This window comes from Amycolatopsis eburnea (assembly GCF_003937945.1).
Classification (GTDB): Bacteria; Actinomycetota; Actinomycetes; order Mycobacteriales; family Pseudonocardiaceae; genus Amycolatopsis; species Amycolatopsis eburnea.
This window is the reverse complement of record NZ_RSEC01000063.1, coordinates 284568-399910: the sequence shown is the minus strand read 5'-3', so window position 1 is coordinate 399910 and position 115343 is coordinate 284568. Positions and strand designations below refer to the sequence as shown.

Below are 115343 nucleotides of genomic sequence, written 5' to 3'. Positions count from 1 at the left end.
CCGCGCCGGGTCCCGCGGCTTCTTGCGGCGGAAGACCGTCAGCAGGCCGAGCACCGCGCCGATCCCGAGCACCCCGCCCGAGACGTACCCGCCGCCGAGCTGGTAGTCGCGCAGCACCTTCGCCAGTGGCTGGTCGACGCTCGCGACGACGCCGTCGTTCTGCAGCGTGACCAGGTCGATCAGCGACTGGTCGGCCCACTGCGGGTACGACAGCTGGAACTGCCACCGGTCGAGCGGCACGTCGGTCGGGTCCTGCTCACGGGACCACGCAAAACTCTTGGCGAAGTCGTTCAGGATCGCTTCGGCGACGTCGCCGGGCTGCGCCTTCAGGACGGCGATCGCGAACTCGTGGGCCAGCGCGGCCTTGTCGGCGCCCGGCGGGAGCGGGCCCGGCCAGTTCGGGTCGAGGTCGGCGTGCGTGTAGTTGTCCACGAGCCGGGTTTCGCGCGGCTCGGCCGGGCAGAACACCTGCAGTTCCGGCGCGAGGTGGAGGTTCGCGCAGTCGGCGACGGCGGCGGTGCGGCCGTAGAGCATGTTCCCGGACGGCCCGGTCAGCCCCCACTTGCCGGTCTCCGCGTGCACGCGCGCCGAGTACGGCACGAGCACGACGAGCAGCCCCAGCACTCCCGCACCGGCCCGGCGCCAGCCCGCCCAGTGCCGCCACGCACCCCCGGCGACGACCAGGAAGACCAGCAGCGGCAGGGCAAGGGAGACCCCGATCAGCCGGGTCAGGACGCCGAAGCCGAGCACCAGGCCTGCCGCGCTCGCGCGTTTCCAGCCCGGCTCGCCCCACCCCAGCACCAGCCAGAGGAGCCCGAGGAGCACCGCCTCGAACGTCACCTCGGACATGATGTTCTGCTCGATCTGCAGCTGGTAGGCGTCGAGCAGCACGGGCACCGCGGCGAGCGCGGCGACCCACGGGCGGCCGCCCAGCCGCAGCACCAGCGCGTACAGGCCGATCGCGACGAGGATGCCGCCGGCGTGCTGGACCGCCGCGACCCACGCCAGCCCGCCGACCGCGAGCAGCGGCCGCAGCACGAGGTCGTAGCCGATCGGGTTCAGCTGGTCCGCGCGCAGCGCGTGCAGGTTGTCGATGTAGCGGAACGAATCGATGTACAGCAGCGCGGGCCGGTAGGCCAGCCAGGTCAGCACCCGCAGGACGATCGCGGGGACCAGCAGGAGGAGAAGCAGCCAGTGGCGGCGCGGGAACGTCGTCACGGTGTCGCGTTCGGACGGTCGAGCCCGGAGAAGTACTTCCACGCCGTGGCCAGGCCGTCCACCAGCGAGACCGACGGCCGGTAGCCGATCGTCGCGGCGCTGGCCGAAACGTCGACGACCACCGCGGGCATCTCCCCCGCCGGCGCCGCGACGTGCTCGACGGGCAGCTCGGCGCCGGTCACCTCGCGGACGGCCTCGACCATCTCCAGCACCGAGACCGAACGCCCGGCGCCGACGATCGCGCGGCCGGTGTACCCGCTGTCGAAGGCCGACAGGATCGCCCCGACGACGTCGTCGACGTGCACGAGGTCGCGGCGCTGCCGCCCGTCGCCGTAGACCTTCACGCCGGTGCCGGACAGCGCGGCGCGCATCATGCGCGGCACGAAACTGTCCTTGTGGGACATTCCCGGGCCGTAGACGTTGGTGAACCGCAACGCACACGTCGTCATGCCGTACGCGCCGGCGTAACCCGAGAGCAGCATTTCGCACGCCGCCTTCGTGGCGCCGTACGGCGTGAGCGGCCGCAGCGGCAGGTCCGCCGTGATCATCGCGGTGCCGACGTCGCCGATCACCGCGTTGGTCGACGCCAGCAGGAACTTCGGCACGTCCCGGCGGCGGGCGAGTTCGAGCAGTTCCTGGGTGACGAGGACGTTGTCGGCGAAGGTGTCTTCGGGCAGCTCGACCGACTTGAGCACCGAAGTCAGCGCGGCGAGGTGCACGATCCCGGCGGTCCCCGGGGTGACGGCCTTCTCGCGGACGGCGGCTTCGCGGAGGTCACCGGTCACCACGCGGACCCCGTCGATGTCCTCGGCGAACGGCACCCGGTCGACGACGGTGACTGGGACGCCCCGGTCGCGGAAGGCGCGCACGGCGGCCCGGCCGATGAAGCCGCTCCCGCCGGTCACGACCACGGACGTCCGATCGGGACCGTGCGCACTCGCCATGGCGGTCAACCTACCTCCCGAACCTGTGCGCACGCCGTGGACCCGCGCGCGAACCTCAGGCGAAGGCTTCCGGCGGCGGGCAGGAGCAGACGAGGTTCCGGTCGCCGGCCGCGCCGTCGATGCGGCGGACCGGGGGCCAGATCTTCGCCGCGGTCCGGCCGGCCGGGAACACCGCCGTCTCGCGGCTGTACGGCCGGTCCCACTCGCCGGCCAGGCAGGCGGCCGTGTGCGGGGCCAGCCGCAACGGGGACTCCGCCAGCGGCCACTCCCCCGACGCCACGCGGTCGATCTCCGCGCGGATCGCGATCATCGCCGCGCAGAAGCGGTCCAGCTCGGCCAGGTCCTCGCTCTCCGTCGGCTCGACCATCAGCGTGCCCGCGACCGGGAACGACATCGTCGGCGCGTGCAGGCCGTAGTCCGCGAGCCGCTTGGCGACGTCGTCGACGGTCACGCCCGTGGCCTTGGTCAGCGGCCGCAGGTCCAGGATGCATTCGTGCGCCACGAAACCCGACCGCCCGGCGTACAGCACCGGGTAGTGCTCGCCGAGGCGCCGGGCGATGTAGTTGGCGTTGGCCACCGCCACGAGCGTCGCCCGGCGCAGGCCCTCGGCGCCCATCATCCGGACGTACGCCCACGAGATCGGCAGGATCGACGCGCTGCCCCACGGCGCGGCGCTGACCGGGCCGACGCCGGTCCCGGGGCCGGCCGCCGGCTGCAGCGGGTGGTTCGGCAGGAACGGCGCCAGGTGCGCGCGGACGCCGATCGGGCCGACGCCGGGACCGCCGCCTCCGTGCGGGATGCAGAACGTCTTGTGCAGGTTGAGGTGCGACACGTCGGCGCCGAACCGGCCGTACTGGGCGACGCCGATCAGCGCGTTCAGGTTGGCGCCGTCGACGTACACCTGCCCGCCCGCGTCGTGCACCGCCGCGCAGACTTCGCCGACGGTGTCCTCGTACACCCCGTGCGTCGACGGGTAGGTCAGCATGATCGCCGCCAGGTCGGCGTGGTGCTCGTCCACAGTGGACCGGAGGTGGGCGAGGTCGATGTCGCCGGCGTCGTCGCAGCGGACGACGACCACCCGCATGCCCGCCATCACCGCGCTGGCCGCGTTCGTGCCGTGCGCGCTGGCCGGGATCAGGCAGACGTCCCGCGCGTCCTCGCCGCGCGAGCGGTGGTAGGCGCGGATCGCCAGCAGGCCGGCGAACTCGCCCTGGCTCCCGGCGTTCGGCTGCAGGGAAACCGCGTCGTAGCCGGTGATCCGCGCGAGCCACGCGCTCAGGTCGGCCACCACCTCGAGCAGGCCTGCCGCGTCCTCGGCGGGCGCGAACGGGTGCAGCCCGGCGAACTCCGGCCAGGTGACCGGCTCCATTTCGGCGGTGGCGTTGAGCTTCATCGTGCACGAGCCGAGCGGGATCATGCCGCGGTCGAGCGCGTAGTCCCGGTCGGCCAGCCGGCGCAGGTACCGCAGCATCGCGGTCTCGGACCGGTGCTCGTGGAACACCGGGTGGGTGAGGAACCCGCTCGTGCGCCGCAGCGGCGCCGGCAGCGCGTCGGCCGTGTCCGCGTCCAGGCCGTCCACATCGGACACCGAGACGCCGAACGCCTTCCACACGAACGAAAGCCGCTCGCGGGTGGTCGTCTCGTCGCAGGCCACGCCGACGTGGTCGTCGTCGATCCGGCGCAGGGAGACGCCGAGGTCGCGGGCCGCCGCGACGACCGCGTCCGCCCGGCCCGGCACCGCCGCGGTCACGGTGTCGAAGAATTCGCCGTGCACGACCTCGACGCCGCCTTCGGCCAGGCCGGCGGCGAGCACGGTGGCCATCCGGTGCGCCCGCAGCGCGATCGCGCGGAGACCGTCGGGCCCGTGGTACACGGCGTACATCGACGCCATGACCGCCAGCAGGACCTGCGCGGTGCAGATGTTCGACGTCGCCTTCTCGCGGCGGATGTGCTGCTCGCGCGTCTGCAGCGCGAGCCGGTACGCGGGCGCGCCGTCGGCGTCGACCGAAACGCCGACCAAGCGGCCCGGCAGCTGCCGCTCGAGCCCCTTCCGCACCGCGAGGTAGGCCGCGTGCGGGCCACCGAACCCGAGCGGGACGCCGAACCGCTGCGTCGACCCGACGGCGACGTCGGCACCGAGTTCCCCCGGCGGCCGCAGCAGCGTCAACGCGAGCGGGTCCGCGGCCACGACCACCGCGGCGCCGTGCTTCTTCGCTTCGGCGATGGTCAGGTCGAGTTCGCGCACCGCGCCCGACGCGCCCGGGTAGGCCAGCAGCACGCCGAAGAAGTCGCCGCCGAGCCCCAGCCCGGTGAGTCCCTGGGACAGGTCTTCCACGACCAGCGCGATCCCGAGCGGCTCGGCCCGCGTCCGCAGCACGGCGAGCGTCTGCGGCAGGGTGTCCCGGTCGACGACGAACCGGTTCGACTTCGCCCGGCCGGCCCGGCGCACCAGCGTCATCGCTTCGGCGGCCGCGGTGGCTTCGTCGAGCAGGGAGGCGTTCGCGACCGGGAGCGCGGTCAGGTCCGCGACCATGGTCTGGAAGTTGAGCAGCGCTTCCAGCCGCCCTTGGGAGATTTCGGGCTGGTACGGCGTGTAGGCGGTGTACCAGGCCGGGTTCTCGAGCACGTTGCGCCGGATCACGGGCGGGGTCACGGTGTCGTGGTAGCCGAGCCCGATCATCGCGGCGGTCGGCCGGTTGCGCGCGGCCAGCGCGCGGAGCTCGGCCAGCGCCTGGGCTTCGGAAGCGGCCGGCGGCAGTTCGAGCGGCTCGGCGGACGCGCGCAGCGACTCGGGAACGGCGTGCTCGGCGAGTTCGTCGAGGGAGGCGACCCCGACGACGTCGAGGATGCGCCGGAGTTCGGCGGGCCCGGGTCCGAGGTGCCGCTCGGCGAAGGGAGTGCCCTGTTCCAGGGAGGCGAGTGACGGATCCACGGAGGCCTCCTGGGGACAGCGGGGCTGGGCCGGAACGGCGGTGTCCCGGCCTCCCCACTCTGTCCGTACCCCGAAGGGCGCCTGAGAGTTTCGCCCGCGTGGTTGAGCCGGGCTTGCACCGTCGGCGGGGCCATCAGGCTGTGTCCTGACGACCCGCTTTCCAGAGGCGTCTCACCCGCGCGGTCCAGGGTGCCTGAGAGGTTCCGGGGAGGACTTGCTCCTTCGGCGCCGAGCTCAATATGAGGCTCGGACTCTCCCGCGCGGGTTCGTCGACCGCACCGTGAACCTTACTCCGTCCGCCGCAGCGGTGATCACCCGGTCTTGCGTGCGTTGCGGCGCTGGGTGAGCTCGTCCGGCTCGTGCGTCTCGACGACGCCGCCGTCGGCGCGTTCGGCCGGGAATTCGTGGATGGTCCCGCTGATCTCCTGCATGGCGCCGCTGACCGCGATGCCGAAGACACCCTGGCCACCCTGGAGCAGATCGACGATCTCCTCGGGCGAGGTGCATTCGTAGACCGTGGTGCCGTCGGAGAACAGCGTCACCTTGGCCAGGTCGCGGACCCCGCGCAGGCGCAGGTGGTCGACGGCGACCCGGATGTTCTGGAGCGAGACGCCGGTGTCCAGCAGCCGCTTGACGACCTTGAGGACCAGGATGTCCTTGAACGAGTACAGCCGCTGCGAGCCGGAGCCGTGCGCCGTGCGGATGCTGGGTGCGACCAGCTTCGTCCGGGCCCAGTAGTCGAGCTGGCGGTAGGTGATCCCGGCGATCTGGCACGCGGCCGGGCCGCGGTAGCCCACCAGCTCGTCGGGCAGCGAGTTGTCGGGGAACAGCTCACCCTGCTCGCCACTCGCGACCTCAACAGGCTGCTTCTCGGAACCAGCCTCGACCACGCAAGCCTCCCCTCGCCCGACCTGGTGGCCGGCGAATGACAGCCGGCGAGGTCCCAGGAGCGGGACCCACCGGAGATCAATCACCACGATCCGGCCCCAGACCGTGAATCACACCGTGGCGATTTACCTCCTTCGACGGTAAGCGCCGGGAGAGTGCCGGTCAACGCGACGCGCGGCAAGCCTCAACGGTCGGATGACCCTTTGCGCCGTTCGCCGTACCCCGCGCGCGCCGGTTCAAACACCTTGACGTCTTTTACTCAGCCGAGTAACTTTTTACTCATGCAAGTAAACACTGACCTCATGGCTGAGATGGGCCTCAGCCCCGCCGAGGCCGCCCGCCGCGCGCAGATCATCGGCGCGACCATCGGCGTCCTCGCCGACCTCGGGTACCGCCGGACCACCTTCGCCAAGATCAAGGAACGGGCCGGGCTCAGCAGCACCCGGCTGATCTCCTACCACTTCACGAACAAGGCAGGCCTGATGCAGGCCGTGCTCAGCACGGTCGTCGAAACGAAGAACCAGTACCTGGCCGAACGCACCGGCGGCGGGCTCGACCCCGCCGACCGGCCCGGTTACCTGCGGGCGCACATCGAGACGTCGATCGCGTTCCTGCGCACGTACCCGGAATGCGTCCGGGTGCTCACGGAGCTGGCCGCCAACGCCGACGACGTCGACGGCTGGGTGATGACGAAGGTGCTGGTCGACGACCTGCGCGTGCACGGCCTGGCCCGTCAGCTCAAGCAGGGCCAGGCCGAGGGCGCCTTCGGCGAGTTCACCCCGGAGGTGATGGCGCTGTCGATCGCGCAGGCCATCGACGGCGTCGCCGCGGCCTACGCCGCCGACCCCGCGCTCGACCTGGAGAAGTACGGCCGCGAGGTGGCGGACGCGTTCGTCAAAGCGACGGCGCCGTGAGGGCCCGGTCGAGCCGCTCCTCGATGCGCGCCTTCGGGAACGCGCCGACGATCGTCTCGACCGGCTCCCCGCCGCGGAACAGGATCATCGTCGGCAGCGACATGACCTGGTAGGAGCGGGTGGTCTCCGGGTTCTCGTCGGCGTTGATCTTGCGGACGGCGAGCTCACCGGAACGCTCGGCGGCCAGCTGCGCCAGCACCGGGCCGACCATCCGGCACGGACCGCACCAGGTGGCCCAGAACTCGACCAGCACGGGGACGTCGCTGCCGAGGACCTCGGCGAACGTGTGGTCGGTGACTTCGCTGACTTCGGACATGACGGACTCCTTCACGGGCGCGGGGATTCGGGCACGACGCACGGATCGGGCGCCTGCCGGGCGAGCGCGCCGGCGAGCTTCGCGGCCAGTTCGGCGCGGATGCCGCCGAGCCGGGCCAGCAGCGCGTCGGCTTCTTCGAGCTTGCGGCGGTAGACCTCGAGCGAATTCGCGCAGGAGTCACCGGTTTCGTGGCCGCTGCGCAGGCACTCGACGAACGGCCGGGTCTCCTCCAGGGTCAGCCCGACCGTCTGGAGGGTCTGGATCTCCTTGACCAGCTGGAGGTCGTCCTCGTCGTACTCGCGGTAGCCGTTCGCCGAGCGACGGGCCGCGAGGAGTCCCTGGTCCTCGTAAAAACGCAGCGCACGGGTGGTGACACCCGTGCGCCGCGCCAATTCTCCGATCCGCATACCCCGACGCTAGACGTTGACGTCCGCGTCAAGGCAAGGTCTTACGTGTCCGCACCCCGGAAGTCTTCCGGCGAGACCGAGTCGAGGAACTCGCGGAACTTCTCGACCTCGTCCTCCTGCTCGTCCGGGATGATCAGGCCGGCCTCTTCCAGCACCGCGTCCACGGCGTGGATGGGGACGCCGATCCGCAGGGCCAGCGCGACCGAGTCGCTCGGCCGGGCGGACACCCGGATGTCGCCGTCGAAGACCAGTTCCGCGAAGAACGTGCCTTCCTTGAGGTCGGTGATGACGACCTGCTCGAGTTCCCGGCCGAGCGCTCCGATGACCTCTTTCAGCAGGTCATGGGTGAGCGGACGGGCCGGGCGGACTCCCTGCTGCTCCAACGCGATGGCGGTGGCCTCGACCGAGCCGATCCAGATCGGCAGGTACCGTTCGCCCTCGGTTTCCCGCAGCAACAAGATCGGCTGATTCGCGGGCAGCTCGACCCGCACCCCGACGACGCGCATTTCGCTCATCGGATTTCGCCTCCCTCTCGTGCACGGGCTTCAGCGGTGGAACGGCTTCGCGCCGCCACTGTCGACGCTACCCGTCATCCGCGCGCTGTGCTCGCTGTCCGGACTCTCTCGGTTCGCCTGCCGCAAACCCGTGCCTTCACGGTACGGCATGCGGTGCCGAACATTCAGTCATTGACATGGGACCGCAAAGAGGATCTCACTGCCCCGTTACGATCAACACCCGGCGACGCCACGGATTCCGGCCTTGACGAGGAGCGTGTGCAGCGTCACGGAGAGTGCCGCCAGCTCGCGCACCACTTCGCCGGCCCTCGCTTGGGCCTCCGGGTCACGATGCCGGTACACCGGGGTCACGATCTGCTCCAGCAACCCGACCTCGCGGTCGGCCGCGGCGCGGAAGGCACGCAGGTGTCTCGGCTCGATACCGAATTCGGTCATCGCCCGCACCGTCCGCGCCACCAGCACCGCGTCCGGGTCGAAGAACCCGGCGGGACCGGGCCGGACCAGGCCGTACTGCTGCAGCTCGGCCAGCGCGGCCGCGTCGATGCCCGCCTGCTCCAGGAGCTCCTCCTGGGTCAGGCGCAGCTCCTTGCCCGCGGTGAAGTCGTCCGCCACGGGCAGGCCGACGTTCTCGGCGGGTGCGTCGATCGGCACCAGCCGGCGCGGCGGGCGGGGCAGGGCCGCGGCGGGCCCGGCACCCGAGTCCGCCGCGTCCAGCTGCTCCTTGATGACCTTCAACGGGAGGTAGTGGTCCCGCTGGGCGGCCAGGACGAACCTGAGACGCTCCACGTCCGCCGCGGCGAACTGCCGGTACCCCGAAGGCGTCCGGCCCGGCTGGACCAGGCCTTCGGCTTCGAGGAACCGGATCTTGGAGATGGTGACGTCGGGGAAGTCGCCGCGCAGCTGCGCGAGAACGGCCCCGATGCTCAACCCGTCGCGTTGTGGCCGTCCGGCCGCCGTCACTGCGCCCCCTGGCCCCCGTGCCCCGGGCCGGTCAGGAAGACCAGGCGGAACTTCCCGATCTGCACCTCGTCGCCCCCGGCGAGGACGGCCTGGTCGACCGGCTCGCGGTTGACGTAGGTGCCGTTGAGGCTGCCGACGTCGATGACGACGAACTCGCCGCCCTCACGCCGGAACTCGGCGTGCCGGCGGGAGACCGTGACGTCGTCCAGGAAGATGTCGCTGTCCGGGTGCCGCCCGGCGCTGGTGGTGTCGCGGTCCAGCAGGAACCGCGAACCCGCGTTGGGACCGCGCTTCACGACCAGCAGCGCCGAACCCGCCGGCAGGGCGTCCACACCCTGGACGGGCGCCTCCGCGGCGGGGGCGGGCTCGTGGCCTTCGACTTCGGCCAGGAAGTCGGCCCGGAAGACAGAGGTCCGCTCCGGAGACTGCTCCGGGGGAACGCCGCCGGGCCCGTCGTTCGTGCTCACCTGAGCTCTCCTCCACACATGCTGTGTTGCCTAGTACTCAAGAACGTGTAGCTGCCAACGTACCGTGCCTGATCGATTCTCCGAGCCCCGGCTCCCCGAACCGGCGGAGCGGGCTTCAGCCCTTGGTCAGCGCGTCGTAGGCCTCGGCTTCGAGCAGGGCTTCCAGACCCGCCGGGTCGTCGAGCCGGATCTCGATCAGCCAGCCCTCGCCGTACGGGTCGCTGTTGATCAGCTCCGGCGAGTCGGCGACCGCGTCGTTCACCGCGACGACCTCGCCGTCGACCGGCGCGAACAGCTCGGAGACGCTCTTGGTCGACTCGACCTCGCCGAAGACGTCGCCCGTGCTGAGCTGGCGGCCGACCTCGGGCAGGTCGACGAAGACGACGTCGCCCAGCTGGTCCTGCGCGTACTCGGTGATGCCCACGCGGACGAGCGTCTCCTCGCGGGTGGCGACCCACTCGTGTTCCTCGGTGTAGCGAAGCTCTTCAGGAGCGGACACCAGCGGTCCCCTTTCATGCCCTCACTGGCGAAACGTGCTGGGCGAAGTCTTACACCCACACGGCGCAACCGCCCGGCCCGGGCCCGGCTCAGTCGTCCCGGGCGCCGCGAAGGGCGTTGCGCGCCTGGACGACGTAGAGCACGCCGGACCAGACGTAGAGGACGCCACCCCAGATCGTGAAGGCGTACCCGATCGGCCGCGCGACCGCGGCGACGTCCGAGCCACCCTGCGCGAGCAGCAGGAACGGGAAGGCGTACATCAGCACGAAGGTGGCACCCTTGCCGATGTAGGTGACCTCCGGCGGCGCGAACCCGCGGCGGCGCAGCGTCAGGACGCACACGCCGAGGACGGCCTCGCGCAGGAGCAGCGGGACGACGACCCACCAGGGGATGATCTCGCGCGCCAGGAAGGCGATGAGCGTGGCGAGGATGTAGAGCCGGTCGGCGGCGGGGTCGAGCAGCTGGCCGAGCCGCGACATCTGGTTGAGCCACCGGGCGAGCTTCCCGTCGAGCCAGTCGGTGAGCGCGCTGAAGACGAGGACGGCCAGCGCCCAGCCGTCTTCTTCCGGGCCGAGCAGCAGCCAGAGGAACACCGGCACACCGGCCAGCCGCAGCAGGGACAGGATGTTGGGAACGTTCATCGCCTGCCGCAGCAGGGACGGCTCGGGGGCGCCCGCCTGAGCGGCGGGTTCGGGCGCGGCTGTGCTCACCGGGCCATTAAACAGCGGGGCGGGGTGACGGCGCCGGGTGGTGCGGCGCCCGGCCGGTCCGATGTCAGGAACGACCCCTTCACCGCGTGGGAGGTCAGGGGTCGCGGCAAGGTCGGCGCGGCCGGTCCGGCGGCCCGCAATGTGATGAAAGGGTCGTTCACCTCGCCAGACGTCATGAACGACCCTTTCACCGCGCGGAACGTCCGGGTTCCCGGCAAGGTCGGCGCGGCCGATCCGGCGGCCCGCAATGTCAGGAAAGAGTCGTTCACCTCGCCAGACGACATGAACGACCCTTTCACCGCGCGGAACGTCCGGGTTCCCGGCAAGGTCGGCGCGGCCGATCCGGCGGCCCGCAATGTCAGGAAAGGGTCGCTCACCTCGCCAGACGACATGAACGACCCTTTCACCGCGCGGAACGTCAGGGGTCGCGGCAAGGTCGGCGCGGCCAGTCCGGCGGCCCGCGATGTCATGAAAGAGTCGTTCACCTCGCCAGACGACATGAACGACCCTTTCACGACATCCCCGTGGCGCCGGGCAGACCACGCGGCCAGGCACTCCGCCGGCCGGTCACCGTGCGCAAGCTCCGGGCCACCGCGGTCGCGGCGGCCCGGTGCGGGGTCAGCTCGCGCGGCGGTGGCTCCAGCCGCGGCGCTGCAGCTCCGCGCTGGTCAGCGACTCGGGGCGGCCGCGGTAGTCGGTGCCCATCCAGCGGGCGCGGCCGGCTCGTCCCTCGAGGACGTAGGGGCGGCCGCCGCACCAGACGACGGTGCAGGGGACGGTCGGCGGACTGGACGGGTCTTCGGTGCTGGTCGCAGCTTCGGCGTTCATGACTCTCACGGGCTCGGGACGGGTTTCGGGGACGGGAGCTCTTCGTGCCTCCCACCAAGATCTTCGGCACGCGGGGCCGGATCGTTAACCGGCGCGGCGGGAATTAGACCGATCGATTCTGAAGGGCAGCCTGAGGTTTCGGAGCGTGAACGGAATGTTAATCGTCCATTGTGGACGGTGTGTCGGCGGCCACCGGACCGGCCGCCACCCGGCTGGAGTAATCTCCGGCACACCCGTGGGCGCGTCGCCCCTCGGTGCCTCGCCCGGATGGGCCAGAATGACCGGGCCAGCCAGCCGGGGAGGAAGGATCGCGGTGCCCCACCCGACCACCACGAAGACGTGGCTCGTGGCCTGCCTCGCCGTGCCCGTGCTCGCCGCCTGTTCCGCCGAACAGGCCGCCACGGCGCCGGCATCGTCACCCTCGGTGTCGAGCGAGGCCCCGACGACGACGTCCGCCAGTCCTCCCCCGCCGCCGCCCGCGACCGGCAGCTCGTCCGCGGTCCCGTCCGCGCCGAAGCCCTCCGGGGCGCCGCCGTCGGTGCCCGGGTCCTGCGGGACCGTGACCGCCGCCAGCGGGCTGACGCTCTACGTCTTCGACAGCGGCTCCGCCGGCGTCAGCTGCGCCGCGGCGACGAAGCTCGTCGGCGACTTCCACCGCAAGATCGGCGGGCGCCAGGGCGCCGGCTCGAACGACGCGGTGAACGAAACCGTCGACGGCTGGCTGTGCACCTCCGGGCCGCCCGCCGCGCAAGGCGGCACCACCTGCTCCAAGGGCGAGCAGACGGTGTTCGCCGCCGTCGTGCCGTCCGAGTGATCCCCGCCGATCCGTTCCGCTCCTGAAGGGCCCATGAAGACTCTCGCGTACCCCCTGCTGCTCGTCGCCGCGTCCGCCGCACTGGCCGGGTGCGGCGGTGGTGACCCGGCCCCCGCGGCGCCGTCCGCCACCGTGCCCGCGGCCGCCGCGGCCGAGTCGACCGCGCCCGGCGTCCCGTGCGGCGACGTCACCGGCGCCGGCGGCGCGAAGACGGCGGTCGTGGCCCACGGCAAGGTCGACTGCGCCGCCGCGACGAAGCTGCTGACCGACTACTTCGCGAAGCTGACCCCGGCCGAGGCGAACGACGCCGACGGCCCGGGCCCGATCGTCCTCGACGACTGGACCTGCGGCAGCGGCGCCAACGACCCGGTGACAGCGTGCTCGACGGAGGACGGCCGCCAGGTCGAAGGCACCCGCGGCTAGGGGTCAGGACTTGAGGTCCGGGAAATCCTCTTCCCGGAACTCCGTGCCCGCTCCGCGCGCCGGGTCGCTTTCCCGGCCGCGCAGCTCCACCCGCCGGATCTTGCCCGAGATCGTCTTCGGCAGCTCCGCGAACTCCAGCCGCCGGATCCGCTTGTACGGCGCCAGGTGCTCGCGGCAGTACGCCAGGATCGACCGGGCCGTCTCGGCGTCCGGGGAGAAGCCCGCGGCCAGCACGACGTACGCCTTGGGCACCGCGAGCCGGATCGGGTCGGGGGCCGGGACGACCGCCGCCTCCGCCACCGCGTCGTGCTCGATCAGCACGCTCTCCAGCTCGAACGGCGAGATCCGGTAGTCCGACGCCTTGAACACGTCGTCCGTGCGCCCGACGTAGGTGATGTAGCCGCGTTCGTCGATCGAACCGACGTCACCGGTGTGGTAGAAGCCGTTGGCGAACGCCGTCGACGTGCGCTCGTCGTCGCCGGCGTAGCCGGTCATCAGGCCGACCGGGCGGTGCTGCAGGTCGAGGCAGATCTCGCCCTCCGACGCCCGCTCGCCGCTGACCGGGTCCACCAGCGCGACCACGAACCCCGGCAGCGGACGGCCCATCGAGCCGGGCACGACGTCCTGGCCCGGCGTGTTGGCGATCTGGACGCTGCTCTCGGTCTGGCCGAAGCCGTCGCGGATGGTGACGCCCCACGACTTCCGGACCTGCTCGATCACCTCGGGGTTCAGCGGCTCCCCCGCCCCGACGACCTTCTTCGGCGGCGTCTTGAGCGCCGTGAGGTCCGCCTGGATGAGCATCCGCCACACCGTGGGCGGCGCGCAGAAGCTCGTCACCCCGCAGCGGTCCATCTGGGCCATCAGCGCGGTGGCGTCGAACCGGTTGTAGTTGTAGAGGAACACCGTCGCTTCGGCGTTGAACGGCGCGAAGAAGTTGCTCCACGCGTGCTTCGCCCAGCCCGGCGAGGAGATGTTGAGGTGGACGTCGCCGGGCTGCAGCCCGATCCAGTACATCGTGGAGAGGTGGCCCACCGGGTACGAGACGTGCGTGTGCTGCACCAGCTTCGGCTTCGCGGTCGTGCCGGAGGTGAAGTAGAGCAGCAGCGGGTCGCCGGCCTTGGTCGCGCCGTCCGGGGCGAACTCGGGCGACTCGGCGAACGCGGCCGTGTACGGCTGCCAGCCCTCGACCGGCTCCCCGACGGCGATCCGCGTGTAGCCGCCCTCGACGCCGGCGAACTTCGGCGCGTCCACCGAACGGACCACGACGTGCTTGGCCGCGCCGCGCTCCACGCGGTCGGTCAGGTCGGCCGGGCCGAGCAGCGTGGACGCCGGGATGATGACGGCGCCGAGCTTGATCGCCGCGAGGATGGTCTCCCACAGCTCGCCCTGGTTGCCCAGCATGACGATCACCCGGTCGCCGCGGCGGACACCGAGGTTCCGCAGCCAGTTCGCGACCTGGTTGGACCGGCCGGACAGCTCCGGGTAGGTCCAGCGGTTCTCGGTGCCGTCCTCCTCGACGATCCACAGCGCGTACCGCTCGGCGTTGTCCGGGTCGTGCGCGACCACGTCGAACCAGTCGATCGCCCAGTTGAACTCGTCGAGCTCCGGCCAGGCGAAGTCGCGGTAGGCCGTGTCGTAGTCCTCGCGGTGGGCCTGCAGGTAGTCCCGCGCGACGCGGAACGCGTGGTGGACTTCCGAAGCGGTCACGCTGCCTCCTAGTTACTCGCCCTTGAACTCCGGCGCGCGCCGCTCCAGGAACGCCTGGACCGCCTCGCCGAGGTCCTTGCTGGGCAGGAACGCCGAGTTCCACGCCGCGACGTACCGGAGGCCGTCGGCGACCTGGCGCTCGGTGTTCGTCGCCAGTACCTGCTTCGTACCCTGCACCACGAGCGGCGGGTTCGCAGCGATCTCCGCGGCGAGTTCCCGCGCGGCCTTCAGCAGCGCGTCCTGGTCTTCGTACACGTCGTTGACGAGGCCGATCTTCTCGGCGCGTGCGGCGTCGATGTCCTTGCCGGTCAGGGCGAGCTCCCGCAGGTGCCCTTCGCCGACGATCGAGGCCAGGCGCTGGAGGCTGCCGAGGTCGGCGACGATGGCGACGCGCACCTCGCGGACGCTGAACTTCGCGTCGGTGCTGGCCAGGCGGATGTCCGCGGCGGCGACGACGTCCACCCCGCCGCCGATGCACCAGCCCGAAACGGCCGCGACGACCGGTTTGCGGCATTCCGCGATGGAGCTGACCGCCGCCTGCAGCGACCGCACCTGGTCGAGGAAGGCCGTCCGCGGGCCGGCGAGGTTGTCCCCGCCCAGCATCGGCGCCCAGTCGCCCATCATCGCCGGCAGGTCGAGACCGTAGGAGAAGTGCTTGCCGCTGCCGGTCAGCACGACCGCCCTGACCTGCGCGTCGGCGTCCAGCGCCCGGAACACCAGGGGCAGCTCGCGCCAGAAGTCCGGGCCCATCGCGTTGCCCTTGGAGGGGCCGAGGAGCGTCACTTCGGCCACGGGGCCGTCGATGTCGACCTTGAGGGAGACGAGGTCGGGCAGACTGTCAGCAGTAGCGGTCATGGGGTCATCTTGACCCATGCCCGCCGCGACCCGCCATTGGCACCTTGTCAATTGACCCGCGCGTCACTGTGCCAACGTGGTCGGGGGATGCTTTCCTGAAAGGGACTCGCACCACGACACGGGGAGGACGGTGGGACATGAGCCCGGCCGGCAGCGCGACCGCGATCGAGCCCGATCCCCCCGCCGCCCCGGTGCGGCGCGCGTCCCGCCCGATCGAGCTCACCGGCTCGTTCGACCACGAGGGCCACCGGCTCTGGTACACGGAGTTCGGCAGCGGCGACCGCGTCGTCGTGCTCACCCACGGCATCATGCTGACCCGCCGCATGCACGCCCCGCTGGCGCGCCGGCTGGCCCGCGCCGGCTTCCGGGTCGTCACGCTCGACCTGCTCGGCCACGGCGACTCCGACCGGCCGACCGAGTCGTGGCTCTACTCGATGCCGTCGTTCGCGGAGCAGACCCTGGCGCTGCTCGACCACCTCGAAGTCGAGTCCGCGGTGGTCGGCGGCACGTCCCTGGGCGCGAACGTCTCCCTGGAAGTCGCGGTGCAGGCGCCGTCGCGGGTCCGCGGCCTGATCGTCGAGATGCCGGTGCTGGACAACGCGATCGTCGCCGGGCTGATCACGTTCGCCCCGCTGCTGATGGCGGCCCGCTTCCTGCCGGTCACGGTCCAGGCGGTGGCGCTGGCGGCCTCACTGGTCCCGCACGGCAACCAGTGGGTCGACGTCGTGACGGACACGCTCTCCCAGCGCCCGGCCCCGATGGCGGCCCTGCTGCACGGCGTGCTGTTCGGCCGGATCGCGCCCCCGAAGTCGGTGCGCCGCAAGATCACGACGCGCGCGCTGGTGATCGGCCACCAGGGCGACCCGATCCACCCGTTCGGCGACGCCGACACGCTGGCGGTGGACATGCCGGAGGCGGAGTTCGTCCAGGCCCGCAGCCCGGTCGAGCTGCGGTTCGACCCGACCCGGCTGTCCGACGCGATCCGGGACTTCGCCGCGAGCTGCTACGAAGACTGAACCGGTGCCAGCCCCGCGACCGGGCCGATCACGATCACCGCGGGCGGCCGGACACCCGACGCCGCCGCGTCCGTGGCCACCGTGTCCAATGTGGAGCGCAACGTCCGCTGGGTCCGCATCGTGCCGTCCTCGATGATCGCCACCGGGGTGTCCGCGGGGCGGCCGCCGTCCAGGAGGGCCTTCGCGAACTGCGGGAGGCGCTCCACGCCCATCATCAGCACGATCGTGCCGCGCATGCGGGCCAGCAGCTCCCAGTCCACCAGCGACCGGTCGTCGCCCGGGGCCACGTGGCCGGAGACGACCACCACCTCGTGCGCCACGCCGCGGTGGGTGACCGGGACGTCCGCCACCGCCGGGACCGCGAACGCGCTCGTGATGCCCGGGACCATCGTCACCGGGACGCCGGCCTCGGCGCAGGCGAGGACCTCCTCGAAGCCGCGGCCGAACAGGTACGGGTCGCCGCCCTTCAGACGGACGACGAACTTGCCCTCCTTGGCGCGCTCGACCAGCGTCTGGTTGATGACGTCCTGGCTGGCCGCGCGGCCGTACGGGATCTTCGCCGCGTCGACGACCTCCACCTCGGGGGCCAGCTCGTCGAGCAGCTCGCGGGGCGCCAGCCGGTCGACCACCACGACGTCCGCGCGCGCGAGCAGGCGACGGCCGCGGACCGTGATCAGCTCCGGGTCGCCCGGGCCGCCGCCGACCAGGGCGACGCCGGGCAGGGTGCCCTCCGGGTGCGGGGTGCGGCCGTCCTCGATCGTGCCGCTGTGGAGGCCGTCGAGCATCGAGTCGCGCACGGCCGCGGAGCGCAACGGCTCGCCGCCGGAGAGCACGCCGAACAGGAGGCCGCCGTGGCGGCCGGACGCCGGAGTCACCGCGGTCCCCGATTCGCCCTCGTCGGCGCGCACGCAGAACACGCGCTCGCGTTCGGCCTCGGCGCAGATCTCCGCGTTCACCGCCGGGTCGTTCGTGCAGGCCAGCGCGTACCAGGCGTCGCGAAGGTCGCCCTCGGTGTAGCGGCGCTCGTGCCAGACCAGCTCGCCCGCGTCCACCATCCCCTGCACCGACGGCGTCGTGTGCGGCGACACCAGTTCGACGCGGGCACCCGCGCTGATCAGCCGGGGCAGCCGCCGCTGGGCCACGGAACCGCCGCCGAACATCACGACGCGGCGGCCGCTGAGCTGGAGGCCGGAGAGGTAGTGCGGGTCGTCCATGCGGGGAGTTTATTGGTGGTTCACCCCGGCGCCAGCCCAGCGTGGGTCACGCCACCCGGAGAACCTCCCCGGGTGGCGTGACCGCGTCAGCTCGTCCGCCCCGCGGCCGGGTACGGCAGCAGGGCCATCTCCCGCGCGTTCTTGATCGCGGTGGCGACCTGCTTCTGCTGCTGCGGCGTCAGGCCCGTCACCCGGCGGGCGCGGATCTTGCCGCGGTCGGAGATGAACTTGCGCAGCAGGTCAACGTCCTTCCAGTCGACGTGCGTGATCTTGTTGGCGTGCAACAGGTTCACCTTGCGCTTGGCCGGGCGGTCCCGGTGCGGCTTCGGCATCCGGCTCACCAGCTCGACTTCGAGACGCCGGGCAGCTCGCCGTTGTGCGCGGCCTGCCGCATCTTGACGCGCGACAGCCCGAACTTGCGCAGGTACCCGCGCGGGCGCCCGTCGGCGGCGTCCCGGTTGCGGATCCGCGTCGGGCTCGCGTCGCGCGGCAGCTTCTGCAGCGCGACCACCGCTTCACCCTTCTCCTCCGGCGACGCCGAAGGCGAGGAGATGACGGCCTTCAGCTCGCGGCGCCGGGCGACGTACCGCGCCGCGATCACCTTCCGCTGCTCGTTCTTCGCGATCTTCGACTTCTTGGCCATCAGCGCTCTTCCTTGAACTCGACGTGCTTGCGCGCGACGGGGTCGTACTTGCGCAGGACCATCCGGTCGGGGTCGTTCCGCCGGTTCTTCTTGGTCACGTACGTGTAGCCGGTGCCCGCGGTGGACCGCAGCTTGATGATCGGCCGGACGTCGGTGCTCTTCGCCATTACAGCTTCACTCCCCTTGCCTTCAGTTCGGCGACGACGGCCTCGATGCCGCGCTTGTCGATCGTCTTCATGCCCTTGGCGGAGACGCGCAGCCGCACCCAGCGGCCTTGGCTGGGCACGAAGTAGCGACGGTTCTGCAGGTTCGGCTCCCAGCGCCGCGAAGTGCGGCGGTGCGAGTGCGAGACCTGCTTGCCGTAGCCCGGCTTGCGGCCGGTGACCTGGCACACGGCGGACACGGACCCTCCCGAGTTGCTAGTGGTTTTCGTTTTCATTTACTCTACGCACCGTACCCCGCCCGTATTCCTGGAGCACCAGTGACCCCACACCCCCGCGTCCCGCTCGTCCTCGTGAGCGGCCTCGCCCCGGGCCCGAACGCCGAGCTCGCCGAGCTGCTGCGCGTGGCCGGGCCCGGCACCGCCGTCGTCCACCACGACCTGCGCGAGATCCACTCCGGCGTCGTCCGCCGCCGGCTGCGGCTGGAGCAGCGCGACCAGCTGACCGTCCTCGAGCTGGCCCACGGCTGCGTGTCCTGCACGCTGCGCGAGGACCTGCTGCCGCTGCTGCGCCACCTCGCCCGGCTGCCCCAGGTGCGCCGGATCGTCGTCCGGCTCGACGAGGCGATGGAGCCGGAGCCGGTCAGCTGGGCGATCCGGAACGTCCTGGTCGGCGACCACCCCGTCAGCGACGACGTCGAGCTGCGGGCGGTGTTCACCGTCGTCGACTGCGCGACGTTCCTGGCCGACGCCACCGGCGACGACGTCCTGGCCGACCGGAACCTGCAGGCCAGCCCGGAGGACGAGCGCACGGTCGCCCAGGTGGCGCTCTCGCAGGCGGAGTTCGCCGACGTCCTGGTGCTGGCCGGCGCGGCGGCCGACGCCTGGACCGCGGCGAAGGCTTCCGCGGTGCTCGACCGGGTCGCGCCGTCGGTCCCGCGGGTCGAACTCGGCCGGATCGACGGGCACAGCGTGCTCGACGCCGTCCCGGCGGACGCGCGGCGCGGCGAGGTCACCGACATGCACGGGGCGCTGCTGCGCGGCGAACCGCCGGTGCACGTCGACTGCGGCATCGGGCTGGTCACGTTCACCGCGCAGCGGCCGTTCCACCCGGAACGCCTCCACGACGCCCTGGACGTGCTGCTCGACGGCGTCGTCCGCACCCGCGGGCGCGCCTGGGTGGCCAGCCAGCCGGACGTCGCGTTCTGGATCGAGTCGGCGGGTGGCGGCCTGGGCATCGGCCACGCCGGCCCGTGGCTCGCGGCGCCGGACGGTCCGGAGTGGACGGACGTCTCCCCCGAACGCCGCACCCTGGCGTCGCTCCGCTGGCACCCGGTGCACGGCGACCGGGCGCAGGAACTGGTCGTGGTGACGGACCAGACAACGCCCGACGAGATCGACGCGGCCCTGCGCGGCGCTCTACTGACCGAAGCGGAACTCGCCGCCGGACCCGAAGCGTGGGCCCGCTACCCGGACCCCTTCGGCGACTGGCACGAAGAGCCGTGCGAGGACACCGAACCCGACCCGGCGCGGCACTCCGCGGCGAACCGAAAGGAAGAACGATGAAGACCGGAATCCACCCCGACTACCACCCCGTGGTGTTCAAGGACTCGTCCACCGGCGACGCGTTCCTGACCCGCTCCACCATCACCTCCGACAAGACGATCGAGTGGTCCGACGGGAACACCTACCCGCTCGTCGTGGTCGACATCAGCTCGTGGTCGCACCCGTTCTGGACCGGCACCCAGCGCATCATGGACAGCGCCGGGCAGGTCGAGAAGTTCCACCGCCGCTACGGGAAGCGGGGTACGCGCTGATGGCCGTCCCGAAGCGCAAGAAGTCGCGCAGCAACACGCGTTCCCGGCGGTCGCAGTGGAAGGCCGCGGTGCCGGACCTGGTGCCGATCAAGGTCGACGGCGAGGTGCGGCTGGTGCCGCGGCGGCTGATGCGGCACTTCCACTCGTGAGCGTTCCGGTCACGGTGCTGTCCGGCTTCCTCGGCGCGGGCAAGACGACGTTGCTCAACCACATCCTCGCCCACCGGGCGGGGCCACGGGTCGCGGTGATCGTCAACGACATGAGCGAGGTCAACATCGACGCGGGCCTCGTGCGCTCGCAGGAGCGCCTCGTCGAGCTGACCAACGGGTGCATCTGCTGCACCCTGCGCGAAGACCTCCTCGAGGAGGTCTCGCGGCTGTGCGCCGAGGGCCGGTTCGACCACGTGCTCGTCGAGTCCAGCGGGATCTCCGAGCCGATGCCGGTGGCGGCGACGTTCACGTTCCTGGAGTCCGTCGCCCACCTCGACACCATGGTGACGGTGGTGGACGCGGCGAACTTCGCGCGTGAGCTGGCGGCCGGCGACTCGCTGGTGGAGCGGCGGCTGGACCAGTACGCCGGCGATGAGCGGACGGTCAGCGACCTGCTGGTCGACCAGGTCGAGTTCGCCGACGTCCTGCTGCTCAACAAGACGGACCTCGTGCCGCCCGCCGAGCTGGACCGGCTGGTGGCGACGCTGCGGCGGCTCAACCCCGCTGCGGACGTCGTCACCGGCAGCTTCGGGGAAGTCCCGCTGGAGCGCGTGTTCGGCACCGGCCGGTACGACGCCGCGCGGGCCCAGGAAGCGCCCGGCTGGGTGGCCGAACTGAACGGCGACCACGTGCCGGAGACCGAGGAGTACGGCATCTCCAGCGTCGTCTTCCGCGCGTCACGGGCGTTCGACCCGGCGGCGCTGTGGGACTTCGTGACCCGGCGCTTCGACTCGGGCGAGTTCGGGACCGTGTTGCGGTCCAAGGGGTTCTTCACGCTGGCGTCCCGGCCCGGGGTGACCGGGCTGTGGTCCCAGGCGGGCGCGGTGGCGCGGTTCGAGCCGCAGGGGGTGGCCGAGGCACCGCGGCAGGAACTGGTGTTCATCGGCGTCGACCTCGCCGGGGAGGCGCTCTTGAAGGCGCTGCACGAATGCCTCGGCGAGGCCACCGGACCGGACCCGTTCCCGGAGTGGGGCCCGGTCCACGTCCACGCCTGAGCGGCTTGCCGTTGGCCCGGCGGCGGCTTCGCCGACGTCTTGAATGAGTCATTCAGGCAAGGCCGGGCAGTTAAGGGTGTGGGTGTGGTGTCAACCCCTGTGACATAAGGCAACGGAGCTTCCGCTAGAACATCGTCGACCAAGATCAACGTTCGGCGGGAGCTCCGTTGTCCGCGCAGTCTGTCATAACCCGGGCGGTGCGTGTCGCCGCCGGGGTCTTCGCCCCAGGCCACCTCGGCGAACTGACCCAGATCGTGCCCTTCGAGATGGTCGATGCCGTACTGGCCGAGTCGACCCCCGCAGCGCCGCGGCGGGTGCGGTTGCTGCCCGCTCGGGTCGCGATGTACTTCCTGCTGGCAATGGGCCTGTTTCCCGAGCTCGGGTACCGCGGGGTGTGGTCGAAGCTGACCGCGGGACTGGACGGGCTGAAGCTGGTGACACCCTCGACCTCGGCGTTGCGTCAGGCCCGCCGCCGGGTCGGGGTGCCTCCGCTGACGGCGTTGTTCGAGCTGCTGGCCGGTCCGCTCGCCTGGCCGCGCACCCCAGGGGTGTGCTGGCGCGGCCTGCGGCTGGTGGCGATCGACGGGACCGGCATTGCTATCCCCGACAGCGGCACCAACCAGACCTGGACCGACAAACCCCGCACCGCCGCCCACCCGGACACCGGCTATCCGCTGCTGCGGCTGGTCACCCTGGTCGAATGCGGCACCCGCGCGCTGATCGCCGCAGTGTTCGGCAGTCCCGCCGACGGCGAGCTGGTCTATGCGAGCAAGCTTCTGCCCCGGCTACGCCCGGGGACGGTGCTGCTGGCCGACCGCAACTTCGACGCCGCCACCTTCATCACCACAGCCGCCGGCACCGGCGCGGACCTGCTGATCCGGCTCAAAGCCAACCGGCGCCCACCCCGGACCGGCCGCCACACCGACGGATCGATCACCTCGATCATCGGCGGAGTCGAAGTCCGGATCATCGAAGCCCGCATCACCGTCACCACCGCCGACGGATCCCGCCGCAGCGAGCACTACCGGCTGGTCACCACCCTGCTCGACCCCCAGCGTTATCCGGCCACCGAACTGATCGAGCTCTACCACCAGCGCTGGGACATCGAAACCGCCTACCTCGCTCTCAAGCACACCCTCACCCGCGGGCGGGTCCTGCGTTCCCGGAACCCGGCCGGGGTCGAGCAAGAACTCTGGGCGCTGCTGGTGACCTACCAGATCCTGCGGATCGCGATGACCGACGCCACCGGCTCCCGCCCCGGCCTCGACCCCGACCGGGCCGGGTTCAGCATCGCCTTGCACGCCGCCCGCGACCAGATCATCACCGCCCGATCGGTCATCGCCGGCACCCGCATCGACCTGGTCGGCACCATCGGCCGCCAGGTCTTGGCCGGCCTGCACCCCACCCGCCGGGCCCGGATCTGTCCCCGGACCGTCAAGCGACCGCTATCCAAATACGCCTACAAGAAACCCCGACAACCTCGCAGCTGCCTCACGGCCGCCATCGACGTGACCGTCACCAACGCCGCGACAAGCCCCTTGACACGCACCACCCCGCCCTAACTGCCCGGCCTTGGTCATTCAGGTCTTCGGAGGTCCTGAATGACTCATTCAAGACACCAGGGCGCACGGGGTGCGCGTCAGTGGTCGTCGTAGTGGTCTTCGTGGGGCGCGTGGCGGTGCCCGTCGTGGAGGTAGTCGACGTGGTCGCCGTGGGGCACCGCCACGTGGCCGCAGCCTTCGCCGTGCGCGTGCTCGTGGCCGGTGTGCGGGACGTGGCCGTGGATTTCGCACTCGTCGAAGTGGCCGTCGTGCGCGCGGTGCAGGTGGCCGTCGTGCGCGTAGTCCACGTGGTCGCCGTGCGGGAGTGCCGCGTGGCCGCAGCCTTCGCGGTGGACGTGGTCGTGGCCGGCGTGCTCGACGTGCGGGATCGTCATCGGCTTCTCCTCCCGAGCGGATGTGTCCACTTCGGACGCTAACCCGGGCACCCGCGCCGGGCCGGGCGAAAGCTCCCGGCTCACCCGATAGCGGCCACTCCGTCCGGGTTGATCAACCCAGGTTTATCAGTCTAGGTTGACGATCGTGACGGATGAGGAACTCCTCCAGGCGAGCACCGACCTGCGCGTCGCCCTCGGGCGGCTGGTCCGGCGGCTGCGGCAGGGGTACGTCGTCGGCGAGCTGACGCTGCCCGAGCGGTCGGTCCTGTCCCGGCTCGACCGCGAAGGCCCGGCCACCCCGGGCTGTCTCGCCGACCTCGAACGCGTCAAGCCGCAGGCCATGGGCGTCACGCTCGCCGGGCTGGTCGAGCGGGGGCTCGTCGAGCGCCGCAAGGACGACTCCGACGGCCGCAAGGTGCTGATGACGGTCACCGAAGCCGGCGTCAAGCTGCTCACCGACCGCCGGTCCGCGACCACCCGGCAGCTGGCGACCGCGCTGGCCGAGCAGTTCACCGAGGCCGAGCAGCGCGAGCTGATCACGGCCATCCCGCTCATCGAGCGGCTGGCGGACCGGCTGTGAGCTACAAGTGGGTCGCGCTGTCGAACACCACGCTCGGCGTGCTGATGTCCGCGCTCGACGGCTCGATCGTCATCATCTCGCTGCCGGCGATCTTCCGCGGCATCGGCCTCGACCCGCTCGCGCCCGGCAACATCGGCTACCTGCTCTGGATGATCCTCGGCTACCTGCTGGTGCAGGCCGTGCTGGTGGTGACGCTCGGGCGGCTCGGCGACATGTTCGGCCGGGTCAAGATGTACAACCTCGGGTTCGTCGTGTTCAGCGCCGCGTCGGTCGCGCTGTCGTTCGACCCGTTCCACGCCGGCGGCGGCGCGCTGTGGCTGATCGGCTGGCGGATCGTGCAGGCCGTCGGCGGGTCGATGCTGACGGCGAACTCGGCGGCCATCCTCACCGACGCCTTCCCCGCCGAGCAGCGCGGGATGGCGTTGGGCGTCAACCAGATCACCGCGCTGGCCGGGCAGTTCCTCGGTCTGGTCGTCGGCGGGCTGCTCGCAGAGATCGACTGGCGCGCGGTGTTCTGGGTCAGCGTGCCGTTCGGGCTGCTCGGCACGATCTGGTCGATCCGCAGCCTCCGCGAGGTCGGGACGCCGAAGCGCGCGAAGGTCGACTGGGGCGGCAACGTCACCTTCGCGGCCGGGACGGCGTTGCTGCTCGCCGCGATCACCTACGGCATCCAGCCCTACGGCGGCGGCGCGACCGGCTGGGGCAACCCGTGGGTCCTCGGCGGCATCGGCGGTGGCGTGCTGCTGCTCCTGCTGTTCGGCGTCATCGAGACGCGGGTCGCGGCGCCGATGTTCCAGCTCTCGCTGTTCCGGATCCGGGCGTTCGCCGCGGGGAACGTCGCCGCGTTGCTGACTTCCGTCGCGCGTGGTGGCATGCAGTTCATGCTCATCATCTGGCTGCAGGGGATCTGGCTGCCCCTGCACGGCTACGACTACGAGCGCACACCCCTGTGGGCGGGCATCTACCTGCTGCCGCTGACCGTCGGGTTCCTCGTCGCGGGCCCGGTGTCGGGCTACCTGTCCGACCGGTTCGGGGCGCGGCTGTTCTCCACCGGCGGGCTGCTGCTGGTCGCGGCCGCGTTCCTCGGCCTGCTCGCGCTGCCGGTGGACTTCCCCTATCCCCTGTTCGCGGCGCTGCTCGTGGTCAGCGGGATCGGCCAGGGCATGTTCTCCGCGCCGAACACCTCGGCGATCATGAGCAGCGTCCCGACCGAGCAGCGCGGCGTCGCCTCCGGCATGCGGGCGACGTTCCAGAACTCCGGCACCTCGCTGTCGATCGGCGTGTTCTTCTCGCTGATGATCGCCGGGCTCGCTTCGTCGCTGCCGCAGACGTTGACCAGCGGGCTGCAGGCGCACGGCGTCCCGGCTTCGGTGGCGGACGGCGTCGCGCGGCTGCCGCCGGTGAGCACGCTGTTCGCGGCGTTCCTGGGCAGCAACCCGGTCGGGCACCTGCTCGGCCCGGACGTCCTGGCCGGGCTGGCGCCGGCCGACCGGGCCACGCTCACCGGCGGGGAGTTCTTCCCGCAGCTGGTTTCCGGCCCGTTCCACCACGGCCTGGTGGTCGTGTTCACCGCCGCCGCGGTGATGGCGGTCGTCGCCGCGGTGGCGTCCGCCTCGCGCGGCAAGCGCTACTTCCACACCCCCGAGGGATCGAAGGAGAACCGATGACCGACGAGATCGTCGCCGGGACCGTCACCATCACCGGCCACGGCGGGGACGAGCTCGAGGCGTACCTGGCCAAGCCGACCGACGACACCCCGCGCGGCGGGGTCGTGGTGATCCACCACATGCCCGGCTACGACGCGGCGACGAAGGAGATGGTCCGCCGCTTCGCCGTCGAGGGCTACAACGCGCTGTGCCCCAACCTGTACACGCGCGAAGCACCGGGCGCGGACCCGGACGACGCGGCGGCGGCGGTCCGCGCGTCCGGCGGCGTCCCCGATGACCGCCTGGTCGGCGACGTCGCCGGTGCGGCGGACTACCTGCGCGCGCTGGAGAACGCGAACGGCCGCATCGGCGTGATCGGCCACTGCTCGGGCGGGCGCCAGGCCTTCCTCGCCGGGTGTTCGCTGGACCTCGACGCGGCGGTCGACTGCTACGGCGCGTTCGTCGTCAACGACCCGCCGGAGGCCATGAAGCAGATGAAGCCGCTGCTCGGCCTGGCGCCGCAGCTGTCGTGTCCGCTGCTGGGCCTCTTCGGCGCCGAGGACCAGTTCCCCGGCCCGGACGAGGTCGCCGTGCTGGCGGCGGAGCTGGAGAAGCTGGGCAAGGAGCACGAGTTCCACACCTACGCGGGCGCCGGCCACTCGTTCTTCTCGGTCGACCGCCCGAGCTACCGCCCGGAAGCCGCGACGGACGGCTGGCAACGCATCTTCGACTTCTACGCCCGCACGCTCGCCGCCTGAGAGGACTCGCCATGTGCACTTACCTGACCGAGAAGTTCGCCCTCGAAGGCAGCGGCAAGGGCGCCCGCGGCTGGTTCCGGCTGAGCGAGGGAACCGTGTACGTGGACCACCCGGTCCACGCGCCGTACGGGCACACGGTGAACATCGACTTCCGCAACCCGGAGCTGGGCGCGTCGGCGCGGGTCGCGCTGGAACTCACGGAAGAAGACGCTCTCGCCCTGGCGGACGCGATCCACGCGGCGGTCAAGTCCGCTCCGGCGGGTCTGGCTTCGCGGAACCAGTAGGCCCCGTGCCGTTAAGGGGCTCTTCGTATTGATCTGTGGGTGGTCACCGGCCTGGGAGGTCGGGTCGGTGACCGCCGAGGGCGAGCATGGCCAGCGCCATCAGGGAACGGGGTGTGCGGAATCCGTAGGCGATGCGGGTGAGGAGCCGGATTTTGGTGTTGGTGGCTTCCAGCAGCGCGTTGGACAGGCCAAGACGGAGGCTGGCGTGGATCGGGTCGAGCTGGCGGCGGACCTTGCGGCCCAGCCGGACGAACTCCTCGATCCGGCAGCGTTGCGCCCAGGACAGCCAACGGGTCAGGCCTTCGATGCCCTCGGTGCCGCCGACTGCGAAGACTGACCGGAGGCCTTCTTTGAGCAGGTAGGCCCGGTGCAGTTCGGGTGCCGCGGTGGCGATCCAGTCCAGCTTGGCTTGTTGCCGGCCGGTGAGATCTTCAGGGTTTTTCCAGAGCGTGTAACGGGATCGTTGCAGTGTGCGGGCGTCCCCGGCCGATTCCTGCGACCGTCCCTCGCGTGGGCGCCCACGCCCGCCGGGGGCGTTGCGGGCCTGGTTCCAGATCCGTCGCCGCACCAGATCCAGCTCGTGGGTGGCCCACTGCACGACATGGAACGGGTCCGCGCACCGCACCGCCTGCGGCGCCCGGTCGGCGACCACGGCGGCGATGTAGTGCGCGGCGTCGGCGGTGACCTCGGTGATCCGTGCGGAGCGCTCGTCGCCGAGCTGGTCGAAGAAGGCATGCAAGGTCGCTTTGGTGCGGCCTTCACCGAGCCAGACCAGCCGGCGGGTGTCGTGGTCGACTACCGCGGTCAAAAACAGCTGGCCGCGCCGGTAGGAGATCTCGTCGATCCCGATTCTGCGCAGCCCGTCGAGCCGGTCGGTCCGGGCGTCGATGTCGGCGGACACCCGGGTGATGATCGCCCCGACTGTGGGCCAGGCGATCCTCATCAACGCTCGCACTGCCGACTTGGAGGTGTGGCAGGCCAGCCACGCCACCGTGTCGTCGAAGGCGCGGGTATGCCCCGCGCCGTGGCGGGCCCAGGGCACCGCCGCGACGATCACCCCGTGCCGCGGGCATCGCACTCGGGGTGCGTCGGCTTCGATGAACGCCTGCACGGTGCCCAGATCCAGCGCCCGCCACCGGCGCCGTCCGCTGCCCCGGTCGAAACGCGGGCAGCGTGCACCACAGCATCCGCACCGGCGTCGGGCCCGCGCCACCGGCCGGGCATGCACCACCACGACCTGCCCGGGATCGAACTCGACATCTTCGACCACGGCTCGTTCCAGGTCGAACAACCGCTGCCATAGACTGGCTTTGCGCACGCCGTTCTCCGATCACTTCGTTCCTGACTCTCGACAAGCCAGAAACTAAGCCGGACAACGGCGTGCGCCCTCACGCCACGCTCAACCACCCACACATCGGTGCAAAGAGCCCGTTAAGGCCACCTTACGGGCGTCTGACGCCCGTAAGGTGGCCTTAACGGCACTTGTCAGGGCGTGTAGAGCGCGCCCAGGAACTCCAGCAGGAGGCGCTCCCGCAACGGCGCCGGTGCCGTTGCGAGGAGCGCGTTGATCGAGGCCATCCGGTCCGGGAGGCCCGAAGCGCCGCCGAGACCCGCGGCCGCGAGCAGGCCCGCGAACTGTTCCGGCGTCAGGGTGGCCGGGTCCAGGGCCGCCACGAACTCGGCCACGGCCGGGTCGACGACCACCGGGCCGGAAGCGCGGGCCGCGTCGACCGAGGCCGCGAGGTCGTTCAGGAACTCCTTCTCGCTGCCGTGGTTCGCCGCCGTCACCGTCAGGTGGAGGTTCACCGGCGACGCCAGGTGGGCGAACTGCGGCTGGACGTACCAGCCGCGGGCCTTCATCTCGTCCGCCACCGTGAACAGGTCGAAGCCGTCGTCGCCGGTGAACGCGATCAGCGTCGACACCGGGTCGCCGAGCACCCGCAGCCCGTCGATGTCGCCGATCCCGGCCCGGATGCGCGCCACCGCCGAACGCGTCGACTCGGCCAGCGAGAGGTACCCCTCGGGGCCGAGGTGGCGGACCACCGCCCACGCCGCCGCCAGCGGACCTCCCGAGCGTGTGCTCTGGATCGTCGTGTTCAGCATCGTGTAGCCGGGCCAGGCCGCGCTCGCGAAGTAGTGCGAGCGCCGCAGTTCCGCCGACGCGTGCAGCAGCACCGACGTGCCCTTCGGGCAGTACGCGTACTTGTGCAGGTCCACCGAAATGCTCGTCACGCCGGGGACGCGGAAGTCGAACGGCGGCACGTCCGCACCGAGCCGCGCGAAGTACGGCAGGACCCAGCCGCCGATGCACGCGTCGACGTGCATCCGGACGCCGCGGTCAAGTGCCGCCGCCGCGATCGGAGCGATCGGGTCGAGGACGCCGTGCGCGTACGACGGCGCACTCGCCACCACCAGGACCGTCGAGTCGTCGATCGCCGCCGCCATCGCGGCCGGGTCCGCGCGGAAGGTCTCCGGGTCCACCGGCACGTCGATCCGGCGCAGCCCGAACAGGTGGGCCGCCTTGTGGAACGCCGCGTGGGCGGTCGTCGGCAGCACGATCGACGGCGAAGTGATCGAAGGGTGGGCGTCGCGGGCGGCCAGCACCGCCAGCAGGCACGACTCGGTTCCCCCGGACGTCACCGAGCCGACCACGCCCGGCACGTCGCCGAGCAACGCGGCGGCCTCCGCGACGAGGTCGTTCTCCATGCGCAGCAAGCTCGGGAACGCCGTCGGGTCGAGGCCGTTGGCCGACGACGCCAGCGCGTGCGCGGCCGCGCCGAGGGAGTCCACTTCGGACAGCCCGCTGTCGTACACGTAGGCGAGGGTGCGGCCGCCGTGGGTCGGGAGGTCGCCCGCGCGCAGTTCCCGCAGTGCCGCGAGGACGTCCTCAGGCGGGTTCATGGCGCGGCTCCAGGACCTTGCGCCGCAGCAGCGGCAGGGCCAGCGCGATGAGCACGCCGGGGATGATCGACGAGCCGACCAGGATCGCCACGATCGCGCTGTCGGGCTGGAAAGCCGTGGCGTCCGTGCTCGACACGTAGCCGCCGAACGCCAGGATGAGCGCCCACAGGCCGCCACCGAAGGCCAGCCCGAGCGTCTCCCCCGCGGTCCACACGCCGGCCGCGATCCCGGCGCGCGTCTCGCCGGTGCGCTCCTCCTCCGCCGTGATCAGGTCGGGCAGGATCGCCAGCGGGAACACCGAGATCCCCGCGTAGCCGACCCCGCACAGCGCGACGAACACGAAGGACACGAACAGCGGGATCGACTGCGCGAACACCAGGCCCAGCAGGCCGATCGCGAAGGCCGCGGTGGCCAGCCGGAAGCCGTTGAGCTTGCCGACGCGGTCGCCGAGGCGCGGCCACAGCGGCATGGTGACCAGCGCCGGGCCGACGAAGATGACGAACAGGATCGTGCCGTAGCCCTCGCTGCCGAGGATGCGCTGGGCGAAGAACGGGATGGCGGCGAGCACCGTGCCGATGCCCAGCGCCTGGATGAAGTACGTGCCGAGCAGCCAGCGGAACGGCCGCCAGCCGGCCAGCGTCCGCACCAGCTCCTTGAGGCTCACGGTGTTCGGCCGCAGCGACCCGACCGGCGCGTCCTTGAGCCCGAAGTACACCAGCAGCGTCGCGGCCAGCACGATCAGCCCGATCACCACGGCCATCACCCGGTAGCCGGTGACCCCGCCGATGCCGGTGCTGATCGCCGGGGCCCCGCCGCCGCAGACCAGGATCGTCACGGCCAGCACGCCGATCCGGACGCTGGTGAGCTTCGTGCGCTCGGTCGCGTCTTCGGTCAGCTCGGCGGGCAGCGCGTTGAACGGCACCTGGAACAGCGCGTACGCCGTGGCGCACGCGGCGAAGGCGATCGCCACGTACAGCGCGTCCGGCAGCGGTTTCCCGAACCCGGGGTGGGCGAACATCGCGGCGAAGAGGATCGCCACGCCGATGCCGCCGATCAGCAGGAAGCGCCGCCGGCTGCCGGTCTTGATGAGGTCGGCGTCCGAAAGCCGGCCCGCGATCGGGTTGAACAGCACGTCCCAGGCCTTGGGCACGAACACGATCGCGGCGGCCCAGCCCGCGGGCACGGCCATCGTGTCGGTCAGGTACTTGACCAGGACCAGGCCCGGGACCGTGCCGAAGGACCCGGTGACGAACGAGCCGAGCGAATAGCGGAACCTCGTCCGGCCGGACAGCGTCGCCATGGTCCTCCTCGCAGAGCGGATCCCGATGCTGCGATCAGTAGTGGATCTCGGCCCGCACCGGGTAGTGGTCGGAGGGAATCGTGCCACCGTCGTAATGCACCAGCCGTACCGGGCCGACCTCGGCGCGTCGCACCGAGCCGACGTAGTCCAGCGAATCGCGGTAGGTCGCCGGGACGGACTTCGCCGCGGCCGGGTTGGTCGCCGCGTCGAAGGTGTACTCCCCCGCTCCGGTGGTCCGCAGCGTGCCGCCGAGCGCCGCTTCGCCCTGCTCGGCCTGGGTGCGCCCGGCGGCGTCGCGGCGGCCCTGCCCGGCCCAGTACTCGATGTTGAGGTCACCGGCGACCGCCACGGCGTCCCCGGCCGGGACGCGGGCCGCGGTCAGGTCGCGGAGTTCGCCCAGCTGCGCCATCCGGACCTCGTGCGCCTTCGGCAGCGTCTCGGGTCCTTCGTCGGCCTGCAGGTGCGTGCCCGCGAGCCAGAGCGCCTTGCCGTGGGCGGCGATCCGGACCAGCGCGGCGCCCTTGTTCGCCAGGTAGTCCGCCGTGCCGGAGTAGGAGTTCCGGTAGACGAGCTGGTGCTTCTCGGTGATCGGGTACTTGCTGAGCACGGTGACGCCGCCGTTGACGACGAACGGCGAGGCCGAGCAGTTCCCGCTCACGCTCGACCAGCCCGCCGACGCCGAGCAGTACTGGCCGACCAGCGGGGTCTGGAACGGATAGGCGTCGGCGAGGCGGTCGCGCAGGTCTTCGGCCTGCGCGCTGAACGCCTCTTCGAGCACGACGACGTCGGTGTCCTGGCCGCGGATGACGTGCTCGGCCGCCTGTGCCCTGGCCTCCTTGTCGGCCGTGTTCGGGTTGGCGATCCACGGCAGCTGCCAGAGGTTGAAGCTGAGCACGCTGACCGAGGCGTCCGCGGCTTGGGCGGGGGCGGCGGTGAACGCGGCGATGACGACGGCGGCGAGAAGGGCGGTCCGGCGCACGCGGGGTCCTTTCAGGAGACGACGAAGGCGCGGGAGGTCCCGCTGAGCTGGGCGATGGCGCCGGTGAGGCCGTGCTTCCACGCCCCGAAGTGCACCACCCGGTACTTGCCGACCGGGGTGTTCGCGGGGATGTCCCAGGTGACTTCGGCGCGCGACTCGCTCACGAACGTCCGCGTCCAGCGGAACTTCGTGGCCCAGTCGCCGTCGTCGGCGTAGCGGACCCAGCGCCCGTCGGCGTACCGCTGGATCTCCAGGAACGTCCCGTCGCGGCGGAGGTCGTTCTTCGGGTGGCCGGTCACGAACGCGACCGACACCTGCTCGCCACGGCGATAGCTGCTCTTCGCGTCGGTGACGACGTCGCCGAAGCTCTTGAGCGGCGGCGCGCTGTCGAAGACGACGCCGGGCTGGAAGCTGACGAGCTTCCCGCGCAGGTCACGCGGTATCGGGCCGTGCGGCACGGTAGTCCCCGCCTTCATCGCCGCGGCGAGCTTCCCGAATTCCTGCTGGTACGCCGGGAGCGTGTAGCGGCCGAAGAGCGTGGACGCGCCTTCGTACTGCTGCGAGTCGTACTCCTCCGGCGTCGTCACGTACTGGCTGTAGGCGTTCGAGTAGCCCTGCATCAGGACGTTCTCGAGCGGCACGCCGAGCGCGGCGGCGACGGTCTTCCGGATCCGCAGCCCGGCGACGATCGTGTACTCGGCGGGCCCGGCGACCAGGTGCAGCTGCCCGATCCGGACGAGCTGCAGCGGCAGCACCTCCGGCGCCCACGGGTACGGCTTCATCGCGCCGAACGGCACCGCGACGACCTTCGGCGCCTGCGCGTCGGCCAGTGCCTGCGGGATCGGCGCGTCGATGCCGCCGAGCCAGTCGATGAACGGGTTCTTCACGCCTTCGGGCAGCGGCAGTCCCGGGCCGTCCTCGGTGCTGCCGGCCAGCATGGAGACGCCGATCGCGGCGGTGCAGGTGCGGTGCGGGCGGCCGTCCGGGGTGAAGCTGCCGTCGACCGCCACGTCCGACATGTCCACGTAGGTGAGCCGGTGGTCGACGCCACCGGTGATCTGCTCGGTCGCCGCGTCGAACGCGCGTTTCGCCGCCTGGAACTGGAGTTCGCCGATCCGGCGGGTGTTCTCGAACTCCGTCTCGGGGGTCCCGGGCTTCAGGTTGAGGTTCGGCGTCATGTCGCCGGAGTTGGTCTGGGCGAAGGCGGCGACGAACCCGGGCGGGCCGTCGAGGTAGCGGACGCCGGCGTGGTCGTGCTCCCACGCGTAGGCGGCGTAGCCCTTGTTGTCGCTGCTGATCAGGTGGTTGCCGTTGCTCATCGACGTACCGTGGGTGGCGAACCAGGTGATCGCGCCGACGTCCCGGCCGCCCTGACGGAAGCGCAGCACCGTGACCGCGGGGTCGATCGAGAGCGGGAAGTGGTCCTTGTCGGGGTTGCGTTCGAAGGCGGCTCGCGAGCGGTTGGCGCTGGCGTCGGTCAGCTCGGTGCGGCCGAGGGTCAGCTCGCCGGGCTTGAGGTCGTCGTGGGCCCGGGCGATCGCGTCGGTGATCCCGGCGACGACGGCGTCGTAGGTCTGCTGCTGGAAGCCGAGGATCGAGAGGTCGTAGGCCGCGTAGTGCGAGTCGCCACCGCAGGCCGAGTGGGTGTGGGTGGCGTTGAGCAGGACGTTCTGCTCGGTGTAGCGGTCGCCGTACTTCTTCGCGAGTTCACGCAGGACGCCCTGGTGGACGGACTGGAACAACGCGCCCAGCTCGGCGGTGACGAAGACGATCCGGCGCGTGCCGTCGTCGACGATGAAGGCGCGGGCCCGGGTGCGCAGGTGGATGCCGGCGGTCTGCTGCTGCGGCATCGAGTAGCCCATCATGCCGTTCTCGGCGGCGGGCCCGGTGACGTCGCCGATCCCGACACCGACCCGCAGCACCGGCGCGGCCGACGCCGGTCTCGCGACGGCGGCGAACGGGAGCGCGGCGGCTCCGGCCAAGACGTGACGACGGCTCACCCGCATACGGTCTCCCGACTAACGTGAACGACTTTCGCGTTAGTCGGGGACCGTACGGGAGGCCGGAGGCCCGGGCAACCCGACAAAAGTGCCGACAGCTGCCGGCGGGCTCCAGGCGCCGCGGAGATGTCATGAAAGGGTCGTTCATGTCGTCTGGCGAGGTGAACGACCCTTTCATGACATCGCGGACCGCCGGATCGGGTCAGCCCAGCGCGTCGGCGATCTTCGCCAGCGTCGCCGCGTCGCCGCGCAGCAGCAGCTGGGTCACCACCGTCTCCTCCCACGCCTGCAGCTCGTCCCGGATCTTCGCCGGCGGCCCGATCAGCGACGTGTCCTCCACCAGCGACGTCGGGATCGCGGCCGTCGCCTCCTCCTTGCGCCCGGCCAGGTACAGCTCCTGCACCTTGTCCGCCACGTCCTCGTACCCCAGCCGCGCGAAGACGTCGTGGTGGAAGTTGACGGTCTTCGCGCCCATCCCGCCGATGTACAGCGCCAGCGACGGCTTGATCCACGACGCCGCCTCCTCGACGTCGTCGTGGACGATCACCGGGATCGAGCACGGCACCTCGAACGTCTCCAGCGTGTGCCGCGCCCCTTCGCGCGCGAAGCCCTCCTCGAGCGCCGCCTTGTAGAAGGCGTTGCTCTTGGGCGAGAAGAACAGCGGGAGCCAGCCGTCACCGATTTCCGCGGCCAGCGCGACGTTCTTCGGGCCCTCCGCGGCCAGGTGGATCGGGATCTCCTTGCGCAGCGGGTGCACCGTCGGCTTCAGCGCCTTGCCGAGGCCGGTACCGCCCTTCAGCGGCAGCTGGAAGTGGGCGCCGTCCAGGGTCACCGGCGCCTCGCGGGCGATCACCTGCCGGACGATGTCCACGTACTCCCGCGTCCGCGCCAGCGGCTTCGGGTACGGCTGGCCGTACCAGCCCTCGACGACCTGCGGGCCGGACGCGCCCAGCCCGAGCACCATGCGGCCGCCGGAGAGGTGGTCGAGGGTCATCGCGCTCATCGCCGTGGCCGTCGGGGTGCGCGCGGACATCTGGACGATGTTCGTGCCGAGGCGGATCCGGCTGGTGGACGCGCCGTACCAGGCCAGCGGCGTGAACGCGTCCGAGCCGTACGCCTCCGCCGTCCACACCGAGTCGAAGCCGAGCTCCTCGGCCTTGAGCACGGCCTCCAGCGCGCCCGGGGTCGGGCCGCTGCCCCAGTACCCGACGTGGAATCCCAGCTTCACGAATGCCTCCTAGACGTTCGGCGCGTAGTGCTCGGGCTTGCCCCGCTCGGACAGCGGGGGCAGGTTCCTCCGTGGAGTCTCGACCACCGGCGCGCTCGCAGCCACCTCGCCGCGCACGCGGCGCCAGCCGGCGCGCGCCCGGGGGTGGTAGCGGCGGTCGTGCGGGACGAGCTTGAACACGGCGTTGATCAGCTTCCCGGCCCGCCGGTGCCGCCGCGCGTCGCGCTCGGACCAGCGCAGGCCGAGCAGGTCGCGGATCTCGCGGTCGTAGAGCCCGGTGGTCAGCCACACGAAGTTGCGCGCAATCAGCGCGCTCACCGGCCGCCAGAGCGCGTCCGGGAGCCAGGGCAGGAACGGCGGCTTCGCGATCCCGCGCAGGTCGAGGACGTCCCGCGTGGCCTTGTTGTCCTCCAGGACCTCGGTGCACATGTGCTTCCAGTAGCGCTGGAAGTCCTCCCAGCTCTCCGGCACCGGCCGCATGGTCATGTCGTACATCCGCCACCACGTGACGTGCTCGTCGAACAGCCGCCGCTTCTCCGCCTCGCCGATGCCGCCCATGAAGTGGTCGGCGATGAGGATCGTGCTGACGAAGAACGTCGAGTGCGCCCAGTAGTAGGTGTCCGGGTCGAGCGCGTGGTAGCGCCGTCCCTTTGCGTCGACCCCCTTGATGCGGTCGTGGTAGCCGCGCACCTGCAACGCCGTCGCGTGCGCTCGCGGGCCGTCGTACACCACGCCGCCGATCGGGTAGAGCGAGCGGAACAGCCGCTGCCAGCGCTCTTCGAAGAACCGCGAATGCTGCTCGACGCCGGCGCCGAGGCCGGGGTGCATGTTCTGCATCGAGCCGGCCCACAGCGCGATGAGCAGGCCGCGCCAGTCGCCGAAGTACTTCCACGTGAGCGAGTCCGGGCCCAGCGGTTCGGGGGCGTCCATCTGCGGCTCTCCTCGTCGAGTCCAACTGACTACGGTTGTTGTCAGGCTAGGATCTGACAACACGCGTAGTCAACAGTGGAGTGATCATGCCGGGCCGCACGTGGGCGGGCACGACCCTGGACGACCGGAAGGCGCTGCGGCGCGAGCAGCTCGTGGCCGCGGGTCTCGAGCTGCTGGGCACCGAGGGCTCGGCCGGGACGAGCGTCCGCGCGGTGTGCCGGCACGCGAAGCTGACCGAGCGCTACTTCTACGAAAGCTTCGCCGACCGCGAAGAGCTGGTCGCGGCGGTGTACGAGCACGTCGGCGAGCAGGCCCGGCAGGCGCTCGTCACCGCGGTGCGGGACGCGCCGAGCCCGGTCCAGCGGGCCGAGGACGCCGTGCGCGCGTTCGTCGAGCTGATCGTCGACGACCCGCGCCAGGGCCGGGTCCTGCTGCTCGCGCCGCTGACCGACCCTGCGCTCACCCGCCGGGGGCTGCACCTGCTGCCGGTCTTCGCCGCGCTCGTCGGGGAGCAGCTGTCCCACGGTGACGAGACCGAACGCCAGATGGTCGCCATCGGGCTGGTCGGCGCGCTGAGCAACGTCTTCATCGCCTACCTCGACGGCTCGCTGAAGGTCTCGCGCGAGCGGCTCGTGGCCCACTGCGTGAAACTCGTGCTCGGCGCCGACGACCACTGACCTCACCTCCGACCTCGTGACACTCGCGCGGGTGATCGGGCACACTCAACCCATGCGTACCGCTGGGCGGAACGACGGTGCGAGCGGCGACGGCCTCGTCGCGGCCCGGCTCGCCGCGCTCCTGGAAGCCTTCCGGCCGGGCGACGAGACGCTCGGCGTCTCCGAGCTGGCCCGCCGGACCGGGCTGGCGAAGACGACCGTGCACCGCCTCGTCGGGCACCTCGCCGGCGCCGGCCTCCTCGAGCGCGAAGACGGCGCCGTGCGGCTCGGGCTGCGGCTGTTCGAAATCGGCCAGCTGGCCTCGCCTCGCCGGGGGCTGGTCGAGGCGGCCCGGCCCTACCTCGCCGACCTGCGCGAGGCGACGCGCAACACCGTCCACCTCGCGATCCTCGAAGGCACCGAAGTCGTCTACCTCGACGTCCTACGCGGCCCGGACGCGCCGACGCTGCCGTCCCGCATCGGCGGCCGGTTCCCCGCGCACGCCACCGGGGTCGGCAAGGCGATCCTCGCCTTTTCCCCGGAATCCGTGGTGAACCAGGTGATCGACGCCGGATTGCCCCGGATGAGCCCGAAGACGATCACCGCGCCCGGCCTGCTCCGCCGTCAGCTCACGCGGGTCCGCGAGGACGGGATCGCCTTGGAGCGCGAGGAATCCGGCGTCGGCGTCGTGTGCGCGGCGAGCCCGCTGCTCGACGCGCACGGCGTCGCGGTCGCCGCCGTCTCGATTTCCGGGTGGGCCAACCGGATGCGGACCGAACGGGTCGCACCCGCCGTCCGGACAGTCGCGCTCGCGTTGACCCGGACACTCTCCGGATCCACTCGGGAAAGTCGGAAATAGCCCTGCGGGACAAGGGTTTTCGCGGGCGGCTACGATCTCGTCCGATGGCCCAGCACAGCCGGGAGCCGACCGGCCCGGCCCGCTCCTCCGCCGCGCACCGGTTGCTGTCGCTCGACATCGTGCTGGCGCTCCTGGCGCTGGCCGGCGGCCTTCGGGTGCTGTACCTCGCCGCGCCCGAACCGGTCCTGCCCGCCGAAGCCGCGAACGTCGCCCACGCCTACGCGCTCGGGCACCTGACCCCGTTCACCGACGCGGGCGACGCCGGGTTCAGCCCGTTCGGCTGGTGGCAGCTCTCGGCGTACACGATGGTCACCGACGCCTTCGGGCGCTCGGCGACGGCGGTCGCGGCGGTCCGCGAAGCCGTGCTCGTCGCCGCGGTGCTCAGCGCCCTGCTGCTGTGGTTCCTGGCCCGCCGGCTCGGCCTGACGCGGTGGGCGGCGGCGGCCGCGGTGCTGCTGCTCGCGGCGTCCCCGCTCGCGCTCGGCCTGCAGCGGCTGGTCGTCGTCGAGCACCTGGCGGTGGTGTGGGCGCTGGGCGCGCTGGTGCTCGTCACCCAGCCCGGCGCGCGGATCCGGCACGACGCCGCGGCCGCGCTCTGCCTGCTCGCCGCCGTGCTCACCTCGCCGCTGGCGCTGGTCTTCCTGCCCGCGGCGGGCTGGCTGCTGGTGCGGCGCGCGCCCGTCCGTGCCGCTTTGGTGGCGGTGCTGCTCAACCTGGGGCTCGGGATCGCGTTCGGCCCGGCGGCCGCCGTCCTGCGGCCGCACCTCGCCGACAGCGGCCGCCCGTCGGTCACCGCCTGGGTCGCCCTCGACCCGGCGTGGGCGGTGCTCTCGACCGTGGCACTGGTGGCCGCGCTGGCCGTGACCGCGCTGCGGCCGTTCGCGGTGACCGGCCTGCTCCTCGTGGCGGCCCTGCTCGTCCCCGGGGTGCCGGACACCGCCGTGCTCGCGCTGCTGCTGCCCCTCACCCCGCTGCTGCTGGCCGCGGTCGGGCAAACCGCGTCGCGGCAACGACCCCAGGCCCACCGGTGGAACCCCGGCCGCGGTCCCGGGACGACGCTCGTGTCGGTCGTCCTCGTCGCCGTGATCGCGGCCGGCTGGGTGTTCGGCTACCCGGCCCTGCGGCCGACGACCGGCCGCGGCGGGCCGCTCGCCCAAGCACAGCAGTGGTTGCTGGCCAACGCTTCCGGTGCCCGGGTGCTGGTCGACGACGGCGCCTGGGCCGAACTCGCCAACGCGGGCTGGCCGACCGGTCTCCTCGTCCCGCCGGCGGCGTGCGCGGCCGGCTGCCCGCCGGTCGAGTGGGCGGTCTTCGCGGACGGCACGACCGATCCGCGCGGCCGCTACCCCGCGCTCGGCATCGTCCTCGCCGAAGCCGGTGTGACGGCGGTCTTCGGCGACGGCCACCAGTCGGTCACGGTGTCCCGGCTGGGTCTCCCGGCCGCCGACCCCGCCGCGCCCTCGGAGGAGTCCGCCCGCACCCACGCGGGCGAGGCACTGGCAGCATCGGCGCGGATCAGCCTGCCCCCGGACGCCGCCGCCGTGCTGCGCGCGGGCCACGTCGACCCGCGGCTGATCGCGACGATCGCCGCGCTGGCGGCACTGCGGCCGGTCAGCGTCGGGGCGTTCCCCGCCGTCCCCGGCGAAGACCCCGCGGGGCAGCCGCGTCGCCAGGTGCTCCTCACCGGGGGCAGGGACGCGGTGACCGCGTTCTACACCGGCCAGCGCGACCTGTTCCGCCCGTCCTCGGTCACCGAGACCGCGGGCGGCGTGCTCGTCACCTACCCGCTGTTCGCGCCCCCGGGCCTGCTGCTCCCGTTCTCCTCCCCCTGACGGGGTCGTGCCGCCGGGCCTAGAACTCCTTGATCAGCCCGCGCCGGGCCAGCTCGGGCCGGACGCCGTCGCCGAACCAGTACGCCTCCTCCAGGTGCGGGTAGCCCGACAGCACGAACTCGGTCACGCCGACGCTGTGGTACTCCTCGATCAGGTCCGCGACCTCGGCGTGGCTGCCGACCAGCGCGGTTCCGGCGCCGCCGCGGACCAGGCCGACGCCGGCCCAGAGGTTCGGGTGGATCTCCAGGCCGCGGACACCGCCGTCGGTGCGGCCGCCGTGCAGCGCGACCATCCGCTGCTGCCCGACCGACTCGCTCGCCGCCAGCTGCGCCTGCGCCTTCGCGACCTGCTCCGGGCTCAGCGCGTCCAGGAGCTTTTGCGCCTCCGCCCAGGCCTCGGCGGAGGTGTCGCGCGAGATCGTGTGCAGCCGGACGCCGAACCGGATCGGCCGGTCGCCCGCCAGCTCGCGTACCTTGCCGATCTTCTCCGCGACCTGCGCGGGCGGCTCGCCCCAGGTCAGGTAGACGTCGGCGTGCCGCGCCGCGACCGGCAGCGCGGCGGGCGACGAGCCCCCGAAGTAGATCGGCGGCACCGGGTCCGGCGCGGCCAGCGTCGTCGCGCCTTCGACCCGCAGGTGCTCGCCTGCGAACGTGAACGGCTGTCCGGACCACACCCCGCGCACGATGGTCAGGAACTCGTCGGTGCGCGCGTAGCGGGCGTCGTGGTCGTGCCAGTCGCCGAAGCGCCGCTGTTCCACGGCGTCGCCGCCGGTGACGATGTTCAGCAGGACCCGGCCACCCGACAGGCGCTGGAAGGTACCCGCCATCTGGGCGGCGAGCGTCGGCGAGATGACTCCGGGACGGAACGCCACCAGGAACTTCAGCCGGGTGGTCTCGCGGATCAGCGCGGCCGTGGTGAGCCACGCGTCTTCGCACCACGTGCCGGTCGGGGTCAGGACCCCTTCGAAGCCCTGCCGTTCGGCGGCCCGGGCGACCTGGGCGAGGTAGTCGAGATCCGGCTGGCGCTGCGCCGACGGGCCCTGGGACCGGTTGGCGTGGAAGCGTTCCACGATCGTGCGGCCGTCGCCGCTGGTGGGCAGGAACCAGTGCAGCCTGACGCTCATCCGTTGCTCCTCGCCTGGTCCAGGTCGGCCGCGAACCGCCGGTCGGCGAACGCGGCGAAGTCCACCTTGCCCGGTAACGTCTTCTCCTCGGTGAAGGCGTCCGCGAGCTGCTGTTCGGACGCCACCACGGCGTCGTCCAGCGCGATCGGCAGGTCACGTCCGGCGTCGACCGCCTTCCGCGCCACTTCGAGCTTCAGCCCGGTCTCCTTGGCCCAGGCCGCCGCCCATTCCGGCCGGTGCGTGTCGGCCCACTTCTGCGCCTTGACCACCCGCACGGCGAAGTCGCGCAACGCCGAGTTCTTGCCGGGGTCGGCCAGCGCCGCGGTGCTCGCGGTCAGGAAGCCGAGGCCGTTCGAGGCGCCCCGGCCGTCGGCCAGCACCCGGGCGTGCGCTTCGATCTGCGCCTGCGCGGTGTAGGGGTCCCAGATCGCCCAGGCGTCGATCGTGTGCTGGGTGAACGCGGCGTAGGCTTCCGACGGCTGCAGGAAGTTCAGCTTCACGTCCTTTGTGGACAGACCGTTGTTGTGCAGCGTGTTCAGCAGCTGGCCGTGCGCCGAAGTGCCCTTGCCGACGCCGATCGTCTTGCCCTTCAGCTCGGCGACGGACTTCAGCGGCGAGTCCGGCGGCACCAGCACCGCTTCCCGCTCGACATTGCTGCGCGAAACGCTGATCACCTTGATCTTCGCCTTCGCCGCGGCCGCGAAGATCGGCGGCGTGTTGCCGACGCGGCCGGTGTCGATCGCGCCCGCCGACGCCGCTTCCAGCAGCGGCGGCCCGGAGGTGAAGGTGGCCCACTCGATCTTGTACGGCGTCCCGTCCAGCTGGCCGGCCGCGGTGAGCAGCGACTTGACGCCGCCCTTCTGGTCACCGACCTTGAGCGTCACCTTCGCCAGGTCCGCCGCGCTCACCGGGCCCGGCACGGCCGCCTGGTCGGTGCCGGTCGCCGAGCCGCAGCCGGCCAGCACCAGCGCGGCCGCGACGGCGGCCGTTCCCCTACGCCACAGCATCTTCGGTCACTCCCAGGTCCGCCAGCACGCGGCCGCGGAGGTCGTCGTGGTCATCGGTTTCGCGCGGCCGGTGGGTGGCCACGATCCGGCCGCCGTCGAGCACCAGCACCCGGTCGGCCAGGCGCAGGGCCTCGTCGACGTCATGGGTCACCAGCAGCACGCCCGGCCGGTGCCGCCGCCAGAGGTCCAGCACCAGGCCGTGCATCGCGATGCGGGTCAGCGCGTCGAGGGCACCGAACGGCTCGTCGAGCAGCAGCAGGTCGGGTTCGCGCACGAGCGCGCGGGCCAGCGACACGCGCTGGGCCTCGCCGCCGGACAGCGTGAGCGGCCAGTCGTCGGCGTGCTCGGCCAGCTGGACCTCGGCGAGCGCTTTCCCGGCCAGCGCCCGGTTGCGGGACTTCGAGACGCCGTCCTGGCGCAGGCCGAGGACGACGTTGCGCCAGACCTTGCGCCACGGCAGCAGTCCCGGCTGCTGGAACGCGACCGAGACGGTGCCGGTGACGTCCGCGCCGCCCTCGACGTCGGCGTCGAGCCCGGCGAGCACGCGCAGCAGCGTCGACTTGCCGGAGCCGCTGCGGCCCAGCAGGGCGACGAACTCGCCGCGCTCCACGGTCAGGTCGAGTCCACTGAGGACGGTGCGGTCGCCGAACCGCTTCGTGAGGTCGCGGACCTCGGCTACCGGGTTCGCCACCGCAGCACCTTCCGTTCGAGCAGCCGGACCAGCGCGTCGGTGACCAGGCCGAGCAGGGCGTACAGGACCAGGCCGACGACCACGACGTCGGTGCGCAGGAACTCCCGCGCGTTGTTGATGAGGTAGCCGACGCCGGCGTCGGCGTTGACCGTCTCGCCGACGATCAGCGCGAGCCAGGCGATGCCGAGCGACTGCCGCAGCCCGACGAGCGCCTGCGGCAGCGCACCGGGGATGACGACGTGCCAGAGCCGTTCCGCGCGGCTGAACCCGAGCGCGCGGGAAGCTTCGACGAGGTTCGGGTCGGCGCCGCGGATTCCGGAGTGGACGTTGAGGTAGAGCGGGAAGGCCACGCCGAGCGCGACCAGCACGATCTTCGTTTCCTCGCCGATGCCGAACCACAGGATGAACAGCGGGATCAGGCCGAGGAACGGCAGCGTGCGCAGCATCTGCACGGGCGGGTCGACCAGCACCTCGCCCCAGCGGGACAGCCCGGACACGATGCCGAGCAGCACCCCGATGACGGCGCCGATCGCGAACCCGGCGCCGACCCGGCCGAGCGAAACCGCGAACGCTTCACCGAGTTCGCCGCTGCGCGCGACTTCGACGCCGGCCTGCACGACCGTCCACGGTGAACTGAGCTTGTCGGGCGGCAGGACGCCGGTGGCGCTCGCGAGCTGCCAGGCGGCCACGAGCACCACCGGGCTGATCCAGCGCCGGAGGTCGACGCGCCGCGCCTTGCGCGGTGGCCGGCGATCGGCCGGCCGGGCGCGCGCGAGCACGCCCGTGGTGGAAATCGACACGGATTTCTCCCGGGGACGGGGGTTTCTTCGATTGCGTGGCCCCGACCTTCCGGTTAGTGGGAAGCGAAGTCAATCCGCGCCCACTCCGTGAACTCCCGGCGTTTCAGCCCGTGGAACGGCTTGTCTCAGCCGCCGAACATGACCTTCCATTCTTCGAGCGACCGCGGCCGGTAGACGAAGTTGCTGCGCTTCACTTCCGACAGCGCGGCCGACGGCTCGTTCGAGTACCGGTGGCCCGGGTAGACGACCGGGTCCCCGGCCAGCCCGGCGAGCTGCTGCAGGCTGCGGTAGATCTCTTCGGCGTCCCCGCCGGGGAAATCGGTGCGGCCGCAGCCTTCGAGGAACAGCGTGTCCCCGGAGACGAGCTTGTCCTCGACGAGGAAGCACTGGCTGCCCGGCGTGTGCCCGGGCGTGTGCAGCAACCGGATCGGGACGGCCCCGACTTCGAGGACGTCGTCGTGGTCGTGCGCGCGCAGATCCGTCCCGGACACCCCGGTGACCCGCTTGACCCACTCGCTCTCGGCCCCGTTGACGTGGATCGGCACCTGCTCGATCGCGAGCAGCTCGGCGATCCCGGGCAGCGAGAAGCCGAGCATGTCCCCGCCGACGTGATCGGGGTGGTGGTGCGTGGCCAGCACCCCGGTCAGCCGCATCCCGTCCGCGGCGAGCACGTCCAGCAGGTCCTGGACGGCGTAGGCCGGATCGACGATGACGGCTTCGTTCGTTTCGCGGTCGCCGATGAGGTAGGCGAAGTTCAGCATCTGCGTCGCCACGGAATCCCCGACAGCGAAGTCACGGCCGGCGAGCAGCTGCCGGAAGTAGAGCCGATCAGTCATGCCGGACACCCTACGGTCCGGCCACCGCCGTCAGCGCGGCCAGCACGGCGGCGACCGCGGGCGGGTCCGGTGGGTCCCCGTACGTCGCCGCGTGGATGCGGCGGTGGAGACCCGGGAGTTCGGTCGCGTGGATGTCCGGGCGGCGGTGGGCCGCCAGGGCCAGGCCGGGCAGCGTCGCGACGCCGAGGCCCGCCGCGACCAGGGACTGGACCACCACCATGTCGTCGCTCAGCGAAGCGATGCGCGGGGTGAAGCCCGCCTGGCCGCACACCGCGTCCAGTTCCGCGCGGCAGCGGTCGCAGCCGCCGATCCAGGCCGAGTCGCGGTGGGCGGCCAGGGTGGCGGCCGGGTGGCGGCTGATGAGGTGGATCGGGTCGTCGGCGAGGTGGCGGAACCGGAAGCCGTCCTCCTCGAGCCGGGCGCCGGCGTGCTGGAAGACCACCGCGACGTCGAGGTCGCCGCGGCGCAGCAGGTCCAGTGCCTCCACCGGGTGCTCGTCGACGAGGCTCAGCTCCAGCCCGGGGTGCTCGCGCGCCAGTGCGGTGGCCGCCTCCGGGACGAGGGTGCTCAGCACGGACGCGTTCGCCGCCAGCCGGACGCGTCCGGCGCGCAGGCCGACCTGGGCGGCCAGCTCGGTGGCCGCCGAGTCGGCGCGGCCGACGATCTCGGCCGCGCGGCCGGCCAGCAGCCGCCCTTCCGGGGTCAGGCGGATGCCGCGGCCGGCGCGCTGGACGAGCTTGGCGCCGGTCGCCGCTTCCAGGCGGGACAGGTGGTGGCTCACCGACGGCTGCGAATAGTGCAGCTCGCGGGCCGCCCCGGTCACCGACCCGTGCCGGGCCACCGCGGCCAGGACCTTCAGCTGGACCAGGCTGAGCATTCATCGACGATATCAATGCTTCGCCGCCCGAATTGGCATTGGACGTCATGTCCGGCCCGGGCCATCCTGGGTGCCGACCCCGAGGAGGCACGACGATGACGGTGACCTGCGACCTCACGATCACGCTCGACGGCTACGCGGCCGGGCACCGCCAGACCGAGCAGCGGCCGTTCGGCGACGACGGTGGCGACGGCTGGGGCGACCGGTTGCACGCCTGGTACGGCGAAGGCCGCGAGGAGCACCCCGATGAGTTCGACCGGATGCTGACGGCGAAGGCGTTCATCATGGGGCGCAACATGTTCGGCCCGGTGCGCGGCCCGTGGGACCGGCCGTGGACGGGCTGGTGGGGCGACGAGCCGCCGTACCACGGGCCGGTGTTCGTGCTGACCCACCACCCGCGCGAACCGCAGCCGATGGCCGGCGGCACGACCTTCCACTTCGTCACCGACGGCATCGAGGCCGCGATGGACCGCGCGCGCGAGGCGGCCGGGGACGGCGGCATCTCCGTCCACGGCGGTGCGACGACCGTCAACCAGTACCTCGCCGCGGGCCTGATCGACGAGCTGCGGCTGCACGTCGCACCGTTCACCCTCGGCGCCGGCGTCCGGCTGTTCGACGGCGTGCCCCCGCTGAACCTCGAGCAGCTGGACGCGCGCTCGACGCCGTCGGTCACGCACCTGCGGTACCGCGTGCTCCGCTGACCTTCCCCGTGGTGAGCACGAGCCGGCCGAAGACCTCGCCCGCGTCCAGCTTCCGGTGCGCCGCCTCGGCCTGCTCCAGCGGCAGCACCTCGTGCACGACCGCGCGCAGGCCGCCGGCGAAGACGTCGGCGGTGGCGGCGGACCGCTCGGCCATCGGCACGGTGTCCGCGCTGAACGTCGCGAAGGACAACGACCGCCGGAACCCCGCGAACAGCTCCTTCCCGAGGTCGGCGGGCGGTTCGCCGCCCAGCACGCCGACGACCACCAGGCGCCCGTTGGGGTTGAGCTTGCCGAAGAACGACGGGAGTTCCGGGCCGGCCACGATGTCGAGGATGACGTCGAAGCCCTCGGCTCCCCCGCCGTCGCGGCCGAGCACCTGGGTCGCGCCCAGCTCCCGCAGGCGCTCGCCGCGCTCGGGCGACGACGTCGTCACCGCGATCGCCCCGGCCCCGCCGCGGGCCGCCAGCTGGACCGCCATGATCCCGATGCCGCCGGCTGCGCCGCGCACCAGCACCGACTCGCCCGGGGCGAAGTGGACGTGGCGCAGGCCGAAGTGGGCGACCATGCCCGAGCTGCCGAGCGTCACGGCGTCGACGGGCGTGACGGCGGGCGGGAGCGGGACGAGCGTCTCGGCCGGCGCGACCGCCTGCTCGGCGTAACCGCCGCCGATGCCGGTGAAGGCCCAGACCCGCTGTCCGAGCCAGGCCGGGTCGACGCCGTCGCCGACCGCGGCCACCGTGCCGGCGATCTCGCCGCCGAGGACGTGCCCGGGCTGGAACCCGTACGCCGCGAGCGAGCCGTTGCGGATCAGCATGTCGACGCCGCCGACGCCGATCGCCTCGGTGCTGATCAGCACCTGCCCGCCGGCCGGGTCCGGGACCGGGAGGTCGACGACGGCCAGCCCTTCGGGACCGCCGAATTCCTGCACCGCGACTGCTTTCACTGTTCTTCTCCGTCGTTCCGGGATCGGTGATCGACCACGGAAGGTAACGGACGCCCCCGTCCGTTTCGCTAAAGTGAGGGAGTGACCGAAGTTTTGCCTCACCTCCGGCGCTCGGACGCCCGGGACAACCACGACCGCATCCTCGAAGCGGCCCGCGCGATCTTCGCGGCCGACGGCCTGGCGGTGCCGATGCGCGAGGTCGCCCGGCGCGCCGACGTCGGCCCGGCGACCCTGTACCGCCACTTCCCGACGAAGGAAGCGCTGGCCACCGCGGCGTTCGCCGACCAGATCCGCGCGTGCTACACGATCGTCGACGAGGGGCTCGACGACCCCGATCCGTGGCACGGCTTCACTTCGGTGCTCGAGAAGCTGTTCGAGCTGTACGCCCGCGACCGGGGCTTCACCGCGGCGTTCACGGCGGTGTTCCCGCACGCGCTGGATTTCGCGGCGGACCGCGAACGCGCGGTGAAGTCGATCGCGGAGCTGACCCGCCGGGCCCGGGAAGCCGGGCACCTGCGCCCCGACGTCGAACTGGACGACGTGATCCTGGTGCTCATGGCCGGCGGCGGCATCCAGGCCGCGTCACCGGCGGCCCGCGTCGCGGCTTCACGGCGTTTCGCCGCGCTGGCGATCCGGGGCCTCCGGGCTTGACGCCCACTGGTGGCCGCTCCCCCGGTGCAGGGCGGCGTACACGCGGTCTCGCAGGACGTTGGCCTCGTGGTCGGACAGGGTGGCGCCCAGCGGGCGGAGCACCAGGCGGACGAGGAGGTTCCGCTGATCGCGGCGGGCTCCGAGCCGGGCCAGCGCGGCCGGCGGCAGGTCCGCGCACGGCGTCTCCTGGCGGATCTCGACCGACTCGACGACGTCGGCTTCGTCACCGAGGGCGTCCCGGACCCGGTCGCCGAGGTCTTCGGCCCGGTCGCCCGCGTCGGCCGCGATCGACAGGTCGCGGCGCACGGGAGGCAGCGCCGACACCGGCCGGTACGGCGCGAGGTCGGTCATCTGCGCGGCGACGGCCGGCTCGGCCGACCGCAGGAGCCGGATGTCCGGGATGCCCTTGCGCAGCATCAGCATCCGGTCGAGCCCCATGCCGAGCGCGAGCCCGGACCACTCGGAGCCGAGGCCGGCGCGCGCGAGCACGGCGGGGTGCGCGAGCCCGCATTCGGCGACTTCGACCCAGCGGCCGTCGTGCTCGACGTCGAGCTGCGCACCGTCCACTGTGTACGGATGACGGCGCGGTTCGAGGCGCCACTTCGCGTGCGGCACGAGCGCGGCGACCATGTCCTCGAGGTCCGCCCGGCCGGTCGGGCCGCGGGTGATCCGCCACAGGTCGAGCTGGTGCGGCGTACCGCTGTGCAGCCGGTCGATGCTGTCTCGCCGGTAGACGATGCCGGGGCAGACGAGCAGGACGTCGTCGGCCGGGCACGCGGCCAGTGCCCGCAGCGCCGCCGGAACCATGGCGGTCGAGTGGCTGCGCAGGACGTGGTCCTGGTCGACGTACCGGGTGTAACGGGCGTCGCGGGTGACGTCGGCGGGGTCGTAGCCGAGGTTGTCGTAGTTGTCGGCGATGGTGACGATCCGATCGCCGGGCCACCACCGCACGGCGACCGGCCACCGGGCCGCGAGCGCGTCGACGGCCTCGCCGACGACGAGCTGCACGGCGTGCGCCCCGGCTCGTGGGTCGGTGAGATCGCGGACGGCGAGATCACGGGTGAGCTGGGCGGGGCTGAGGACTTCGGGCATGACAGGACCTCCGGGGTGCGTGGGCTGCTGAGGGAAAGGACTCCCCCTGGCCCGGCACCCGGCGAGGTCAGTACTGCTACGCGCCCGTCAGCCGACGGTCGGCGTGGCACCGGAACCCCGCTGGCACGAAGGCCAGGGGGCCGGTAAATCGGCGGTACTCCGCGACGACGGCCACACACCCAGGCTAATGGCGACGTCACGTCGTTTTCTTCTCCCTCACTCACCCACCTCCCCGTCCGCCAGCTCCCGCAGCACGTCCAGGTGCCCCACGTGCCGGGCCGTCTCCTGCACCACGTGGGCCACCACCCAGCGCACCGTGAACTCCGCCCTCCGCCGGGTGCGGTCGTCCGGGCCCAGCCGGTACAAGGCCTTTTCCGCCCGGCCCCACTCCGCCCGGTACGCCGCCACCACGGACTCCGGCGTGTCGGATTCCGCCAGGTCCCAGCTCGGGTCCGGCGTCCCCGCCCACAGCGACGGCAGGTCCGCGCCGCCCGCCTCGATGCACAGCCACCAGCGCTCCACCGCCGTCAAGTGCTTCACCACGCCCAGCGCGCTCATCCGCGGCGACGACGGCAACGGGGTCGCCGCCGCCTGCTCGGCCGTCAGGCCCGCCAGCTTGTTCACCGCCGTCGCGCGCAGGAACTGCAGGAAATCCAGCTGAAGGCGCAGCTCGTCGGCCGCCAGCCTCGCGGGCCAGCGGCGGTGCGTCTTCGAACTCGTGTTCGACATGACCGCAAGGTACCGCACGGGTCCGACAAAATAGAGTGATCCGCATGTGGTGGGGACTGCTCTGCGCCCTGGGTGCGGCGATCGCGTACGGCGTGGCTTCGGTGATGCAGGCGGTCGCCGCGCAGGCGACCGACACCGGCGCTGACGGCGTCGATCCGAAGCTGCTCGTGCGCGTGCTCGGCCAGTGGAAGTTCGTCCTCGGCCTGGCGCTGGACGTCCTGGGGTTCGTCGCGCAGATCGTCGCCCTGCACGTCCTCCCGCTGTTCGTCGTGCAGGCCGCGCTCGCCGCGAGCCTCGCGGTCACGGCCGTCGCCGCGCGGTTCCTCGGGGTGCGGCTCGGGCGGCGGGAATGGGCGGCCGTGGCCGTCGTCTGCGCCGGGCTCGCGCTGCTCGGGACCGCCGCGGAAAGCGAAGGATCCGATCCCGTCGGGCTCGGCTTCCGGCTGGTGCTGATCGGCGCGGTCGTCGTGCTGGCCGGCGCCGGGATCGCCGCCGGGAAGGCGAACCGCCGGGTGCGGACGCCGGCGCTCGGGCTGGTCGCCGGGCTGAGCTTCGGCGTCGTCGCCATCGCCGGGCGGATCATCCCGAGCCTCGCGCCACTAGACCTGCTTACCGACCCCGCGACCTACACCGTCGCGGTCGCGGGCGGGATGGCGATGCTGTTCTACGCGACGGCACTGCAGCGCGGGAGCGTCACCACGTCCACCGCCATGATGGTGCTCGGCGAGACCGTGTTCCCCTCGCTCATCGGCGTGTTCGCCCTCGGCGACCGCACGCGGCCGGGGTTCGCGGTGGTCGCCGTCGCCGGGTTCGTGCTCGCCGTGGCCGCCGCGCTCGCGCTGGCGCGGTTCGGGGAACCGGCCACCGAGCCGCGGACTGAGACGAAGCCGACCGTTTTCCCGTAACTCTTTTACTTAGACTAGCCTTACCTATCCACGACGCGGACAGGGAGGCGCGGGTGAGCACGACGGGACGGGAAGTCCTCCGCCGGTCGATCGCCGGGCAACGACGATCGGTGGCCCTCGCGGCCCTGCTGACAGCGGGCCACCAGGGCGGCGAAGCACTGGTGCCGGTGGTGATCGGCGTGGTGATCGACCAGGCCGTCGCCGGCGGTTCGGTGGGCACGCTCCTGCTGTGGCTCGCGGTGCTGGGCGTCCTCTTCGCCGCGCTGTCGACCAGCTACCGCCTGGGCGCGCGCTTCGGCGAACGCGCCGCGGAGCGCGCGGCCCACGAGCTCCGCCTCGACGTCGGACGCCGGGTGCTGCACCCCGGCGGGGTCGCGGACTCCGGCGCGCTGGCCGGGGAGCTGGTGAGCATCGGGACGTCGGACGCGAAGCGCGTCGGCACGGTCAACGGCGTGCTGCCGTTCGCCGCCGCCGGGCTGGCCGGGCTGCTGGTCAGCGCCGTCGCGCTGCTCACCATGTCGCTGCCGCTCGGCCTGCTCGTGCTGCTCGGCACGCCGCCGATGCTGTACCTGGCGCACCTCATCGGCAAGCCCCTGGAGCGCCGCAGCGAGGCCGAGCAGGAGCGGTCCGCGTTCGCTTCCGGCATCGCGACCGACCTCGTCGCCGGGCTGCGCGTGCTCAAGGGCGTCGGCGCCGAAAGCGCCGCCGTCGACCGCTACCGCCGCACCAGCCAGGACTCGCTCCGGGCGACGCTCCGGGCGGCACGCGCCCAGGCGTGGCACAACGGCGCGCTGCTGGCGCTCACCGGTGTCTTCATCGCCGTGGTCGCGCTCGTCGGCGGCAACCTCGCCGCGGCGGGCGACATCAGCGTCGGCGACCTGGTCGCCGCGGTCGGGCTCGCGCAGTACCTGATCACGCCGTTCACGATCTTCTCCTGGGTCAACGGCGAACTCGCGCAGGGCCGGGCGTCGGCCGCGCGCATCGCCGACGTGCTCAACGCGCCGCCCGCCGTCGGCGCCGGGGACGCCACGCTGCCGGTCCCGGCCGCCGGGCACGTCAAGCTGGCCGCGCTGAACCGCGGCGCGCTGCGGGACGTCGGGTTCGAGGCCAGGCCCGGTGAGCTGCTGGGCGTGGTCGCCACCGACCCGGCCGCCGCGACCGACCTGCTCGACTGCCTCGGCCGCGCCGCCGACCCGGCGAGCGGCTCGGTGTCGGTCGACTCGGTCGACCTGTCCACTGTGGACCCGAGCCGGGTCCGGGAGGTGGTGCTGGTCGCCGCGCACGACGCCGACCTGTTCGCCGGCACCGTCGCCGAGAACGTCGAAACCGGGCCCAGGACCGCCGAAGCGCTGACCGCGGCCGCCGTCGACGAGGTGGCCAGCGCGCTGCCCGACGGCGTCGCGACCGCCATCACCGAACGCGGGCGGTCGCTCTCCGGCGGGCAGCGCCAGCGCGTCGCACTGGCCCGCGCGCTCGCCGCGGACGCGCCGGTGCTCGTGCTGCACGACCCGACGACCGCGGTCGACACCGTCACCGAGGCGCGGATCGCCGCGGCACTGGCGGAACTGCGGCGCGGCCGCACGACCATCCTCGTGACCACCAGCCCGGCGCTGCTCGCCGCGACCGACCGCGTCGTCCTGCTCGACGACGGGCGCGTGACGGGCGAAGGCAGCCACGCCGACCTGGCGGGCCGGGCCGACTACCGGGCGGCGGTGCTCTCGTGACCCGTGAACTCCTCCCCGTGGCCGACGGCCGCCGGATCCGCGCTGTCGTCGGCGAACTGCTCGGCCGCGCCAAGGGCCGCACGGCCGCGGCGGCCACGATGCTCGTCGCGGCGACGGCGATCGGCCTGCTCACCGCTCCCCTGCTCGGCCGCGTCGTCGACTTGGTCGCGACGCGCCGCCCGGCCGCCGATCTCGTGGCGCCGGTCGTCGGCCTGGTGCTGGTCGCGCTGGCCCAGGCGGTCGCGACCGCGATCGGGGTGTCGCTGGTGGCGCGCCTCGGCGAGACGATCCTGGCCGAGCTGCGCGAACGGTTCGTCGAGCGGGCGCTCGGGCTGCCGCTGGAACAGCTCGAACGGGCCGGCTCGGGCGATCTCACCGCTCGCGTGACCAACGACGTTTCGGTTGTCGCGGAAGGCGTCCGGCAGGCGCTGCCGGAGCTGGGCCGGTCGGTGCTGACCGTCGTGCTGACGCTGGGCGCGCTGGCCGTGCTCGACTGGCGGTTCCTGCTGGCCGCGCTGGTCGCCGTGCCGGTCCAGCTGTGGACCGTGCGCTGGTACGTGCCGCGCGCGAAGCCGTTGTACGCCAGCCAGCGCGAGGCCGTAGGCGCGCAACAGCAGCAGCTTCTGGACACCATCGGCGGGGCGAAGACGGTCCGCGCGTTCCGGCTGGCCGACGCGCACCTGGAGCGGGTGCGGCAGCGCTCCGACGGCGCCGTCGAGCTGGCCCTGCGCGGGATCCGGCTGGTGACGCGGTTCTACGCGCGGCTCAACCTCGCCGAGTTCCTCGGGCTGTCGGCCGTGCTGGCGATGGGGTTCCTGCTGGTCGGGGCGGACGCGGTCACGGTCGGCGTGGCGACGGCGGCGGCACTGTACTTCCACAGCCTGTTCGGGCCGATCACGACCGCGCTCGCGCTGGTCGACGACGCGCAGGCGGCCACGGCGAGCCTGGCGCGGCTGATCGGCGTCGCCGACCTGCCCGCGGCGGAATCCCCCGCGCGGCCGGCCCGGCCGGTCGACGCGTCGGTCAAGACGGCGGGCCTCGGATACTCCTATGTGGACGGTCACCCGGTGCTGGCCGACGTCGACCTCGCTGTCGCGCCCGGCGAGCGGGTGGCGCTGGTCGGGGCGAGCGGCGCCGGGAAGACGACGCTGGCCAAGCTGATCGCCGGCATCCACCGCCCCGGCACGGGTTCGGTCACCCTCGGCGGCGTCCCGCTCGACGAGCTGGGCCCGGCGGGCACCCGCCGGACGGTGGCGCTGATCAGCCAGGAGGTCCACGTCTTCGCCGGGCCGCTGGCCGACGACCTCCGGCTGGCGCGCCCCTCGGCGACCGACGCCGAACTGCGGGACGCGCTGGCGAAGGTGGGGGCGCTGACGTGGGTGTCTTCCCTGCCGGACGGGCTGGCCACGGTGGTCGGCGAAGGCGGCCACCAGCTGACGGTGACGCAGGCGCAGCAGCTCGCCCTGGTCCGCCTGGTGCTGGCCGACCCGCCGATCGCGATCCTCGACGAGGCCACGGCGGAGGCGGGCAGCGCCGGTTCCCGCGTGCTGGAGGCGTCGGCCGCGGCGGCGTTGGAGGGACGGACGGCGCTGGTGGTGGCGCACCGCCTGACGCAGGCGGCGGCGTCGGACCGGATCGTGGTGCTGGACGCGGGCGCCGTGGTGGAGTCGGGGACGCACGACGAACTGGTCGCGGCGGGCGGCCAGTACGCGAAGCTCTGGACGGCGTGGTCCGGCCAGCGCGCGTGACCCGCCAGCCGTGCCGGACCGCCGGGGGGGTGCGGCCGGCGACGCGGTGTCTTGAATGAGTCATTCAAGTCTTCGGAGGATGCTGTTGGCTTATTCGGGACACCGACCCCCAGGGCCGTGAAGGAGCTCTCTCGCGACGAGGGCCAATGTCCGTGAAGGCCTCCTTACCGGGCATAAGAGCCGGTAAGGAGGCCTTCACGGCTTTCAAAGCCTCGTCACCGGCGCATCCACCCCGAATAAGCCAACAGCATCTTCGGAGGTCCTGAATGACTCATTCAAGACGTCGGCGGCCAGCGCGCATGACTTACCGGGCACGCGAAAGCGCCGGGAGCCACGTGGGTTCCCGGCGCTTTCGTCTTCCCGACAGGGTCAGTTGTCCATGGCGTCGGCCAGGGACTTCGGCCGCATGTCCGTCCAGTTCGCTTCCACGTGGTCCAGGCACTCCTGGCGGCCGGACGGCCCGAAGGTCACCGTCCAGCCCGCCGGGACGTCGGCGGACTCCGGCCAGAGGCTGTGCTGGTTCTCGGCGTTGACCAGCACCAGGTACGTGCCGTCGGGGTCTTCGAACGGGTTGGTCACGGCGGGCCTCCTCAGGCGGTGATGTCGGTGCGGGCGCCCTTCACCAGCGCGGTCAGCTTCTGGATGACCGGGGTGGCGAGCAGGTGGTTGAAGCGCGGCTCGGCCGACCAGTCGCCGAGCTGGTTGGCCTTCACCGCGGGGAGCTGGTTCCACGTCGGGAACTGCGTCATCTGGGCGCGCGGCAGGGCGTAGGAGCGCGAGTCGGTCAGGATCAGGTCCGCCGGGTACTTGCCCGCCTGCTCCCAGGACAGCTGCTCCCAGTAGTCCTCGGTGCCGCCGCCGGAGACGATGTCGAGGCCGAGCTCGCGGTAGTACGCCAGGTCGGCGAAGAAGTCCGGCTTGGCGATGTAGAGGCCGTCCTTGTCGCCGTACAGCACCAGGACCTTGAGGCCGGCCTTCTCCTTCGCCGCCGCCCGCAGCTCCTCGGACGCCTTGTCGAAGTCCTCCTTGGCCTTCTTCATGGTCTCCGAGCCGGCGTCGCCGCCCAGCGCGACGGCCAGCTGCGAGTAGCGCTCGATCACCTTGGGCAGCGTGACCTTGTACTCCGAGAGCGCGACGATCGGCGCGACCTGCTGCACCTTCGGGCCGAGGTCGTCGGTGAGCACCCACATGTCCGTCGGCTTGGCGCCGGTCAGGCCGGTGACGACCAGGTCGGGCTTGAGCGCCGCGAACTTCTCCATGCTGAAGTCGTCCCAGGCGTTGCCGATCGACGTGACCGAGTTCAGGTCGATGTTGCCCGCCTGGATCTCCTTGGCGCCGTCGGCGGTCTTCTGCGGGCCGAACACGCCGACCGGGCGGACGCCGTAGTCCCACAGCGCCGCGGCCGAGCTGGCGTAGGCCACCACCCGCGCCGGACGCTGGTCGCGCGCCGCCTTCTGGCCGCGGTCGTCGGTGAACTCCCAGGGACCGGAGGCGGTGCCCGCCTGCTTGCCGTCGCCGCTGCCGCACGCGGTCAGTGCCGCCGCGGCGGCGACGCCACCGGCGCCGATCAGGAATCCACGCCGGCTGAGCCCGGCAGCGCCTTGGAACAGGGACATGAGAACCTCTCGAGCTTTTGGGGGTTCCGGGTGGCGGAGCCCCCGGCCCGGGCCGGAGGCCCGGATGTCACAGCGAACTTTAGGATAGGCACACCTTATTTAGGGCAGCCTGGCAAAAGCAACTGTGTCACCGCCCACGGCCGGAGAGCTGCGCCTCGGCGCCCGGCACCGGCTCGGCCGGGTCGTGGCCAAGGTGGACCTGCCGGTTGTCCGCGTCGACGTGCACCACCCGCGGCCGGTGCGCCGCGCGCTCGGCCTCGTCGATCTGCGCGTAGGTGATGATGATGACCAGGTCGCCGGGGTGCACGAGGTGCGCGGCCGCGCCGTTGACGCCGATCACGCCGCTGCCCGCTTCGCCGGTGATGGCGTAGGTCTCCAGCCGGGCGCCGTTGGTGATGTCGACGACGTGGACCTGCTCGCCTTCGACGATGTCGGCGGCGGCCATCAGGTCCGCGTCGATGGTCAGCGAACCGACGTAGTGCAGGTCGGCCTGCGTGACGGTGGCGCGGTGGATCTTGGCGTTCATCAGGGTGCGGTGCACGTCTACTCCGTGTCTCGGGTCAGCAGCGCGGCCAGCCCGGCCGCTGTGGGGGTGCGGAAGAACTCGGCGATCGGCAGTTCGGTCCCGAGCCGCTCGGTGATCCGGGTGCGCAGGACCACCAGCAGCATCGAGTGCCCGCCGAGGGTGAACAGGTCGTCGTCGGCGCCGACGGCGGCGACGTGCAGCACCTCCGCGAAGATCTCGCAGAGGGTCTTCTCCAGCGGCGTTTCCGGGGCACGGCCCCGGGTTTCGAACTCCGGCACCGGCAGCGCGGCCTTGTCTAGCTTCCCGTTGGGCGTCACGGGGAACGCGTCGAGCGGGACGATCGCCGCCGGCACCATGTACTCCGGCAGCGAGCGGGCCACGAACTCCCGCAGCCGCGCCGGGTCCGCGGCCGCCGGCGTCGTGTACGCCACCAGCCGCTTGTCCCGGTCTTCGCGGACGACGACCAGCGCCTGCGCCACGTCCTCGTGCCGGGTCAGCGCCGTCTCGATCTCGCCCGGTTCGATCCGGAACCCGCGGATCTTCACCTGGTCGTCGCTGCGGCCGAGGTATTCGAGCTGCCCGTCCGGCCGCCACCGCACGAGGTCGCCGCTGCGGTACATCCGCTCGCCCGGCTCGAACGGCGAGGCGACGAACCGGTCCGCGGTCAGCGAAGGACGCCGGTGGTAGCCGCGGGCCAGCCCGGCGCCGGCCAGGTACAGCTCGCCCGGCACCCCGGCGGGAACCGGCGAGAGGCCGCTGTCGAGGACGTACGCGCGGGTGTTGTGCACCGGGCGGCCGACCACCGGCCGGTCCGCGTCGGCGAACCGCCCGACGAGAGCGTCCACAGTGGCCTCGGTCGGCCCGTAGAGGTTGTACGCCGCCGTGCCCGGCATCGAACGCAACGTCTCCCACAGCTTCTGGGACACGGCCTCCCCGCCGACGCCGACGACGCTCAGCGCGCACCTCCCGCCCTCGATCACGCCCGCCTCGGCCAGCTGCGTGAAGTGCGACGGCGTGAGTTCGAGGAAGTCGAGCCCGCGGTCGCGCACCACCGCCGCCAGCCGCGCGGGGTCGCGGCGGGTCTCGTCGTCGACGACGTGCACCTCGTGCCCGTCGAGCAGCCACAGCTGCGGCTGCCAGGACGCGTCGAAGAAGAACGCCCACGCGTGCCCGACCCGCAGCCGCCGCCCGCCCGCCGCCGCGACCGCCGGGCGGTAGAGCCTCTCGCGGTGGCTGTGGAACAGGTTCACCAGCCCCGAATGCGGGATGACGACGCCCTTGGGCCGGCCCGTGGACCCGGACGTGTAGAGCACGTACGCCGGGTTCGCGGGCGACGGCGGCGTCAAGGCCGCGTCGGTGTCCACAATGTCCTCGACGAACAGCGCTCCCGGGACCGGCGTGGGCAGCGCGCGGCTGGTGAGCACCAGCGCCGCACCGGCGTCGGCGAGGATCGCGGCGATCCGGTCGGCCGGCTGGTCCGGGTCCACCGGCAGGTACGCCGCGCCCGTCTTGAACACGCCGAAGATCGCCTCGACGACCGCCGCCGACCGCGGCAGCACGAGCGCCACGACCTGCTCCGGACCCGCCCCCTGCGACGCGAGCCACCGGGCGAGGCGGTCGGTCCGCGCCGCGAACTCCGCGAAGGTGACGCTCGAACCGGCGTCGCTCAGCGCGGTCGCGTCCGGGGTCGCCGCCACCTGCGCGGCCAGCCGGTCGACGACCGTCGGCGCCGCCGTCGTCAGCGGCGCGCCGCTCCCCCACTCGCGCAGGATCCGTTCCCGCTCAAGGGGTTCGAGGACGTCGATCCGGCTCAGCGGCCGGTCCGGGTCCGCGACGACGGCGGTCATCAGCCGGACCAGGCGCTCGGCGAGCGTCCGGGCGGTCGGCTCGTCGAACAGGTCGAGGCTGAACTCGAGGTCGCCCTCGATGCCCTCGGGGGTTTCGACCAGGTCGAAGGACAGGTCGAACTTCGCCTGCCGCAGCCCGGTGTCCCGGTAGGCCGCGTCGAGCCCGAGCAGCCGCTCCCGCTCGGTGCCGGAGTGGTACACCGCGAGCATGACCTGGAACAGCGGGTGCCGGGCCAGCGACCGCGCCGGGTTGAGCAACTCGACGAGGTGCTCGAACGGCAGGTCCTGGTGGGCGTACGCGGCGAGGTCTGCCTCCCGCACGCGGGCCAGCAGGTCGCGGAACGTCGGGTCGCCGCCGGTGTCCGTGCGCAGGACCAGCGTGTTGACGAAGAACCCGGCGAGGTCCTCCAGCGCGTGGTCGGTGCGGCCGGCCACCGGTGTCCCCAGCGGGATGTCGGTGCCCGCGCCGAGCCGGGTCAGCAGGGCGGCCAGTGCCGCCTGCAGCACCATGAACGTGCTGGTGTCGCTGCCGTTCGCCAGTGCGCGCAGTCCCCTGTGGACCTCCGCGGGCACGGTGAACGACACCGCGGACCCGCGGTTGGTCGAGCGCGCCGGACGCGGCCGGTCCGCCGGGAGCGCCAGCTCGTCGGGCAGGCCGGCCAGGGTGTCGCGCCAGAACGCCGCCTGGCGGCCGAGCAGGCTGTCCGGGTCGTCGGCGCGGCCGAACATCTCGCGCTGCCACAGCGTGTAGTCCGCGTACTGCACCGGCAACGGCGTCCACTGTGGACGATCGCCCCGGAGCCGGGCGGCGTACGCGGTGTCGAGGTCCCGCTTCAGCGGCGGCAGCGACCAGCCGTCCCCGGCGGTGTGGTGCACCAGCAGCACGAACACGTGCCGCTCCGGCCCCGCGGAGACGAGCGTGGCGCGCACCGGGATTTCGGCGTCGAGGGTGAAGCAGTACGACGCGGCCGCGGTGACGGTCTCATCGAGATCGGTGGCCGTTTCGGTGACCAGATCCGGGCGGGCGCGGGCGTCGCCGGGGTCGAGGACGATCTGCCGCGGGGTGCCCTGCTCCGCCACCAGCAGCGTCCGGAGGACCTCGTGCCGCGCCACGACGTCGCGCACCGCCGCCTGCAGCGCGCCGACGTCGACCGCGCCGGTCAGCTCCCACGCCCACGGGATGTTGTAGGTCGCGGACGGCCCGTCGAGGCGGTCGAGGAACCACAGCCGCTGCTGCGCGAACGACAGCGGCAGGACGTCCGGCCGGGCGGCGGGCCGCAACGCCGGGCGGCTTTCGCGGCCCGGGTCCAGCACTTCCGCGAGCCGGGCCGGGGTCGGCGCGTCGAACACCGCCCGGATCGGCACCTCGACGCCGAGCAGCGCGCGGATCCGGCTGACCAGCCGCGTCGCCAGCAGCGAATGCCCGCCGAGGGCGAAGAACCCGTCGTCCGGGCCGACCGCCGGGACACCGAGGACGTCGGCGAACAGCTCGCACAGCGCCTGCTCGGCCGGGGTCCGCGCGACGCGGCCGGCAGCGCGGGTCCCGGGTGCGGGCAGGGCGGCGCGGTCGAGCTTGCCGTTGGCGTTCACCGGGAGCTCCGGCAGCACCACGACGGCCGCGGGCACGAGGTACTCCGGCAGCCGGGCGGCGAGGAGCGCCCGCAGCGCCACCGGGTCGCCCGCCGGCGCGACATAGGCGACCAGCGAGTTGTCGCGGGCGACGACGGCCGCGCGGGCGACCGAGGCGTCCGACGTCAGCACGGCTTCGACTTCGCCGGGCTCGACGCGGAACCCGCGGATCTTGATTTGCTGGTCGGCGCGGCCGAGGAACTCGAGCGCGCCGTCGAGACGGCGGCGGACGAGGTCGCCGGTGCGGTACATCCGCTCCCCCGCGTCGAACGGCGACGCCACGAACCGTTCCGCGGTGAGCGCGGGACGGCCGACGTAGCCCCGGGCGAGCCCGGCGCCGGCCAGGTACAGCTCGCCGCGCACGCCCGGCGGCACCGGCCGGAGACCGGCGTCGAGGACGTACGCGCGGGTGTTCGCCACCGGCCGTCCGATGGCCACCGGCCCGCACTCCTGCGCGAGGCTGTCGCCGGCGACCTCCGAGCAGCCGTAGAGGTTGACGAGTTTCGCCGACGGCCACCGGCTCGCGACCTTCTCGGCGAGCGCCGCGGAAAGCGGCTCACCACTGGTGATCCAGGTCGTCACCGAGGCGAACGCGTCGGCATCGGTGTCTTCGGCGAAGGTGTCGAGCAGGCTCGGCACCACGGTCAGCACCTGGGCGCCGGACGTCCGGACGAGTGCGGCGAGCGCGTGCGGGTCGGTGGCGGTCACGTCGTCGGCGAGCACCACCGGGTCGCCGGCGACGAGGCCGCCGAGCAGCTCGGTCGAGCCGTCGATGAACGTCAGCGCGCTCTTCGCGAGCCGGGTGCCCCCGGCGATCCCGCGGCCCCAGTGCAGCCGGTTCGCCAAGGCCAGCTGGGTACCGGCGACCGCCTTCGGGCGGCCGGTCGAGCCGGACGTGAAGATCACGTACGCGGGGTGGTCCGGGTCGATCGACGGCCACACCGGCTCGGGTCCCGTGTCACCCGGCCGGACCAGCCGGTCCCCGAAGCCGTCCTCGGCGATGACCAGGTGCGGCCGCGCGTCGGTGAGCATCAGCTCGACGCGCTCGGCCGGGTGGTTCCGGTCGAGGGGCAGGTAGGCGGCGCCGGTCTTGAGCACCGCGAGGAGCGCGACGACGAGGTCGGCCGACCGCGGCAGCGCGACGGCCACCACCCGCTCCGGGCCCGCACCCCGCGCGAGCAGGGCACGGGCGAGCGTCGTGGCCCGCGTGTCCAGTGCGGTGTAGCTGAGCCGCTCGTTGCCGAAGACCAGTGCGGTGGCGTCCGGCGTCCGGGCCACCTGCGCGGCGAACAGCGCACTCGGCGTTTTCGCCGGCAGCGGGGTCGCCGGCGCGGGGGCGAGCTGGTCGTGCTCGGCTTCGGTGAGCAGGTCGACGGCGCCGATCCGGGTGTCCGGGTCGGCGACGACGGCGGTCAGCAGCGTCCGGAGCCGGGCCAGGATCGCCTCGACGCTCTCGCGGTCGAAGACGTCGCTGTTGTACTCGGCGGTGCCGCGGATCCCGGCGCCCGCGTTTTCCCCGACGAAGAACACCAGGTCGGCGCGCGAAGTACCGGTGCGGACCGGCTCCTCCGCGACGGTCAGGCCGGGCAGGGTCAGGTCGGCGACGGCGTTGTTCTGCCAGGCGAGCATCGTCTGGAACAGCGGGTGGTACGCCAGCGACCGCGCCGGGTTCAGCGCCTCCACCAGCCGCTCGAACGGGACGTCCTGGTGGGCGTAGGCGTCGAGGCTGCGGTCCCGCACGCGGGCCACGAGGTCGCGGAACGTCGGGTCGCCGCCGGTGTCGACGCGCAGCACCAGGGTGTTGACGAAGAACCCGACGAGGTCGTCGAGCGCCTGGTCGGTGCGCCCGGCGATGGACGTGCCGATCGGGACGTCGGTGCCCGCGCCCAACCGGGTGAGCACCGCGGTGAGTCCCGCGTGCACGACCATGAACACGCTGGCCCCGCAGGCGCGGGCCAGGTCGACGAGTCCACTGTGGAGGCGCGCGTCCCAGCCGAAGGTGAACTGCTCGCCGCGGTAGGACGCTTCCGCCGGGTGCGGCCGGTCGGTCGGCAGCTCGATGCGTTCGGGCAGCCCGGCGAGGGCTTCGCGCCAGTACTCCAGCTGCGGCTCGATGACCGGCTCGCCGAGGACGTCCCGCTGCCACAGCGTGTAGTCCGCGTACTGCACCGGCAACGGCGTCCACTGTGGAGCCTCGCCGGCCTGGCGCGCGGTGTACGCCGTGGCGAGGTCCCGCCACAGCGGCGCGGTCGACCAGCCGTCGGAGGCGATGTGGTGGAACACCAGCACCAGCACGTGTTCCCGGGCACCGAGCCGCAGCAGCTCCGCGCGCAGCGGGATCTCGGTCTCCAGCTCGAACACCGTCCGGGCCGCTTCCGACACCGCGTCGGCGAGCGTGGCGGCGGTGACCTCGCGGACCGGCAGCGGGATCGAGACGTCTTCGAGCACCTGCTGCCGCGCTTCCCCGCCGATCTCGGGGAAGACCGTGCGGAGGGCTTCGTGGCGACCGACCACATCGGACAATGCCGTGTGCAGTGCGTCGACGTCGAGGGCACCGGTGAGCCGCACCGCGGTCGGCATGTTGTACGTCGCCGACGGCCCTTCGAGGCGGTGCAGGAACCACAGCCGCTGCTGGGCGAACGACAGCGGCAGCACATCCGGCCGCGGCTCGGCGCGGGTCAGGGCGGGGCGGGCGGCCGAGGCGTCGGCGGCGGCCAGCAGCGTGGCGAGCCCGGCCACGGTCGGCGTCTCGAACACCGACCGCACCTGCAGCTCGACGCCGAAGACCGCGCGCAGCCGCGCGACCAGCCGCGTCGCCATCAGCGAATGGCCGCCGAGGGCGAAGAAGTCGTCGTCGACGCCGACCGCCGAGGTGTCGAGGACTTCGGCGAAGAGCCCGCACAGGACCTCTTCGACCGGGGTCCGCGGCGCCCGCCCGGTGGTCGCGGCCTGCTGGTCCGGGCTCGGCAGCGCGCGGCGGTCGAGCTTGCCCGACGCGAGCAGCGGCAGCCGGTCCAGCAGCACGAACGCCGAGGGCACCATGTACTGCGGCAGCCGGTCGCGGACGTGCGCCCGCAGCGCCGCCACCAGCGCGCTCGTGTCCCGCTGCCCCGCCGGGTGGTTGCCGAGCGCCTCGAGCGCGGCGCGGACCGGCCGGGTGCGGTGGATCCGGGTCGGCGCACCGGTGGTGAACACGAATTCCAGCGTGCCCGCGTCCGCGGTCACAGTCGCGTACACGCGGTAGCCGTGGCGCTCGCCCAGAGCGTGCAGGGTCTCCGGGTCCACTCCGGACTGTTCGCTGTCCAAAGCGGACAGTGCCGCGTCGGCGTCCCCGTCCGCCAGCGCCGCGACGGCGGCCAGCTCGCCGGACAACCGCGCGTTCGGCACCCCGGTGACGCGCAGCCGGGCCGGACCGTCCGCCAGCCGCGTTTCCAGCTCGTCGAGCGACCTGAACGCGACGACGTCTTCGGCCGGCGGCACCGGCTTCGGCGCCTTGCGCAGCACGACGTCGTAGCGGTGCCGGGTCAGCTCGTTGTGCGCGTGGCCGCGCTTGACCCAGAGGTCGACGTCGTCGAACCCGTCGAGTTCCCGGCTCAGCGCCGCGAAGAAGTCCGGGTCGAGCACCAGCTCGCCTTCCCGGGCGATCGCCTGGTCGGCGGCCGCGGCGTCCCGGCGGCCGTGGCGCAGCTCGGTCGCGGTCCGGAACGCCCGCAGCGAGCGCAGGTTCCGGATGTCGCCGAGGAAGACCACGCCGCCCGGCCGGACGCGCGCGGCGGCCGTGCGGATCACCTCGGCGAGGTAGCCGACGCTCGGGAAGTACTGCGCGACGGAGTTGATGATCACCGTGTCGAACGGCTCGTCCGGCAGCTCGCCGAGGTCGTGCGCCGGGCGCGCGGCCAGGTGGACCTTGCCCGCGAACGACGTCGCCGCGAGTTCACGCCGCAGGTTCGCGATGGCCTTCTCGGACAGGTCGACGCCCCAATACTCCTCGGCGTCCGGCGCGATCCGGGACAGAATCAGCCCGCTCCCGACCCCGATCTCCAGGACCCGCCCGAACCCCGCACTTTCACGTGAAAGTGCGGGGTTCGCCAGCGAGCGGATGCGGTCGATCGTCGCCGCGTGCCACTCGCGCATCTCGTCGAGGGGGATCTCGGTGCCGTCGTAGCTGGAGTTCCAGCCGGTGAAGTTCTCCTCCAGGCCACCGGCTGCCGCGTCGGTGAAGACGTTCTCGTGCAGCTCACGCCACTCGCCGACGTGCTCCAGCTCCGCCGCTTCGTCCCGTCCGGTCGAGGGCACGGCGTAGGCGATGAGCCTGCCGTCCCGCGCGACGACGACGGACTGCCCGACCGCCGGGTGCTCGGCCAGCACCGACTCGATCTCGCCCAGCTCGATCCGGTACCCGCGGATCTTGACCTGGTCGTCCGCCCGGCCCAGGAACACCAACCGCCCATCCGGCAGCCACTTCACCAGGTCACCCGTCCGGTAGAGGCGTCCGCCGGAACCGAACGGGTCCGCCACGAACCGCTCCGCCGTCAGCCCCGGCCGCCCGAGGTAACCCCGAGCCAAGCCGGAGCCCGCGAGGTACAGCTCCCCCACCACGCCGGGCGGGACCGGCCGCAGCCCGGCGTCGAGCACGTACGCGCGGGTGCCGGGGTCGGGGACGCCGATCGGGACGACCGTCGCGTCCGCCAGCTCGGCCGGGTCGCTTTCGCCCAGCGTCGAGTTGGTGGTCGCTTCGGTCGGGCCGTAGGCGTTGAACATCCGCCGCCCCGGCGCCCACCGCCGCACCAGCTCCGGCGACACGCGTTCCGTACCCGCGAGCAGGACGCTGTCGCGCGGCAGGTCGAGGTCGGCCGGCATGGCGTCGAGCAGAGCGGGCGGCAGGATCATGAAGTCGACGGCGTGCCGGTGCGCGTACTCGGTCAGCGCCGGCCCGGCGACGCGGCGTTCGGCCGGGACGACCACCAGCCGGCCACCGGACAGCAGCCCGAGGCACAGGTCCCAGAACGCGACGTCGAAGCTCGGCGACGCGAACTGCAGCACCCGGCTGTGCGGCCCGACGCCGAACCGCTCGACCTGCGTGGCGATCAGCTTCGCCACACCGGAGTGCTGGAGCACGACACCCTTCGGCCGCCCCGACGAACCGGAGGTGTAGATCACGTAGGCCGCGTTCTCCGGCTTGACCGGTACCACCGGATCCACTGTGGACATCTCAGCGAGCGCCGGGTCGTCGAGCAGGACCCGCGGCAGGGTCGCGGGCAGCTTCGCCTCGACCTCCCGGGTCGTCACCACGCAGACCGGGCGCGCGTCGCCGGCCATGTAGGCGATCCGGTCGGCCGGGTAGTCGACGTCGATCGGCAGGTAGGCCGCGCCCGCCTTGAGGACGGCCAGCTCCGCGACGATCATGTCGAGCGAGCGCGGCACGGCCAGCGCGACCACCCGCTCGAGACCGGCACCCCGGGCGAGCAGCAGGTTCGCCAGCCGGTTCGCGCGGGCGTCCACCTCCGCGTAGGTGAGTTCCTCGTCCTCGAAGACGAGCGCGATCGCGTCCGGCGCCTCGGCGACGCGGCGGGCGAACATCCCGGGGAACGTCTCCGTGCCCGCGGGGTCGAGGGAGCCGGCCCACTCGGTGAGCACGCGGTCCCGCTCGTCCCCGGCGAGCAGGTCGAGGGCGCCGACCGGGCGGTCCGGTTCGGCCAGCGCCGCGCGCAGCAGCACTTCGAGGCGGCGCAGGATCGCGTCCGCGCCGGCGTGGTCGAAGACGTCGGCGTTGAACTCCAGCACGCCGTCGATCCCGGCTTCGCGCTCGGTCAGCGAGATCGCCAGGTCGAACTTCGACGTCCCGGTCGTCACCGGGATCTCGGAGACGGTCAGGCCGGGCAAGGTCACTTCGGCGCGGGCGTTGTTCTGCCCGGCGATCATCACCTGGAACAGCGGGTGGTAGGACAGCGACCGCGCCGGGTTCAGCACCTCGACGAGCCGCTCGAACGGCACGTCTTGGTGGGCGTACGCGTCCAGATTGCGCTCGCGGACGCGGGCCACGAGGTCGCGGAACGACGGCTCGCCGCCGGTGTCCACCCGCAGCACCAGCGTGTTGACGAAGAACCCGACCAGGTCGTCGAGTGCCTGGTCGGTGCGCCCGGCGATGGGCGAGCCGATCGGCACGTCGGTACCCGCGCCCAGGCGGGTGAGGAGGGCGGCGAGGGCCGCGTGCACGACCATGAACACGCTGGCGCCGCACTCGCGGGCCAGCTCGGCCAAGCGGGCGTGGAGCCCGGCGTCCCAGCCGAAGGTGTGCAGCTCGCCGCGGAACGTCGCGGTCGCCGGGTGCGGCCGGTCCAGCGGCAGTTCGATCCGGTCTGGCATGCCGTCGAGCGCGTCGCGCCAGTAGTCCAGCTGCGCGCTGAGGACGCTGTCGGGATCGTCCTCGCGGCCGAGCAGTTCCCGTTGCCACAGCGTGTAGTCCGCGTACTGCACCGGCAGCGCCGTCCACTGTGGAGGCTCCCCGGCGTGGCGGGCGGCGTAGGCCGTGGCGATGTCGCGCCACAGCGGGGCCATCGACCAGCCGTCGGACGCGATGTGGTGGAACACCAGCGCGAACACGTGCTCGCCCGCGCCGGTCCGGAGCAGTTCCGCCCGCACCGGCACCTCGTGTTCGAGGTCGAAGGGCCCGCGGACGAGCCCGGTCAAGGCCGCGTCGACGTCCGCGACCTCGCGCACCGGCAGGCTGACCGCCGCGGGCGGGAGGATGTCCTGGTAGGGCACCCCGTCCCCCTGCGGGAACCGGGTGCGCAGGGCCTCGTGCCGGGCGACCACGTCGGTGAGCGCCGCACGCAGCGCTTCGACGTCGAGGTCGCCTTCGAGGCGCATGATCAGCGGCACGTTGTAGGTGGCCGACGGCCCTTCGAGGTGGTGCAGGAACCACAGCCGCTGCTGGGCGCCGGACAGCGGCACGAACTCGGGCCGCCGCTGCCGGACCAGCGGCGGGCGCGCGGTCCCGCCGGCGGTGCCAAGCACCTCGGCGAGCCCGGCGGCGGTCGGGCGCTCGAACACCGACCGGACTTCCAGCTCGGCGTTCAGGGTCGTCCGGATCCGGGCGATCAGCCGGGTGGCCAGCAGGGAATGGCCGCCGAGGGCGAAGAAGCTGTCGTCCGGGCCGACCCGCGGCAGGCCGAGGACATCGGCGAACAGCTCGCAGAGCTGCCGTTCGAGCGACGTGCGCGGCTCGCGGTCCGACGTCGGCGCCACCGGGTCCGGCGACGGCAGGGCGCGGCGGTCGAGCTTGCCGTTGGCGGTCACCGGGAGCGCGTCGAGGACGACGATCGCCGAGGGCACCATGTGCTCCGGCAGCCGCTCGGCGGCCAGAGCCCGCAGGTCCGCGGACAGCGTGCTGACGCGGCGGAAGCGTCCGGGGTTTCCGGTGTAGGACAGCAGCGGTCCGGAGCCGGGCCGGAACGCACCGGCGGTCTCGCCCGTCGTGAACAGGACGTCCACGGAGCCGTCACCGGCCGCGGACCAGGTGACGACCGTGCGGAAGCCGCGGGCCTCGCCGAGTTCGTACCAGTCCTCGGGATCGACGCCGTCCGCGATGCGTCCATTGGGGACACCGTCGACGCGCACCCCGTCGCCGAGCCGCGCCCCCACCGCATCCACAGTGGACACATCCGCGCCCCAGGCGAGCACCGGGACGTCCGGCTCCGCGGCGGCTCCCGGCCGCAGGACGACGTCGTAGCGGTACTGGGTCAGCTCGTTGACGGCCCGGCCGCGCTTGACGCGGACGTCCGCGGCGACCCCGTCGAGACCGGCGAAGAACTCCGGTGCGACGAGCAGTTCCTTCTCCCGCAGCAGGTTCTGCTCGACGTCGCCACCGCGTACCTCGGCCACGGCGGTGTGGAACGCCCGGACCTGGCGCAGGTCCCGGACGTCGCCGACGAACAGCGCCCCGCCCGGGGCCAGCAGGTCCAGCGCTTTCCGCACGACGTCGAGCAAGTAGGTCCCGCTCGGGAAGTACTGGATGACGGAGTTCAGCACGATCGTGTCGAAGAACCCGGACGGCAGGCCGGTGACGTCGGCGGCGTCGCGGGTGCGGAGTTCGACACGTCCGGCCAGCTCCGGATCGGCCTCGACCCGGCGGCCCAGCGCCGCGATGACCTCGGCGGAGAAGTCCGTGCCCCAATAGGTTTCGCAGTCCGGGGCCAGCTCGGTCAGCAGCAGGCCGGTGCCGACGCCGATCTCCAGGACTCGTTTCGGTGCCAGGGAACGGATCCGCGTGACGATGGCGTCGCGCCACTCGCGCATCTCGGCCACCGGGATCGGCTCGCCGGTGTAGCTGGAGTTCCACCCGGCGAAGGCGTCGCCGTCCCCGGAGTACATCGAGTCGTACAGCGCACGCCATTCGCCGACCTGCTCGGTCTCGTCACCGGCGGCGCTTTCGGTGTCGGCGGGCACGACGTACCCGACCAGGCGCACGTCACCCGGGCGGTCTTCGCGGGCGACGACCACGGCGTGGGCGACGTCGTCGTGCGCGGACAGCGTCGCGGCGATCTCGCCGGGTTCGACGCGGAAACCGCGGATCTTGACCTGCTCGTCGCCACGGCCGAGGAACTCGAGGACACCGTCGGCGCGGAAGCGGGCGAGGTCGCCCGTGCGGTACATCCGCGTGCCGGGGGCGCCGAACGGGTCGGCGACGAACCGTTCCGCGGTGAGCCCGGCCCGGCCGAGGTAGCCCCGGGCGAGCTGGACACCGGCGAGGTACAGCTCGCCGGCCGTGCCGGGCGGTACCGGGCGCAAGGCGGCGTCGAGCACGTAGGTCCGGGTGTTCCAGACCGGGCGGCCAATCGGGACCGTGCTGTCCACAGTGGACGTGTGCCAGGCCGTGACGTCGACCGAAGCTTCGGTGGGGCCGTAGAGGTTGTGCAGTTCGGCGTCCAGCACCCGGCCGAACTGCGTGACCGCGTCCGGCGGCAGCGCCTCCCCGCTGCAGAGGACCCGGCGCAGGCTCGTGCACTCCCCCGCCGCCGGCTCCTGCAGGAAGACCTGCAGCATCGACGGGACGAAGTGGACGGTCGTGATCCCGCGGTCGCGGATCAGCCGGGCCAGGTAGGCGGGATCCTTGTGCCCGTCCGGTCGCGCGAGCACCTCGGTGGCACCGGTGACGAGCGGCCAGAGGAACTCCCACACCGAGACGTCGAAGCTGGACGGCGTCTTCTGCAGCACCCGGTCGTCGCCGGTCAGGGCGTACTCGTCCTGCATCCACAGCAGCCGGTTGACGATGCCCTCGTGCGGCACGACGACACCCTTGGGCCGCCCCGTCGACCCGGAGGTGTAGATCACGTAGGCCGGGTTTTCCGGCCGCAGCACGACGTCGAGCGGTGCATCGGACACGCCGGCGACGGTGTCCGGGTCGTCGAGGAGCAGGGCACCCGGGACGGCGGTCTCCCCGACGGCCAGCACCAGCGCCGGAGCGGCGTCTTCGAGCATGAACGCGATGCGGTCCGCCGGGTAACTGGGGTCGAGCGGGAGGTAGGCCGCGCCCGTCTTGAGCACCGCGAGGATCGCCGTCACCAGGTGCGTCGAGCGCGGCAGGGCGAGGGCGACCACGCGCTCGGGCCCGGCGCCCCGCGCGGCCAGGACACGGGCGAGGCGGTTCGAAGCGGCGTCGAGTTCGGCGTAAGTCAGCTCGTCGTCCTCGAAGACCAGCGCGAGGTGGTCCGGGGTGCGGGTGGCCTGAGCGGCGAACAGCTCGGGCACGGTGACCGCCGGCACGTCCTCGACCGGACCGGACCAGGTCGCTTCGAGGCCGTCGCGCTCGGCCGGGGTGAGCACGTCGAGGGTGCCGAGGCGGCGGTCCGGCGCCGAGACGACCTGGCGGAGCAGGACTTCCAGCCGGTCGAGGAGCCCGGTCACGGTGGCCCGGTCGAAGACCTCGGCGTTGAACTCGGCCTGGCCGTGCAGCCCGTCGGCGCGTTCGGTGAAGGAGAACCAGAGGTCGAACTTGGCCGTGCCGGTGCCGACCGGCTGCTCGGTGACCGTGAGCCCGGGCAGCTCGACGCCGGCGCCGGGGGTGTTCTGCCAGGCGAGCATGGTCTGGAACAGCGGGTGGTGCGCCAGCGAACGCGCCGGGTTGAGCGCTTCGACGAGCCGCTCGAACGGCACGTCCTGGTGGGCGTACGCGTCCAAGCTGCGTTCGCGCACCCGGGCGACGAGGTCGCGGAAGGACGGGTCGCCGCCGGTGTCCACCCGCAGCACCAGGGTGTTGACGAAGAAGCCGACCAGGTCGTCCAGCGCCGGGTCGGTGCGGCCGGCGATCGGGGTGCCGATCGGGATGTCCGTGCCGCCGCCGAGCCGGGACAGCAGCGCGGTCAGGCCCGCGTGCACGACCATGAACGGGCTGGCGCCGCACGCGCGTGCGAGGTCCGCGAGGCCGGCCTGGAGCCCGGCGTCCCAGGCGAAGGTGAAGAAGCCGCCGCGGTAGGCGGACACGGCCGGGTGCGGGCGGTCGAGCGGGAGGGTGATCCGCTCGGGCAGGCCGTCGAGCGCGCCGCGCCAGTAGTCGAGCTGCTTGCCCTCCTCGGCGGCGAGCAGTTCCCGTTGCCAGAGCGTGTAATCCGCGTACTGGACCGGCAACGGGGTCCACTCGGGAGCGTCGCCGCGGAGGCGGGCGCGGTACGCCGCGGCGATGTCCTGCCAGAGCGGCGACAGCGACCAGCCGTCGGCGGCGATGTGGTGCACGACCAGGACGAGCACGTGCCGGCGCGGGTCCACGGTCAGCAGCTCGGCGCGCACCGGGACACCGGCGCCGAGGTCGAAGATCCCGCGCACGAGAGCGTCCACTTCGGCGTCCACATCGGACACGTCGCGGACGGTCAGCCCGACGGTCCCTTCGGGCAGGACTTCCTGGTACGGCACGCCGTCGACGACCGGGAAGACCGTGCGCAACGCCTCATGCCGGGCCAGGACGTCGTTCAGCGCCGAGCGCAGCGCGTCGACGTCCAGCTCGCCGGACAGGCGCATGACGAGCGGGACGTTGTAGGTCGCCGACCCGCCTTCGAGGCCGTGCAGGAACCACAGCCGCTGCTGCGCGAACGACAGCGGCAGCCGCTCGGGCCGTTCGGTGACGCGGGTCAGCGGACGCCGTTCGGTGCCGGTAACGGGTCCGGCGAGGAGTTCGGCGAGCGCGGCCGGGGTCGGCGCGTCGAACACCGCGCGCACCGGCACCTCGGCGCCGACAGCCGCGCGGATGCGCTGGACCAGCCGGGTGGCCAGGAGGGAATGCCCGCCGAGGGCGAAGAAGTCGTCGTCCGGCCCGGCCTGCGGCACGCCGAGGACGTCGGCGAACATTTCGCACAGCAATTGTTCGACGGGGTTGCGGGGCGCGCGGCCCGGTCCGGCGGTGAACCGTTCGGGGCTCGGCAGCGCCTTGCGGTCGAGCTTGCCCGAGGCCAGCACCGGCAGCTTGTCCAGCACGACGAACGCCGACGGCACCATGTAGAGCGGCAACCGGTCCCGCACGTGCGCGCGCAGCGACGCGACGAACGCGCCGGTCTCCCGCCGGGCCGCCGGGTTGTTGGCGTACGACCCGGGCGCACCGGTCCGGCGCCCCGGCCGGTAGGTGCGCCCCAATGTGGCCTTGGTTGCGTCTGACGCACCGAAGGCCGCCTTGGGTGCGTCAGACGCACCGAAGGCCACATTGGGGCGATCGAAGACGGCTTCCAGCTCGCCGGGCTCGGCGGCCAGCGTCACCGCGACCCGGTAACCGGCGCTGTCGCCGAGGCGGTGCAGGGCTTCGGGGTCGACGCCGTCGCGCCTGTCGAGGGCTTCGAGAGCCGCCGCCGGGGCGGCGTCGTCGAGGCCGCGGACCGCGGCCAGCTCGCCGGACAGCCGCGCGTCCGGGATGCCGGTGACGCGCAGCCGCTCCGGCGCCTCGGCGGCCAGGAACCGCTCGACCGCGCCGAGGTCGCCGAACGCGACGACCTGCTCATCGGCCGCGGCCGGCCGGGATCCCTTGCGCAGCACGACGTCGTAGCGGTGCCGGGTCAGCTCGTTGTGCGCGTGGCCGCGCTTGACCCACAGGTCGACGTCGTCGAACCCGTCGAGGCCGCGGGCCAGCGCCGGGAAGAAGTCCGGGTCGAGCACCAGCTCGCCCTCGCGCGCGATGGCCTGGTCGACCGCCGCGACGTCGCCCCGGCCGTGCCGCAGCTCGACGGCGGTCCGGAACGCCCGCAGCGAACGCAGGTTGCGGATGTCGCCGAGGAAGATCGTCCCGCCGGGCTTCAGGACTCCGGCGGCGGTCTTCACGACCTCCGCGAGGTAGTCCGCACTCGGGAAGTACTGCGCGACCGAGTTGATGATCACCGTGTCGAACGGCTCGTCCGGCAGCTCGCCCAAGTCGTGCGCCGGGCGCGCGGCCAGGTGGACCTTGCTCGCGAACGACGTCGCCGCGACCTCGCGCCGGACGTTCTCGATCGCGCTCTCGGACAGGTCGACGCCCCAGTACTCCTCGGCGTCCGGCGCGATCCTCGACAGGATCAGCCCACTCCCGACCCCGATCTCCAGCACCCGCCCCAAAGCCGCACTTTCACGTGAAAGTGCGGGGTTCGCCAGCGAGCGGATGCGGTCGATCGTCGCCGCGTGCCACTCGCGCATCTCGCTCAGCGGGATTTGCGAGCCGTCGTAGCTGGAGTTCCAGCCGGCGAAGTTCTCTTCGATGCCCCGGGAGCCGGCGAGCATCTCTTCGTGGACGTCGTGCCATTCGGCGACGTGCCCCTGCTCGGCCGCCTGGTCGCGGTCGGGCACCGGCACGGCGTACGCGATCAGCCGCCCGTCCTGCGCGACGACGACCGACTGGCCCACGCGCGGGTGCTCGGCCAGCACCGACTCGATCTCGCCGAGTTCGATCCGGTACCCGCGGATCTTGACCTGGTCGTCCGCCCGGCCCAGGAACACCAACCGCCCATCCGGCAGCCACTTCACCAGGTCACCGGTCCGGTAGAGGCGTCCGCCGGAACCGAACGGGTCCGCCACGAACCGCTCCGCCGTCAGCCCCGGCCGCCCGAGGTAACCCCGCGCCAGACCCGAGCCCGCGAGGTACAGCTCGCCGACGGCGCCGACCGGGACCGGGGCCAGGTGCGCGTCGAGGACGTAGGCCCGGGTCCCCGGGTCGGGGACGCCGATCGGTACGGCCGAGCCCGGCGCGATCTCCGGGTCGCACAGCCCGAGCGTCGAGTTGGTCGTGGCCTCGGTCGGGCCGTAGGCGTTGAACATCCGCCGCCCCGGCGCCCACCGACGCACCAGCTCCGGCGACACGCGCTCGGTGCCCGCGAGCAGCACGCTGTCGCGCGGCAGGTCGCAGTCCTCGGGGAACTCGGCGAGCAGCGCGGGCGGCAGGATCATGAAGTCGACGCCCTTGGCGTGGGCGTACTCGGCCAGCTCCGGCCCGGGCACCCGCCGCTCGGCGGGCACGATCACCAGCCGGCCACCCGAGAGCAGCCCGAGGCACAGGTCCCAGAACGCGACGTCGAAGCTCGGGGACGCGAACTGCAGCACGCGGCTGTGCGGGCCCACGCCGAATCGCTCCGACTGCGTCGCCACCAGTTTCGCCACGCCCGCGTGGGAAACCACGACTCCCTTGGGCCGTCCGGTGGAACCCGAGGTGTAGATGACGTAGGCCGCGTTCGCCGGGACGATCGGGGCCGCCGGATCCGTGGCCGGTGCCGCGTCGAGGTCCGCTTCGTCCAGGAGCAGGACGTCGCCGTCGAAGCGGCCGGCGAGTTCGCTCGTGGTCACCACGCACACCGGGCGCGCGTCGGACACCATGAAGGCGATCCGCTCGGCCGGGTAGTCCTGGTCCAGCGGCAGGTAGGCGGCGCCGGCCTTGAGCACCGCCAGCTCGGCCACGATCATCTCGAGCGAGCGCGGGACGGCGAGGGCGACCACGCGTTCCGGCCCGGCACCGCGGCCGATGAGGACGTGGGCGAGCCGGTTGGCGCGCGCGTCCAGTTCGGCGTAGGTCAGCTCCTCGTCCTCGAAGACGAGCGCGACGGCGTCCGGGTGCTCGCGGACCCGGGCCGCGAACAGCTCCGGCAGCGTCGAAAGCGGTGTCGCGAGGTCGGTGTCGTTCCAGCCGTCCAGGATCTCCCGCAGCTCCGGCGCGCTCATCAGGGCGAGCCGGTCGACCGGCCACTGTGGACGCTCGGCCGCTTCGGCGAGGAGGTGACCCAGGTGTCCGAGCATGCGGTCCACAGTGGACTCGTCGAGGACGTCGGGGCGGTAACGCAGCCCGGCCGCGGTCAGGTTCAGGTCCAGCGGGAGGTCCGTTTTGGCGCCGAAGCCGACGTTGACGAGCAGCGCTCCCCCGCGCCCGGGCTCGGGGTCCAGCTCGGCGACCAGGTCGGCGAACGGCACCTCGTGCGCCAGCGCTGCCTCGCGCGCCTCGCGCACGCGCGCCACGACGTCGGCGAAGCCGGGCGAGCCGCCCAGGTCCACCCGCAGCGGCACCAGCGAGCCGATCCCGAGCAGGACGTCGGCGGTTCCCGCATACCGGGACAACAGCACCGTGAACGCCGCCAGCAGCGTCAGCTCGTCGACCTCCGGCACCGGCCGGCCGAGCACCACCGGCGTGGCGGGCTCCGCGGGGTAGGGCCGGTCGACCGGCAGCGGCAGCTCCTTCGGCGCCGAAGCGAGGCGGTCACGCCAGAAACCCAGCTCCGACACCTGCTGCACAGCGTCACCGTTGCTCACCGGTAGACCAGCCTCCCGCTGCTCACGGCGCCTCAGCCGAGGCGCTGACTTAGGTGACCCTAACAAACGGATGGTGAGGATGCACTCCTGTACCATCGGTTAGCCTTACCTAAAATCAGTACCAGTCGGAGGTGCGGTGCGAACAGACCCCGGAGGGATCGCTCTCACGCGACGCCCGCCACACACGGGCCGCGCGCTCGGTCTGCTGGCCGCTCTCGGTGTCCTGGTTTTCCTGTGCCTGCTGAGCGTCTGGCTGGGCTCGAAGGAGATCTCCCTCGGCGCCGTCTGGCAGGTGCTGTGGCACGACGACGGCTCGGCCGACGCGGTGATCATCCACAGTGTCCGGATGCCGCGGACCCTGCTCGCCGTCCTGGTGGGCGCCGCGCTCGGCCTGGCGGGCACCGTGATGCAGGCGCTGACCCGCAACCCGCTGGCCGACCCGGGACTGCTGGGCATCAGCGCCGGGGCCGCGTTCGCCATCGTCTTCTCGATCACCGTGCTCGGGGTCAGTTCGCTCTACGGCTACGTCTGGTTCGCCTTCGCCGGCGCGCTCGGCGCGACCGCCGTCGTGTACTACCTCGGCACCCGCGGCCGCAGCGGATCGAGCCCGGTCAAGCTGGCCCTCGCCGGGGCCGCCGTCACGGCGCTGCTCGGTTCGTTCACCAGCGCGATGGTGCTGTCGGATCCGGTGGCGCTCAACCGCTTCCGCTTCTGGTCGGCCGGTTCCCTCGCCGGCGTCGACGGTGGTTCACTGCTGCGGATCCTGCCGTTCCTGCTCGTCGGCGTGGTGCTGGCGGTCGCGAGCGGCCCGGCGCTGAACAGCCTCGCGCTCGGTGACGACGTCGCGGTCGCGCTCGGGCGGCGGCTCGGCCCGCTGCGGCTGCGCGGCGCTTTGGCCATCACGCTGCTGACCGGCGCGTCGGTCGCCGTCGCCGGCCCGATCGTCTTCCTCGGCCTGATCGTCCCGCACGCCGTCCGGTTCCTCATCGGCCCCGACCACCGCTGGCTGCTGCCCTACACCGCGGTGCTCGCGCCGTGCCTGCTGCTGGCCGCCGACATCCTCGGCCGCGTCATGGCGCGGCCCGGGGAGATCCGCGCCGGCGTGATCGTCGCGTTCCTCGGTGCCCCCTTCTTCATCTACCTCGTCCGCCGCCGCAAGCTGGTGGAATCCTGATGAGCCTGCTGCAGCGCGACCGCGTCACCTTCCGCCTCGCGAAACCCGCGGTGTCCGGCCAGATCCGGCTCCGGCTCGCCGCCGTCTCGCTGGTCCTCGCCGTGCTGGCGTTCGCGTTGTTCTGCGTGGGCATGACGATCGGCGACGTCCCGCTCAGCGTGTCGGACGTGCTGTCGGCGGTGTTCGGCGGCGGCGACAGCGGAACCGCTTACATCGTCGGAGAACTGCGCCTGCCGCGGGCGCTGACCGGGCTGCTCGCCGGGGTCGCGTTCGGCGCGTCCGGCGCGGTGTTCCAGACCATCACCCGCAACCCGCTGGCGAGCCCGGACATGATCGGCATCAACGCGGGCGCGGCCACCGCCGTCGTCGCGGGGATCTCGTTCGGCTTCGGCGGCGGCCTCGGCACCACGACGCTCGGCCTGCTCGGCGGGCTCCTGACCGGGTTGCTCGTGTACGTGCTGGCGTGGCGGCGCGGCACCACGGGCTACCGGATCATCCTGGTCGGCATCGGCATCTTCGCGATGTGCACCAGCCTGACCGACTACCTGCTCAGCCGCGCGCAGATCACCGAAGCGCAGGCGTCGATCGGCTGGCTCGTCGGGAACCTCGCCAACCGCGGCTGGGAGCACGTCCTGCCCTTGGCGGGCGCGCTCGCGGTGCTGCTGCCCCTGCTGCTGGCGCTGTCGCGCTGGATGCGCACGCTGCAGCTCGGCGACGAGGTGGCCGCCGGGCTCGGCACGCCGGTCCAGCCGGTCCGGCTCGGCCTGCTGCTGGCCGGCGCCGGGCTGGTCGCCTTCGCGACGGCGTCCGCGGGCCCGGTTTCGTTCGTGGCGCTGACCGCGCCGCAGATCGCGCAACGCCTGGCGCGCCAGACGTCGCCGCCGCTCATCGCGTCCGCGCTCACCGGCGCGGTCGTCGTGCTGGGCAGCGACATCCTGGCGCGCACCGTCACGGCGTCCCCGTTGCCGGTCGGCATCGTGACCGGCGCGCTGGGCGCCCCGCTCCTGCTCTGGCTGCTGGCCAGGGCCAACCGATCCGGTTCCGGAGGCTGACCCATGGAAACACCGTCATTGCGGGTGCAGCAGCTGCGCGTCGCCTACGACGACCGGATCGTCATCGACGACCTCGACCTCGACATCCCGCCGGGCCGGATCACCGCGATCGTCGGGGCGAACGCGTGCGGGAAGTCGACGCTGCTGCGCACGCTGGCCCGCCTGCTCACGCCGAAGTCGGGCGGGGTCTACCTCGACGGCCGCTCGATCCACGACCTGCCGACCCGCCAGGTCGCCCAGCGGCTCGGGATCCTGCCGCAGTCCCCGGTGGCGCCCGAAGGCATGACGGTCTCCGACCTCGTCGGCCGCGGCCGCGCGCCGCACCAGAGCTGGTGGCGCCAATGGTCCACTTCGGACGAAGGCGCGGTGCGCGCGGCCCTGGCGGCCACGGAGATGACCGACCTGGCCGACCGCCCGGTCGACGAGCTGTCGGGCGGCCAGCGCCAGCGCGCGTGGATCGCGATGGCGGTCGCGCAGGGCACCCCGGTGCTGCTGCTCGACGAGCCCACGACGTACCTCGACCTGGCGCACCAGATCGACGTGCTCGACCTGGTCGTCGACCTCAACCGCGGCGAAGGCCGCACGGTCGTGATGGTGCTGCACGACCTGCCGCAGGCCTGCCGCTACGCCGACCACGTGATCGCGATGAAGGCCGGCCGGATCGTGGCTTCCGGCGCGCCGGCGGACGTCATCACCGAGGAACTGGTGGACGAGGTGTTCGACGTCCGCTGCCAGATCACCCCGGACCCGGTGAGCGGCACCCCGATGGTGATCCCGATCAGCCGCCACCACCCCGCCCCGGCGCACCAGGGCTGAGCTATCCTGGGGTTCGGCCCGCCCCGCGTGTTCCGGGGAACGTCCGGCCGAAACCCCCCTCTAGGAAGCAGAGCCATGTTCGTGCTGCCCGAAATCACCACCGGTCCCGAGCGCCACCTGCTGGAAGCCACGATGGACCGCCAGCGGCGCGCCGTCATCGACGTCGCCCGCGGGCTGTCCGAGACCGACGCCCGCGTGCGGCTGGTCGCGTCCGCGACCACGCCGATCGGGCTGGTCAAGCACGCCGCCATGGCCGAGCGCCGGTGGTTCCAATGCCTCCTGCAGGGCCTCGACGAGTCCGAATGCGACGGTCCGACCACGCCGGGCGATCCCAGTTTCGCCGTCGCGGAAGGCGAAACCGTGGCCGACGTGATCGCCGAGTTCGAGCGGGCCAGCGCGCGCTCGCACGAGATCGCGGCCCGCTTCGACCTCGACGAGACCCGGACCCACGACGTCCTCGGCGAGGTCACCCTCCGGTTCGTCTACCTGTTGCTGATCGAGGACTTCGCCCGCCACGCCGGCCACGGCGACATCCTGCGGGAGCAGCTCAGCGAGCGCTGACCGCGTACTCCCCCGCCGTCGGCCGGCGGAACGAGCCTCATGCTCTGGTCGAAGTTTCCGCGCGGACGCGCCGACCGACGGCTCCGAAATCGAAGACGTGGCCAAGCAGCCTTGAGCCAGCAGTTCCGTCACGGCTGGTTACCCGATACGCCGAACGACGCACCGGGCTTGGTCAGGTTGCGCGATTAGTGGCGTGCGCCACAGTTAGCAGGATTTTTTTTATCATCAGCCGCGAACAACACACCAGCGGCCGCCGCCGCGATCGTCACCAGCAGCCACAGAAGCTGCCAATGGCTGATGCCGCCGTTGACCCCGGCCAGAACCTGCGCTCCTCCTGAAGACGCGACAAAGACCGCCGCTACCTGCGCACGCGTCGGACGGACGAGCATGTGCTCGAGTATTCCACAACCGCCTGCAACAACGAGACCGCTCGCGAATCCGACTGCGAGAAGGACAGACTGGTGGCGAACTCGTCCGGCGCGTCCGTCAGCGAGCGCTGACCGCGTACTCCCCCGCCGGCTCCGCGACCACCCGCCGGTCCACAACGGACTGGAGGATCTCCCCCACGCGCACCGCCGTGTTCGACAGCAGCGACGACGTGATGCCGTGCGTGTGCTCGGTGCCGCCTTGGAGGTAGATCCCGCCGCGCAGCGCCGGTTCCGTCGTGAGGCGGTAGTCGCGCTCGACGCGCAGGCGGCCGTCCTCGTCCCGCGAACAGCGGGCGCCCAGCTCGCCCAGCAGCGGTGTCGGGTCGGCGGGCCGGTACCCGGTGGCGTAGACGACCGCGTCGGCTTCCAGCACCGTGCGCTCGCCCGTCGTCAGCGATTCGACCGTGGCCGTCACGGCGGTCCCGGTGTCGGTCACCTCGACCGGGCGCGAGACGTTCAGCAGCCGCAGCCGTTCCACGCCGAGCACCTTCTCGCGGTAGACGCGGCGGTACAGCTCGTCGATCAGGTCGATGTCGACGGCCGAGTAGTTCGTGGCGCCGTGGTAGCGCATCAGGCGGTCCTTGACCGGCTCACCCGCGCGGTAGAACTGGTCGACGGCTTCCGGGTCGAAGATCCGGTTCGCGAACGAGCTGTCGTCGGCCGGGCTGTAGCCGTAGCGGGCGAACACGGCGCACACCTCGGCGTGCGGGAACTCGTCGTGCAGCAGCGCGGCCACCTCGGCCGCGCTCTGCCCGGCACCCACGACGACGAACCGCTTCGGCGAGGTGCCGCGCAGGGCGTCGACGCGGAACAGCAGTTCGCTGTTGTGCCAGATCCGCGGCCCGGCGGCGATCCCCTCGGGCAGCTGCGGGCGCAGGCCCGTGCCGACCACCAGGTTCCGGGCGCGCAACGCCGAGCCGTCCGACGCCTCGACGTCGAAGTAGGCCACTTCCGAGCCGTCGTACACCGGCTTCACCGAGACAACCTCGGTGCCGTAGGAGACGACGTCGTCGACCTTCGCGGCCGCCCACTCGAAGTAGTCGTGGAACTCGACCCGCAGCGGGAAGAGGTTCTTGTGGTTGATGAAGTCGACCAGCCGCCCCGCGGCGTGCAGGTAGTTGAGGAAGCTGAACTCGCTGGTCGGGTTCCGCATGGTGACCAGGTCTTTCAGGAACGAGACCTGCATGGTGGCGGTGTCGATGAGCATCCCGCGGTGCCAGCCGAACTTCGGCTGCCGTTCGAGGAAGTGCGCGGTCACCGGTTCCCCGGCGCCGGCGTTGTGCTCGGCGAGGGCGATCGCGAGGGCCAGGTTCGAGGGTCCGAAACCCACGCCGACGATGTCGTAGATCGGGACCTCTGCAGTCATGTTGCTCCCTCGCGCGCTCCGGTACCGTCAGGGAACCCTAACCTAACTTAGGCGAGCCTCGCCTAGTACGTTCGTGGTGATGTTCGTCCCCCGATCATGAAAGGCACTCTCGAATGCGCGTGGCGATGTTCGGCTACCAGACCTGGGGGCACCGGACCCTGCAGGCGCTCATCGACGCGGGGCACGACGTCGCCCTCGTGGTGACGCACCCGAAGAGCGACCACGCGTACGAGCGGATCTGGGCCGACTCGGTCGCCGACCTCGCCGAGGCCAACGGCATCCGCGTGCTGCTGCGCAATCGCCCGGACGACGCCGAGTTGCTGGCCGAGCTCAAGGCCGCGGACCTCGACCTGATCGTCGCGAACAACTGGCGCACCTGGCTGCCCCCGGAGATCTTCGAGCTCCCGCGGCACGGCACGCTCAACATCCACGACTCGCTGCTGCCGGCGTACGCGGGCTTCTCCCCGCTCATCTGGGCGCTGATCAACGGCGAGCCGGAGGTCGGCGTCACCGCCCACATGATGGACGGCGAGCTGGACGCGGGTGACATCGTCCTCCAGCGCGCGATCCCGGTCGGCCCGGCGGACACCACGACGGACCTGTTCCACCGCACGGTCGACCTGATCGCCCCGCTCACGGCCGAGGCCATCTCGAAGATCGAGACGGGCTACACCCCGGTGCCGCAGGACCGCTCGAAGGCCAGCTTCTTCCACAAGCGCGCCCGCCGCGACAGCCTGATCGACTGGACCCTCCCGCCGGCGGACCTCGAACGCTTCGTGCGCGCGCTGTCGGATCCGTACCCGAACGCGTTCACCTACCACCGCGGCGAAGAGCTGCGGATCCTCAAGGCGTCGGTGTCGGCGGGGAACTACGGCGGCACGCCGGGCCGGATCTTCATCAAGGAGGGCGACGGCGTCGTGGTCGTGGCCGGCCCGGACGCGCGGCGCGGGCAGTCGCCCGGCCTGGTGGTCGAGCGGGTCCGCACCGCCGACGGGACGGACCTGGCGGCGCACGAGTACTTCAAGACCATGGGCGGGTACCTGACCGACCGGCCGTGACCCGGTGAGCGGGAAGTCCTGGCCGCCGCGGGGTTCCGGCGGCCAGGATGGCCCGCATGGCCGGGATCAGCTACCTCGACGACCACCGCACCTGGGTGCTCACCGGCGCAGCCACCACGTACGCGCTGCGGCTCGACGAGGACGACGTCCCCACCCACGTCTACTGGGGTCCCCGGCTCTCCCCGCCCGAGGTCGTCGAACTCACCGGGAAAACGCTTCCCCGCTGGGACGGCTTCAACGACCCCAACGAAGGCCTCGACGAACTCGCGGCGGACGGCGGCACCCGCTACTGGACCCCGGCGCTGCAACTCCGCTTCGCCGACGGCACCCGGGGCCTCGAATGGCGGTACGAAACCCACGCGAGCACCGGCGGCCACCTCGCGATCTCCTTCACCGACCGCCACTACCCCGTGCGGCTCACGCTCCACTACCGCTTCCGGGGCGACGTCCTCGAGCGCTGGACCGAGCTGTCCGCCGACACCGACGTCGAGGTCGCCCGCGCCGACTCCGCCACCTGGGTACTGCCCGTCCTCGAGGACTACCGGCTCAGCCACGCGACCGGCCGCTGGGCCGCGGAGACCCAGCTGCGGCGGGAAGCCGTCCCGCACGGGGAAACCGTCTTCGGCAGCCGGCGCGGGATCACCAGCCACCACGCCAACCCGTGGGTCATGGTCGACGACGGCACGGCCACCGAACGCCACGGCGAGGTCTACGGCGTCGCGCTCGCGTGGAGCGGGTCGTGGCGCCTCACCACCACGCGGGCCTCGACCGGGCGCCTCACGATCAGCGGCGGTTTCGGCCAAGACGGCGTCGTCCACCTGGTCGGGCCGGGAAAGCCGCTGACCACGCCGGTCGCGGCCGGGCTCTGCACCGACGGCGGGTTCGGTGCCGCGAGCCGCGCGTGGCACGCCTACGTCCGCGAACACGTCCTGCCCCACCCCGGGGAACTGCGCCCGGTGCTCTACAACTCCTGGGAGGCCACGGGTTTCGAGGTCTCCGAAGCCGGGCAACGCGCGCTCGCCGAGCGGGCCGCGGCGCTCGGCGTCGAGCTGTTCGTGCTGGACGACGGGTGGTTCGGCGCCCGCACGGGCGACCACGCCGGGCTCGGCGACTGGCACGTCAACCGCGAGCGCTTCCCCGATGGCCTCCAGCCGCTGGTGGACGCGGTGCACGCGCTGGGCATGAAGTTCGGCCTGTGGGTCGAGCCCGAGATGGTCAACCCCGACAGCGACCTGTACCGCGCCCACCCGGACTGGGTGCTGCACCACGCGCACCGGCGGCGCTCGGAACTGCGCAACCAGCTCGTCCTCGACTTCGCGCGGCCGGAAGTCGCCGCGTGGGCGCACGGCTGGCTCGACCGGCTCGTCGGCGACCACGGCGTCGACTTCCTCAAGTGGGACATGAACCGCCCGTTCAGCGAAGCGGGCCGACCGGGCGAAGCGGACCAGGACCGGGTATGGGTCGAGCACACCCGGGCCGTGTACGCGATCCTCGACCGGCTCCGAGCCGATCACCCCGGTCTGCGCGTCGAGGCGTGCAGCGGTGGCGGCGGCCGGCTCGACCTCGGCGTGCTCGCCCGGACCGACCAGGTCTGGCCGTCCGACAACACCGACGCCCTCGACCGGTTGCGCATCCAGCACGGCTACAGCCAGCTCTACCCGGCCCGCGCGATGTCGGCGTGGGTCACCGACAACCCGAACTTCGTCACCGGCCGCTCGGTGCCACGGCGCTTCCGGTTCCACGTCGCCATGGCCGGCGTGCTCGGGCTCGGCGGCGACATCGCGCGCTGGCCCGAAGCCGACCTCGCGTTCGCCCGGGAGATGATCGCGCTGTACCGGGACATCCGGCCCGTGGTGCAGCACGGCGCGCTGCACCGGCTCCGGCCGCCGGACGGCGACGGGCTCGTGGCGCTCCAGTACGTCCTCGGCGACCGGTCGGTCGTCCTCGCCTACCGGCAGGCCGCGCACTTCGCCGAGCCGGACCGGCTGCTGCGGCTCGACGGGCTCGATCCCGCTGACCGGTACCTGAATCCGGATTCCGGCGCGACGCACAGCGGGGCCGTGCTGCTCGCCCACGGACTGCGCCTCGGCCTCCCGACCGGCGACTTCGCAAGCACGGTGATCCGGCTGGAGCGAATTCCGCGCTAGAGATCCGATCTATCGGCCGTCCTTCGAGGGATTCACTGCCGCTTGCTGCTTGACAGCCCCTCAGACGTCAGATCAAATGCGTCATACATCACATCTGGAGGGCTCGATGAGACGGACATTGGCGCTCGGCGCGGCGGCGCTGCTGGCGGTGAGCGCGTGCTCGGTCGGCTCGAACACCGGCGGTGGCACCGAGATCACCTTCCTGACCTTCGAAACCCCGAACCTCACCCCGGCCTACTGGGACGCCGCCATCAAGCGCGTCACCGACAAGAACCCGGGCATGAAGGTGAAGAAGCTCGTCGCGCCGACCGCCGACGGCCGGACGTCGTACGCCAAGCAGCTCCTGCAGTCCGGCCAGTTCCCGGACGTGCTGATCGCCGTCGACTCGGCGGGCTTCGCCGAAGCCGGGAACCTCTACGCCTGGACGCCCGAAGAGCTCAAGGACTTCCAGTTCCCCGACGCCAATCCGGTCAACGGGAAGCACTACCAGCTGCCGGCGAACACCCAGACCATCCCGCCGGTCTACTACAACAAGAAGATGTTCGCCGCTGCCGGCATCGCCGCGCCGCCGAAGACGTGGGACGAGCTCGTCGCCGACGCGGGAAAGCTGAAGGACAAGGGGTTCGCGCCGTTCACCATCGGCGGCGGCAAGGACGGCTTCCCGTCGTCGATGATCCTCTCCGGCCTGGTCTCCACCGAGGTCTACAACACGGTGCCGGACTGGCTGACCCAGCGCCGCCAGGACAAGGTCAAGTTCACCGATCCCGCCTTCCAACACGCCTTCGCGAAGCTTGCCGACCTGGCCGCGCAGGGGTACGTGGACAAGACCAGCGTGTCCCGCGACTACGCGGCGACCGAGCAGGCCTTCCTCGACGGCAAGAGCGCGATGTACCCGATGGGCAACTGGTTCGCCGCGAACGCCGACTCGAAGAAGCACGACTTCGAGGTGGGCGTCTTCGACTTCCCCACCGAGGACGGCAAGCTCGTCGTCCCGGCCTACACCGGCGGCGGCATGATCGTGAACGCGAAGGCCGCGAACCTCGACGCCGCCAAGAAGTTCGCCCTCGGCTTCCAGCTCGACAAGGACCAGCTCGACGCCTCGGTCAAGGCCGACGGCCTGTTCCCGGCCATCAAGGGCTATACCCCGCCGGCCGACGTCGGCCCGACCTTCAAGGCCGGCTACGAGCTGTACACGCGGGCCGTCCAGCAGAACGCCGTGGTGCACGCGTTCCGCTGGGAGACGGCGGACGACGGGCTGCTGCCCGGCATGAAGGACAAGGTCGACCAGGCCGCCCAGGACGTCATCACCGGCCGCAAGTCCGTGGCCGACGCGTGCGCGTTCCTGGACACCGAGTGGGCGAAGGCGGGCTGACTTGGCCACCCGCAAGCCGGTTCTGCCGCGGGTCGGGCACTTCGCGTCGTTCGGCGCTCCGGGCGTGCTCGTCTACCTGTGTTTCGTGCTGGCCCCGATCCTGATCAGCTTCGGGTACAGCCTGACGAACTACAACCCGTTCAACCCGCCGGTGAAGTTCACCGGGCTCGACAACTACCGGCTGCTGTTTTCCGACGAGCAGTTCCTCACCGCGCTGAAGGTGACCACGATCCTGACGCTGATCGTGGTCGCCGTGCCCAACGTCCTCGGCCTCGGCGTCGCGCTGCTGCTGGACCGGAAGGGGTGGCTGTACAACGCTTTGCGGAGCGTGTTCTTCACGCCGGTGATCCTCAGCTCGGTCGTCGTCTCGATCGTCTGGTCCCGGCTGCTCGACGACGCGGGACCGCTCAACAGCCTCTTGCGGGCGCTGGGCGTCGAGCACCCACCGGGCTGGCTGTCGGATCCCGATCTGGCGCTCTACTCGGTCGCCTCGATCGTGTGCTGGCAGATGCTCGGGTTCTGCGTCGTCGTCTACCTGGCCGGGCTGCAAGGCGTGCCGGCGGAGCTGCTCGAAGCCGCGGAGATCGACGGCGCCGGGCCGCTGCGCCGGTTCCGCGCGGTCACCTGGCCGCTGCTAGCACCGTCGCTGACGATCAACACGGTGGTGCTGCTCATTTCGGCGTTCAAGACCTACGACTACGTCAAGGTGATCACCAACGGCGGCCCGGGATCCGGTGCCACCGCGACGATCGCGTTCGACGTGCTGCAGACCGGCTTCGACGCCAACCACGTCGGCTACGCGTCCGCGATGGCCGTGCTGATGCTGGTGATCGTCGCGGTCGTGACGAGCGTCGTGCTGAACTTCCTCCGCCGCCGGGAGGTGGACCTGTGACCCGCCCCGCGGTCGCCGTCGCCGTCAGCGCGGTGTTCTTCGTGCCGCTGTACCTGGTGCTGGCCAACGTCTTCAAGCGCGGCGACCTGATCGCCGGGGATCCGGCGTCGCTCCCACTGCCGCCGACGCTGGCGAACATCCACGCGGTGCTGACCCGCCCGGACGGGCTGTTCTGGGTCAGCCTGACCAACAGCGTCGTGGTCACCCTGTCGTCGATCCTGGTCCTGACGGTGCTTTCGGCGATGCTCGGCCACTACCTGGCGCGCTCGGGCAAGCGCTGGACGAAGGTGCTGACGCTGGTGCTGCTGGCCGGGCTGATGATCCCGCCGCAGGTCATCCTGATCCCGATCACCGACGTCCTGCGCGTCACGCACCTGATGGCGACGCTGCCGGGGCTGATCCTGTTCAACGTCGGCTACTACGTGCCGTTCGGGGTGTTCGTGTTCTCGGGTTTCATCCGCGGTGTCCCGGTGGAACTGGAGGAAGCGGCGCTGCTCGACGGCGCGAGCCGGCTGCAGGTGTTCTGGCGCGTGGTGTTCCCGCTGCTGCGCCCGGCGACGGCGTCGGTGCTGATCTTCCTCGGCGTGTGGATCTGGAACGACTTCATCGACCCGCTGATCATCCTCGGCCCCAGCCAGGGCACGACGATCACCACCGGCATCTACCGCTCGATCGGCCAGTACCAGGCGGACCTGGGCAGCGTGTTCGCCCTGATGTTCCTGGCCACCCTGCCGGTGCTGATCTTCTACCTGGCCCTGCAAAAACAGTTCGTGAAGGGCCTCACCGGCGGCGCGACCAAGGGCTGAGAAGCCCGCACTTTCACGTGAAAGTGCGGCTTCTTCACAGGAACTTCACCATCGTGTCGGACTGGGCGGTACCCGCGCCGGTGACTTCGTAGCCGGCCGCGAGGTAAAGCTTCTGCGCGAAGTTCTTCCGTTCGACGCTGAGGCTGATCCGCGCGATACCCGCCTCCTTCGCCCGGGCCTCGACCGCGTCCAGCAACGCGCGTCCGACACCCCGTCCGCGCCAGGCCGCCGCCACGCCGATGGTGAGCTCCGGGACGTCGGCCGCCACGAAGCCGTACCCGGGATCGTCCGGCGGGAAGAAGCGGAGCCAGGCCGCGCCCGCCCGCTCGCCGTCCACTTCGGCGACCACGCCCAGGTCGGTCTCCCGCGGCCAGCCGGCGATGTAGTGCGCGGTGTCCGGCGCCGCGAGCACGTGACGGCGGCTCTTCGGCCGCCACTCCGGCGACCAGTTGACCGCCGCCACCAGCATGTCGGCCAGGAAGCCGCCGTCGTCGGCGGTGGCGGGGCGGAGCTTCACCGCTCGCGGACCTGCCCGCCGTCGACCTCCAGGCGCCGCGTGACGTGCACCGCGTCCAGCATCCGGCGGTCGTGCGTCACCAGCAGCAGCGTCCCCGGGTAGTTGTCGAGCGCCGACTCCAGCTGCTCGATCGCGGGCAGGTCGAGGTGGTTCGTCGGCTCGTCGAGCACCAGCAGGTTGACGCCGCGGGCCTGCAGCAGCGCCAGCGCCGCCCGCGTCCGCTCCCCCGGCGACAGCGTCGCCGCCGACCGCAGCACGTGCGCGGCCTTGAGCCCGAACTTCGCCAGCAGCGTCCGGACGTCGGCGTCGGCGAATTCCGGGACCTCGCGGGCGAAGGCCTCGGCGAGCGGGACGTCGCCGAGGAACAGCCGCCGGGCCTGGTCGACTTCGCCGACCACGACGCCCGGGCCGAGCGCCGCGTTCCCCTCGTCGAGCGGGACCCGGCCGAGCAGCGCGGCCAGCAGCGTCGACTTGCCCGCGCCGTTCGCGCCGGTGATGGCGACTTTGTCCGCCCAGTCGATCTGCAGGTCGACCGGCCCGAGGGTGAAGCCGCCGCGGCGGACGACCGCACCGCGCAGGGTCGCGACCACCGCGCCCGCGCGTGGCGCCGCGGCGATCTCCATCCGCAGTTCCCACTCCTTGCGGGGCTCCTCGACGACGGCGAGCCGCTCGATCATCCGGTCGGTCTGCCGCGCCTTCGACGCCTGCTTCTCCGTCGCCTCGGTGCGGAACTTGCGGGCGGCCTTGTCGTTGTCGGGCTGCTTCCGGCGCGCGTTCTTGACGCCCTTCTCCATCCACGCCCGCTGCATCCGCCCGCGCGCCTCGAGCGCCGCCTTCGTGTCGGCGTACTCCTCGTAATCCTCGCGCGCGTGCCGCCGCGCGACCGCGCGCTCCTCGAGGTAGGCCTCGTAGCCACCGCCGTAGCTGTTGACCTGCTGCTGCGCCAGGTCCAGCTCGACGACGCGGTCGACGGTCCTGGCGAGGAACTCCCGGTCGTGGCTGACCAGGACCGTCGGCGCGCGCAGGCCCGTGACGAACCGTTCGAGCCGGGCCAGGCCGTCCAGGTCGAGGTCGTTGGTGGGCTCGTCGAGCAGGAAGACGTCGTAGCGGCTCAGCAGCAGCGACGCCAGGCCGGCCCGCGCCGCCTGGCCGCCCGACAGCGACGTCATCGGCTGGTCGAGGTCGACGGCGAGGCCGAGGTCGGCCGCCACTTCGGCGGCGCGCTCGTCGAGGTCGGCGCCGCCGAGGCCGAGCCAGCGGTCGAGCGCGGCCGCGTACCGGTCGTCCGCGCCCGCTTCGCCCGCGGTGAGGGCGTCGGTCGCCGCGTCGAGGTCGGCCTGCGCGGCCGAAACGCCGGTGCGACGCGCGAGGAACGCCCGGACCGACTCGCCCTCCCGCCGTTCGGGCTCCTGGGGCAGGTGCCCGACGGTCGCGGTCGGCGGGTTCAGCCGGATCTCGCCGCCGCCCGGTTTCGCGAGCCCGGCGAGGGTGCGCAGCAGCGTCGACTTGCCGGCCCCGTTGACGCCGACCAGGCCGACGACGTCGCCCGGGGCGACGACGAGATCGAGTCCGGAGAAGAGGGTGCGGTCACCGTGGCCCGCGGCCAGGTCTTTCGCGACGAGTGTTGCGGTCATGAGGTGGCCGAGTCTACGGGTCCGTGGTGAACTGTCAGATCATGGTCAAAGCCACCGGCTGTGTGTGTCGGGTGGCGCTTTGATCACTCAGTGTGGGTAACCTGTTCGGTTGTCAGTCCCGCAGCGCAGTGAGGTCGGTGAAACACAATGGGCGAACCCGCTCCCCCGGTCACCCTCGGCCGCAGGCCGAAACCGAGGGAAGGCCGCCCGTCCGCGCCCCGGCCCACGGTGAGCCGGCGCCGCGAGGTGAGCCACGCCAGCGCCAGGTCGCTGCTGATGACGGTGCTCGGCGAGTACGCGCTCCCCCGCGACAAGCCGGTGTGGACGTCGATGCTCGTCGAGGTGCTCGGCATCCTCGACATCGAGGAGAAGTCGGCCCGGCAGGCGCTGGCCCGCTCGGCCGCCGAGGGCTGGGTCGTCTCCGAACGCGTCGGGCGCCGGGTGCGCTGGTCGCTCACCCCGCCCGGGCGCCGCCTGCTGACCGAAGGCGCCGAGCGGATCTACGCGTTCGGCCGCGAGCGGCCGCCGTGGAACGGGCAGTGGCTGATGCTGATCGTGTCGGTCCCGGAGGCCAAGCGCGACCTGCGGCACCGGCTGCGCACCCGGCTGACCTGGGCGGGCTTCGGTTCGCCGGTGGCCGGCGTGTGGGTCAGCCCGGACCTGTCCCGCCAGCGTGAGGCCCAGCAGATCGTCAGCGAGCTGGGTCTCGACGCGCAGGCGATGTCGTTCACCGCCGCGTACGGCGAGGTCGGCGAGCAGGAGTCCATGGTCGCCCGGTCCTGGGACCTGAGCGAGCTCAAGGACCGCTACGAGGACTTCATCGACCGGTTCACCGGCCTGCACCCCACCGGCGGCCGGGCGGTGCTGCGCGCGCAGACCGAGCTGGTCCACGAGTGGCGGCGGTTCCCGTTCCTCGACCCGCAGCTGCCCGCCGAGCTCCTCCCGGCGAAGTGGAGCGGGACGAAAGCCGCGGAACTGTTCCATCACAAACACGTCGACTGGCGTCCCGAGGCCCAGCAGTATTGGGACGACATCGTCGAAGCCGAAGAAGCAGGGTGAACATGACTCAGCAGGTCCGCCTCGATCGTGACGGCGGGCTCGCCGTCCTGACCGTCGACGCTCCGCCGTTGAACCTCTACACGGCATCGCTGCAGTCTTCGCTGGCGTCGGCGCTGGACTCGCTGGAGGAGGAACCGGCCCGCGCCCTGCTGATCCGGGCCGAGGGCAAGATCGTCAGCGGTGGCGTCGACGTCTCGCTGTTCGACGCACAGGGCTCGCCCGCCGAGGCGAAGGTGCTGTTCGACGAGATGCTCGCGGTGCCGGACCGGATCGCGGCCCTGCCGTTCCCGACCGTGTTCGCCGCCCACGGCCTCTGCCTGACCTGGGCGTTCGAGGTCGCGGTGGCCTGCGACGTCATCCTGGCCGCGGCGCGGGCCAAGTTCGGGCTGGTCGAGAAGGTCGTCGGGCTGACCCCGACCATGGGCGGCACCCAGCGGCTCGCCGCCCGCGCCGGTGTCGGCCGCGCCAAGGAGTTCGTGATGACCGGCGACACCTACGACGCGGCCACGCTGGAGCGCTGGAACGTCGTCAACCGCGTCCTGCCGGACGAGGGCTTCGACGAGGCGGCGCGGGAGTTCGCGCGTCAGCTGGCGTCGGGGCCGACCCGGGCGCACGCGGCGACCAAGCGCGTCCTCGACCACTTCTCCGCCGGCGGCGTCCCCGAGGCGAACGCGCACATCACGGCGATCGCGGCCGAGCTCTTCGAAACCGAAGACCTCCGCGGCGCGGTCAAGTCGTTCCTGGCCGACGGGCCGGGCAAGGCGACGTTCTCGGGCCGTTAACCGTCCGTTCGGACGGCGGTTGCGGCCGTTCGGGCCTGCGCGGTTCCCCTCGCACCGGGTTACATTCGACGTGGTCTAGACCACATCGTCCCCGCCCCTTGTGCCGTCTGGAGAACCGCCATGAGACGCACCCCCACCCGACTACGCTCCGCACTTGCTGCCTTGCTGATAGCGCTCGGTGGCACCGCGGCCCTCGCGCCACCCGCCGCCGCGGCCGGTTCGCTGACCGCCACCCTGGCGATGAGCGGCACGACCGGCACCTACACCGTCGCGAACACCGGGACCGCCTCGGTGAGCAACTGGGCGATCACCTTCACGCTGCCCGCCGGCGTCACCGCTTCGACCGGCGAAAACGGTACGGTCACCCAGAACGGCACGCAGGTCACGCTGACGCCCGCGTACTACATCGCGACACTGGCGCCGGGCCGGAACACCTACCCGTACAGCCCGACGTTCCGGCTCAGCGCGGCCGCGACACCCGCGCAGTGCCGCGTGGACAACGCCAACTGCGACGGTTCACCGGACACTCCCCCGGGCGCGCCCGGCGGGCTCCGGCTGGTCACGAAGACGACCAAGACCGTGGCGCTGGCGTGGAACGCGTCGGCCGCCGGATCGTTGCCGGTGACCGGGTACGACGTCTACCAGGGCACCTCCCTGGCCGCGTCGGTGACCGGGACGAGCGCGACGATCTCCGGGCTGACGCCGGGAACGGCGTACTCGTTCACGGTGAAGGCCAAGGACGCCAAGGGGAACACGTCGCCGGCGAGCAGTGCGTTGTCCGTGACGACGAACAGCCCCTCCGACGACACGCAGCCACCGTCCGCCCCGACCGGGCTGCGCTCGACCGCCGCCGACTCCGGCAGCGTCTCCCTGGCCTGGACGGCGTCGACCGACAACACCGGCGTGATCGGCTACGACGTGTACCGCGGCTCGGTGCTGGCCACGACGGTGACCACGACGTCCGCGGTCGTGACCGGGCTGGCACCGTCCACTTCGTACACGTTCACGGTGCGGGCGCGCGACGGCTACGACAACGTGTCCGCGCCGAGCGCCGCGGTGACCGCGAAGACCGGCGACATCGTCTCGGGCTACGCGAAGGTCGGTTACTTCGTGCAGTGGGGCATCTACGGGCGCCAGTACTTCGTGAAGAACCTCGAGACCTCGGGCGCGGCGGCGAAACTGACGCACCTGCTGTACGCGTTCGAGAATATCGACCCGGTGAACCTGACGTGCCTGTCCGGCGTCACGAAGGGCACCACGGCGAACCCGCAGGACCCGAACCAGGGTGACGGCGCGGGCGATGCCGAGGCCGACTACTCGCGGCCGTTCTCCGCGGCGCAGTCGGTGGACGGCGTGGCCGACACGGGCTGGGAGTCGCTGCGCGGCAACTTCAACCAGCTCAAGAAGCTCAAGGCGAAGCACCCGAACCTGAAGGTGCTGGTGTCGCTGGGCGGCTGGACGTACTCGAAGTACTTCTCCGACGTCGCGGCCACGGACGCGTCGCGCAAGAAGTTCGTCTCGTCGTGCGTCGACACGTGGCTGAAGGGCAACATCGCGCCCTACGGCGGCGCGGGCGGCCCGGGCACCGCGGCCGGCATCTTCGACGGCATCGACCTCGACTGGGAGTGGCCGGCGAGCGGCGACGGCCACCCCGGCAACCACTGGAGCCCCAACGACAAGGACAACCTGACCGCGCTGATGGCCGAGTTCCGCGCGCAGCTGGACGCGTACGGCGCGACGACCGGCAAGCGCTACCAGCTGCACGCGTTCACCCCGGCCGACCCCGCCAAGGTCGCCGCGGGGTGGGACCTGTCCCGCGTGTTCAACTACCTGGACGTGGCGAACGTGCAGGGTTACGACTTCCACGGTTCGGGCAGCGACAACTCGTGGGAGCCGAACCGCACCGGCCACCAGGGCAACCTGTACGCCGACGCGGACGACCCGTACAACTTCCACTTCAGCGCGGAAGCGGCGATCAACGCGTACACGAACGCCGGCGTCGATCCCCGTCGGCTGACGTTGGGCCTGGCGTTCTACGGCCGCGGCTGGCAGGGCGTCGCGGCGGGCGGCAAGAACGGCGAATGGCAGTCCGCGACTGGCGCCGCACCAGGCCAGTTCGCGGAGGAAGCGGGGACGCGCGGCTACGCGAACCTGGTGGCGAGCGTCCCGGGCTGCACGGTCTACCACGACACGGCCGCGGTGGCGACGTCCTGCTACACCGGCAACGGCGGCCAATGGTGGACGTTCGACGACGCGTGGTCGATCGGGCTGAAGACGACGTGGCTGAAGCAGCGCGGTCTCCTCGGCGTGATGGCGTGGGAGATGTCGGGTGACACCGGCGTTCTGATGAACGCCGTCAGCGCCGGGCTCGGTTGATTTTTGTTCAGCCCGCTGAACGGGAGAACCCTTTCCGTTCAGCGGGCTGAACCTTTTCTCCGGCTCCTTGACTCGTGATGGTCTGGACCATAAAACTGGGCGCAGCGCGCAGGGGATCCAAGACACCGTCGTCTCGAGGAGAGCCATGTCCCGCTTCCGCAGAGTGTTCGCTTTGGGCGCACTGGTCCCGCTCGCGCTGGGCCTGATCGCCACGCCGGCCCCCGCGGCCCCGGCGACGTTCACGCACCCGGGCGTTCTCGTCAGCCGTCCGCAACTGGACTTCGTGAAAACCCAGGTGAAGGCCGGCGCCCAACCCTGGAAAGCGGCGTACGACCAAGCGCTGGCGAGTTCGTACGCCTCCTTGTCCCGCACTCCGAAACCGCGCGCGGTCGTGGAATGCGGCTCCTATTCGAACCCGAACTACGGCTGCACGGACGAGCGCGAAGACGCGATCGCGGCGTACACGGACGCCCTGATCTGGTACATCTCCGGCGACGCCCGCTACGCCCAGAAGGCGATAGCGCTGATGGACGCGTGGTCGGCGACGATCACCAGCCACACCAACAGCAACGCCCCGCTGCAAACGGGCTGGGCGGGTTCGTCGTGGCCCCGCGCGGCGGAGATCATCAAGTACACGTACACCAGCTGGCCCAATTCCGGCCGCTTCGGCACGATGCTGCGCAATGTGTACCTGAACAAGGTCATCAACGGCAGCAACAGCAACGGCAACTGGGAACTGTCCATGATGGAGGCCGCGGTCGGCATCTCGGTGTTCCTGGAGGACAAGACGAACTTCGACAAGGCGGTGACGCGCTACCGAAACCGCGTGGCAGCGTACGTGTACCTGACTTCGGACGGCTCCTTGCCCAAAACGGTCCCCGGCAGCGGCCTCGACACGCGCTCGGAGATCGTGAGCTACTGGCAGGGCCAGTCGACGTTCGTGGACGGCCTCACCCAGGAAACCTGCCGCGACTTCACCCACACGGGCTACGGCATCGCGGCGATCGCGGACGTGGCGGAGACCCTGCGCATCCAGGGCCAGGACGTGTACGGAACGGACGTGGGCGAGCGCCTGCGCCAGGCCCTGGGCTTCCAGTCGAAGTACCAGCTGGGCACGGCGGTCCCGTCCTGGCTGTGCTCCGGCTCGCTGAAACTCGGCCTCGGCCCGGTGACGGAGGTCGGCTTCAACGCCCTCCACACGCGGCTGGGCATCGCGATGACGAACACGCAGACGTTGACCGAACGCCAGCGCCCGGCGGGCTCGAACAACCTCTTCGTGGCGTGGCAGACCCTGACGCACGCCGGCAACGCGGCTTGATCTTGGGGTTCGGTCCGCCTGACCTGTTTCCGCAGGTCAGGCGGACTGGGGACCCTGCGTGCAGGGGGGTTCGAGGGGCACGCTAGAGTACTTCTCACGCACTCAGCGAGTGCGGGTCCGGGCTGTGGCGCAGTTTGGTAGCGCACTTGACTGGGGGTCAAGGGGTCGCAGGTTCAAATCCTGTCAGCCCGACCGGATCGGCCACGTTCACGCAGGTGGACGTGGCTTTTTTCATTCCCGGGGTAGCTCTGGACGCGACTCAGCCCCGGGGGCGGCCCACATGCGCCTGGGCTGATCATCACGCCGCCATGCTCGCCAGTGCCTGAGTGCGCCGGGCGTCGAGCACGTCCGCGACCTCATCGAGGCGGTCCGGGAACAGGTGCCCGTAGACATTGAGGGGCATGGCCGCGTCGGCGTGCCCGAGCATCTGCTGGATGACCTTCACGTCCGCGCCGGCCGCGATGGCGAGCGAGGCCGCCGTGTGTCGCAGCTTGTGCGGGGTGAGCCCCGCGACCCCGAGGTCAGCGGCCTTGAGCGCCGCGTTGAACTCCCGGACGCGCCAGTTGTTCGCCCCTCAGCGACTGGTCCCGTCCCGTGGTGAACATCAGCTTGTCGACCTGCCGGCCGGTTACCAGCGGGCGCACCACCGGCACGAGCGACGCCAGAACCGAGACCGTCCTCTTCTTGCCCGCGCCCAGCTTGCCGCCATCCTGGAGCAGGGCCAGTCCCGGGAGGACGAAGCCGACGCACACGCCGTCGCACTCCCCCGGGCCAAGCAGCACGACGACAAGGCCATCGCAGCGGTCGACCTTCGCGCGTAGTCGCGACGGACGTTGTGTTCAGAGTTTCTTTTCTTGTTCAAGGCGGCCCCTCCGGGGCCGCGCCGCTATCGGCCGGTACTCGCGGGGCCCGCCTCCGGCACCCACGCGACCGGCCGGCGGCTGCACCGGGGACCGCAGCTCAAGAAGAAGAGAATGTCCTCGCCGGACGGGCAGATCATCGAGATGGCCGGGACGTGCGCGGCGGTTGCGTCCGTGTGCGGCCAAATGGCATCTCGACGACCTCCAGAGGGCTATCACGCCACGTCAAGGGGGCGGCCGAGCAGGTCAGCGGCGGTCGGGCGGAGAGTCCCCCTTGACACAGCGTGATCGGGCTGCGCCAGGTCGTCGAGATGCCGAAAGGCCACCCACTAGAAGTTGGGTAGATCACTGTCAGGCTTGAACCAGATGTGATCGCATCACGATATTTCAGGACCCGGCCCCGTCGGACGCTTTCTTTGCCAGGCGAGCAAGCTTCCGCTTTTCAATCCGAGCCGGGGCCTCAAACACCTCCGTCAGTAGTTCATCCATCAAACCGACGGCTTCGACCGCCTCTTCTTTCATGACAGGCTGAATAAAGTCGCCGTGCGCCATTTCGTTTCCAAGGTGCCGAATTTCGTGCGCAGCCTCCTGAATGACAGGACGGATTATTCCCATTTCGTGCAACTTGTCGATCTTCGCGAGAAGATTGCCGCTACTAGCCCCTTTTTCTTTTGCTGTTGCTTCGACGACCGATCGAGCAAGCTGGACTGCAGCACGAAGTGCACCCATGGCGATACATCGATGAGCCTCGGAAGCCGCCTCACCGATATGCTGAGGAACGTCAGGGAAGTCCTTCCTGAACCCAGGAGAAGGAAGCCATGTCCCTTCTTCGTCAACATAGTTGTCAAACATGTCGGGATTGGAATCCCACGGATGAGTGGTAGGAGAACCGACAGATGCCACACTAATTGCACTGCAATTGTGACATTTATACGCTCGCGTCACAAGAAACTCTTGCTCTTCTTCATTAGGACTGAAAGTGACCCGACTAAAAGATTCCATGTGCGCACGAACGCCACACCAACCACACTGCGTACTCGCCATGCACATATCGTAATCGAACCTGGCGGGCTCCGGTCTAACGACACGGACCCCAGCCTGTCACTTCAAAGAGTCACTGCATATATACAGCTTGTATCCGATCGGCGCGTCATCCCGCACAAGATCGATGGCCAGCCCCGACAGGTCAGCTGCCCACATTCTGCCCACACCGCACCAGCGAACGACGACCGACGATGATCAACAATGTCGCCGATCCGTCCAGCTCAGCGGCACGATCGAGACGGAAGCGCACGTCTTTGACTCGACGAGTAAATGCAAGGGGTCGCAGGTTCAAATCCTGTCAGCCCGACGGACACACTTGCAGGGCCCGTGAGCAGCAGCATAACCGCAGCTCACGGGCCCTTTGCGTTGATTGCCTTCGCTCTGGCCAAGTTGATCGCCGTCGCGGGTCGCTGGGGACACCGCGAGGACATTCCACTCCCTGACCCTCTGTCTCGCGGCCGCGCTGACACCAGTTCCACCACGTTCGCCGACTCGGCCTGTTCACCCGCCGTCGACAAACGAGCCGTGGCCGGCGATCGTCCGCAGAACGTGCACGGGCATGCCGACGTCTGCTATCCATGTCAGTCCGGCGCGCGGCTTCCACTGAAGTTCACGTTCGCATTTCGCTGCTTTTCTGTGCTCGCGTCAGTTGCGCAGAGCGGCCGCCGCCGCGCGGGAGCGTCAGCCTCCCACCGCGCCGCAGACGATGTAGCAGCTGGAGGTCATCCGGCGACTCACAGTACGTGCACGCATCGATCCAAGGACAGCGACGGCACCACAGCCGCCTCCCGTCTGATCGCCGAGCCAGTCCACAGTGACCACTACGGACTCGGTCAGCAGCGAGGACTGGCCCAGATGCGCGGTACTCGTCGGCGAATCGGACGATCGGTGTCATGGAGTTCAGCTCGCCGGCGTCGACCGCTGTCTCGCACACCTGGACGCAGCGGAACTCGCCACTTTCCTCTCGGAGCTTTTTCCCGGAGCCGACCTCGACGTCCGTGGTACGACTCTCGACTCGGAACTGCTCATTCGGCTCATGCAGGCTTTCACACCGACCGGTTCCCCAGCTTCGAGGGCGCAACTCGGTCACGCCGACTTCACCGGCGCGACCTTCACCCAGAACTCCTACTTCACCGGTGCGGCCTTCACCCAGGGCGCCTCCTTCCGCCGCGCGACCTTCGCCCTGGACGCCTGCTTCGGCAACGCCACCTTCACCGAGGTCGGCGACTTCACCGGGGCGAGCTTCGCCCAGAACGCCTACTTCACCGGCGCTACTTTCACCCAAGGCGCCTCCTTCCGCCGCGCGAGCTTCACCCTGGACGCCTACTTCGGCGACGCGACCTTCACCGAGAGCGCCTACTTCACCGGCGCGGGCTTCACCCAGAACGCCTACTTCACCGGCGCTACTTTCACCCAAGGCGCCTCCTTCGGCAGCGCGACCTTCACCGAGGACGCCTGCTTCATCGACGCGACCTTCACGACCTGTGAGCGCCTGGGCCCGCTGACGGCCGGACAGCTGGATGTTCGTGGGGCGCAGTTCGGGGTCGCGGTCGTCGTCGAAGCCGCGGCCGGCGAGGTTTCTTGCCAGCGCGCGCGATTTTCCGGCGGCGTCGAGTTGCGAGTCCGTCACGGCCGGGTCGGTCTCGCTGAGGTCTTGCTGGGCGCGGCTTCCTCCCTCGGGCCATCAGTGTCGGCACACGCTGGAGAAGCGCAGGTCGAGAGCTGGCGTGAAATGAACGGCTCTCTTGATGACCGTCCGGTGCTGACGTCGCTTCGTGGGACCGATGTGTCGGAGCTGGCTCTGACCGACGTCGATCTGCGGTGGTGCCGGTTCGCGGGGGCGCATCACCTGGACAAGCTGCGGATCGAGGCGACAGTACGTTCCCGCGGTCGGCGCGGCACGGCTGGCTCTGGTGGCGTCCCAGACGGCAAGTGATCTTCGAGGAGCATCCGTGGCGGGCGCAGCGGAAGCCGAGGTCAGGCTGGCTGGCTTCGGAACCGTTCGCCACCGACCAGGTGGAGCAGGTCGGGGCGAGCCGGCTGGCGGCGCTGTACCGCTCGCTGCGCAAGGCCCTGGAGGACGGCAAGAACGAGGCCGGCGCGGGGGACTTCTACTTCGGTGAGCAAGAGGCCCGCCGGCGTGCTGTCGGAACGTCGTTCGTCGAGCGGGCGGTGCTTTGGGCGTACTGGCTGGTTTCCGGGTACGGGCAGCGCGCATCACGCACCGTGACCGCGCTTGCCGGCGTGATCGCCGTGCTGGCCGTTGTACTGATCACCTGTGGCCTGCCCGCGGCTGGGCCGACGTCGCAGTCCACCACGGTGACTCACGCGGTGCCCGGCGGTGGCCAGGAAACCGTCACCACCTCCACGGACATCGCGCCGCAGCTGCCGGCGGGGAATGCCCGGTGGACTCTCGGCCGCGTCGAGACTTCGCTGCGCATCGCGTTGGGGGCGGTGGTGTTCCGCGACGCCGGCCAGAAGCTGACGTCGGTGGGGACGTGGGCGGTCATGGTGGCCCGCTTCGTCGGTCCGATCCTGCTGGCGCTGGCCGCGCTCGCCGTGCGCGCCCGGGTGAAACGATGACCGGACCCGCTAGGGTGGCTGCAGCCGAAAACGAGGGGCGACGATGACCGAGCAGGAAGGGGCGGACTGGATTCCGCCCGGGGCCGATCTTTCCCGGCCCAGTGCCGCGCGCATCTACGACTACCTGCTCGGTGGGGCGCACAACCTCGCCCCCGACCGCGAAGTCGCCAGGAAGCTCGAGGCCATCCAACCCCAGGTTGCCGCCGTCGCCCGGCGCAACCGGGCCTTCCTCAGGAGGGCCGTCCGGTTCCTCCTCGACCAAGGCATCCGCCAGTTCCTCGACCTCGGCTCCGGCATCCCCACCGTCGGCAACGTGCACGAAGTCGCCCAGGCGGTCGACCCCGCGGCGAAGGTCGTCTACGTCGACTACGAACCCGTGGCCGTCGCGCACAGCCGGATGTTGCTCAAGGGGAACGCCCACGCCGCCGCCATCGAGGCTGATGCCACCGACAGCGCGAAGGTGCTCAAGGCCGACGCGACGACAAGGCTGCTGGACCTCGAGCAACCGGTCGGGCTGCTCGCCATCACCCTCGGGCACTACCTCCCGGACGTCGAGCGGATCTTCAAGAACTACCGCGACGCCCTCGCGCCCGGCAGCTACCTCGCGCTCACGCACCTCACCAACGACTTCGCCGTGCTCAACGACCCCCGGGTCGCCGAGACCATGCGGCAAACGCAGGACCACATCTTCCCGCGGACGAAAAGCGAAGTGCTGGCGATCTTCGACGGGTTCGAACTCGTCGAACCCGGGCTGACCACCTCGGCGAACTGGCGGCCCGACCGGCTGGCCGCCGTCGTGGATCCCGAAGAAGACGGCCTCTACGCCGGCGTCGGCGTCAAACCGTAGAGCCGAAGCGCTCCCACGCCGACTGGCGGGTCATGCCCAGCGCTTCGCCGATCTTGGACCACGTTCCGCCCAGCTCACGGGCCTTGCCGACCCACGCCGCCAGGTTCTGCTGGACCTGCGTGGTCGCCGCGGCCACCGGGGTCAGGTTCTGCAGCACCTGCGCCAACGGCAGGTCGTGTTCCCACGGCGCGATGAGCGGCGCGTCCGACGGCTTGCCCTCGATCACCGACACGCACAGCCGGACGCAGCCGTCGCAGATGAAGACGCCTGGGCCGCCGACCAGGGTTTCCACTTCCGTGTTGGGCTTGGCGCAGAACGAGCAGCGGGCGATGACCACCATGAGGACCTCCCTTGTCAGGTCGGACCTTACAAGCGTAAGGGAGTTCCTGACAAGAGGAACGCGGACGTCCACTCGGCCAACTCGGTGAAGCGGGCCGTCAGCTCCTCGATCTCGGCCCAGCGCCGGTGCTCCCGCTCGAGGTCCGGCACCAGGAAGTCCTCCACCAGCAACAACAACGTCGCGATCTCGTACGCGACGTCGGCCAGCTGGAGGAACGGGCGGTAGTCCGCCTCCGTGCCCGGCCCGTGCGCCACCGCCCAGGCGCGGGCACCGTGGCCCGCCGTGCGGCACGCGGCCGCCACGCGGCGCCGCAGGTCGCCGCGGCGGGAGTCCGGGTGGGTTTCGGCCAGCGGGGCGACGTTCCAGGCCACCGAAAGCAGGCAGCACCCGGCGTCGTCCATCGAGTCAGCGATCACACAGCGTACTCTGCGGATCGGCGCACAAAACCGCCGGTTCGACTCGCGCGGTCAGCCCATCGTGTGGAGAACCGGCCCGGATCGGGTGAGCTGGGACAGCGACACGAAATCGGCCAGCGCCTGCTGCCCCGCCGCGTTGGCGTGGATGCCGTCCCCGTTGTCGTAGGCAGGCAGGATGCTGTTCGGCTTCAGCGGGTCCTTGAGCACCTGGTCGAAGTCGACGACACCCGAACACGTGCCGCCGCAGCTGCTCCAGCGGGAAACGAACAGGCCGATCTCGTGGCGGGCCAGGTTCGCCGCGTCGCTGTAGCCTGGCCTCGGCGTGCTCGGGGTGACGTACACGGCGATCCCCGCCGCGCGCAGGCGCTGGAAGACCGCGCGGTAGCTGTCCAGGATCGTCGCCGCGTCGCAGCCGTACGCGAGGTCGTTGGTGCCGTAGTAGTAGATCACGGACCGGACGCCGTGCAGCGCCAGGACGTCCCGGTCCAGCCGGCTCTGCGCGTCCAGGCCCGCGACCGACGGCGGCATGCCGGGGCACGTCGGGGCGCTCGTCGTGCCCGAGACCCCGGCGTTGGCCACGGCGAGCGGTGCGGACGCGGCGACGAGGCGGCGCGCCAGGTCGTCGGTCCAGCGCCGGTCGGCGCCGAGCTGCGTGCAGCCGGGGCCGCAGTTGGTGCTGCCGATGCCGTCGACGACCGAGCTGCCGAACGGGACGACCGTGCCCTTCAACGCTGTGTTGTGCACGTCGACCGCGCTCACGACGTACGTGGCTCCGACCGTCGACGTGTAGGCCGCACCCGAGACGTCGGCGGCGTGGTCGCCCGAACCCGCCGGGGTGAGGTAGTTGTCGCGCAGGGCCGCGCCGTGCCGGCCGGGGACCGCGGCGCCCTCGACGGACATGCTCACCGCCAGGTTCGTGTCCGGCCTGGTGACCAGCCGCGTTTCGTCGCTCCAGACTTCGCCGCCCGCGGGGATCGTGACGCTCGCGCGGCCTGCGAACGTCAGGCCCCGCACGGCCGACACCGCGGCGCCGCCCGCGCTCGGGCCCGCGGTCGCGTGGCCGATGGTCAGCGGCCCGGTGCCGAAGGTGTTCTGGAACCGGACGCGGACCGCGTCCCCGCCCTGGCTGAGGTGGGTGATCATGCGCAACGACTGCGCCGACACCGGTGCGGCCGCGCGGCCGTCCTGGGATTGGGCCCACGAGGTGAACCAGGCGGGCCCGGCCCCGGCGGCACCCGGTGCCGAGGCGACGACGGCGGCGGCCACGGAAAACGCGGTCAGAAGCGCGATCCTGCGCACGGCGGCTCCCTTGTCCATTGAGGACAGTCGACGGCGACCGTCCCCGCCGATGGTAAGCAGCCGGTCACGGGAACGACAGGATCCTGTCCGATCTTGTCAGCGACCGCCCGGGTGCAGTTCGATGGCGGCATGGAGCAACGACTCTTCGGCGAGCCGTACGAGACGCCGGACGGCACCACGGTGATCCCGGTCAGCCGCCCGGTCGGGGTGTTCGCGATCCGCGACGGCCAGGCCAAGTGGGAGCCGGCGGTCGACGCCACTCGCGTCGCCCTGCTCGCGGTGACGACCGGCCTGGTGGCCGCGGCGCTGGGCACGCTCGCGGTGCTGCGCCGGCCGCCGTGGCCGGACCTGCGGGCCGGCGAGGCACCGCGCTGGTGGCGCTAGGCACCGCCCGCCGTCGCGCCCTTGGCCAGCGCCTGGACCCGGCCGAAGGGACCGTTGTAGTAGTTCTGGTCCCCCGGCAGGCCGCCGCCCTTCGCGAACTGCCAGATGCTCTGCTTGTCCCAGCCCGCGGGCAGCTCGCCGACTTCCGGGCCGTAGCGGGCGAGCCAGAGCGGGTTGGTGTTCCCGAACCCCGCCGCGTTGCCGGTGCAGCGCTTCCACCACGCCGTGCTGGTGTAGATCAGCGCGCTGCGCTTGACCTTCGCCAGGTACGTGCGGGTGAAGTCCGCGATCCACGCCGTCAGGTCCGCCGCGTTCTTGCCGTAGCAGACGTCGCCGTACGGGTTGTACTCGATGTCCAGCGCGCCCGGCAGGGTCGTGCCGTCGGCGCGCCAGCCGCCGCCGTGCGCGATGAAGTACTCCGCCTGCGCGGCGCCACCGGAGACGTCGGGGCGGGCGAAGTGGTACGCGCCGCGGATGATGCCCGCCGCGTGCGCGCCGTCGTACTGCTGCCCGTACTGCGGGTTGACGAAGCCGGTGCCCTCGGTCGCCTTGACGTAGGTGAACTGCGCGCCGGCCCCGGCCGCGGCGGCCCAGTCGACGGGCCCTTGGTGCCCGCTCACGTCGTGGCCGAGCGTCTGCCCGGCGTCGTCCAGCCGCGGGGTGCCCTGGACGCCCTCGTGCAAGGCGATCTGCGCGCCGGCGTAGTTCGCGGCCGCCAGCGAATAGTCGGGGGTGGCCGACGCGGGCGGGGCGGTGACCACCGCCGCGAGCGCCGCCAGCGCGCCCGCTCCGGCGAGCCGCGCCCGCCACTTCGGTTCTTCGGACAGGCTTCGGCTCATCCGGGCTCCGATCTCGGTACTGGCACGTCCGGAGCCCATGCTGCCTGCCCGTGTCGCTCTTCGCGACACGTCTGTCACTCGATGTAGTGACCTACAGCTCGGTCGTGATGATCGCCTCCACGAGCACCTCTCCCACCGGGGTCAGCTCGACGACCCCGTCGCCGGGGTGCAGCCGGACGAGCCCGCGCGCGGCCAGCGAGCGGAACCTGCCCAGCCACGGCTCCGCGAACAGCGACCGGCCGGGGAACCGCGCGCGGTGCAGGGAATCGCGCAGCGGCTGCAACGTCGTCAGCGCCATCTTGACCGCCCGGGCTTCCTGCGCTTCGGGCGTGAACCGCGTCGCCGAGCCCAGCGGGATGCGCCCGGCGGCCACGGTTTCGCTGTACCGCTTCGAGTTGACGTCGGTGATCGCCTCGGACGCGCGGCAGCTCGACGAACCACCCAGCCCGATCGCGACTTCGGGCTCCTGCTTGTCCTGGTCGACCATGATGGACTTCCACTTCTCCGGCCCGAGCCCGGCGCGCGCGAAGTACATCGTCGGGTGCTCGGTGTACCCCGCCGCACGCAGGCCGTCGGTGAGCAGCTCGCGCATCTGGTACTGCTCGCCGAGCGTGGGCCAGCGGTGGCCGTCGCGCACCAGCTTGTCCCGGTAGGACGGCAGCTGCCAGGCGGCGGGCTTCTCCCCCGTCACGCCGGTGCGGGTGTCGCTGTAGGACGCCAGGTGCAGCTTGGTGCACACCACCGCGGTGACCTCGTTCTCCAGCACGACGTCCAGGTCGCGCCGGACGCTGTCGAGGGTCTGGTCGAGCAGGCCGTACATGAGGTCGATGCTGACCCACTCGAAGCCCAGCGAAGCCGCGTTGCGGACGAAGTCGACGCACATCGCCGCCGAGTGCTCGCGGCCGCACAGCTCCAGCACGTGGTCGTCGAACGACTGGACGCCGCTGGACAGCTTGGTGCAGCCCAGTTCGCGCAGCAGCGAGAGCTTCGCCGGGGTGAACGTGCTGGGGTCGCCCTCGAACCGGATCGTCGTGTCCGCGGTGAACCCGAACTCCGACCGGTAGAACTCCAGCAGCCGGCGGATCTCCGGCTCGGGCAGCAACGACGGCGTCCCGCCGAAGACGTTGAACTCCCCCACCTCGGCCCCGGCCAGGTTCGGCACGGCGTCGAGCCACAGCTTCGCCTCGGCGATGTTCAGGTCGACCCAGTGCTTCGCCTTTTCGTACGCCACCTCGGGTTTCCCCTTCACCAGCACCACCGGGTACTGGCAGAACCGGCAGCGGTAGGCGCACGTCGGGATGTAGGACCACAGGTGGATCGGGCCGGCCGACGCCAGCTGCGCGTCCAGGTCACGCAGGAACTCCGCCGGCGTGCCGGGGACGTTGCCGGGGAACACGTGCGCCCCGAACGGGTCCTCGCGGACGAACTCCAGCAGGTGCCGGTTCTCCGGCGCTTCCAGGACGTCGAGCACGGCGGGCCGCGGCCAGGCCGGGTCGAGGCCGTGCAGCGAGCCGATCGCGTCCTCGTAGGCGAGCGTCATTCAGAACACCCCTCCGTTGCCGAAGTAGTTGTGGGCCTCCCCCGATTCGCGGTCTTCGCAGTAGTAGCGGACGAACTCCGCGAAGCGGCCGGGCGGGACTTCCGCGAGGCACGGCGGCAGCGGCGGCGGGACGCCGATGTCTTCGCCGACGTGCCGGCGCAGGCACGCGAACAGCTCGTCGGCGAACTCGAAGTACAGCCGGTACGACGGCGTCTTGTAGGCGTGGATCGGGGTGAAGTCGACGACGCGCATCTCGTCGCGGATCTCCGCGATCCGCCGGGCCAGCCGGCCGGCCAGGTCCGCGCCGAAGAACGCGATCACCGCGTCGTCTTCGAGCAACGCGGGGGTCAGCAGCACCGGCAGGATGGTGTTCTTCGGCGTGAAGTCCTTGATCGAGAACTCCCACGCCTGCTTCGCTTCGGCCTCGGTCAGGTCGGCGGCGACCGCGGGCGCGGCGGGCCGGATGTCGCGCATGACGATGATGCCGTCGGAGCCGTACGCCCGGCCCGCGATGACCTCGTCGATGGCGTGGTCGACGCGCCGCGGGTTGATCTCGACGCGCGAGCGCGGCGCGTACGTGATCGCGTCGCCCCCGCTGGCCACCTTGATCCCGAAGTCCCAGTCGTCGGAGAGGTGGTTGACGAACTTCCCGTCCTGCAGCTGGTAGAAGATCTCGATGCCGCCGGCGCGCTCGTAGGCGTCGCGCTCGACGGCGAACCCCTTGCCGTCCGGGAAGCCGCCGAACAGCGAAAACGTGACCGCGCGGCACCGCAGCGTCCGCTGGATGGCGTCCCACAGCCGTGGCCGCCCGGTGAAGTGCGCGGGGTCGTAGTAGTAGTCGCAGACGCCGATCGCGGCCTTGCTCGTCTCCATCGCGGTGAACAGCTCGCTGAGCCAGTGCGCGTCGACGCGGCAGTCGGCGTCGGCCGACACCAGGTAGAACCGCTCCCCCGGATCGGTGTCCGGCCGGTTGCGGCTGCGGGCCGCGGCGAAGTCCATGCCGGCCCGCCGCGCGCACGAAACGCCTTGCTCGGGTTCGTGGATGACGTGCAGGGCCAAGTCCGGGTGGGCCGCCGCGAAGCCGCGGGCGATCGCGACGGTGTCGTCGGTCGAGTTGTTGTCCACCAGCACGACCTCGTAGCTGCCGTGGTCCAGCGGCCCGTCGCCGTCGCGCTGGTCGTGCAGCGTCCGCAGCACCTCCGGCAGGTTCGCGGCTTCGTTGTACACCGGCAGCACGACGCTCAGCCGCGTGCCCGCCCCCATCGGCGGCGGGTAGAGCCGGTCGACGAGGTCGTCGACGACCGGCGTGCCGAACCGCGCCCGCCCGAGTTCCGAGTTCGCCCGCACCACTTCCGCCCGTTTCCCTTCGTCGGTGATCAGCCCGGCCACCTCGCGGGCGAACGCCGCGTCCGGCAGGTCGCGGGCCCGGATGTCCAGCACCGGGGCCCGGAACCCGCCGTAGACGACGTCGTACAGCTCGTACCCGCTCGTGATGTACGGCGTCCCGGAGGCGATGGCTTCGCTGACCGGGTTGCCGTAGCTCTCGTAGTCGTAGGAGGTCAGGAAGGAGACGACCGTCGCGTGCGCCAGCAGATCGCGCACCGAGTAGCGGCCGGGCACGGCGGTGTCGTACGGCGTCAGCCAGCCGCCGAACACGACGCGGTCGCGCACGCCGAGCTTCTCGGCCAGCGCGACGAGCCGGGCGTGCTCGGCGGGTGCCTCTTCGACGTCGCCGGCGACGAACAGCCACGCGTCCGGCAGCAGCGCCAGCAGGTGCAGGTCCCGGTCGAGGCGCTTCTGCGGGATGATCCGCGTGATCCGGGCCAGGAGCGGGACGTCGCCGGGGATGCCGTGCTCGCGCCGGAAACCGGCGTTGCGCTCGTCGATCCGCGCGGGCGCGATGGCGAACGCGTTGGGCAGGACGTCAATGTTCCGCAGCCCGGGCACCCACTCGAGCGTCCGCGCTTTCGCCTGCTCGTGCAGCGCGAAGTAGTGGATGTGCGGCGAATTCCGCGGTGCCGGGACCCCGGGGTACGGGAACCGGCCGTACTTGGCGATCCCCGGCTCGCTCTGCCACATCAGGTCGTGGTCGCGCCAGAACACGAACCGGCCGAGCCGGTGGCGGGCGCCGTAGCGGTCGATCGCCCGGTACAGCGCTTCGGTGTAGGTGAGGTTCTCCGGCAGGGTCCCGTTCTCCACCGCCACCATCGTCACGCCGCGGCGTTCCCAGGTCGCCACGATCCGCGCGGCCAGCTCGCCGGCGATGCGGTCGATCTCCGGGCGCAGGGTCTCGTCCCCGCGCTGGACCACCTCCCGCAGCACCCGCTCGACGAACGGGCGGTCGTAGCCGCGGATCTCCTCGACGCCCTCGACGCGGTCGAGCGTGACCCAGTCCGGCAGCAGGCCCGCCTCGTCGCGGTAGGGCCGGAAGAAGGCGCCCTTGTCGGCCTTGATGTCGTAGCCGAGGTCGAGGTGCACCCGGCGCCCGGGCAGCCGGCCCGCCGTCTTGAGGAACTCGACCACGACCCCGGACAGCGGAGTGGCGTCGAAGGACACGCCCCAGAGCACTGACATCGATGTCGGACTCCCGTCTCGGCTTCGCCGTCACCCTCAGCCTACGGGCTGTGGCGGCGGGTGGCCGCGCGAGCGGGAAGCGCTTTCCCTTGGCCGGCACGGTTGACCGCGGCCGCCGCGCACCCCAGAGTGGCTCCATGAACCGGGCCCTCGGGGTGCTGACCTGCGGCGCCTTCCTCTCCGTCGTGCTCGGGGTCCTCGGTTCCGGGGAGCCCGTGCTCTCGCTCGTGCTGGGCGCGGTCTTCACCGCGCTCGCGACGCTCGGCTTCGGCTGGGTGCAGGCCCGCGGCCGGCTCGCCTGGGCGGCCGGGTACGTCGCCGTGCAGCTCCCGCTCGCCTTCGTGATCTTCACGGTCAACGCCGGGGTCGGGGCGACGCTGTTCCTGGTCGTGCTGGTCAGCCAGTGCGTGCTGCTGCGGCTGCCGCTCCCGGTCGTCGCGCTGGTGATCGCCGTGGTGCCGCTCGTGCACCTCGGGATGTCGCTCGGCGAAGGCCTCCGCGAAGGGCTCGGCACGCTGGTCTCCGTGGTGTTCGCGGCCGTCATCACCGAACTCCTCCTGCGCGAGCAGCGGTCCCGCGCCGAACTGGCCGAGGCGCACGAGAAGCTGCGCGACTACGCCGGCCAGGCCGAACGGCTGGCGACCGCGCAGGAGCGCAACCGGGTCGCGCGCGACATCCACGACGGGCTCGGGCATTCGCTGACCGTCGTGCAGATGCAGGTCAAGGCGGCCCGCGCGGTGCTGCCGACCGATCCCGGCAAGGCCGACGAAGTCCTGGCCAAGGCCCAGGAGCAGGCCGAGAACGCGCTCGCGGAAGTCCGCCGGTCGGTCAAGGCACTGCGCGAACCGCGGCCGTCGCCGTTGCCGGAAGCGCTGGACGCCCTTATCTCGGAGGCCGGCGTCCCGGCGCGGCTGACCGTGTCCGGCGCCGAACGCCCGTTGCCGGCAGAGCACAGGGAGGCGCTTTTCCGCGCCGCGCAGGAAGGTCTGACGAACGTCCGCAAGCACGCGGCCGCCACCCGGGTGGACCTCGAACTGGACTACGCCGAGACGTCGGTGCGGCTCTCGGTGCGCGACGACGGCGCCGGGTCCCGCGGCGGCACCGGCTTCGGGCTGCTGGGGCTGCGGGAACGCGCCGAGAACCTGGGTGGCAAGCTCGACTTCACCTCGGCGCCGGGCGAGGGCAGCGCGCTGAGCATGGAGGTTCCGGGATGACGCCGGTCCGCGTCCTGCTGGTCGACGACCAGGCCCTCTTCCGCGAAGCCCTCGCCACGCTCCTCGCCACCCACGACGGCATCGACGTCGTCGGCGAAGCGGGCAACGGCGACGAAGCGCTGAGCCAGGCCGCCGCCCTGACCCCGGACGTCGTCCTGATGGACCTGCGCATGCCGGTCCTCGACGGCGTGGGCGCGACCCGGCGGCTGCGGCTGGCGCAGCCCGGCGTCCGGGTCATCGCGCTGACCACCTTCGACGACGACGAGGACGTCTTCGCCGCCCTGCGCGCGGGCGCCGTCGGGTACCTGCTGAAAGACGTCTCGTCGGCGCGGCTGGTGGAGGCGGTGCTGGCGGCCGCCCGCGGGGAATCCGTGCTGCAGCCGTCGGTCGCGGCGAAGGTCGTCGCGCGGTTCGCCGAGCTGCCTGCCGCGCCGGAGCCCCGGCCGCAACCGCTGGTCGTCCCGTTGTCGGAGCGCGAACTCGAGGTGCTGCGCCTGCTCGCCGACGGCCGCAGCAACCGCGAGATCGCCACGGCGTTGTTCCTCGCCGAGGGCACGGTGAAGAACCACGTGACGAACCTGCTCGGCAAGCTCGGGGCCCGTGACCGCACGCAGGCCGCGTTGCGCGCGAGGGACCTCGGCCTGCTCTGACGCGGTCACATGACCCGGGTCATGACTTCCGGCACCTGGCAGCACGGGCCCGGACCGGGATTCTCGTCCAGGACGAAACCTGGAGGGACCCGAGATGACCACCACCGAAACACCCCGGACCACCACCCGCAAGCTGGCGCGGTTCGCCGGCCACTACGCCGAAATGGTCGCCGCCATGCTGATCGGCATGGTCGCGCTCGGCCCGCTGTGGCCGTCGGCCTGGCTCGAGCGGGCGGACGTCGACGCGCTCGTGATGGCCACGAACATGACCGTCGCGATGGTGCTCGCCATGGCGCTGCGCCGGCACTCGTGGCCGCGGATCACCGAGATGGCCGCCGTCATGTACCTGCCGTTCGTGGCGCTGCTCGTGCCGTACTGGCTCGGCGCGCTGTCCGGCACCGCGCTGATGGTGGCCGGGCACGTGATCATGTTCCCGCTGATGCTGGCCGCCATGGTGTGGCGCCGCGCCGAGTACTGGCACTGACGTGCGGACCTTCCTGAAGTGGTGCGCGCTCGTCGTCGCCGTGCTCGCCGTCCCGGCCGTCGGCGCGACCGTCTCCGCGCTGTCGGCGTTCGACGCCCTTTACGCCCCCGGCCCGTCGCGGCCCCTCCCGGCCGCGGCGCCGGCCGCCCACGACCCGGCCAAGCCGACCGCGGTGGTCGTCGTCGGCGACCGCGGCGCGGTCGTCTCCGATGTGCTCGCGCCGTACGAGATCCTGGCTTCGACCGGCCGGTTCAACGTCTACGCCGTCGCGCCGCACCGCGAGCCGAAGCCGCTGACCGGCGGCCTGGACCTGGTACCGGACTTCGGTTTCGCCGACCTCGCCGCGCGGCTCGGCCCGAAGGCACCGGACCTCGTCGTCGTGCCCGCCCTGCCGGACGTCGGCGAGCCGAGCAGCGACGTCGTCACGGCGTGGCTGCGCGCGCAGGCCGCCCGCGGCGCGAAGTTCCTGAGCGTCTGCAACGGCGGTGGCGTGCTCGCCTCGGCCGGCCTGCTCGACGAGCGCCCGGCCACCGCGCACTGGCTCAAGGTCGACACCTGGGCGAAGGAGTACCCGGCCGTGAAGTGGGTGCGCGGGCAGCGTTTCGTCGACGACGGCGACGTCGTGTCCACCGCCGGGATCCTGTCCGGCGTCGACGGCACGCTGCACTGGGTCGAGCGGCTGGCCGGGACCGACGTGGCGGCCCGCGCCGCGGCCGCGATCGGCTGGCGGCACTACGGCGACGAGGTGCCGGTGACCCCGCCGGCGGGCGTGCCGGACGCGGCCGCGATCGTCAACGCGGCCTTCCGGTGGAACCCCGACGAGATCGGCGTGCTGCTCACGAACGGCGTCGGCGAGATCGAGCTTTCCTCGGTGTTCGACACCGAAGGCCAGTCGCTGTCGTCGCGCACGCTCGCCGTCAGCACCGACGGCGGCCCGGTCCGGTCGCGGCACGGGCTGACGTTCCTGCCGCGGGACGCCGTCACCGCGCCGGGCCTGGACCGGCTGGTCGTGCCGGGTGCGACGCGCGGGATCACGCCGCCGCCCGGCGGGCCGTCCCCCGAGTACGTCCACGACCGGCCCGGGTTCGCCTACGACACCGTGGTGAGCGGGCTCGCGCGCCACACCGACGTGGCCACCGCCCGCTGGACGGCGAAGGTGCTGGAGCTGCCCACCGACGGCGTCGTGTTCGAGGGCCGGGCCTGGCCGTGGCTGCCGACCGCCGTGCCGGTCGCGCTGCTCCTGCTGGGCGCGGCGGTGATCGTGGTGGTGCGCCGGGTCCGGCGGCCTAAAACGATTTAGGAAATCTCCTACCGACGAAGGTCGGGCGCCCCGGTGGAGTATTGCCAACGTGTGAGGTTGTGATTACAGTCACGTATCACGCTGTATTGAAACGTTCAAATTCGTCGCCCATCCCCGCCTCCAGGGAGCCTGCATGCTGCCCTCCAAGCTTTGGCGCGCGACCACCACCACGCTCGCCGCGGTCCTGGCCCTCGCGGCCGCCGCGGCGCCCCCGGCCGGCGCCGCCCCACCCGTCGACCTCGCCGGCGCGCACTGGATCTGGTACCCCGAAGGCGACGCCCGCGTCTCGGCGCCCGCCGCCACCCGGTACTTCCGCACGACGTTCACCGTCCCCGCCGGCGCGGTCACCGACGCCCGGTTCGCCGTGACCGGCGACGACACCGCCGACGTCTGGCTCAACGGCACGCCACTGGCGTCGTCGGCGCGCACCACGGACTCCTGGCGGACGGCGCTGGCGGTGGACCTCAAGCCGGCGCTCAAGCCCGGCGTCAACACCCTCGCCGTCGCCGCCCGCAACGCCGGCGGACCGGCGGGCCTGCTCGGCAGGCTGCGCGTCACCACCGGCTCGGGCACCACGGACGTGCCCACCGACGCCGGCTGGAAGAGCGCCACCACCGCGGCGGAAGGCTGGGAACAGCCCGGTTTCGCCGACGGCGGCTGGGCCGCGGCGCAGGACCTCGGCGCGTACGGCACCGCGCCCTGGGGCACCGGCGTCCGCACGCCGAACGCCTCGGACCCGACCCCGCTGTCGGTCGCGACCGCCACGGTCGGGCAGCGGGTGAACCCCCTCGGCGTCGACCCGGCGCGGCCGCGGTTCGGCTGGAAGCTGGGCTCGTCCGCACCGCAGCAGCGGCAGTCCGCGTATCAGATCGTGGTGTCCGCCGGCGGAACGGACGTCTGGGACAGCGGCCGCGTCGCTTCGGCGCAGCAGGCCGATGTGCCTTACGGCGGTCCGGCGCTCGGCTCGCTCACGGCGTACACCTGGCGCGTCCGCGTCTGGGACGGCCAGGGCCGGCAGAGCGGCTGGAGCGCGGTGCAGCGCTTCGAAACCGCGTTGCGCACGCCGTCGGCCGAGTGGACCGGCGCGTTCGTCGGCCGCGCCACCGCCGGCCCGGACCTCGCCGGGGCGAGCTGGATCTGGTACCCCGAAGGCGATCCGCTCGGCGGCGTGCCCCCGGCCACCCGGTTCTTCCGCAAGACCTTCGACCTGGCCGCGCCGGGCAAGGCGACGCTGGTCGTCACCGGCGACGACACCGCGACCGTGTGGGTCAACGGCACGAAGGTGAGCGACTCGCCGCGGGTCACCGACTCGTGGAAGACCGCGGCCGTCGTCGACGTCGGCGGTCTCCTCACCGCGGGCTCCAACACGATCGCGATCAGCGCCGAGAACACCACGCAGAGCCCGGCCGGGCTGATCGCCAAGCTGACCGTCCCAGGCGGACCCATCGTCACCACCGACGGCACGTGGAAGGCGAACCAGACCGGGCCCGCCGGCTGGGAGCAGCGCGGGTTCGACGACAGCTCCTGGACGGCCGCCCGCGCGCTGACCGCGTACGGCACCGGCCCGTGGGGTGCGAACGTCGCCGTGTCCGCGCCCTCTCCCCTGCTGCGCAAGAGCTTCACCGTCTCGAAGCCGGTGGCGAGCGCGCGGCTGCTCACCACCGCGCTCGGGCTGCAGGAGACCCACCTCAACGGCGTCAAGGTCGGCACCGAGGTCCTCGCGCCCGGCTGGACCGACTACGCGAAACGCGTCCAGTACCGCGTTTCCGACGTCACCGGGCAGGTCCGCCAGGGCGAGAACGCGCTGGGCGCGCTGCTCGGCAACGGCTGGTACTCCGGCAGCGTCGGCATCGCCGGCAGCCAGAAGTACGGCACCGAGCCGTGGTACTCGGCGCAGCTCAAGCTGACGTTCACCGACGGGACCACCACGACGATCGCGTCCGACGGCACCTGGAAGACCGCCGACGGCCCGATTCGCGCCGACGACCTCTACCAGGGCGAGACCTACGACGCCCGGCTCGCGCCGGCGGGCTGGGACCGGCCCGGCTTCGACGACCGGGCGTGGTCCGCACCGCGCGTGCGCTCCGGCGCGAAGCCGAACCTGGTGTCCCAAGTGGACAACGGCGTCACGGTGCAGCAGGAGTTCAAGCCCGTCGCGTGGACGCAGGCGAAGCCCGGCGTGTGGGTGGCCGACCTCGGCCAGAACTTCAGCGGCTGGAACCGGCTTTCGGTGACCGGGCCGGCGGGCACGACCGTGACCGTGCGGCACGCCGAAGTGCTCAACCCGGACGGCACGATCTACACGACGAACCTCCGCGCGGCGCAGGCGACCGACCGCTTCACGTTGGCCGGCACCGGGTCCGCCGAGACGTACGAGCCGCGGTTCACCGTGCACGGCTACCGGTACGTCGAGCTGACCGGCCTGCCCTCGGCGCCGACGGCGACGACGTTGACCGGCCGCGCGATGTGGACGTCCGGTACGCAAACGGGCACGTTCACGACGTCGAACGCGCTGGTGAACCAGCTGCAGCACAACATCCTGTGGGGTGAGCGCTCGAACATGCTGTCCGTCCCGAGCGACTGCCCGCAGCGCGACGAGCGGCTCGGCTGGACCGGCGACATCGGGATCTTCGCGGGCACTTCGACGTTCAACCTCGACGTGGCGAACTTCCTCGGCAAGTTCAGCGACGACCTGGTCGACGCGCAGCACGCCGACGGCTCGTTCACCGACGTCGCGCCGGGCGTGCTGGGCGGCTCGGGCACGGCGGGCTGGGGCGACGCGGGCGTCATCGTGCCGTACACGCTGTGGCAGCGCTACGGCGACACCGGCGTGATCGACGAGCACTTCGCCGCGATGGTGAAGTGGGTCGAGTACCTGCGCTCGACGTCCGGCGCGGACCTGATCCGCGACCACCAGACGTACGGGGACTGGCTGAACGTCAACGACAACACCGCGCAGGACCTGATTTCGACGGCGTTCTTCGCGTGGTCGTCGCGGCTGGTGTCGCGGATGGCGGCGGCGACCGGGCGGACGGCGGAGGCGACGAAGTACGGGACGCTGGCCGACCAGATCGGCGCGGCCTTCACCAGCCGGTTCACGCAGGCCGACGGCACGGTGGGATCGGGCTCGCAGGCCGGGTACGTCCTGGCGCTGGCGTTCGGGCTGCTCCCGGCGTCGCGCGTCCAGCCGGCGGCGGACAAGCTGGCCGCGCGCGTGGCGGCGGCGGGCGGCCACCTGAGCGTCGGCTTCCTCGGCGTCGAGAACCTGCTGCCGGTGCTGGCCGCGCACGGCCACGCCGACGTCGCGTACCAGGTGCTGCTGCAGCCGGGCTTCCCCGGCTGGGGCTACATGATCGGCCACGGCGCGACCACGATCTGGGAGCGCTGGGACGGCATCAAGCCGGACGGCACGTTCAACGACCCGGGCATGAACTCGTTCAACCACTACGGCCTCGGCTCGGTGGGCGACTTCCTCTACCGCTCGGTCGGCGGGCTGTCGCCGTCGTCCCCGGGCTACGCGTCGCTGCTGGTGGCGCCGCGTCCGGGTGGTGGCTTGACGTCGGCGAAGTCGGCGTACGAGACCCCGTACGGCGGCGCGGTCAGCGACTGGTCGGTGTCGAACGGGACGTTGACGCTGAAGGTGACGGTGCCGGCCGGGTCCTCGGCGACGGTGCAGGTGCCGACGTCGAACCCGGGCGCGGTGGCGGCTCCCGCTCAGGCCGTGCCATCGGCGCCGGGAACGTACTTCGTGCCGGCGGGTTCGTACGTGTTCACCGCTCCCGCGTAGGGAGTTCAGCCGGTGCCGCCTCCTTCGCGGGGCGGCACCGGCCGCACGGCGAACTTCAGGTGGAAGTTGTCGAGCGTCGCCGGGAGCGGGCGGTCCGGAGCCAGCACCGGACCCGTCGTCTGCTCGAACGCATGGCCCCGCAGCAGGTTCGCCAGCAGCGTGCTCACGCAGAACTGGACCAGGTCACGGCCCGGGCAGATCGCCGGGCCGGCGCTGAACGGGACGAGCGCCGGGTTGGCCGCCGCGCGGCCGTCGAGCCAGATGTCCGGGTCGAAGCGGTCGGCGTAGGGCAGGTCCGCGTCGCGGTGGAAGAACGGGGTGAAGACCAGGACCGTCGTGCCCGCCGGGCCCCACGACGTCTCCTCCGTGCTTTCGCGCAGCAGCATCGGCGTCGTGGGCCACAGGCGGATCGCGTCCAGCACGCACGCCCGCAGGTAGCTCAGCTGATGTGGCTCCCCCGGATCGATCCCGGCGACCTCCTCGCGGGCGCGGTCGGCCGCCGCCGGGTGGGACGCCAGCAGGGCCAGCGTCCGGAAGGTCACCATGCCCGCCGCGTCGAAGGCGAACAGCCAGTGCGCCACCTGGTCCGCCGCCGTGCCGTCGCCGGGCGCGCCCGCGATCGCCGCGGCCAGGCTGCCCGGCTCCGCGCGGTTCAGGTGCCCGGTCAGGCGGTCGTGGAATTCGGCGCGCAGCCGGTTCCGCCGCGGGTGCAGGTAGGCCCAGTTGGCGTCGAGGCGGAGCCGCTCCAGCTGGTCGGTCAGGGTCTCGTCGTCGCGGGCGCCCTCGCCCAGCACGATCCGCCGGACCAGGCGCCACCAAGCGACGTTGAAGGTGTCCCAGGTCAGCTCGGTGGCGCTGGTCAGGGCAGCGGTCTCGGCGGCGATCGCGCGGGCGAACGGCGCCGCCAGCTCGTGCAGCGGACGGCCCGGCTCCAGCACGGCCTCGGAGAAGGCGCGCCGCGGGGCGCGGTCGCCGGCGGGCGAGATCAGCACGCCGTGCGGCTGGAAGTGCCCCAGCGCGGCGCGTTTCTCCACCGTGGACGGGCTGAACGGCATCGGGGCGGCCGCCAGCACCGCGCCGACGTCTTCGGCGGACAACGCCAGCTCCATCGACCGGCCGGGCACGCGCAGCTTCAGCGGCCGCCCGTGGTGGCGGTCGCGCAGGCGCGTCAGCAGCTTTACGGCCGGACGATCGACCTGGAGCTTCTCCGCGACGGCCATCGCGCGCGGGCGGCGCTTGATCACGCCGCCGGCCAGCGTGGGCAGCGCCACGCCGAGCGCGATCCGGATCGTCTCGGCCACCGAAGCGGTGTCGGGCCTCTCCTGGGTAGTCGTCATGAGGCGCGGCTACCCGGGACGCCCGCGGCGGAAACGCCGTCAGCGGCGCAGGGCGACGTTCAGCACGTCGCCGGCGTGGTCGAGGCAGTCGGCGCAGATCACCGCGTCCCGCGCGGCGCAGTCCACGCGCAGCAGCGGACGCCGGAGGCCGAGGAACGTCCGGCGCTCGCGGAGGCCGCAGAAGTCGCAGACCGCGGCCAGCGGCGACGTCACGGCGGCCAGCACGTCGCCCGCCGGGGTCTCCCGGTCCGCGCCGTCGCGCACCACGCGCAGCCCGGCCCGGACGCAGTCCAGGCAGATCGGCCCGGCCCGGCCGGGCACCCGCGGGTCGCGGGACCGGCCGCAGAACCGGCACGGCCGGCCGGCCCCGTTGCTCGCCGTCACGCCGCCTCCTCACCGGTTTCGCCGCGCGCACAGCCGGGAACTCCGGGCGCGACGCACCTCGACGGCCAACGCTACTCCCGCGCGGCCGATCCGGGGCGGCGGCGGACCCCGCTCACGCTCGGCCGGGTTCCGGCCCGGACCTCCCGCCCGGGCGGCACGGCACGAGCGGGCAGGAGGAACCCTTGTCGTCGTTGACGGTGCTGTTCGGCGTGGCCGGCCTGCTCGCCCTCGCCGCGGCGATCGTCCCGAAACTCGTCGCCGACCGGCCGTTCTCGGTGCCGCTGGTGATGCTGATCGCCGGGATCGTCCTGGGCCTGCTGCCGCTGCCCGCGCCGTACGGCAACGGCTGGAGCGACCCCGCCGCCCACCTGCGCGGCGTCGAATCCTTCACCCAGCTGGGTATTCTCGTCGCGCTCGCCGGGGCGGGCCTGTCCGTGGACCGCGCGTTCGGCCTGAAGCGCTGGGGCTCGACGTGGCGGCTGCTGGCCCTGACCATGCCGCTGTCGATCCTGGTGATCGCCGCGCTCGGGTACTGGTGGCTCGAGCTCGCCCCCGGGGTGGCGCTGCTGCTGGCCGCGGC

The 115343-nt window shown here is 71.9% G+C and carries 100 protein-coding genes, 1 tRNA gene and 1 riboswitch (2 of these 102 cut by a window edge); of the genes, 45 read left to right on the top strand and 56 right to left on the bottom strand.

Annotated features, from left to right (window positions below):
• The 4 genes from EIY87_RS45555 to EIY87_RS45540 form a co-directional block, all read right to left on the bottom strand.
• On the bottom strand, positions 1–1218 hold the 5' portion of the coding sequence (locus tag EIY87_RS45555) for a glycosyltransferase family 2 protein (RefSeq protein ID WP_125316305.1). Its footprint begins 957 nt before the window's first position; the window shows 1218 of its 2175 coding nt (coding positions 1–1218); the start codon lies at positions 1216–1218; its stop codon lies off the left edge, out of view.
• The gene (locus EIY87_RS45550; RefSeq protein WP_191984513.1) at positions 1215–2162 is read right to left on the bottom strand and encodes an NAD-dependent epimerase/dehydratase family protein; all 948 of its coding nucleotides are present in this window, start codon (positions 2160–2162) and stop codon (positions 1215–1217) included. Before EIY87_RS45550 ends, EIY87_RS45555 begins: the two co-directional genes overlap by 4 nt.
• A 55-nt stretch (positions 2163–2217) precedes the next feature.
• Positions 2218–5094 (bottom strand): aminomethyl-transferring glycine dehydrogenase, encoded by a 2877-nt coding sequence (gcvP, locus tag EIY87_RS45545; protein ID WP_125316304.1) that lies wholly within the window; start codon positions 5092–5094, stop codon positions 2218–2220.
• 170 nt (positions 5095–5264) lie between these two features.
• Positions 5265–5363, bottom strand: a riboswitch (glycine riboswitch).
• A 42-nt stretch (positions 5364–5405) separates the two neighbouring features.
• On the bottom strand, positions 5406–5984 hold the full coding sequence (locus EIY87_RS45540; protein ID WP_125316303.1) for a MerR family transcriptional regulator: 579 nt from the start codon (positions 5982–5984) through the stop codon (positions 5406–5408).
• Between the two features lie 300 nt (positions 5985–6284).
• Between EIY87_RS45540 and EIY87_RS45535 the strand changes: the two genes are divergently transcribed.
• Positions 6285–6896 (top strand): TetR/AcrR family transcriptional regulator, encoded by a 612-nt coding sequence (locus EIY87_RS45535; protein WP_191984512.1) that lies wholly within the window; start codon positions 6285–6287, stop codon positions 6894–6896.
• On the opposite strand, the gene trxA is transcribed toward EIY87_RS45535, so the two are convergent.
• The 9 genes from trxA to EIY87_RS45490 all read right to left on the bottom strand — a co-directional run bounded on the left by trxA (position 6877) and on the right by EIY87_RS45490 (position 11597).
• A complete protein-coding gene (gene trxA / locus EIY87_RS45530; protein WP_125316301.1) occupies positions 6877–7212 on the bottom strand; it encodes a thioredoxin in 336 nt (111 codons plus the stop codon). The two genes, EIY87_RS45535 and trxA, sit on opposite strands and share 20 nt — an antisense overlap.
• 11 nt (positions 7213–7223) lie before the next feature.
• The gene (locus EIY87_RS45525) at positions 7224–7619 is read right to left on the bottom strand and encodes a MerR family transcriptional regulator (RefSeq protein WP_125316300.1); all 396 of its coding nucleotides are present in this window, start codon (positions 7617–7619) and stop codon (positions 7224–7226) included.
• Between the two features lie 41 nt (positions 7620–7660).
• On the bottom strand, positions 7661–8134 hold the full coding sequence (locus EIY87_RS45520) for a bifunctional nuclease family protein (RefSeq protein ID WP_009078856.1): 474 nt from the start codon (positions 8132–8134) through the stop codon (positions 7661–7663).
• A gap of 213 nt (positions 8135–8347) precedes the next feature.
• The gene (gene ftsR / locus EIY87_RS45515) at positions 8348–9094 is read right to left on the bottom strand and encodes a transcriptional regulator FtsR (protein ID WP_191984511.1); all 747 of its coding nucleotides are present in this window, start codon (positions 9092–9094) and stop codon (positions 8348–8350) included.
• Positions 9091–9561 carry a glycogen accumulation regulator GarA gene (garA, locus tag EIY87_RS45510; RefSeq protein ID WP_086864865.1) on the bottom strand — a complete coding sequence of 157 codons (471 nt, stop codon included), beginning with the start codon at positions 9559–9561 and terminating at the stop codon, positions 9091–9093. Before garA ends, ftsR begins: the two co-directional genes overlap by 4 nt.
• A gap of 115 nt (positions 9562–9676) precedes the next feature.
• Positions 9677–10060 carry a glycine cleavage system protein GcvH gene (gene gcvH, locus EIY87_RS45505; protein WP_125316298.1) on the bottom strand — a complete coding sequence of 128 codons (384 nt, stop codon included), beginning with the start codon at positions 10058–10060 and terminating at the stop codon, positions 9677–9679.
• Positions 10061–10148: 88 nt separating this feature from the next.
• Positions 10149–10769, bottom strand: a complete 621-nt coding sequence (locus EIY87_RS45500; protein WP_125316297.1) for a CDP-alcohol phosphatidyltransferase family protein — start codon at positions 10767–10769, stop codon at positions 10149–10151.
• The gene (locus tag EIY87_RS45495) at positions 10766–11269 is read right to left on the bottom strand and encodes a hypothetical protein (protein ID WP_125316296.1); all 504 of its coding nucleotides are present in this window, start codon (positions 11267–11269) and stop codon (positions 10766–10768) included. The genes EIY87_RS45500 and EIY87_RS45495 overlap by 4 nt, the downstream gene beginning before the upstream one ends.
• A gap of 118 nt (positions 11270–11387) precedes the next feature.
• Positions 11388–11597, bottom strand: a complete 210-nt coding sequence (locus EIY87_RS45490; RefSeq protein WP_086864868.1) for a hypothetical protein — start codon at positions 11595–11597, stop codon at positions 11388–11390.
• 313 nt (positions 11598–11910) lie between these two features.
• Between EIY87_RS45490 and EIY87_RS48840 the strand changes: the two genes are divergently transcribed.
• Both EIY87_RS48840 and EIY87_RS45480 read left to right on the top strand, forming a co-directional pair.
• Positions 11911–12411 carry a hypothetical protein gene (locus EIY87_RS48840; protein WP_125316295.1) on the top strand — a complete coding sequence of 167 codons (501 nt, stop codon included), beginning with the start codon at positions 11911–11913 and terminating at the stop codon, positions 12409–12411.
• A 33-nt stretch (positions 12412–12444) separates the two neighbouring features.
• Positions 12445–12834: a hypothetical protein gene (locus tag EIY87_RS45480; RefSeq protein WP_125316294.1), complete on the top strand. Its 390-nt coding sequence runs from the start codon at positions 12445–12447 to the stop codon at positions 12832–12834.
• Positions 12835–12837: 3 nt separating this feature from the next.
• Here the strand turns inward: EIY87_RS45480 and EIY87_RS45475 are convergent, their stop codons facing one another.
• Together EIY87_RS45475 and EIY87_RS45470 are read right to left on the bottom strand one after the other, a co-directional pair.
• Positions 12838–14541, bottom strand: coding sequence for an AMP-binding protein (locus EIY87_RS45475; protein ID WP_125316293.1), 1704 nt, complete (start codon positions 14539–14541; stop codon positions 12838–12840).
• Positions 14542–14553: 12 nt separating this feature from the next.
• Positions 14554–15396, bottom strand: a complete 843-nt coding sequence (locus EIY87_RS45470; protein WP_125316292.1) for a crotonase/enoyl-CoA hydratase family protein — start codon at positions 15394–15396, stop codon at positions 14554–14556.
• Positions 15397–15533: 137 nt separating this feature from the next.
• On the opposite strand from EIY87_RS45470, the gene EIY87_RS45465 reads away from it, so the two are divergent.
• The gene (locus tag EIY87_RS45465) at positions 15534–16412 is read left to right on the top strand and encodes an alpha/beta fold hydrolase (RefSeq protein ID WP_125316291.1); all 879 of its coding nucleotides are present in this window, start codon (positions 15534–15536) and stop codon (positions 16410–16412) included.
• On the opposite strand, the gene cobA is transcribed toward EIY87_RS45465, so the two are convergent.
• From cobA to rpmB, 5 genes are all read right to left on the bottom strand, one after another.
• The gene (gene cobA, locus EIY87_RS45460) at positions 16400–17626 is read right to left on the bottom strand and encodes a uroporphyrinogen-III C-methyltransferase (protein ID WP_125316290.1); all 1227 of its coding nucleotides are present in this window, start codon (positions 17624–17626) and stop codon (positions 16400–16402) included. The genes EIY87_RS45465 and cobA overlap by 13 nt on opposite strands.
• 86 nt (positions 17627–17712) lie before the next feature.
• On the bottom strand, positions 17713–17967 hold the full coding sequence (gene rpsR, locus EIY87_RS45455) for a 30S ribosomal protein S18 (RefSeq protein WP_125316289.1): 255 nt from the start codon (positions 17965–17967) through the stop codon (positions 17713–17715).
• Complete coding sequence (gene rpsN, locus EIY87_RS45450; RefSeq protein WP_125316288.1) at positions 17964–18269, bottom strand: 30S ribosomal protein S14; 306 nt, start codon at positions 18267–18269, stop codon at positions 17964–17966. Before rpsN ends, rpsR begins: the two co-directional genes overlap by 4 nt.
• Entirely contained in the window at positions 18269–18436 is a 168-nt protein-coding gene (rpmG, locus tag EIY87_RS45445) for a 50S ribosomal protein L33 (RefSeq protein WP_003091682.1), read from the bottom strand. The genes rpsN and rpmG overlap by 1 nt, the downstream gene beginning before the upstream one ends.
• The gene (gene rpmB, locus EIY87_RS45440; RefSeq protein WP_086860064.1) at positions 18436–18672 is read right to left on the bottom strand and encodes a 50S ribosomal protein L28; all 237 of its coding nucleotides are present in this window, start codon (positions 18670–18672) and stop codon (positions 18436–18438) included. The genes rpmG and rpmB overlap by 1 nt, the downstream gene beginning before the upstream one ends.
• A 78-nt stretch (positions 18673–18750) precedes the next feature.
• On the opposite strand from rpmB, the gene mrf reads away from it, so the two are divergent.
• The 5 genes from mrf to EIY87_RS45415 all read left to right on the top strand — a co-directional run bounded on the left by mrf (position 18751) and on the right by EIY87_RS45415 (position 23012).
• The gene (mrf, locus tag EIY87_RS45435; RefSeq protein WP_125316287.1) at positions 18751–19995 is read left to right on the top strand and encodes a ribosome hibernation factor-recruiting GTPase MRF; all 1245 of its coding nucleotides are present in this window, start codon (positions 18751–18753) and stop codon (positions 19993–19995) included.
• Complete coding sequence (locus tag EIY87_RS45430; RefSeq protein ID WP_125316286.1) at positions 19992–20246, top strand: type B 50S ribosomal protein L31; 255 nt, start codon at positions 19992–19994, stop codon at positions 20244–20246. The genes mrf and EIY87_RS45430 overlap by 4 nt, the downstream gene beginning before the upstream one ends.
• On the top strand, positions 20246–20395 hold the full coding sequence (gene rpmF, locus EIY87_RS45425) for a 50S ribosomal protein L32 (RefSeq protein ID WP_125316285.1): 150 nt from the start codon (positions 20246–20248) through the stop codon (positions 20393–20395). Before EIY87_RS45430 ends, rpmF begins: the two co-directional genes overlap by 1 nt.
• On the top strand, positions 20392–21450 hold the full coding sequence (locus EIY87_RS45420; RefSeq protein ID WP_125316284.1) for a GTP-binding protein: 1059 nt from the start codon (positions 20392–20394) through the stop codon (positions 21448–21450). Before rpmF ends, EIY87_RS45420 begins: the two co-directional genes overlap by 4 nt.
• 197 nt (positions 21451–21647) lie before the next feature.
• Positions 21648–23012 carry an IS4 family transposase gene (locus EIY87_RS45415; RefSeq protein WP_225440432.1) on the top strand — a complete coding sequence of 455 codons (1365 nt, stop codon included), beginning with the start codon at positions 21648–21650 and terminating at the stop codon, positions 23010–23012.
• Positions 23013–23089: 77 nt separating this feature from the next.
• Here the strand turns inward: EIY87_RS45415 and EIY87_RS45410 are convergent, their stop codons facing one another.
• Positions 23090–23386, bottom strand: coding sequence for a hypothetical protein (locus tag EIY87_RS45410; protein WP_125316282.1), 297 nt, complete (start codon positions 23384–23386; stop codon positions 23090–23092).
• Between the two features lie 145 nt (positions 23387–23531).
• On the opposite strand from EIY87_RS45410, the gene EIY87_RS45405 reads away from it, so the two are divergent.
• From EIY87_RS45405 to EIY87_RS45390, 4 genes are read left to right on the top strand one after another with little or no spacing between them, the layout of a single operon-like run.
• Positions 23532–23966, top strand: a complete 435-nt coding sequence (locus EIY87_RS45405; RefSeq protein WP_225440431.1) for a MarR family winged helix-turn-helix transcriptional regulator — start codon at positions 23532–23534, stop codon at positions 23964–23966.
• Positions 23963–25633 (top strand): MFS transporter, encoded by a 1671-nt coding sequence (locus tag EIY87_RS45400; protein ID WP_125316280.1) that lies wholly within the window; start codon positions 23963–23965, stop codon positions 25631–25633. The genes EIY87_RS45405 and EIY87_RS45400 overlap by 4 nt, the downstream gene beginning before the upstream one ends.
• Entirely contained in the window at positions 25630–26370 is a 741-nt protein-coding gene (locus EIY87_RS45395; protein WP_125316279.1) for a dienelactone hydrolase family protein, read from the top strand. The genes EIY87_RS45400 and EIY87_RS45395 overlap by 4 nt, the downstream gene beginning before the upstream one ends.
• Before the next feature lie 11 nt (positions 26371–26381).
• Entirely contained in the window at positions 26382–26654 is a 273-nt protein-coding gene (locus tag EIY87_RS45390; protein ID WP_086860049.1) for a DUF6295 family protein, read from the top strand.
• Positions 26655–26697: 43 nt separating this feature from the next.
• On the opposite strand, the gene EIY87_RS45385 is transcribed toward EIY87_RS45390, so the two are convergent.
• From EIY87_RS45385 to EIY87_RS45355, 7 genes are all read right to left on the bottom strand, one after another.
• Positions 26698–27972 carry an ISL3 family transposase gene (locus EIY87_RS45385; RefSeq protein ID WP_125316278.1) on the bottom strand — a complete coding sequence of 425 codons (1275 nt, stop codon included), beginning with the start codon at positions 27970–27972 and terminating at the stop codon, positions 26698–26700.
• Between the two features lie 167 nt (positions 27973–28139).
• Entirely contained in the window at positions 28140–29555 is a 1416-nt protein-coding gene (locus EIY87_RS45380) for a pyridoxal phosphate-dependent decarboxylase family protein (RefSeq protein WP_125316277.1), read from the bottom strand.
• Positions 29542–30855 (bottom strand): MFS transporter, encoded by a 1314-nt coding sequence (locus EIY87_RS45375; RefSeq protein ID WP_125316276.1) that lies wholly within the window; start codon positions 30853–30855, stop codon positions 29542–29544. The genes EIY87_RS45380 and EIY87_RS45375 overlap by 14 nt, the downstream gene beginning before the upstream one ends.
• Before the next feature lie 34 nt (positions 30856–30889).
• Positions 30890–31834: a sphingomyelin phosphodiesterase gene (locus EIY87_RS45370; RefSeq protein ID WP_125316275.1), complete on the bottom strand. Its 945-nt coding sequence runs from the start codon at positions 31832–31834 to the stop codon at positions 30890–30892.
• Between the two features lie 11 nt (positions 31835–31845).
• On the bottom strand, positions 31846–33840 hold the full coding sequence (locus EIY87_RS45365) for a neutral/alkaline ceramidase (RefSeq protein WP_125316274.1): 1995 nt from the start codon (positions 33838–33840) through the stop codon (positions 31846–31848).
• Positions 33841–34036: 196 nt separating this feature from the next.
• Positions 34037–35062: an LLM class F420-dependent oxidoreductase gene (locus tag EIY87_RS45360; RefSeq protein WP_125316273.1), complete on the bottom strand. Its 1026-nt coding sequence runs from the start codon at positions 35060–35062 to the stop codon at positions 34037–34039.
• Positions 35063–35071: 9 nt separating this feature from the next.
• Entirely contained in the window at positions 35072–35992 is a 921-nt protein-coding gene (locus EIY87_RS45355) for an oxygenase MpaB family protein (protein WP_125316272.1), read from the bottom strand.
• A gap of 86 nt (positions 35993–36078) precedes the next feature.
• On the opposite strand from EIY87_RS45355, the gene EIY87_RS45350 reads away from it, so the two are divergent.
• The 3 genes from EIY87_RS45350 to EIY87_RS45340 are packed head-to-tail and all read left to right on the top strand — an operon-like array spanning position 36079 to position 39339.
• Positions 36079–36669: a TetR/AcrR family transcriptional regulator gene (locus EIY87_RS45350; protein ID WP_125316271.1), complete on the top strand. Its 591-nt coding sequence runs from the start codon at positions 36079–36081 to the stop codon at positions 36667–36669.
• 52 nt (positions 36670–36721) lie between these two features.
• Positions 36722–37507, top strand: a complete 786-nt coding sequence (locus EIY87_RS45345) for an IclR family transcriptional regulator (protein ID WP_125316270.1) — start codon at positions 36722–36724, stop codon at positions 37505–37507.
• Positions 37508–37551: 44 nt separating this feature from the next.
• Positions 37552–39339, top strand: coding sequence for a glycosyl transferase (locus EIY87_RS45340; protein WP_125316269.1), 1788 nt, complete (start codon positions 37552–37554; stop codon positions 39337–39339).
• Positions 39340–39358: 19 nt separating this feature from the next.
• Here EIY87_RS45340 and EIY87_RS45335 read toward each other — a convergent pair whose 3' ends face one another.
• The 6 genes from EIY87_RS45335 to EIY87_RS45310 form a co-directional block, all read right to left on the bottom strand.
• Positions 39359–40462, bottom strand: a complete 1104-nt coding sequence (locus tag EIY87_RS45335; RefSeq protein WP_125316268.1) for an LLM class flavin-dependent oxidoreductase — start codon at positions 40460–40462, stop codon at positions 39359–39361.
• On the bottom strand, positions 40459–41469 hold the full coding sequence (locus EIY87_RS45330; RefSeq protein WP_125316267.1) for an ABC transporter substrate-binding protein: 1011 nt from the start codon (positions 41467–41469) through the stop codon (positions 40459–40461). The genes EIY87_RS45335 and EIY87_RS45330 overlap by 4 nt, the downstream gene beginning before the upstream one ends.
• Positions 41456–42160 carry an ABC transporter ATP-binding protein gene (locus EIY87_RS45325; protein ID WP_125316266.1) on the bottom strand — a complete coding sequence of 235 codons (705 nt, stop codon included), beginning with the start codon at positions 42158–42160 and terminating at the stop codon, positions 41456–41458. Before EIY87_RS45325 ends, EIY87_RS45330 begins: the two co-directional genes overlap by 14 nt.
• The gene (locus EIY87_RS45320; protein ID WP_125316265.1) at positions 42145–42960 is read right to left on the bottom strand and encodes an ABC transporter permease; all 816 of its coding nucleotides are present in this window, start codon (positions 42958–42960) and stop codon (positions 42145–42147) included. Before EIY87_RS45320 ends, EIY87_RS45325 begins: the two co-directional genes overlap by 16 nt.
• A 125-nt stretch (positions 42961–43085) precedes the next feature.
• A complete protein-coding gene (locus EIY87_RS45315) occupies positions 43086–43796 on the bottom strand; it encodes an MBL fold metallo-hydrolase (protein ID WP_125316264.1) in 711 nt (236 codons plus the stop codon).
• A 10-nt stretch (positions 43797–43806) separates the two neighbouring features.
• Positions 43807–44673 carry a LysR family transcriptional regulator gene (locus tag EIY87_RS45310; protein ID WP_125316263.1) on the bottom strand — a complete coding sequence of 289 codons (867 nt, stop codon included), beginning with the start codon at positions 44671–44673 and terminating at the stop codon, positions 43807–43809.
• Positions 44674–44768: 95 nt separating this feature from the next.
• Here EIY87_RS45310 and EIY87_RS45305 point away from each other — a divergent pair, with 95 nt between their 5' ends.
• On the top strand, positions 44769–45374 hold the full coding sequence (locus EIY87_RS45305; RefSeq protein ID WP_125316262.1) for a dihydrofolate reductase family protein: 606 nt from the start codon (positions 44769–44771) through the stop codon (positions 45372–45374).
• Here EIY87_RS45305 and EIY87_RS45300 read toward each other — a convergent pair.
• Complete coding sequence (locus tag EIY87_RS45300) at positions 45343–46317, bottom strand: zinc-binding dehydrogenase (protein WP_125316261.1); 975 nt, start codon at positions 46315–46317, stop codon at positions 45343–45345. The genes EIY87_RS45305 and EIY87_RS45300 overlap by 32 nt on opposite strands.
• 81 nt (positions 46318–46398) lie before the next feature.
• Here EIY87_RS45300 and EIY87_RS45295 point away from each other — a divergent pair, with 81 nt between their 5' ends.
• Positions 46399–46968, top strand: a complete 570-nt coding sequence (locus EIY87_RS45295; protein WP_191984510.1) for a TetR/AcrR family transcriptional regulator — start codon at positions 46399–46401, stop codon at positions 46966–46968.
• Here EIY87_RS45295 and srmL read toward each other — a convergent pair.
• Both srmL and EIY87_RS45285 read right to left on the bottom strand, forming a co-directional pair.
• Entirely contained in the window at positions 46924–48060 is a 1137-nt protein-coding gene (gene srmL / locus EIY87_RS45290; protein WP_125316260.1) for a PheS-related mystery ligase SrmL, read from the bottom strand. The two genes, EIY87_RS45295 and srmL, sit on opposite strands and share 45 nt — an antisense overlap.
• 216 nt (positions 48061–48276) lie before the next feature.
• Positions 48277–48789: a DinB family protein gene (locus tag EIY87_RS45285; RefSeq protein ID WP_191984509.1), complete on the bottom strand. Its 513-nt coding sequence runs from the start codon at positions 48787–48789 to the stop codon at positions 48277–48279.
• Between the two features lie 44 nt (positions 48790–48833).
• On the opposite strand from EIY87_RS45285, the gene EIY87_RS45280 reads away from it, so the two are divergent.
• From EIY87_RS45280 to EIY87_RS45270, 3 genes are read left to right on the top strand one after another with little or no spacing between them, the layout of a single operon-like run.
• Positions 48834–49694, top strand: coding sequence for a DMT family protein (locus tag EIY87_RS45280; protein ID WP_191984508.1), 861 nt, complete (start codon positions 48834–48836; stop codon positions 49692–49694).
• A 53-nt stretch (positions 49695–49747) separates the two neighbouring features.
• Complete coding sequence (locus EIY87_RS45275) at positions 49748–51418, top strand: ABC transporter ATP-binding protein (protein WP_125316258.1); 1671 nt, start codon at positions 49748–49750, stop codon at positions 51416–51418.
• Complete coding sequence (locus EIY87_RS45270; protein WP_125316257.1) at positions 51415–53166, top strand: ABC transporter ATP-binding protein; 1752 nt, start codon at positions 51415–51417, stop codon at positions 53164–53166. The genes EIY87_RS45275 and EIY87_RS45270 overlap by 4 nt, the downstream gene beginning before the upstream one ends.
• Before the next feature lie 369 nt (positions 53167–53535).
• Here the strand turns inward: EIY87_RS45270 and EIY87_RS45265 are convergent, their stop codons facing one another.
• From EIY87_RS45265 to EIY87_RS45250, 4 genes are all read right to left on the bottom strand, one after another.
• The gene (locus EIY87_RS45265) at positions 53536–53745 is read right to left on the bottom strand and encodes an MbtH family protein (RefSeq protein ID WP_125316256.1); all 210 of its coding nucleotides are present in this window, start codon (positions 53743–53745) and stop codon (positions 53536–53538) included.
• Positions 53746–53756: 11 nt separating this feature from the next.
• A complete protein-coding gene (locus tag EIY87_RS45260) occupies positions 53757–54782 on the bottom strand; it encodes an ABC transporter substrate-binding protein (RefSeq protein WP_125316255.1) in 1026 nt (341 codons plus the stop codon).
• 127 nt (positions 54783–54909) lie between these two features.
• Positions 54910–55323 (bottom strand): aspartate 1-decarboxylase, encoded by a 414-nt coding sequence (gene panD / locus EIY87_RS45255; RefSeq protein WP_125316254.1) that lies wholly within the window; start codon positions 55321–55323, stop codon positions 54910–54912.
• Positions 55324–55325: 2 nt separating this feature from the next.
• Entirely contained in the window at positions 55326–73523 is an 18198-nt protein-coding gene (locus EIY87_RS45250; protein WP_125316253.1) for a non-ribosomal peptide synthetase, read from the bottom strand.
• Between the two features lie 136 nt (positions 73524–73659).
• Here EIY87_RS45250 and EIY87_RS45245 point away from each other — a divergent pair, with 136 nt between their 5' ends.
• The 4 genes from EIY87_RS45245 (at position 73660) to EIY87_RS45230 (ending at position 77126) form a co-directional block, all read left to right on the top strand.
• A complete protein-coding gene (locus tag EIY87_RS45245; RefSeq protein WP_125316252.1) occupies positions 73660–74697 on the top strand; it encodes a FecCD family ABC transporter permease in 1038 nt (345 codons plus the stop codon).
• Positions 74697–75749: a FecCD family ABC transporter permease gene (locus EIY87_RS45240; RefSeq protein ID WP_125316251.1), complete on the top strand. Its 1053-nt coding sequence runs from the start codon at positions 74697–74699 to the stop codon at positions 75747–75749. The genes EIY87_RS45245 and EIY87_RS45240 overlap by 1 nt, the downstream gene beginning before the upstream one ends.
• A gap of 3 nt (positions 75750–75752) precedes the next feature.
• Positions 75753–76565 (top strand): ABC transporter ATP-binding protein, encoded by an 813-nt coding sequence (locus tag EIY87_RS45235; protein WP_125316250.1) that lies wholly within the window; start codon positions 75753–75755, stop codon positions 76563–76565.
• A gap of 75 nt (positions 76566–76640) precedes the next feature.
• Entirely contained in the window at positions 76641–77126 is a 486-nt protein-coding gene (locus tag EIY87_RS45230; RefSeq protein ID WP_125316249.1) for a DinB family protein, read from the top strand.
• 185 nt (positions 77127–77311) lie between these two features.
• Here EIY87_RS45230 and EIY87_RS45225 read toward each other — a convergent pair whose 3' ends face one another.
• Together EIY87_RS45225 and EIY87_RS45220 are read right to left on the bottom strand one after the other, a co-directional pair.
• Entirely contained in the window at positions 77312–77515 is a 204-nt protein-coding gene (locus EIY87_RS45225) for a hypothetical protein (RefSeq protein ID WP_125316248.1), read from the bottom strand.
• Positions 77516–77612: 97 nt separating this feature from the next.
• Positions 77613–78920: a lysine N(6)-hydroxylase/L-ornithine N(5)-oxygenase family protein gene (locus EIY87_RS45220; RefSeq protein WP_125316247.1), complete on the bottom strand. Its 1308-nt coding sequence runs from the start codon at positions 78918–78920 to the stop codon at positions 77613–77615.
• Between the two features lie 113 nt (positions 78921–79033).
• On the opposite strand from EIY87_RS45220, the gene EIY87_RS45215 reads away from it, so the two are divergent.
• From EIY87_RS45215 to EIY87_RS45195, 5 genes are all read left to right on the top strand, one after another.
• Positions 79034–79978 (top strand): methionyl-tRNA formyltransferase, encoded by a 945-nt coding sequence (locus tag EIY87_RS45215; protein WP_125316246.1) that lies wholly within the window; start codon positions 79034–79036, stop codon positions 79976–79978.
• A gap of 56 nt (positions 79979–80034) precedes the next feature.
• The gene (locus EIY87_RS45210) at positions 80035–82125 is read left to right on the top strand and encodes an alpha-galactosidase (protein WP_125316245.1); all 2091 of its coding nucleotides are present in this window, start codon (positions 80035–80037) and stop codon (positions 82123–82125) included.
• A 106-nt stretch (positions 82126–82231) separates the two neighbouring features.
• Positions 82232–83497, top strand: a complete 1266-nt coding sequence (locus tag EIY87_RS45205) for an extracellular solute-binding protein (protein WP_125316244.1) — start codon at positions 82232–82234, stop codon at positions 83495–83497.
• Between the two features lies 1 nt (position 83498).
• The gene (locus EIY87_RS45200) at positions 83499–84389 is read left to right on the top strand and encodes a carbohydrate ABC transporter permease (protein WP_225440429.1); all 891 of its coding nucleotides are present in this window, start codon (positions 83499–83501) and stop codon (positions 84387–84389) included.
• Positions 84386–85195 carry a carbohydrate ABC transporter permease gene (locus EIY87_RS45195; RefSeq protein WP_125316243.1) on the top strand — a complete coding sequence of 270 codons (810 nt, stop codon included), beginning with the start codon at positions 84386–84388 and terminating at the stop codon, positions 85193–85195. Before EIY87_RS45200 ends, EIY87_RS45195 begins: the two co-directional genes overlap by 4 nt.
• Before the next feature lie 34 nt (positions 85196–85229).
• On the opposite strand, the gene EIY87_RS45190 is transcribed toward EIY87_RS45195, so the two are convergent.
• The gene (locus EIY87_RS45190) at positions 85230–85712 is read right to left on the bottom strand and encodes a GNAT family N-acetyltransferase (RefSeq protein ID WP_225440428.1); all 483 of its coding nucleotides are present in this window, start codon (positions 85710–85712) and stop codon (positions 85230–85232) included.
• Positions 85709–87346 carry an ABC-F family ATP-binding cassette domain-containing protein gene (locus tag EIY87_RS45185; RefSeq protein ID WP_125316242.1) on the bottom strand — a complete coding sequence of 546 codons (1638 nt, stop codon included), beginning with the start codon at positions 87344–87346 and terminating at the stop codon, positions 85709–85711. Before EIY87_RS45185 ends, EIY87_RS45190 begins: the two co-directional genes overlap by 4 nt.
• 147 nt (positions 87347–87493) lie before the next feature.
• Here EIY87_RS45185 and EIY87_RS45180 point away from each other — a divergent pair, with 147 nt between their 5' ends.
• The 5 genes from EIY87_RS45180 to EIY87_RS45160 all read left to right on the top strand — a co-directional run bounded on the left by EIY87_RS45180 (position 87494) and on the right by EIY87_RS45160 (position 93073).
• Positions 87494–88405 carry a PaaX family transcriptional regulator gene (locus EIY87_RS45180; protein WP_125316241.1) on the top strand — a complete coding sequence of 304 codons (912 nt, stop codon included), beginning with the start codon at positions 87494–87496 and terminating at the stop codon, positions 88403–88405.
• Positions 88406–88407: 2 nt separating this feature from the next.
• A complete protein-coding gene (locus tag EIY87_RS45175; RefSeq protein ID WP_191984507.1) occupies positions 88408–89187 on the top strand; it encodes an enoyl-CoA hydratase/isomerase family protein in 780 nt (259 codons plus the stop codon).
• 162 nt (positions 89188–89349) lie between these two features.
• Positions 89350–91563 (top strand): glycosyl hydrolase family 18 protein, encoded by a 2214-nt coding sequence (locus EIY87_RS45170; protein ID WP_125316239.1) that lies wholly within the window; start codon positions 89350–89352, stop codon positions 91561–91563.
• Positions 91564–91708: 145 nt separating this feature from the next.
• Positions 91709–92881 (top strand): alginate lyase family protein, encoded by a 1173-nt coding sequence (locus EIY87_RS45165; protein WP_125316238.1) that lies wholly within the window; start codon positions 91709–91711, stop codon positions 92879–92881.
• A 118-nt stretch (positions 92882–92999) separates the two neighbouring features.
• Positions 93000–93073: transfer RNA gene (locus tag EIY87_RS45160), tRNA-Pro, on the top strand.
• Between the two features lie 106 nt (positions 93074–93179).
• On the opposite strand, the gene EIY87_RS48835 is transcribed toward EIY87_RS45160, so the two are convergent.
• The 3 genes from EIY87_RS48835 to EIY87_RS45145 form a co-directional block, all read right to left on the bottom strand.
• Complete coding sequence (locus tag EIY87_RS48835) at positions 93180–93371, bottom strand: tyrosine-type recombinase/integrase (RefSeq protein ID WP_225440440.1); 192 nt, start codon at positions 93369–93371, stop codon at positions 93180–93182.
• Positions 93372–93402: 31 nt separating this feature from the next.
• On the bottom strand, positions 93403–93663 hold the full coding sequence (locus EIY87_RS48830) for a hypothetical protein (RefSeq protein WP_125316237.1): 261 nt from the start codon (positions 93661–93663) through the stop codon (positions 93403–93405).
• Between the two features lie 465 nt (positions 93664–94128).
• Positions 94129–94785 carry a DUF4145 domain-containing protein gene (locus EIY87_RS45145; RefSeq protein WP_158641464.1) on the bottom strand — a complete coding sequence of 219 codons (657 nt, stop codon included), beginning with the start codon at positions 94783–94785 and terminating at the stop codon, positions 94129–94131.
• Positions 94786–95599: 814 nt separating this feature from the next.
• On the opposite strand from EIY87_RS45145, the gene EIY87_RS45140 reads away from it, so the two are divergent.
• The 3 genes from EIY87_RS45140 to EIY87_RS45130 are packed head-to-tail and all read left to right on the top strand — an operon-like array spanning position 95600 to position 98215.
• On the top strand, positions 95600–96721 hold the full coding sequence (locus EIY87_RS45140; RefSeq protein ID WP_125316235.1) for a pentapeptide repeat-containing protein: 1122 nt from the start codon (positions 95600–95602) through the stop codon (positions 96719–96721).
• Complete coding sequence (locus EIY87_RS45135; RefSeq protein WP_125316234.1) at positions 96718–97368, top strand: hypothetical protein; 651 nt, start codon at positions 96718–96720, stop codon at positions 97366–97368. The genes EIY87_RS45140 and EIY87_RS45135 overlap by 4 nt, the downstream gene beginning before the upstream one ends.
• Before the next feature lie 43 nt (positions 97369–97411).
• Complete coding sequence (locus EIY87_RS45130; RefSeq protein ID WP_125316233.1) at positions 97412–98215, top strand: SAM-dependent methyltransferase; 804 nt, start codon at positions 97412–97414, stop codon at positions 98213–98215.
• Here the strand turns inward: EIY87_RS45130 and EIY87_RS45125 are convergent.
• The 3 genes from EIY87_RS45125 to EIY87_RS45115 are packed head-to-tail and all read right to left on the bottom strand — an operon-like array spanning position 98205 to position 100270.
• Positions 98205–98555, bottom strand: a complete 351-nt coding sequence (locus EIY87_RS45125; RefSeq protein WP_125316232.1) for a ClpX C4-type zinc finger protein — start codon at positions 98553–98555, stop codon at positions 98205–98207. The two genes, EIY87_RS45130 and EIY87_RS45125, sit on opposite strands and share 11 nt — an antisense overlap.
• Positions 98556–98581: 26 nt before the next feature.
• Positions 98582–98968: a hypothetical protein gene (locus tag EIY87_RS45120; RefSeq protein ID WP_191984525.1), complete on the bottom strand. Its 387-nt coding sequence runs from the start codon at positions 98966–98968 to the stop codon at positions 98582–98584.
• Positions 98969–99022: 54 nt separating this feature from the next.
• Positions 99023–100270, bottom strand: coding sequence for a GDSL-type esterase/lipase family protein (locus EIY87_RS45115; RefSeq protein ID WP_225440427.1), 1248 nt, complete (start codon positions 100268–100270; stop codon positions 99023–99025).
• Positions 100271–100399: 129 nt separating this feature from the next.
• On the opposite strand from EIY87_RS45115, the gene EIY87_RS45110 reads away from it, so the two are divergent.
• On the top strand, positions 100400–100654 hold the full coding sequence (locus EIY87_RS45110; RefSeq protein ID WP_125316229.1) for a hypothetical protein: 255 nt from the start codon (positions 100400–100402) through the stop codon (positions 100652–100654).
• Here the strand turns inward: EIY87_RS45110 and EIY87_RS45105 are convergent.
• The 3 genes from EIY87_RS45105 to EIY87_RS45095 form a co-directional block, all read right to left on the bottom strand.
• Entirely contained in the window at positions 100651–101493 is an 843-nt protein-coding gene (locus tag EIY87_RS45105) for a GH25 family lysozyme (protein WP_125316228.1), read from the bottom strand. The genes EIY87_RS45110 and EIY87_RS45105 overlap by 4 nt on opposite strands.
• 91 nt (positions 101494–101584) lie before the next feature.
• The gene (locus tag EIY87_RS45100; RefSeq protein WP_125316227.1) at positions 101585–103033 is read right to left on the bottom strand and encodes a radical SAM protein; all 1449 of its coding nucleotides are present in this window, start codon (positions 103031–103033) and stop codon (positions 101585–101587) included.
• Complete coding sequence (locus tag EIY87_RS45095) at positions 103034–105607, bottom strand: glycosyltransferase (protein WP_225440426.1); 2574 nt, start codon at positions 105605–105607, stop codon at positions 103034–103036.
• A gap of 137 nt (positions 105608–105744) precedes the next feature.
• Here EIY87_RS45095 and EIY87_RS45090 point away from each other — a divergent pair, with 137 nt between their 5' ends.
• From EIY87_RS45090 to EIY87_RS45070, 5 genes are all read left to right on the top strand, one after another.
• Positions 105745–106821 carry a sensor histidine kinase gene (locus tag EIY87_RS45090; protein WP_125316226.1) on the top strand — a complete coding sequence of 359 codons (1077 nt, stop codon included), beginning with the start codon at positions 105745–105747 and terminating at the stop codon, positions 106819–106821.
• Positions 106818–107471, top strand: a complete 654-nt coding sequence (locus tag EIY87_RS45085; RefSeq protein WP_125316225.1) for a response regulator — start codon at positions 106818–106820, stop codon at positions 107469–107471. Before EIY87_RS45090 ends, EIY87_RS45085 begins: the two co-directional genes overlap by 4 nt.
• A 94-nt stretch (positions 107472–107565) precedes the next feature.
• On the top strand, positions 107566–107955 hold the full coding sequence (locus EIY87_RS45080) for a hypothetical protein (protein ID WP_125316224.1): 390 nt from the start codon (positions 107566–107568) through the stop codon (positions 107953–107955).
• 1 nt (position 107956) lies between these two features.
• On the top strand, positions 107957–109255 hold the full coding sequence (locus EIY87_RS45075) for a DJ-1/PfpI family protein (RefSeq protein WP_125316223.1): 1299 nt from the start codon (positions 107957–107959) through the stop codon (positions 109253–109255).
• Between the two features lie 133 nt (positions 109256–109388).
• A complete protein-coding gene (locus EIY87_RS45070; protein ID WP_125316222.1) occupies positions 109389–113042 on the top strand; it encodes a family 78 glycoside hydrolase catalytic domain in 3654 nt (1217 codons plus the stop codon).
• Between the two features lie 5 nt (positions 113043–113047).
• On the opposite strand, the gene EIY87_RS45065 is transcribed toward EIY87_RS45070, so the two are convergent.
• The gene (locus EIY87_RS45065) at positions 113048–114379 is read right to left on the bottom strand and encodes a cytochrome P450 (RefSeq protein ID WP_125316221.1); all 1332 of its coding nucleotides are present in this window, start codon (positions 114377–114379) and stop codon (positions 113048–113050) included.
• 39 nt (positions 114380–114418) lie between these two features.
• Positions 114419–114763 carry a hypothetical protein gene (locus EIY87_RS45060; RefSeq protein WP_125316220.1) on the bottom strand — a complete coding sequence of 115 codons (345 nt, stop codon included), beginning with the start codon at positions 114761–114763 and terminating at the stop codon, positions 114419–114421.
• Between the two features lie 182 nt (positions 114764–114945).
• On the opposite strand from EIY87_RS45060, the gene EIY87_RS45055 reads away from it, so the two are divergent.
• Positions 114946–115343: the start of a cation:proton antiporter domain-containing protein gene (locus tag EIY87_RS45055; protein WP_125316219.1), read on the top strand. Its footprint extends 862 nt past the window's final position; only the first 398 of its 1260 coding nucleotides appear in the window; it begins with the start codon at positions 114946–114948; its stop codon lies beyond the right edge, outside the window.

What these genes read in the sequence shown, in the direction of transcription:
- EIY87_RS45550 (WP_191984513.1), bottom strand. Translation starts at nt 2,162, where the DNA reads ATGGCGAGTGCGCACGGTCCCGATCGGACGTCCGTGGTCGTGACCGGC.
- EIY87_RS45535 (WP_191984512.1), top strand. Translation starts at nt 6,285, where the DNA reads ATGGCTGAGATGGGCCTCAGCCCCGCCGAGGCCGCCCGCCGCGCGCAG.
- trxA (WP_125316301.1), bottom strand. Translation starts at nt 7,212, where the DNA reads ATGTCCGAAGTCAGCGAAGTCACCGACCACACGTTCGCCGAGGTCCTC.
- EIY87_RS45525 (WP_125316300.1), bottom strand. Translation starts at nt 7,619, where the DNA reads ATGCGGATCGGAGAATTGGCGCGGCGCACGGGTGTCACCACCCGTGCG.
- EIY87_RS45520 (WP_009078856.1), bottom strand. Translation starts at nt 8,134, where the DNA reads ATGAGCGAAATGCGCGTCGTCGGGGTGCGGGTCGAGCTGCCCGCGAAT.
- EIY87_RS45495 (WP_125316296.1), bottom strand. Translation starts at nt 11,269, where the DNA reads ATGTCGTCTGGCGAGGTGAACGACTCTTTCATGACATCGCGGGCCGCC.
- EIY87_RS45490 (WP_086864868.1), bottom strand. Translation starts at nt 11,597, where the DNA reads ATGAACGCCGAAGCTGCGACCAGCACCGAAGACCCGTCCAGTCCGCCG.
- EIY87_RS45480 (WP_125316294.1), top strand. Translation starts at nt 12,445, where the DNA reads ATGAAGACTCTCGCGTACCCCCTGCTGCTCGTCGCCGCGTCCGCCGCA.
- EIY87_RS45470 (WP_125316292.1), bottom strand. Translation starts at nt 15,396, where the DNA reads ATGACCGCTACTGCTGACAGTCTGCCCGACCTCGTCTCCCTCAAGGTC.
- EIY87_RS45465 (WP_125316291.1), top strand. Translation starts at nt 15,534, where the DNA reads ATGAGCCCGGCCGGCAGCGCGACCGCGATCGAGCCCGATCCCCCCGCC.
- cobA (WP_125316290.1), bottom strand. Translation starts at nt 17,626, where the DNA reads ATGGACGACCCGCACTACCTCTCCGGCCTCCAGCTCAGCGGCCGCCGC.
- rpsN (WP_125316288.1), bottom strand. Translation starts at nt 18,269, where the DNA reads ATGGCCAAGAAGTCGAAGATCGCGAAGAACGAGCAGCGGAAGGTGATC.
- rpmG (WP_003091682.1), bottom strand. Translation starts at nt 18,436, where the DNA reads ATGGCGAAGAGCACCGACGTCCGGCCGATCATCAAGCTGCGGTCCACC.
- EIY87_RS45430 (WP_125316286.1), top strand. Translation starts at nt 19,992, where the DNA reads ATGAAGACCGGAATCCACCCCGACTACCACCCCGTGGTGTTCAAGGAC.
- rpmF (WP_125316285.1), top strand. Translation starts at nt 20,246, where the DNA reads ATGGCCGTCCCGAAGCGCAAGAAGTCGCGCAGCAACACGCGTTCCCGG.
- EIY87_RS45410 (WP_125316282.1), bottom strand. Translation starts at nt 23,386, where the DNA reads ATGACGATCCCGCACGTCGAGCACGCCGGCCACGACCACGTCCACCGC.
- EIY87_RS45395 (WP_125316279.1), top strand. Translation starts at nt 25,630, where the DNA reads ATGACCGACGAGATCGTCGCCGGGACCGTCACCATCACCGGCCACGGC.
- EIY87_RS45390 (WP_086860049.1), top strand. Translation starts at nt 26,382, where the DNA reads ATGTGCACTTACCTGACCGAGAAGTTCGCCCTCGAAGGCAGCGGCAAG.
- EIY87_RS45380 (WP_125316277.1), bottom strand. Translation starts at nt 29,555, where the DNA reads ATGAACCCGCCTGAGGACGTCCTCGCGGCACTGCGGGAACTGCGCGCG.
- EIY87_RS45375 (WP_125316276.1), bottom strand. Translation starts at nt 30,855, where the DNA reads ATGGCGACGCTGTCCGGCCGGACGAGGTTCCGCTATTCGCTCGGCTCG.
- EIY87_RS45365 (WP_125316274.1), bottom strand. Translation starts at nt 33,840, where the DNA reads ATGCGGGTGAGCCGTCGTCACGTCTTGGCCGGAGCCGCCGCGCTCCCG.
- EIY87_RS45355 (WP_125316272.1), bottom strand. Translation starts at nt 35,992, where the DNA reads ATGGACGCCCCCGAACCGCTGGGCCCGGACTCGCTCACGTGGAAGTAC.
- EIY87_RS45350 (WP_125316271.1), top strand. Translation starts at nt 36,079, where the DNA reads ATGCCGGGCCGCACGTGGGCGGGCACGACCCTGGACGACCGGAAGGCG.
- EIY87_RS45345 (WP_125316270.1), top strand. Translation starts at nt 36,722, where the DNA reads ATGCGTACCGCTGGGCGGAACGACGGTGCGAGCGGCGACGGCCTCGTC.
- EIY87_RS45340 (WP_125316269.1), top strand. Translation starts at nt 37,552, where the DNA reads ATGGCCCAGCACAGCCGGGAGCCGACCGGCCCGGCCCGCTCCTCCGCC.
- EIY87_RS45335 (WP_125316268.1), bottom strand. Translation starts at nt 40,462, where the DNA reads ATGAGCGTCAGGCTGCACTGGTTCCTGCCCACCAGCGGCGACGGCCGC.
- EIY87_RS45330 (WP_125316267.1), bottom strand. Translation starts at nt 41,469, where the DNA reads ATGCTGTGGCGTAGGGGAACGGCCGCCGTCGCGGCCGCGCTGGTGCTG.
- EIY87_RS45315 (WP_125316264.1), bottom strand. Translation starts at nt 43,796, where the DNA reads ATGACTGATCGGCTCTACTTCCGGCAGCTGCTCGCCGGCCGTGACTTC.
- EIY87_RS45310 (WP_125316263.1), bottom strand. Translation starts at nt 44,673, where the DNA reads ATGCTCAGCCTGGTCCAGCTGAAGGTCCTGGCCGCGGTGGCCCGGCAC.
- EIY87_RS45305 (WP_125316262.1), top strand. Translation starts at nt 44,769, where the DNA reads ATGACGGTGACCTGCGACCTCACGATCACGCTCGACGGCTACGCGGCC.
- srmL (WP_125316260.1), bottom strand. Translation starts at nt 48,060, where the DNA reads ATGCCCGAAGTCCTCAGCCCCGCCCAGCTCACCCGTGATCTCGCCGTC.
- EIY87_RS45285 (WP_191984509.1), bottom strand. Translation starts at nt 48,789, where the DNA reads ATGTCGAACACGAGTTCGAAGACGCACCGCCGCTGGCCCGCGAGGCTG.
- EIY87_RS45280 (WP_191984508.1), top strand. Translation starts at nt 48,834, where the DNA reads ATGTGGTGGGGACTGCTCTGCGCCCTGGGTGCGGCGATCGCGTACGGC.
- EIY87_RS45260 (WP_125316255.1), bottom strand. Translation starts at nt 54,782, where the DNA reads ATGTCCCTGTTCCAAGGCGCTGCCGGGCTCAGCCGGCGTGGATTCCTG.
- EIY87_RS45240 (WP_125316251.1), top strand. Translation starts at nt 74,697, where the DNA reads ATGAGCCTGCTGCAGCGCGACCGCGTCACCTTCCGCCTCGCGAAACCC.
- EIY87_RS45235 (WP_125316250.1), top strand. Translation starts at nt 75,753, where the DNA reads ATGGAAACACCGTCATTGCGGGTGCAGCAGCTGCGCGTCGCCTACGAC.
- EIY87_RS45230 (WP_125316249.1), top strand. Translation starts at nt 76,641, where the DNA reads ATGTTCGTGCTGCCCGAAATCACCACCGGTCCCGAGCGCCACCTGCTG.
- EIY87_RS45225 (WP_125316248.1), bottom strand. Translation starts at nt 77,515, where the DNA reads ATGCTCGTCCGTCCGACGCGTGCGCAGGTAGCGGCGGTCTTTGTCGCG.
- EIY87_RS45220 (WP_125316247.1), bottom strand. Translation starts at nt 78,920, where the DNA reads ATGACTGCAGAGGTCCCGATCTACGACATCGTCGGCGTGGGTTTCGGA.
- EIY87_RS45215 (WP_125316246.1), top strand. Translation starts at nt 79,034, where the DNA reads ATGCGCGTGGCGATGTTCGGCTACCAGACCTGGGGGCACCGGACCCTG.
- EIY87_RS45210 (WP_125316245.1), top strand. Translation starts at nt 80,035, where the DNA reads ATGGCCGGGATCAGCTACCTCGACGACCACCGCACCTGGGTGCTCACC.
- EIY87_RS45205 (WP_125316244.1), top strand. Translation starts at nt 82,232, where the DNA reads ATGAGACGGACATTGGCGCTCGGCGCGGCGGCGCTGCTGGCGGTGAGC.
- EIY87_RS45185 (WP_125316242.1), bottom strand. Translation starts at nt 87,346, where the DNA reads ATGACCGCAACACTCGTCGCGAAAGACCTGGCCGCGGGCCACGGTGAC.
- EIY87_RS45180 (WP_125316241.1), top strand. Translation starts at nt 87,494, where the DNA reads ATGGGCGAACCCGCTCCCCCGGTCACCCTCGGCCGCAGGCCGAAACCG.
- EIY87_RS45175 (WP_191984507.1), top strand. Translation starts at nt 88,408, where the DNA reads ATGACTCAGCAGGTCCGCCTCGATCGTGACGGCGGGCTCGCCGTCCTG.
- EIY87_RS45165 (WP_125316238.1), top strand. Translation starts at nt 91,709, where the DNA reads ATGTCCCGCTTCCGCAGAGTGTTCGCTTTGGGCGCACTGGTCCCGCTC.
- EIY87_RS45145 (WP_158641464.1), bottom strand. Translation starts at nt 94,785, where the DNA reads ATGGCGAGTACGCAGTGTGGTTGGTGTGGCGTTCGTGCGCACATGGAA.
- EIY87_RS45130 (WP_125316233.1), top strand. Translation starts at nt 97,412, where the DNA reads ATGACCGAGCAGGAAGGGGCGGACTGGATTCCGCCCGGGGCCGATCTT.
- EIY87_RS45125 (WP_125316232.1), bottom strand. Translation starts at nt 98,555, where the DNA reads ATGGTGGTCATCGCCCGCTGCTCGTTCTGCGCCAAGCCCAACACGGAA.
- EIY87_RS45110 (WP_125316229.1), top strand. Translation starts at nt 100,400, where the DNA reads ATGGAGCAACGACTCTTCGGCGAGCCGTACGAGACGCCGGACGGCACC.
- EIY87_RS45105 (WP_125316228.1), bottom strand. Translation starts at nt 101,493, where the DNA reads ATGAGCCGAAGCCTGTCCGAAGAACCGAAGTGGCGGGCGCGGCTCGCC.
- EIY87_RS45100 (WP_125316227.1), bottom strand. Translation starts at nt 103,033, where the DNA reads ATGACGCTCGCCTACGAGGACGCGATCGGCTCGCTGCACGGCCTCGAC.
- EIY87_RS45095 (WP_225440426.1), bottom strand. Translation starts at nt 105,607, where the DNA reads ATGTCAGTGCTCTGGGGCGTGTCCTTCGACGCCACTCCGCTGTCCGGG.
- EIY87_RS45090 (WP_125316226.1), top strand. Translation starts at nt 105,745, where the DNA reads ATGAACCGGGCCCTCGGGGTGCTGACCTGCGGCGCCTTCCTCTCCGTC.
- EIY87_RS45085 (WP_125316225.1), top strand. Translation starts at nt 106,818, where the DNA reads ATGACGCCGGTCCGCGTCCTGCTGGTCGACGACCAGGCCCTCTTCCGC.
- EIY87_RS45080 (WP_125316224.1), top strand. Translation starts at nt 107,566, where the DNA reads ATGACCACCACCGAAACACCCCGGACCACCACCCGCAAGCTGGCGCGG.
- EIY87_RS45070 (WP_125316222.1), top strand. Translation starts at nt 109,389, where the DNA reads ATGCTGCCCTCCAAGCTTTGGCGCGCGACCACCACCACGCTCGCCGCG.
- EIY87_RS45065 (WP_125316221.1), bottom strand. Translation starts at nt 114,379, where the DNA reads ATGACGACTACCCAGGAGAGGCCCGACACCGCTTCGGTGGCCGAGACG.